Consider the following 95,435-nt stretch of genomic DNA (forward strand, 5'->3'; position numbering starts at 1 on the left):
TATTTAATTTTAAAAAGCAACGCTGTTTAAAGCAAAGAGTGAGCCTTCATTCACACAAATTGTGTAAATAAAGGCTCACTCTTTTGGTATCCCAAATGTCAATAGCTTAACTTAATGACATTGGGGAATTAACCTAGCCTCTTTGCTGTTATATAGCTTATAAATGCTACAGCGCGGTAGCTGGCTGGATTCCGAACGTTGATAAATCAACGCCCGGAACACCTAGCCAGCCTCGCGGGGGTGGGAAGACGAACTCGCAAGCGAGCTCTGTCCCACCGCCTTTTTTAGTTTACTTATCGTAGAAATGTTGCCATTCCTTGTTGACGTTTTGGCGGGCCACCTTGGTCCCCGTCCATGACGGCACCTTGACGACCCCGTCAATCTTGTTCTTCGGCACGAAGCCCCAGTAACGACCGTCGTTTGAGACGCTCCGGTGATCCCCAAGGACGAAGTATTCGCCAGCCGGCACTTTGGTTGCGCCATTATGCTTGAGCCAGCTATTCTGAACAGAAATGCTCTTCAGCGTCCAGTTGCCGGTTCCGGCATTCCGCTGCTTCGTGGAGATGTAGCTCTGGTCGATCTTCTTGCCGTTGACGTAGATATTACCATTCTTTGACTTCACCGTGTCACCCGGCAGGCCGATCACCCGCTTGACGTAGTCGGTCTTGACGGCCACCTGGGGATCAACCCCGTTGGCGTCAAAGATGACGACGCTGCCGCGGTGAATCTTCGACCGTTTCAGACAAAAGACCCGTTCGTTATTCTGTAGATTGGGCTGCATTGATGGCCCGTCGACCCGCACGATTTGGAAGAAAAACTGCTTGATCAGCAGGGCAATCAGTAACCCGATGACGATCGGGACCACCCAGCTCATCACTTGTCGAAATGATTTCATGCGTTCTTTGCCTCACTCTATTATTTTTCAATCTCGGCGACATAGTCCCGGGCAACCTTGCTGTCGGAAGCGTATGGCACGTTGACGCCCTTAATCTTTTGGTAAGGGTCCTCACCCTTCCCTGCTATGACCACAATATCACCTTTAACGCTGTGGTCAATAGCATTCTTGATTGCCGTCTCCCGGTCCATGATGAAGTCGACCGTACCGACCTGGTCATGGTCAATGTAGGAGTCGATTGTTTCGGCAATCTTAACCGGGTCCTCAAAGCCCGGATCATCGGTCGTCAGGATTACCCGGTCCGGGCTTTCCTCGGTCAGAGCCTTGCCCAACCCTGGCCGGCGTGAGATACCCTTGTCCCCGGCCGAACCCAGGACAACCGTGACCTTGCCGGCATTGGTCTGGCGCTTTAAGAAGGCCAGGAGCCGCTTGGTGCTGGCGTAGTTGTGGGCGTAGTCGACATAGATCGTCCCGTGATCCTTGGTGGCAATCATTTCCATCCGCCCCTTGATGTGAACGTGATCGAGTGTGTCGACGGCGTCCTGAGCGCTGGCCCCGGCCAGGCCGCTGGCGATAATCGCCGCCACGGCGTTCCCTTCGTTGTAGTCCCCGGGCACGCTCGTCGTGTAGCGGTGATCGAGTTGCAGCTGTTTGGCGTTGTCAGAGAGGGCGTCCAGCTGGAACTCGCTCTCGTGGAGATTCTCTAGGTCGTTGCGGTACTCGAAGTCGAGCTGACGATCATCGGGCAAACTGACCTTCGCACCGTGGCGAGCGAAGAGATAGATGTTCTCCGGCTGCGTCGTTGCCTTGGCCGTGTAGTAAACATCGGTGAAGTTCTGCGTCTCGGCGTTGATCACGCAGACGTCAGAATTGACCAGCAGCTGTTCCTTGCAGTGCAGGTAGTCCGCAAAGGTCGGGTGTTCGTTGCGGCCGATATGGTCCGGCGTGATGTTGAGGAAGATCCCGACGTTATACTTCAAGCCGTAGACCCGCCGCTTCTTGTAAGCCTGGGAGGAAACCTCCATTACCAGGTGGGTCATGCCGTTGCTGACGGCTGCCCGCATGTCGTGGAAGAGATCCAGTGATTCCGGCGTCGTCAGGTCGGATTTGAACTGGTCACCAGGGTTGTGACCGAGAATCCGATCAAGAGTGGAGAAGAGGGCTACGTGCTGCTTCGTGGCCGCGTCCAAGACGTGGTCGGCGAAGTAGGCTGTCGTCGTCTTCCCCTTGGTTCCCGTGATGGCAATGATGAAGAGGTCGTTCTGCGGGAAGCCGTAGAAGGCTGCTCCAAGCAGGGCCATTGCCTTTTGCTCGTCCTTGACGATGATCGCCGGCAGTCCCTGGCCTTCCGGATACTCCTGCTCGGCCACGTAAGCGATGGCACCCTTCTCCTTAGCCATCGTCAGGTACTTGGGCAGGAAGTTCCCTTTGCAAAAGAACAGGGTTCCCGGCTTGACTTGCCGCGAGTCGTAGGAAACGGCGGTCGCGGTGAATTCACTTAAATTGCTGACGTGATCCAGAAGATGGTGTTCACGTAATAACGCTAATGCTGGCGTAACATGCAATTCCATTTTAATTGATCTCCTCTGATACTTTCTCTTAAAAGTCTATTATTTCATCTTTTAAGGGAAAAGTGAATATTTAGGCAACAATCAGCTAAAAAGAAGGTGGGTAAAAAGCGCTGGGCCTTTCACTCACCTTAATCCTGTTGACCCGCCGGCTTATACCAGTAGGCTTCCTCGATCCGTTTCAGCAGTTCGACAAGCTGCTTGGTTTCCTGGACGTCATGCGCCCGGATGACCCGGCCGCCGCCAAAATACATTGCTGATTCCGCGATCAGAGTTACGGGCAGGCGGTCCTGCTTGGCGAGGCCGAAGAGCTTCTTGCCAAAGCCCTTGCGCGAAATAGCTACTAACAGCGGCAAGCGGAAGCGATTCAGCTGGGCGATGTTGTGCATCATTGCCAGGTCCTGGTCGCCGTCCGCTACCTTGGCATAGCCGATCCCTTGGTCGAGACAAATCCGATTCCGATCAATCCCGGCATCAACCAGCTGGGCAACGTTTTGTTCAAAGAAACGAATCATCTCCGTCGTCAGGTTGTCGTACTCGCTCGTCCGGTTGGAGTGCATGGTGACCAGACCGGCCCGACTGTGCGCCAGCAGTTGCCGTTTCTCCGGCGTGTCAAAGCCCTGAACGTCGTTGATAATGTCAACACCCGCGTCCAGGGCAAACTCCATCACGGGCAGCTTATAGGTATCGACCGCCAGTGCCACCTGCGGGAAGTTTTTCTGGAGAAATTCAATTGCCGGCTTGATCCGGGCAATCTCCTCCGCAGGACTGATCTCATGAAAGCCACCGGGGCGGGTCGTTTGGCCACCGACCTCGACCACGTCGGCTCCCGCTTCAACCATTCGCTGGGCTTGGTCTTCCATCGTCTGGGTGGTATTGTATTGGCCACCGTCATAGAAGGAATCGGGGGTGACGTTGAGAATTCCATAAACAATTCCCCGTTCATTCAGATCAAACGTGTGCCGCCCCGCCCGCCAGATAATCCGGTGGGCAGTGTGAACTCGTTTAAGCGAATCTATGAGCTCCGCGTCCGCGGGCCAGGCCTGCTGGATTGCCCTTGCCAGTGGTGCGAGGGCCGCGCTTGGCAAAAGGAATTGCAGGCGTGACTGCGCCGGGTCTTCCACTAGCGGGCAATCAAAATGCTGCAAAAAGTCCCGGACTGCCTTTAACTGCTCCGGACGTGCCTGCCAATTGAGGGCCAGCTGTTGGTGATCCCGGACCGCCGCGGCCAAGATGGCAGCGGCTAGGCTGGTTTGCTTCTTTTCGATTGGTTCCTCGCTAATTTTCATTGCGGCATTCTCCTAACTTTTTAATCATTGCTCTTACTGCTTGGCCCCGTACCAGGTAGGAACGGCGCTCTTCAAATGGCAGCTCCGCCAGGGTTTGCGATGATCCCTGGGGAATCAGAATCCGGTCAAAGCCCCGGCTATACTGTCCCCGCTGGTTAGTAGCCACTTGACCGTGCAGTTCCGCCTGAACACGAGCAATAATCCTGTTGTTGTGGGCGCAGACCAGCCAGGAAACCATCGTGAACTCCCGGCGCCGTCCCCGTAATTTAGCCAAAATCCGCTCATCGTAGGCTTCCGGCGTTGGGCAATCCGCCAGATCACGGGCTGTGGTGACGCCCAGCCAGTCTGGAACAGCCGCCAATTGCAGCCCCGAATCATCGGCCAGCACGTATTCGCTGGGAAGGGCCCGACTGACGGTCAAAGCCTTGTTTGTCGCATTTTCCCGGTAGCTAACCGTGCTTTCCGGCGGGAACTGCTGGCGAGGCGCCAGGTCGGTGTAGGCCCGACCCGAATTGCCGGTCCATTTCAGCAGGCGTTGCAGCTCCGCAATCTTACCCCGGTTATGGGTGGCAATTACAAACTGCGTCATGATTCTAATTCCTTAATTAGGTAAAAGGACCCCGTTACCAGGATGATATCGTCGGGCCGGGCCATTTCTTGCGCCAGCTGCAGCCCCTGGCGAGCATCAACAGTTGCTTGCGCCTCCGGGATGAATTCCTGAAGAGCAGCGGTTGACAGGGCCCGCTGGTGGTTATCCGGGCTGGTGACGATGATTTTAGCGGCCACCTGTTGATAAAGCCGGATCATCTGGTGCCAGTCCTTATCCGCCAGGAAGCCGACCACCATAATCAGCCGGCGATCCGCGAACTCCTCGTGGATCGTCTCCACCAAGCGCTTGGCAGCATCCGGGTTGTGAGCCCCATCCAAAATCGTCAGGGGGTGACGGGCAACTACCTGCATCCGGCCAGGGATGGCGATCGTTGCCATCGTCGCCGTGAAAGGCTCAAAATCAGGCAACACACCCTGGTACACCAGTAAGGCAATCAGGAGAGTGGCGGTGCGGAGATTATCATGTTGGAAGGTCCCCAGCAAATTAAAGTGTCCAGAAAGGCGGGTCACCCCGGCACGTAGCCGAACTGTTTCACCATGTGCCTCAAGCGCAATCCCGTCCGCTAGCAGTAGGGGCACCTCAGCTTGTCGGCAGCGCTGTTGGATAATTTGCTTGACCTCTTCATCCTGGTTAGGCGCCAGGATTGCCACCTTAGTCCCGGACTTAATGATTCCGGCCTTGGCGCTGGCAATCTCCTTGATCGTAGAACCCAGGATCCGGGTGTGGTCGAGGGCCACGCGGGTAATCACCGCCGCCGCGGGCGCATCAATCGCGTTAGTAGCGTCATCCTGGCCGCCCAGACCGCACTCGATGACCGCCCAGTCAACTTGTTGGTCGGCAAAGTACTGGAGCATGATCAGGGTCCACCATTCAAAGACGGAGATCTGCTGAGGCTGAATGTCCGTCGGCAGCTGTTGGCAGATTTGCTCGTAAGTCCGCACAAAGTCCTCCTTGGCGATCATTTCATCGTTAATCCGGATCTGTTCGCGCTGATCAACCATCGCCGGGCTGGAGAAGTAGCCCACCTGAAAGCCGGCGCGCTGAAGAGTTTGCTCAATCAACGCGCCGGTCGAACCTTTGCCGTTGGTGCCGGCGATATGAATGATCTTAAAGCGGTGATCCGGCCGCTTCAATGCATCTAAGACTCGCTGCAGAAGCGCGACCCGGTCGTCTTGGCCACCCAGCATCGCCTGGTTCATTTGTCCTGTTAGTTCTTCGTAGGTTAACATTGGTAATCCCTCGTTTGCTGTAAAAATTCCTGTCGGAGAGCCAGGTCGGTTTTAAAGGCTCCGGTAAACTTATCAGTGTAGGTAAACTGCCCCGTCTTTCGGATCCCCCGCATTTCCATGCACATGTGCCGCGCCGCTACGGAGACGGCAATTCCATCCGGCGTCAGGATCCGTTGCAATTCGTGAACTAGGTCGGTCGTCACCCGTTCCTGCATCCCCGGCTTCTTGGTCACAAAGTCAACGAGACGGGGAATCTTGCTGAGGCCAATCACCCGGCCATCTTTCGGCACATAAGCCACGTTGGCGTACCCAAAGAAGGGCAACAGGTGGTGCTCACACATCGAATAGAAAGGGATATGCTGAATCAGCACCATCTCCGGCAGGTCATCGACGTGGAAAACCTTGTAGTTGGTGAAATCCTCGGGCCGATGATCGAGCGAGGAGAAAATTTCCGCGTACATCTTAGCGACCCGCTGAGGAGTCTCCACCAGCCCCTCCCGCGTCGGATCTTCACCCAAGGCAACGATCAAATCATGCACTGCCTGCTCAACTTTTACTTGGTCCACATTAACACCTCATTTGAAAACTTCTTCTTAATCCAATTCCGATCCGGCGTCACCTGGAGCAAGTGGGCAACCTCCTCGTAATGTTCGTCGTCACTTGTCAGGGCCTCCAGCGTCGGTACCAAGACAAAGCGGCGGTTGGCCATCTCCGGGTGGGGAACAGTCAGCGTCGCAGTCTGGATATGCCGCTGGTCGTAGTAGATAATGTCCAGGTCGATCGTCCGGGGTCCCCAGTGAACAATGCGTTTTCGGTGAAGGGCCTGTTCAATCGCGTGCAGGTAATCCAGCAACTCCTGAGCACTCAACGTGGTCTGAAGTACCGCTGCGATATTGTAAAAAGATTGCTGCTCGACTCCCCCGACTGGCTCCGTCTCGTAGATCGAAGAGAGACTGGTCAGCTTGATCCGGTCATTTTCACCAAGCATCTGAACCGCTCTTTGCAGGTTGGTCAGGCGCTCCCCGATGTTGGTTCCAATGCTCAGAACGCTCTCAATTGGTATGGTCATTTGTAAAGTGAACCTCGATTTCTGCGTTATCCAATACCCCGTCAATTGGCAGGTTGTACTTGCGTATCTTCAACCGAATCTCCTGCAAACGGGGAAACTTCTCCAGCAACGACTGGCCTAGGTGGTTGGCCAGGCTCTCGATCAGTTGGTAATGGTGGTCCTGGACGAATTGCCGGATGGCCTCGTACACGTCGGCGTAACTAACTGTCTCGTCTAATTGGTCGTGAACGACTGCCCGCTCAATCGGGTAGGTCATCTCGCAGTCAATTTCCAGTTTTTGACCCAGCTGACGTTCGGCGCTAAAAACCCCGTTGTAAGTATGGAAGACCATGTTGTTCAATCGTATTTTGCCGATCGTAATCACCCCATCTATTAAAATCATCAATTCTTTAATTTAATCATACTGTACGACGAGGGTTTCGCCAAGAGATTTTGCCCAAGAAATCCCCCATTCATTCGCCTATTAATCATGAAATAGACTTCACAAAATAAAATTGTTCGTGTTCATTAGTGGCAAAAGAAAAGCTAGCTTCGAGCCGGAGCTAGCTTGAACAATGTTTTAATTTTGGTGTTCTCATTACTAATTATGTTCGATCGAGGTATTAACTTCTTAACTCAATGCTAGTGACCATCAAATTCAAAGCCCATTGGTATCACATACCTTTCATGTTCCACCAACAACAACTTTAAATTACTGCTCGAATCATCTTTACCATTTGTAATCACCTCATTTGCGTTGGTCATTACCTTTTCTACACTTATAATATACCACATTATGGTACCGCTTACAAGCCCGCAATAATAAAAAGCACACCCATTTTAAGAGCGTGCTTTTCAGTGCTGATCTTATGCTTCAGCGACCGGCTGCTTGGCCTTGTCAATTCCAGATTCGTCCGGCTTGAACTTGTCGATGAAGTAAAGCTTGTACCAAACCAGGAAGGTGTAGACCGTCCAGATCTTCCGCCGGCCATCAATCTTACCGTTGAAGTTGTCATCGGCCAGCTTGAGCAGCTTGTCCTGATCGAAGAATTCCTTGACGAAGTCTTGTTCGAACATTTCCTTAACGATCTCGTAGTACTTCTTCTCCCGCAGCCATTCACGGACCGGGGTTGGGAAGCCGAGCTTTGGCCGGGTTGCCCATTCCTCAGGCAGGTGCCGATTGGCCGCCATCCGGAAGGCCCACTTGGTCCCCTTGTAGTTGAAGAGATAGTTAGTTGGTGTCGTTTCGGCCACCTTCATAACCTCCTTATCCAGAAGGGGTACCCGGATTTCCACGGAGTTGGCCATGCTCATCTTGTCGGCCTTTAAGCAGATGTCGCCAGGCATGAAGCGGTGCAGGTCAACGTATTGCTTCTTGGCCACTTCGTTCATGTCGGACTTGGCGTCGCACTTATCATAGAGCGGCTTCAGTAGGTCAGTGATTGACGGACCATCCTGGTACTCCGGCTTCAGGTATTCGTTGGCTTCGGTCGGGCTGAAGATGTAGGCCTGGCCGATGAAGGTATCACGGGCCGGCGCCAGGTTCCGGTAAAGGTGTTCGGAACCGTGGAACTGCTTGCCTTCGAGCCACTTACCCAGCTTGTAGCGCTTTTCCTTCGGCAGCTTCTTCAGCTGGTCGGTTACCCAGCGCAGGAACTTGATCTTGGTGTTGAAACCATAGGCCGTGTAGCCAGCGAAGAGCTCGTCGGCCCCTTCACCAGACAGGAGGGCCTTGTAGCCATTGTCCTTAGCCAGTTTGTTCAGGAAGTAGAGCGGCACAACGGACGGGTTGGAGTCCGGTTCGTCCAGGTAATACTGGATCAGTGGGAAGGTCTTGAAGGCTTCCTCATCGGTCAGCAACTTGTCGGTGTTCTTTAGCTTCAGCTTAGCTGCCAGTTCGCGGGCCTGCTTGGTTTCGTCGTAACCACTGTCGAAACCAATCGAGAAGGTGTTGTTGGGCCGCATCAGGGCCGTGACCAGGCTGGAGTCCACCCCGGCGGACAGGAAGGAACCAACCTTGATCCCCTTGTCGGCAAAGGTGTGGGCCTTGACGGAATCCTTGACTACGTTGTCGATGTTGTCAACGGCCTGGTCAAAGGTCTCATTCTTCGGTTCAAAGTCCTCGTCCCAATACTGTTCCATGTCAAACTTGCCGTCCTTGTAGGTGAAGTAGTGAGCCTCTGGCAGGCGGTAAACACCCTTGAAGAAGGTCTCTTGGGTAACGTTGTATTGGAAGGTCATGTAAGACTTCAGGGCCCGCTTGTTCAGCTCCATTTTAAAGTTCGGGTGGTCCAGGAAGGCCTTGATTTCGGAACCGACGAAGAAGGTGCCGTTCATCTGGGCATAGTAGAGTGGTTTGATCCCGAAGTGGTCCCGGGCACCGAACATCTCGTTGGTCTTCTTGTCCCAAATGACGAAGCCGAACATCCCCCGCAGCTTTTGCAGGATGTCCTTGCCCCATTCCTCGTAACCGTGCAGGATAACCTCGGTGTCGGCGTGGGTCTTGAAGGTATGGCCCTTTTCGATCAGTTCGCCCCGCAGCTCCTCAAAGTTGTAGATTTCACCGTTGAACTCAATGATCTTGGAATTATCTTCATTAAAGATTGGCTGGTTCCCTGACTTGACGTCAACGAAGCTGAGCCGCCGAAATCCCAGGGCCACGTGCTCATCCACGTACTGACCTTCGGCATCGGGGCCCCGGTGGATGATCCGGTCCTTCATTTGCTTGATTAATTTGTCTTTGATTTGTGGTTTTTCATCATCAACAAATGCAACAATTCCACACATTGAAACGTTCCTCTTCTTTCTTCAATTTGTTATTTCGTTCGTAAACCTGAACCCTAAGTATATCATATCCGCTTGATTTTAACATAATTAGCACTTCCATCAAAAGGTGAGTGGAGAATAACCAGCAAAGTGGAGTGAGAGGCTACTAGGGCGGGAGTCGACGCTGAAGGCGTCGGCTTTCGTCCGTAGTCAAATAGACTTGCTCCGCTGCGCTAGACACTAGCCCCACAGTTACGACGCGTAGCTAGCCTTTGGTTTTCCACGTTATCAAAACAGGGTCCATAGCTTGGCACCACGAACCCTATTTCCCGGGAAATATTAGTTCTGTTCGTTCTTCTTGGAGAACTTGCCCTGGCGAATGTAGACGCTGAGAATTGCCAGGTCGGCCGGATTGACCCCGGAGATCCGGGACGCCTGGGCCAGCGTCTCCGGCCGGATCTTCTCCAGCTTCTGCCGTCCTTCCGTTGCCAGGCCGTCGATGTCCTCGTAGTCGATGTCGTCTGGAATCCGCTTGGCTTCCATTCGCTTCATCCGTTCGACCTTGACCTCTTCCTTCTTGATGTAGCCGGCATACTTGAGCTGGATTTCTACCTGCTCGATCACGTGCCGGTCTAATTCGGTCGCCAGTGCCGGGATAAAGTTCAGCAGGGTCTGGTAGTCAAAGTACGGTCGCTTCAGCAGGTCAGCGGCAGCTACTCCATCCTTCAGGCGGTGATCGCCGTGCTGCTCGATGAAGTCGTTGACCGCTTCGTCGCTCGGCTTGAGCTTGATCGACCGAAGCCGCTTGATTTCGGCGGCCACGGCGGCCTTCTTGGCTTCCATCTTGGCCAGCCGTTCATCACTGACCAGGCCGATTGCGTGGCCCTTTTCCATCAAGCGGAAGTCGGCGTTGTCATGCCGCAGGATCAGTCGGTATTCGGCCCGGCTCGTCAACAGCCGGTATGGTTCCTTGGTGCCCTTGGTAACCAGGTCGTCGATCATTACCCCAATGTAGGCATCGGAACGCTTAAGGACAAACGGCTGCTTGCCCTGGGCCCGCAGCCCGGCATTGATCCCAGCGATCAGGCCCTGGCCAGCCGCCTCCTCGTAACCGGAGGAGCCGTTGGTCTGACCGGCCGTGTAGAGGTTTTTGACGATCTTGGTCTCCAGGGTCGGGTGCAGCTGGTATGGTGCCACGACGTCGTATTCGATTGCGTAACCTGGCCGCATCAGTTCGGCGGATTCCAGCCCCTTGATGGAGTGGACAATCTTGTTTTGAACCTCTTCCGGCATCGAGGTTGAGACCCCGTCGAGGTAGTACTCGTCGGTATCGCGACCCTCGGGCTCCAGGAAGACCTGGTGGCGGGACTTGTCGGCGAAACGCACGATCTTGTCCTCAATCGATGGGCAGTAGCGGGGCCCGACCCCCTTGATGACGCCGGAGAACATCGGGGCCCGGTTCAGGTTGGCCCGGATGATTCCGTGGGTCGTTGGGTTAGTGTAGGTCAGCCAGCAGGCCAGCTGGTCCGTCACGGAGATGTAAGCACTGTCTGGCGTGTCGAAGCTGAAGTGGTGCGGCTCCTCATCACCAGGCTGTTCGTCGGTCTCGTCAAAGTTGATCGTGTTCCCGTTAACCCGTGGTGGCGTTCCGGTCTTGAACCGTTCCAGGTCAAAGCCGAGCTCCTCCAGGTTTTCGGACAGCTTGACGGCCGATTTGGAGTTGTTCGGGCCAGATTGGTACTGGAGCTCACCGATGATGATCTTGCCCCGGGCGGCCGTGCCGACGGTCAGGACAACCGCCTTGGCGTGGTAACGGGCACCGGTGTTGGTGACAACCCCCTTGCAGACGCCATCCTCTACGATCAGGGAGTCAACTGTGGCCTGCCGCAGGGTCAGGTTTGGTTCGCGCTCAATCGTCAATTTCATTTGGCGGTGATAGGCGTGCTTGTCGGCCTGAGCCCGTAATGCTCGGACCGCGGGACCCTTCCCGGTGTTGAGCATCCGCATCTGGATGTAGGTCTTGTCGATGTTGTGCCCCATTTCACCACCGAGGGCATCGATCTCCCGGACGACGATCCCCTTGGCTGGGCCCCCGACGGACGGGTTACACGGCATAAAGGCCACCATTTCGAGACTGATGGTTACTAACAGGGTCTTGTTTCCCATGCGGGCAGCGGCCAGGGCGGCCTCACTGCCGGCGTGTCCGGCGCCGACGACGATCACATCGTAGTCGCCACCCTCGTACTGGACCGCATCTGACGTTTTTAATGATTCTGCAGACTTCATAATTTCCCTACTTTCCTAAACAGAATTGACTAAATAATTGGTCGAGCAGCTCGTCCTGGTAGCTGTCACCGGTGATTTCACCGAGCAAGTCCCAACAACGGGTCATGTCGATCTGGACCAGGTCGACCGGCATCCCGTCAGCAATCCCCTTCAAAACGTCGCTCAGGGCATCGTTAGCCTGGTGCAGCAGGCCGATGTGCCGGGCGTTGGTGACCATGACGCTGTTCTGGCTATTTTCGATCCCCTGGTCAAAGAACATGTGGCTGATCTGTTCGCCTAACTGATCCATCCCCGAGTGCTTGACGATCGAGGTTTCAATCAGCGCATCGTCGCCGACCAGCTGCTTTAATTCGGTCAGGTCGAGCTTGCTTGGCAGGTCGGTCTTGTTCAAGATCACGATCCGTTGCTTATCCTTGGTGGCAGCCAGGAGCTTCCTGTCTTCTTCGGTCAGGGGTTCCGAGTTGTCGATCAGCAGCAGGACCAGGTCGGCGGCATCGAGGGCCTTGCGACTTCGTTCCACCCCGATCTTTTCCACCGTGTCGGCCGTGTCACGAATCCCGGCGGTGTCGATCAACTTCAGCGGCACACCGTTGACATTGACGTACTCCTCAATCACGTCCCGGGTTGTCCCGGCCACGTTGGTGACAATTGCCTTATCCTCGTGCAGCAAGGAGTTCAGCAGGCTCGACTTGCCGACGTTGGGCCGGCCGATGATTGCCGTTGCCAGGCCTTCCCGCAGGACTTTCCCTTGCTTGGCCGTCTTTAAGAGCGCCTGGATCCGTTGCTGAATCTCAACTGCCTTTTCCTTGAGCATCTTAGTGGTCATCTCTTCGACGTCGTCGTATTCGGGATAGTCGATGTTGACCTCGACCTGGGCCAAGACGTCCAAAATGTCCTTGCGCAGGTGACGAATCAGGCGGGAAAGGTCCCCGTCCAGTTGGTTAAGGGCCACCTTCATCGACTTGTCCGTTTTCGCCCGAATCAGGTCCATGACCGCCTCGGACTGGGAAAGGTCAATCCGGCCATTCAGGAAGGCCCGCTTGGTGAATTCACCCGGTTCGGCCATCCGGGCCCCGTAGCTTAAGACCAGCTGGAGGATCCGGTTAGTGGCCAGCAGCCCCCCGTGACAGTTAATCTCAATCACGTCTTCCTTGGTATAGGTGTGGGGTGCGCGCATCACCGACACCATCACTTCATCGACTTCTTCCTTTGTCTCCGGGTCAATAATGTGGCCGTAGTTGATCGTGTGACTAGCAACTTTGTCCAGGTTCTTGCCCCGGTAAATCTTTTCGGCGACTTTGACCGCGTCGTCACCACTGATCCGCACAATGGAAATGCCCCCTTCACCAACGGGGGTTGAGATTGCGGCGATTGTATCCGCCTCGCTGTTTGCCACGATATTCGCTCCTTTCTAATAAAAAAAGCGCCCAGTCCACGTCTGAAGGCATCACTGCCGTCACCATGGTCAAAGCACTTTCACTACTTTAACAAATTTAATTTTATAACCGTCAACATTCTATGATCATCCCCGCCGAATGTCAACCAGAAAACACCGCTAGTTCCGCGGGGCAATCACAACGCTTCGGTAGGGCTCCCGGCCATGGGAATAAGTCCGCACGTGCGTGTTATTCTCCAATTCCCGGTGCAGCTGCTTGCGTTCCCGCGCCGGCATCGGGTCCAAGAAGACTGCCTGACCACTGGCAACCACCTCGGTCACGGAACGCTCGGCCAGCTCGTGCAGAGCTTCGTGTCGCCGCTGCCGGTAATCCGAGGTGTCCAAAATCACGGCAGTCTTGGGAGCGCCGTGGTAGTCCATGAAGGCCGCCGCCAATTGCTCCATAGCATTGATCCGCCGGCCGTGGTGGCCAATCACCCGGCCGGACGCCGGTGATTGAATATCAACCGTAATTTCGTGGGCCGCCACCTGCTTGACCTGCGGCGTCGTCTCCACCCCCAGGGCCTGGAAGACGTCCTGGAGATAACCGGTCAACCGCTTGCCGGCCGACTGAACCCTTTTCAGGTTAGCCGCGTGCCGGGCCTTGATCACCGCCGGATCTTGCGCACCGCCATCGTGTGGTGCGGGCCGATTTGCCCTTGGCCGGGCCGTGGTCACGGGATTAGCCGAAACATTTTTCGACTGTTTTACTGCTGAGTGCTTTTTCGGCTGGGCGTTGGCAGCTGACACAGGCTGCGGAGTCGGTTGCTTGATTTCCGCACTGATTTGGGCATCCCGTCGGCCGAGACCCAAAAAGCCCCGCCGTGGTTCTTGGATCACCTTCACGACCAGCTGCTCCAGTGGTTTCCCCAGTTCACTAGCTGCTTTTCGTTCCGCTTCGTCAATTGTCTTTCCGCTATACAATGGCATTCTGCTCATGTCCTCCATCTATAAATTTCACTGATTTTATTCTAACACGGTTAAAAAAAGCCAGGCACTCGCGAAGAGGTCTGACTCTAGTAAATCTTTTATTACTTGCGCTTGCTCTGGTAGGCACGACGCTTAGCCTTTTCCAGCTTCCGCTTCCGGCGCTTCTCTGCCCGTTCCTTTTCTTCCCGTTCGCGACGAATCTTGAATGGATTCTGCAGGAGCAGCGTTTGAACAACCTGGAAGGCATTTGAAATCACCCAGTAAAGGGTAATGGCAGACGAGAAGCCCAGGGCCATCACGAAGACCATGATCGGCATGAACCAGGTCATCGCCGTCGTCATTCCATTTCGTTCCGGCATTGAAGCCATCGACAGCCATGAAGAGATAAAGGTGAACAGGGCCGCCAAGATTGGCATCACGTAGTACGGATCGGTGTGCCCCAATTGCATCCAGAGGAAGGTCCCCTGCTTCAGTTCAGGGGTCCGCCAAATCGCCTGGTAAAGAGCCCACATGATTGGCAACTGAATCAGCAGCGGCAGCATCGAAGCCCATGGGTTAACCCCGGCTTCCTTGTAGAGCTTCCGGGTTTCTTCCTGCAGCTTCATCATCGACTCTTGGTCCCGAGATGAGTATTTTTTCTGCAGAGCTTTCAGCTTAGGTGCCACTTCCTGCGTCTTCAGCATCGATTTGGTCTGGTAGAACATCAGTGGCAGCAACAATACCCGAATGATGATGGTGAAGACAATGATCCCCATCCCGTAGCCACCAATGTGATTGGAAAGCCAGATAATGAATTGGGAGAAGTTATATACAATGTAGCGATCCCAAAAGCCGGTGCTGTTCTTCGTGACCGGAGCATTCGAGCAGGCGGCCAGCAGAACCGTCAAGCTCAGAACCGCCGTCAAGCTCAGGATCTTTTTGCTCTTTTTTGTCAAACCGTGTTCCTCACTTTTCATTTAATAGCTGTGCTTTTTTCAAAACATGAACGAGGTTCTTCTTGGTTTCGGCCATCTCCATGCCGTCAGCGGCGGGACGGGCAATCACCAAAAAGTCGACGTCCGGTTTCAGATCTGGCTTCACTTCCAGCAGGGTCTGCCGAATCCGCCGCTTCACCCAGTTGCGATGAACCGCGTTGCCAATCTTTTTACCAACCGAAATGCCGACACGAAAATGTTTCTGGCCCGGCTTTTCCATCTGGTAGATGATGAACTTCCGGTTAGCGACGGATTGGTGGGTTTCAAAGACCCGTTGAAACTCGCTTTCCTTTTTTACTCGGTATGATTTTCTCATAATGTATAATCCTAGCCTTACTTAGATATGAAAAAGGGCAAGGCCATCGACTGCTGAATTGCATCCGCGATCTGCCCTGCCCGATCACAATAAAAAAAGCCACTATAAAAGTGGCCGTGTGGTTATGCAGATAATACTTTTCTGCCCTTTTGACGCCGACGTGCTAATACCTTACGGCCGTTACTGGTGCTCATGCGCTTACGGAAGCCATGGACACATGCACGGTGACGCTTCTTTGGTTGAAACGTGCGCTTCATACAATTGCACCTCCTATTCAATTGAATGGGTTTGCTTTTCAGTCTAAAAAGACGTTCTCTTCAAACATACTTTAGAAGTGTACCATACTTTCGGCAATTAATAAACGACAAAATTTTATTTTAATTTTTTATTTATCCACAGAACGATAAAAACTTTCCACAAGTCCTGTGCAGTATCTATGGTTGTGGAAAACTATCCACCACAATATCTTGTGGTTATTCACAATTCACACCCTGTGATTAGATTTATCCACAGGAGCTATTTTCCTTGTTAATAACTGGCCGATTCCTTGATATAATCAGCTTTAGTTATCCACAAGCACTGTTGATTTTACTTTTTGCACATCGTTCACTAACAAAATCAACAATTTCTCGTTTAAATACCACACAGAGTTGTGTATACTATTTTCTGCTTTATCCACCCTGTGGAAAACTTTTTAATGTGATGATAAAATACCGTGTAGAATTTATCAACACTAGGAGGAATTATTTTGACTGAGCTCGATTCTCTGTGGGAAGCGATCCAAAATTCATTCCGTCAAAACACCACCCAGGTGACCTTTGACACCTTGATTGCTCCGGCAAAAGCAATTTCTCTCTCCCAAAACCAGCTTACGATCCTGATGCCAACGCCTGTTCATCGGGATTTTTGGCGTCAAAATCTCGATGCTAAGCTCAAGGGATACGCCCAGGCCGAACTAGGCTACGAAATTGAGCCCCGCTACGTTTTAGAGAGCGAAATCACCCCGCACGAAACTGAACAACCATCTTCAAATACTAACTTTGAAATGGATACGCCCCTCAACCCACATTACAATTTCAACACCTTCGTGGTCGGCGAAGGCAACAAAATGGCCCACGCGGCCGCCTATGCAGTGGCTGAAAGTCCTGGCAGCCTCTATAACCCGCTCTTTATCTATGGTGGTGTCGGACTGGGGAAAACACACTTAATGGAAGCGATTGGTAACCACATGTTGCAGACCAATCCGAACGCCAAGGTAAAGTATATTACCAGCGAGGAATTCACCAACGACTTCATCAATTCAATCCAAAATAAGTCAATGGATAAATTCCGTGAAGAGTACCGCAACCTTGACCTACTATTAATTGACGACATCCAGTTCCTGGCTACCAAGGAAGGGACCCAGCTGGAATTCTTCTATACATTTAATGCCTTGCACGATCGCAAAAAACAAATCGTGATGACCTCCGACCGGATCCCCAACGAAATTCCAGAACTCCAGGATCGCTTGGTTTCCCGCTTCCGCTGGGGCCTGCCGGTCGAAATCACCCCACCAGACCTGGAGACGCGGATCGCCATCCTGCGCAGCAAAGTTGAAGAAGATCAGATCGACGTTGGCAATGATACCCTGAACTACATCGCCGGCCAGATTGACTCCAACATTCGTGAACTGGAGGGGGCCTTAAATCAGGTTCAAGCCTTCGCCAATCTCAGCGGAGAACCAATCACACCTCACTTAGCCTCCCAGGCACTCAAGGGGTTGCGCCAGCAGCAGCGAACAACGATCACGATTGCTGAAATTCAAAAACAGGTTGCCAGCTACTATAACATTACCCAAGGAGACATTCTCGGTAAAAAACGAGTTAAACAAATCGTCGTCCCACGGCAGATCGCAATGTATCTATCGCGTGAACTGACGGATTACTCACTGCCCAAGATCGGCAATGAATTTGGAGGCAAGGATCACACGACGGTCCTGCACGCCATCGACAAGATCGAAGCAGCCCTGAAAAAGGACACGGACCTGCAAAAAGACATTGGCAAGTTGAAGGAGCACCTCCATGCTTAACCTGTGAATAACTACTGAAATTATCCTCAATTTTATCCACAGGTTATCAACAACCGCGATCCTTTATTTTGATTGGATTTCACAACTTATCCACAGTATTAACAGGATCTACTACTACCACGATTTTTTAAACTATAAAATATATTTATATAAAGGAGCCACAGCAATGAACTTCACAATTAACAGAACGGCATTTATCAGCCAGCTTAATAATGTTTTACGAGCAATTTCATCTAAAACCACAATTCCGATTTTGACGGGACTCAAAATGGTCATCGATAAAGAACAGATCGTGTTGACCGGAAGCAACTCCGACATCACCATCGAAAGCGTCATTAACGCCACTGATCCCGACTATGAATTAAACGTTGAAGAGCCAGGCGCCATTGTGTTGCCTGCTCGATTCTTTAGTGAAATTGTTAAAAAGCTGCCTGACAAACAAGTAACGATTGAAGTTACAGATGGCTTCCAAGCCGATATTACCTCCGGAACCGCTAAGTTCCAAATCAATGGTCAGGACGCGGAAAACTTTCCTCACTTGCCAGAAGTTGAGACTGACCGGACAATTACCTTGCCAAATGATGTCTTAAAGGAAGTCATTCGCCAAACCGTCATTGCCGTTTCTAAACAGGAAAGTCGGCCAATCCTTGCTGGAATTCACATTACCTTGCACGATGGTCTCCTGACAGCGGTCGCTACCGACAGCCACCGGTTGGCACAACGGAAAGTTCAGCTGGAGTACGTCAGTGGGATCGACTTCGACGTCATTATTCCAGGGAAGAGTATGAATGAGCTCTCTGGGATGATTAGTGACGTGGATGAGGACGTTCAGGTTCAGGTAACCGAAAATCAGATTCTCTTCATCTTTGGCAACACGCATTTCTATTCCCGCCTGTTGGAAGGAAATTATCCAGAAACCAGTCAGCTGATTCCAGAGACTGCTGATACAACGATGGAAGTCGATGCCGGAACTTTCCTGGCATCGATTGAGCGGGCCTCTTTGCTGTCACACGAGAGTCGCAACGATGTGGTTAAGCTGACGCTGAAGCCAAGTGAAAACCTTGTCCGGATCAGTAGTGATTCCCCAGACATTGGGACGGTAGAAGAAGAGGTTGCCACGAATGCACTCGACGGGGCCGACCTGGAGATTTCCTTCAATCCGAACTACATGAAGGACGCGCTGCGTTCCTTTGGTCAGTCAGCAATCAAGATTTCCTTCACTTCGCCGCTGCGGCCATTTACCTTGGTACCAACCGAAGATCAAGAAAACTTTGTCCACCTGATCACCCCGGTGCGGACTTTCTAACAATTGAAAATTAACTTAAACGGGCACCATAATCACCGGCTTGGCTGATTTGGTGCCTGCTTTATTTTGCCGAGGAGTTCTTGATCATTTGATGGTTCTCACCTTGCAATTTTAGAAAGCCAAATGACGGAGAGTGGCCTCTAGGCGACGCAGGTCAGTTCGAACCTCTTTTTGATAAAAATGCCTCTTTTAGTTTTGGAGGGCTGAGAACGCCTTATAACGCGTTTTACCTATTTAGTTGTGGTATAATAGAAACAGTAAAGTAGGTGAAATAGTGTGAAAAACAAGGAATTCGTGATTTCAACGCCGTACATCACCCTCGGCCAATTATTGAAGGAAGAGGGCATTATCCCAACTGGTGGTGCGGCGAAGTGGTACTTAAAGGAGAATCAGGTCCTGGTCAATGGTGAAGCCGACACGCGGCGGGGCCGCAAGCTCTACCCCGACGACCAGGTTCAGGTTCCTGATTACCCTCTTTTGAAAATTTTGAGTAAGTAGGCAGCAAGGATGATTTTGACGGAGCTACGGTTGCGCCACTTTAGAAATTACCAGGATCTGACGGTACACTTTGCTCCCGGGGTCAACGTCCTGATCGGCCACAACGCTCAGGGCAAGACCAACATGCTGGAGGCGATTTATGCCCTGTCATTGACGCGGAGTCATCGGACTAGCAACGACCGGGAGCTGATCAACTGGCAATCCCAGTCCGCCACCATCAGCGGAATTGTGCAGAGGGCTAGTGGCCGGGTGCCCTTGGAGCTGCAATTTACCAAGAACGGCAAGAAAGCCAAGGTCAACCATCTAGAGCAGGCCCGGCTCGGCCAATACGTCGGGCAGCTCAATACGATTTTGTTTGCCCCGGAGGATCTGTCTTTGGTCAAAGGGGCGCCCGCAATTCGGCGCCGCTTCATGGATATGGAATTTAGCCAGATGAGCAGCAAGTATCTCTACAATGCCAGTCAGTTCCGGACCCTCTTGCGACAACGAAACAAGTACTTAAAACAGCTAAAGTATGGCCAGCAGCATGACCGGGTGCTGTTGGCCGTTTTGTCTGACCAATTAGCGGCCTACGGGGCGGAGGTCATCGTGGCCCGTTACCACTTTCTCCAGCACCTGGAGAAGTGGGCGGCAGACCTGCACTACCAGATTTCGCTCAACCAGGAGAAACTGCACCTGGCTTACGCCACCCAATTGAAGGTCGATGAAGAAACAACGGTTGAGGCGGCCTACCAGGAGCTACTGAAGATTTACCAGGAGCATCAGGACAAGGAGATCGAGCAGGGAACGACCATGTACGGCCCCCAACGCGACGACATCCATTTCATCGTCAACGGCAAGAACGTCCAGGCCTTTGGCTCCCAGGGCCAGCAGCGGACAACTGCCCTGGCCGTTAAACTGGCGGAGATCGATCTAATGAAAGAACAGACCGGTGAATACCCGCTGCTGCTCTTAGATGATGTCCTGTCCGAGCTGGATACGGTTCGGCAGACCCATCTGCTGACGGCGATTCAGGACAAGGTTCAGACCTTTCTGACGACGACCAGCCTGAGTGATGTGGCAAGGCAACTGATTAAACAACCGACAATTTTTGAAATTAAGAATGGCACTTTGAACAAGGAGGAAGCATAGTGAGCGACGAGCGAAAAGAAACCAAAGCTGAGCTGGCCAGTGAATACGATGCCAGTCAGATTCAAGTCTTAAAGGGACTCGACGCGGTCCGGAAGCGTCCAGGGATGTACATCGGATCGACGTCTGCCCAGGGGTTACACCACCTTGTTTGGGAAATCGTGGACAACGGGATTGACGAGGCCCTGGCCGGGTTCTGTACGGAAATCAATGTCGAGGTTGAGCCCGACAACAGTATTACCGTTCGTGATAACGGACGGGGGATCCCAGTCGACATTCAAAAGGATACCGGAAAGCCAGCCTTGGAGACGGTCTACACCGTTCTGCACGCCGGTGGGAAGTTCGGCGGTGGCGGCTACAAGGTTTCCGGTGGTCTGCACGGGGTCGGGGCCTCAGTTGTAAACGCCCTGTCCGAAAGCCTGGACGTCAAGGTTGCCCGGCAAGGCAAGCGCTACTACATGGACTTTGATCACGGCCACGTTAAGACAGCCATGAAGGTTATTGCCACCGGCCTGCCAGAAGAGGTGCACGGGACCACCGTCCACTTCAAGCCGGATCCGGAAATCTTCCGTGAAACCACGACCTACAACATCAAGACCCTGACCGACCGGTTGCGTGAACTGGCCTTCTTAAACAAGGGGCTCAAGATCACGATTGAGGATAAGCGGGACGAAAAGCCGGAACGCCAGGAATTTCTCTATGAAGGTGGAATTCGCCACTACGTTGAATACCTAAATGAAGGCCGGGAAGTCCTCTTTGATCCGCCGATCTATGTTGAGGGCCAGGAAAACGGCATCACGGTCGAAGTGTCGCTTCAGTACGTCAACGGCTACCGTAGCGACCTGCTCACCTTCACCAACAACATCCACACCTACGAAGGGGGAACCCACGAGACCGGGTTCAAGATGGCCCTGACCCGGGTGATCAACGACTATGGTCACAAGAGCGGGATCCTGAAGAACAACGAGACCCTGTCCGGGGATGATGTCCGGGAAGGGATGGTTGCGGTGGTTTCCATCAAGCACCCCGACCCGCAGTTTGAAGGTCAGACCAAAACCAAGCTAGGGAACTCTGATGCCCGGACCGCGACTGACCACGTCTTCGCGGCCACCTTCAACCGCTTCTTAATGGAGCACCCGGACGAGGCCCGGCAGATTGTCGAAAAGGGCCAGTTAGCTTCCAAGGCCCGGGTCGCTGCTAAGCGGGCGCGGGAAGTCACCCGGAAGAAGAGCGGACTGGAAATTTCCAACCTGCCTGGTAAGTTAGCCGACAACACCAGCAAGGACCCGAACATTTCTGAACTGTTCATCGTCGAGGGTGACTCAGCCGGTGGTTCTGCCAAGCAGGGCCGTTCCCGGCTGACTCAGGCAATCCTGCCGATTCGGGGGAAGATCTTGAACGTTGAAAAGGCTTCGCTCGACCGGATTCTGGCCAACGACGAAATTCGATCCCTCTTCACGGCACTGGGGACCGGCTTCGGTGACGATTTCGACATCACTAAGGCCAACTACCACAAGCTGATCATCATGACCGATGCCGATGTCGACGGGGCCCACATTCGGACTTTGCTGCTGACGCTCTTCTACCGGTTCATGAAGCCGATGATCACCCACGGCTACGTCTACATTGCCCAGCCGCCACTCTACCAGGTTCGTCAGGGCAAATTTGTCAAGTACATCGAATCCGACGAAGAGCTGGAACGGGTCGTCAACTCCCTGCAGCCGAGCCCGAAGCCAGTTATTCAGCGGTACAAGGGGTTGGGTGAAATGGATGCCGAGCAGCTCTGGGAGACCACGATGGACCCAGAAAACCGGCACCTGCTGCGCGTCCAGCTCGACGATGCCGCCCAAGCCGACCAGATTTTCCCAATGCTGATGGGAACCAAGGTTGGTCCGCGGCGTGAATTTATTGAAAAGAATGCCAAGTTCGTTGAGAACCTGGACCTGTAATTAAGCACAAATTTGGATTTGATCAAAAGGAGGAGCGGCATTGGCTGAAGAAAATATGTCAAACCGAATCACGGACGTCAAACTGACGAGCCAGATGAAGAACTCATTTCTGGACTATGCCATGAGTGTCATCGTCTCGCGGGCCCTGCCGGACGTGCGCGATGGCTTAAAGCCGGTTCAGCGGCGGATCCTGTATGGGATGAACGAACTGGGGGTTACCCCGGATAAGCCGTACAAGAAATCGGCCCGGATCGTTGGGGACGTCATGGGGAAGTTCCACCCCCACGGTGATTCCTCGATTTACGAAGGGCTGGTCCGGATGGCGCAAGACTTTTCGTACCGCTACATGCTGGTTGATGGTCACGGTAACTTCGGGTCGGTCGACGGGGATAGTCCCGCCGCCATGCGGTACACCGAGGCAAAGATGAGCAAAATCGCGGTGGAGATGCTGCGCGACATCAACAAGGACACCGTTGATTTCCACCCAAACTATGATGGTACGGAAAAGGAGCCGGACGTTCTGCCGGCACGCTTCCCGAACCTGCTGGTCAACGGGGCTTCCGGGATTGCCGTCGGGATGGCCACCAATATTCCGACCCACAACCTGGGTGAAGTCATCAGCGCCATTCACATGCTGATGGACAACCCCGATGCCACGACCGAGGACCTGATGAAGGTACTGCCTGGCCCCGACTTCCCAACCGGTGGGGTCGTAATGGGTAAGTCTGGCATCCGCAAGGCCTACGAGACCGGTCGTGGCACGATTATCGTCCGGGCCAAGGTCGACATCGAGGAAAAGAAGAACGGCAAGCAGCAGATTATTGTCCACGAGATCCCGTACATGGTCAACAAGGCCAAGCTGATCGAGCGGATCGCGGATCTGGCCCGGAACAAAGAGATCGATGGGATCACCGATATCAACGATGAGACCGACCGGGACGGGATGCGGATCGTGATCGACGTGCGGCGGGATGCCAGCGCGGAGGTTATCTTAAACAACCTTTACAAGATGACCCTGATGCAGACGACCTTCAACTTCAACATGCTGGCGATCGTCAACGGAGCTCCAAAGATCCTGAGCCTCAAGAAGATTCTCCAGTACTACCTTGAGCACCAGGAAAATGTTGTCCGGCGGCGGACCCAGTTTGACCTGAAGAAGGCGCAGAACCGGGCCCACATCGTTGCCGGGTTGCGGATCGCCCTCGATCACATCGACGAGATCATCAAGATCATTCGTAACTCCCAGACCAGTGAGATTGCTAAGGGTGAATTGATGCAAAACTACGGCTTGTCCGATCGTCAATCCCAGGCGATCTTGGACATGCGGCTGGTGCGGTTGACCGGCCTGGAACGGGAAAAGATTGAGGCCGAATACCAGAAGCTGATGGCCGCCATTGCCGACTACAAGGACATCCTGGCCCACGACGAGCGGATTCACCAGATCATCTATGACGAACTGATGGAAATCCAGCGTAAGTTTGGCGATAAGCGGCGGACCGAGCTGCAAGTCGGTGACATCACCAACATCGAAGACGAAGATCTGATCGAGGAAGAAGACATCATCGTCACCCTGACCCACAATGGCTACATCAAACGTCTGCCGGTGGACGAATTTAAGTCCCAGCACCGTGGTGGTCGTGGTGTTAAGGGGATGGGCGTGCACAAGGACGACTTCATTGAACAATTAATTGCCAGTTCGACGCACGACCTCCTGCTCTTTTTCACCAACTCCGGCAAGGTCTTCTCAATGAAGGGCTACGAGGTTCCCGAATACGGTCGGTCCGCTCAGGGGATCCCGATCATCAACCTGCTGGGAATCGATAACAAGGAGAAGATCAGCGCGGTTATCAACGTTTCCCACGCGGCTAACGATGACGACAAGTTCCTCTTCTTCACCACCAAGTATGGGACCGTCAAGCGGACGCCAGTGCTCGAATTCAAGAACATCCGGAGCAATGGCCTGAAGGCGCTCAACCTTCATGATGGCGACGAGCTGATCAACGTCAACGTCATTGGTGCCGGTCAGCCGATGATCATCGGGACCCACAACGGCTATGCCCTGAGCTTTAAGTCCGACCTGGTCCGGTCGATGGGCCGTTCCGCCGCGGGTGTACGGGGAATCCGTCTGCGCGACGATGACTTCGTGATTGGTGCGGCCCCACTGAACCCAGACGACAGCGTCCTGGTTATCAGTGAAAACGGTTTTGGGAAGCAGACGCCGGCCAACGAGTACCCGATCAAGGGCCGGGGCGGCCTTGGGGTCAAGACCGTCAACGTCACTGCCAAGAACGGACCGCTGGTTGGTCTGACCACCGTCCAGGGCGATGAAGACATCATGCTGGTGACCGACCACGGGGTCATCATCCGCTTCGGTATCGAGACGGTTTCGACAACCGGTCGTTCCGCCGTGGGTGTCCACCTGATCAAGATGGATAAGGGCACCAAGGTTGCGACGATGGCCAAGGTTGACAAGGATGACGACAGCGAAGACGAGCCTTCAGATGCGCAGTCCACTGCGGCTACGGAAGAGTCGACGCCAAGTGAAAACTAAAAAATTTAAGTAAAAAAACGAAAATCCTGAGAATTTACGTATTATATATAGAGCGCAATTCTCAGGATTTCTGTTATTTGTTTCTTGTTTTTAACCCTAGTATATGCTATACTTTATATCTGTGAGTATACGTACAGACGTCTACTCTCCTTGTTCTTCTAAGTTTTAGAAGAGCCAGAGTCCATAAGGAGGTGTAACATTCATGGAAACACGTAAATATGAAATTACTTACATCATTCGTCCTGATATCGAAGAATCTGCTAAGAGCGAATTAGTAGACCGTTTTGACAAGGTTTTGACGGACAATGGTGCAAACGTTGCTGAATCAAAGGATTGGTCAACTCGTCGGTTTGCTTACCCAATCAGCAAGTACACTGAAGGTACTTACCACGTAGTTACTTTGACGACTGATTCTGACGCAGCCTTAAACGAATTTGATCGTTTGGCTAAGTTCAACGACGATATCCTACGTCACATGATCGTTAAGCTTGATGCTTAATTAGATCGTCAATGTAAATAGAGAGGAGTACGATCGAATGATTAATCGTGCAGTTTTGACTGGACGCTTAACGCGAGATCCTGAGTTGCGCTACACTACCAGCGGGACCGCGGTAGTATCGTTTACGCTCGCCGTTGATCGGCAATTCCGGAACCAAAATGGTGACCGGGACGCCGACTTCATCAACTGTGTCATTTGGCGTAAATCAGCTGAAAACTTCAGTAACTTCACCCATAAGGGCTCACTGGTGGGAATCGATGGCCGTATCCAAACGCGGAACTACGAAAACCAACAGGGCCAACGGGTTTACGTAACTGAAGTTGTGGTTGAGAACTTTGCCCTGCTTGAACCTCGTTCGCAAAATGGCGGCATGAATGCAGGCGGCGGCCAACAACCGTTCAATAACGGTGGTCAGCAGCCTTTCAACAATCAAGCGCCATTTGGTGGCCAGGGTCAGCAGTCATTCGGCAACAACCAGCCACAAGCCAACAACACTCCTCAACCTAATTCGTCAGCCAACACTAACAACGGATTTAGTGCTGGTCAACAGAATTCGGCGAACCCATTCTCCAGTTCAAATAACGACAATGGGGACACTGAAATTTCTGATGACGATTTACCATTCTAAAATTTTTTACCAGATAGGAGGGTAATTTCATGGCACAACAACGTCGGGGCGGTCGTCGTCGTCGCAAGGTCGACTTCATCGCCGCTAACCACATCGAATACATCGATTACAAAGACACTGATTTATTACGTCGGTTCATCTCCGAACGGGGTAAGATTTTACCACGTCGGGTCACTGGTACTAGTGCCAAGAACCAACGGAAGTTAACGGTCGCTATCAAGCGTGCCCGGATCATGGGTCTCCTGCCATTCGTTGCTGAAGACTAATTGATCAATCAAAGAGCCGATCAGAAAGCCAAGCGGTTTTCTGATCGGCTCTTTTTATCATTAGCTTAGCTAGGGCTAGCCGAAGGGCTTTAAATCTTTTTACAATATTTCATATATACTTGAACAATTGTAAAAATATGTTATGATAAGGATGTCAAAAAGAAAAGGAGTGATCCCGAATGGAATTAAATAAGTATATCGACCACACACTGCTCAGCCCAGAGGCAACGGAAGAACAGGTTGACACGGTCATCAAGCAGGCCATCGACAACCACTTCCACACCGTTATGATCAACCCGTACTGGGTCGCTAAGACGCACCAGGCTTTGGAAGGCACTGATGTGGTGACGGCAACGGTGATTGGCTTCCCACTCGGGGCCACGACGACGGCGGCCAAGGTTTTTGAAACCGAGCAGGCTATTCGTGACGGCGTGGACGAGGTCGACATGGTCATGAACATCGGCGAGATGAAGGGCGGCCACTTTGACAAGGTTGAAGATGACATCAAGGCCGTCGTCAAGGTGGGTCACGACAACGGCAAGATCGTCAAGGTGATCATCGAGACGGCCCTGCTGACGGACGACGAAATCACCAAGGCTTCCAAGATCGTGGCGGACGCCGGAGCCGACTTCGTGAAGACCTCAACTGGCTTCTCCACCCGGGGAGCAGCGGTGCACGACGTTGAACTGATGTCTGCGGCGGTTGCCGGCACCAACACCCAGGTGAAGGCTTCTGGTGGCATTCACACCCAAGAAGAAGCCGAGGCGATGGTCAAGGCCGGGGCAACCCGTCTGGGAGTTAGCCACAGTATGCAGGTAATTGGTAAGGAATAAAGTGAGTGAAAAACAACCATCTAAGCGGGGCGAGAGGCTACTAGGACGGGAGTTGACGCTGAAAGCGTCGGCTTTCGTCCGTAGTCAAATAGACTTGCTCCGCTGCGCTAGACACTAGCCCCGTGGTTGTTTTTCGCGTTATCTAGCAGTTTTGGGCATTGAAAGGGAGAGTGTGGATGGACACGAAACGACAGATCAAACAGGCGGTTGCCATTAGCAAGCTTTACTACCTGCAGGGTGCAACCCAGGCCCAGATTGCCAAACAATTGGACCTCTCCCGACCGACGATTTCCCGGGCTCTTCAGTTTGCCCGCGACAACAAGATCGTCAATATCAAGATCAATGATCCCCTTGAGGACATCGACGCCCTGGCGGAGCAGATCAAAGAAAAGTACCAACTGGACGCGGTTGTGATCGCCGAACCGAGTGGGGACGACAGCAGCGCCATCCTGGAGGCAGTCGGGCAGGCGGCCGCTGATTATTTGCCTACCATAATCAGGGACAACGACACGATCGGCATTAGCTGGGGGCAGACCCTGGCGGCTGTGGCTCGGCACCTGGTCCCTAGCGAGCGTAAGAACGTCCGGGTCGTCTACCTCAAAGGGACGGTGGCCAATTCGACCCACAACAATTTTGTCGTCGAGGTGACCCGCCACTTCAACGCCTGCTACCACACCCAGGCCCAGATCCTGCCCCTGCCGGTGATCTTTGACAACCAGGCGATCAAGGAAATGGTTGTTCGCGATCGTTTCATCAACGAGGTCTTGACGACGGCCAAGCAGACGACGGTGGCTCTCTTCACGGTTGGGACCACCAGTCCGGCCGCCACTCTCTTTGAGCTCGGCTACTTCTCGCCGGAAGAGGAACGCCAACTGCGCGCGACTGCGGTTGGCGATATCGTCTCGCAGTTCGTCGACGCCCAGGGACAAATCGTCGATCCCGAGCTGACGGCGCGGACGATGGCCGTCCCCCTGACGCAACTAAAGCAGGCCCGCCAGGCGGTTTTGATCGCCGGCGGCATGGCAAAATTAAAGCCGATCAAGGCGGCGCTGAACGGGCACTACGCCACCACCCTGGTAACGGATCTCACCGTTGCCCAGCACCTGATTGGCGATGAAAAATAAGAATAACGCGGCTGGAATTTGCGTTCCGGCCGCATTCGTTTTTAAATACCCCGAAAAGATAACGTGGAAAACCAGAGGCTAACTACGTGTCGTAACCGTGGGGCTAGTGTCTAGCGCAGCGGAGCAAGTCTATTTGACTACGGACGAAAGCCGACGCCTTCAGCGCCGACTCCCGTCCTAGGCTAGCCATACCTAATAGGCTAGCTTCGCGTCGCGCCCCACTCTGATGGTTGTTTTCCACTCACTTTTTTGTCGCTGCATTCACTATTGCTTGTGATATGATATAACTATCCAATTGAAAATGGGCACGAACGGTGTCTATTTGGGAGGATTTTTATGCGTAAATTTTTCAGTAGTGAAAACTGGCTGTTTTATCTGAAACACCCGGCGGTCCGCTGGAATGTCGTTTACCTACTGGTCGTCACGATCATCAGTCTGGTCCTGGCCTTCACCTTTAACTGGCTGGCGGGACTAGTTGTGCTCGTCCTGGCGGTGGTAGGGATGACGGTTAGTCTGCGCCGCTTACGGCAGCTAGTCGACGATACTCATGAATACTTACAAAATTTAACCTATCAGATTCAGCACGGCCAACAGGAGGCCCTGCTCGAAATGCCGGTGGGGATGATCATGCTGAATGCCCGTAACGAGATTGAATGGATCAATCCCTACATGGCCCGTTACTTTAAGCTGGAGCACGTGGTGGGGGAGAAGGTCAGCGCAGTTGACGAACAATTGGCCGACCTGATCGATCAGGGACGTTCGCACCCCGGGGCCCAGGTGGTTTCCTGGCGTTCGCGGCAGTTTGAATTTCTCTTTCAGCCCCAGTACCGGGTGGCCTACCTGCTCGACATCACCAAGTATGAAGAGGTTGAGCAGCGCTATCGGCAGGAGCGCGTTTTCCTGGGAAATATTTACCTGGATAACTACGACGAGCTGATTCAGGGGATGAGTGATTCGGATGTCTCCAACCTGCACAACTACGTCACCTCTGAGATCAGCAAGTGGGCCGAAACCAATCACCTATTGATGAAGATTATCGATGACGATAACTACCTGATCATCGGTCACCAGGCCTCGCTGGCGGAACTAGAAAAGAAGAAGTTCAAGATTCTGGATACCGTGCGGCAAAGCACGTCCCAGCAGAACTCACCGGTGACGCTGAGTGTCGGGATCGCCTATGGGGAAGATGATCTGATTAAGCTGGCCGATACCGCTCAGGATAACCTCGACCTGGCACTGGGCCGGGGTGGTGATCAGGTTGTTGTCCGGGCCAAGGATCAGCCCGCCCGCTTCTACGGCGGGAAGACCAACCCGATGGAGAAACGAACCCGGGTACGGGCTCGGATGATCAGCCAGGCCTTGCAAGAGTTGATTGACCAGGCCGACCAGCTCTTCGTTATGGGGCACAATAACCCCGATATGGACTCGCTGGGGGCCTGTCTGGGAATTCGTCGGATTGCCGAAATGAACGGCAAGCAGTGCTGGATCGTCATCAGTGATCAGCATCCGCATGCCGATATTCAGCGGCTGATGCATGAGATTGATAACTACCAGTCAATCAAAGATCACATCATCACGCCGGATGTGGCCCTGGAAAAGGCGACGGCCAACAGCCTGCTGGTGATGGTCGACCATGCCAAGCGCAGCATCACCATCTCACCGGAGCTCTACGATCAGCTGCAAAACCGGTTGGTTATCATTGACCACCACCGGCGCGGTGAGGAATTCCCGGAGAATCCATTGCTGGTCTACATTGAACCATACGCTTCCTCGACCTGTGAACTGATCACCGAGATGTTTGAGTACCAGCCACGCGAGGGTGAGGGACTCAATAAGGTCGAGGCGACGGCGATGCTGACTGGGATTCAGGTCGATACCAAGTCCTTTACCAAGAGTGCCGGGACCCGGACCTTCGATGCCGCCAGCTATCTGCGTTCCGCCGGGGCTGATGGAATGATGATCCAGTCCTTCATGAAGGAGGACCCCCGTAGCTTCATGGACCGCAATCACTTAATTTCCCGGGCCCAGATCAAGGGACAGATTGCGATTTGTGCTGGCGAAAATGATCAGGTCTACGGGTCCGTGACGACTGCCCAGGCCGCCGACATGCTGCTCTCGGTCGAAGGGGTCGAGGCCTCCTTTGTCATCACCCTGCGCGCAGACGGCAAGGTCGGGATTTCTGCCCGGTCCGCCGGTGACGTCAACGTTCAGGTCCTGATGGAGAAGATGGGCGGCGGGGGCCACCTAGCCAATGCCGCCACCCAGATCAGCGATTCGACCGTTGAAGCGGCGACGAAGGAATTAATTGAACTTCTGCAGAAGACGGCCGATAATAGTAGTCAAGAAGATACAGAGGAGTGAACAAGATGAAAGTTATTTTTACCCAAGATGTTCGTGGCCGGGGCAAGCGCGGTCAGGTTAAAGAAGTTCCAGATGGTTACGCCCAGAACTTCCTGATCAAGCGCGGCATGGCCAAGCAAGCTACCAAGGCAGCGATGAGTCAGCTGGCTGGTCAGCAACGGGCCGAGGAAAAGCACGCCGCCGAGGAATTGGCCGAGGCAAAACGCTTGAAGAAGGTCTTAGAAGATGATAAGACTGTTGTTGAATTAAGCGGTAAGGCAGGCACTGACGGCCGGATGTTTGGTTCCATTTCGACCAAGCAGATCGCGACGGCCCTGCAAAAGCAGTACAAGGTCAAGATCGATAAGCGCAAGATTGAGCTGTCAGCACCAATCAAGGCCCTGGGTTACGTCAACGTGCCAATCAAGCTCCACCCGCAAGTTACGGCCGAAATTCGGGTCCACATTGCGGAAAAGTAATTTTACCGTTATAATTAAATTTCGATTTCAAAAAGCGAGGTATCGTCATGGATAATGCACCAGTGCAAGAAGAGCCACACGATATTGAAGCTGAAAAGGCAGTTCTCGGAGCTGCTTTTTTAAGTAAGAACGCGCTGGCCGATGCAATGGAATATTTGCAGCCCGCCGATTTCTACAAGCGGGCCCACCAGATCATCTTCAAGAAGATGGTGGAATTAAACGATGATGATCAACCAATCGACGTGATCACGATCAAGAGTGCCCTGGATAAGGACAAGCAGACCGAAAACGTTGGCGGGATGGTCTATCTGGCTGAACTGGCCGCCGCCGTGCCATCCGCGGCCAACGTGACCTTTTATGCCAAAATTGTCCATGACAAGGCGGTTCGGCGCAACCTGATTAATACGGCTACCAAGATTATCAACGAGGGTTACGCGGACGATAACGACACGACGGACCTGCTCGATTCTGCCGAGCAGTCGATCCTGCATGTGTCGGAATCCAACGACCAGAATGGCTTTCAGGACATCGAAACCGTCCTGAACCAAACGATGAATCACATCGAAGCCCTGTCCGGCAACGATTCGGACGTGACGGGATTAGAGACCGGCTATCCGCAATTGGATAAGATGACGACCGGTTTTCACCCGGATGAGCTGATCATTATTGCCGCTCGGCCGGCCGTAGGGAAGACCGCCTTTGCCTTAAATATTGCCCAGAACGTGGCGACGAAGACCAATAACGCCGTCGCCATCTTCAGCCTGGAAATGGGGGCCGAGTCGCTGGTCAACCGGATGCTCTGTGCGGAAGGCAACATCGACGCCAACCACCTGCGGACCGGGAACCTGACTAGCGACGAATGGGAGAGTCTGTTCTTCGCGGCTGGAACTCTGTCGAATGCCCAGATCTACATCGATGACACGGCGGGGATTAAAGTGGCCGAGATTCGGGCCCGTTGCCGGCGGTTAAAGAAGGAAAACAAGAACTTGGGGCTGATCGTGATCGATTACCTCCAGCTGATTGAAGGGAGCAATCCCGATAATCGGCAGCAGGAAGTTTCAGAGATTTCCCGGCAACTCAAAAAACTAGCCAAGGAGCTGGAAGTGCCGGTCATCGCCCTTTCCCAGCTTTCCCGGGGGGTCGAGCAGCGTCAGGACAAGCGGCCGGTGCTGTCCGATATCCGTGAATCCGGGTCAATCGAGCAGGATGCCGACATCGTTAGTTTCCTCTACCGTGACGACTACTATGAGCACGACGAGGGTGATAATGATGACAATAACCAGGGGAATGGCGGCAACGATGACGATTCCAATGTCAGTGAAGTCGAAGTCATCGTCGAAAAGAACCGGAGTGGTCCGCGGGGAACGGTCAAACTGTTATTTGCTAAGTCCTATAACAAGTTTGCCTCCGTGGCCTACGTGCCGGAAGAGCAATAAATCTACAAAATGTTAATAAAGGGGCGTTTCAGGATAACTGGAGGGCTCTTTTCGTTCGCTTAGGATAATAATCAAAATATGAGGAGGCGCTAAAATGGGTCGTCAAACAAAGGGAATTGAATTGAAATGGCTGCTGCAGGGAATGTTCTTCGGCAGCATCGGCAACAGCTTCGTCTGGCCGCTGACTACGATTTATATGCACCAACAGCTACACGAATCACTGACCGTATCGGGGATTGTCCTGCTGTTTTATTCGGGTGCGAACGTGGTTGGCAGCTACATCAGCGGTCTGCTGTTTGACAAGCGGAATCCGCGGCACCTGATGCTAGCCGGGGTCAGCCTGGCCACGGTGGTGATCGCCACGATGATTTTCTTCAATGACTGGCCCATCTACGCCATCCTGCTAACGGCGATTGGCTTCTTCAACGGCTGGATCATCACGATGGTCAATTCCTTTGGAACCAAGCTGCGGATGGACGGGCGTTACGTCTTTAACATGCTCTACTTCGCCAACAACTTAGGGATGGTGATCGGAACCACAATTGTTGGTCCGCTCTACCAGTATGCCCACGGGAACATCTCGCCGCTCTTCTCGATTACGACAGTCCTCTATGTTCTCTTCACCCTGGTGGTCTTCCTCTTCTTCCATGAAGATCCACATCCGCAACCGGTGGATGAGGCCCGCTTCAAGAGCGACGAGCCCGCAGTAACCAAGATTCCGCGGGCCAACCTTTGGATCAGCTGGATCTTCTTTATCACTCTATGCATCGTCTGGACGATGTATGAGCAATGGTCGAGCAACCTCTCAGTCTTCATGACTAGTCAGGGGATTTCAATGACCAAGTACAGTCTGCTCTGGACGATTAACGGGATCCTGGTCGTTCTCATGCAGCTCATTTTGACCTGGCTGAACCGCTTTTACAACAATCCCTATGCTCAGGTTTACGTTGGCATCTTTACCGTCGGCCTCTCCTTTGTCCTCCTACTCTTTGCGACAAACTACCTCTGGTTCGTAATTGCGATGGTGATTTTGACGATTGGTGAAGCTACGGCCTTTCCGACGATGCCGGCAATCGTCAACACTCTCTCGCCCGTTGAGGTCAAGGGAAAATACCAGGGGATTCTCAACGCCTTTTCCTCACTGGGCAAGGCGTTCGGCCCGCTTTTTGGTGGGGTGGTCATCGGTGCAGCCTCCTACCACGTCCTTTTTGTGATTTGCGCGGCCTCAATCTTTATTATGGAAATTATTGTGGTGCTGGTTGTCTGGCTGCAAAAGCCACATACGGTTAAGTACTAAAGAAGGCGTTATCTGTGTTTTATAATAATTTCGATCGGGTCCACAGCGAAGATCGTTTCGGCATGGTTGGTAAGACCGGCGATGACTTTCGAGAAGATCGCCGATTGAGGATTGTCTGCTACAAGTGTCACCAGGCTCCCTTGGTCATCGCCGAGCGCAATTGGATGGACACTAATAATGACAATTCCCAGCGCTACCAAATTGTTGTGGCGTGTGAGCATTGCGGCGCGGTTGACGAATTCATTGTTAATGACGGCCGGGAAGGGAAAATCAGTAAGTTAAAACATGGCCGGTGCCCGGTCAGTGCTGATCAAATTGAAGATTAAAGAAAATCGTCCTGCAGAGGGCGATTTTTAAATATCCCGGTATGAATAAATAATCATTTTTAGCGGCACAATTGAACAAGCAGCTAGCGCCTGGTAGTAGTAGCTTGTTGGTGACAATAATTCCTAGAGCTTTTAAGAAAACGCTTTCTTGAAATTCCCATTGTGATAAGATGAATTTGTTGGGTAATTAGACAAATTTAGAGAGGATGTTGTTCTATGAAGATTAAAGCTGCTGTTGTTGACAAAAAGGGCGCTCAATTTGACATCCGCGATGACGTTGAACTGGCCGACATGCAGGCGGACGACCTGCAGATTCACATGGTTGCTTCTGGAATCTGCCACTCTGACGAAGCTCTGCGGAAGGGTGATGCCGAGATTGGCTACCCGATCATCCTGGGTCACGAAGGTGCCGGGATCGTTGAAAAGGTTGGTCCAGAAGTTAAGAACTTTAAGCCGGGCGACCACGTTATCCTCTCCTTCTACGGTTGTGGTAACTGTATCAACTGTCTGAAGGGGAAGCCAACTAAGTGCCTGAACTACGCGGCCAACAACCTCTCTGGGGTTCGTCCGGACGGGAGTGCTCACTTCACCGAAGATGGGCACCAGGTTGACGACATGTTCGACCAATCCTCATTTACCACGACCACGGTAGTTCGGGAGCGGAACGCCGTGAAAGTACCAAAGGACTTGGACCTGCGGAAGCTCGGCCCACTGGGTTGTGGTTACGTGACCGGCTCCGGAACGGTCTTTAATACCTTGAAGCCAGAACCAGGCTCAACAATTGCCGTTGCTGGGACTGGAGCTGTTGGGTTAGCCGCAATGATGGCCGGCAAGATCTCCGGCTGCACCAAGGTCATCGCCATCGACCGGGTTCCAGAGCGGTTGGAATTAGCCAAGGAACTGGGTGCTACGGATGCGATCAACACCAACGACACCGACATGGTCAAGGCCGTCCAAGATCTGACCGACGGCAAAGGGGTTGACTACATCGTTGATACGACCGGGGTTACCAAGGTAATGCAGGACTGCATCCAGGCCCTTGCCCAGGGTGGGGTCCTGGCAGCAATCGCCGTTACTGCCAACCACATCGACGTCAACACCTGGGACGACCTGTGCCCAGCCGACCGGACGATTGTCGGTGTTAACATGGGTGACTCAATCCCACAGGTGGACATTCCACGGCTGATTGAATTCTACAAGCAGGGGATGTTCGATTTCGATAAGACCGAGAAGTTCTATGACTTTGCCGACATCAACCAGGCCAACGCTGACTCTGTTTCCGGCAAGACCATTAAGCCAGTTTTGATCATCGACCCAGACTACCAGCCTGGAAAGTAACAATTGAAAATGATTGAAGGGAGCAATGCGACTCCCTTTTTTATTTGGTGCGAAAGGAGAAGGGCGACGATTTCCCGGGAAATATCAGTGCCCTTTCACTAGCGAATCACTTTACTTATGTTAGAATGGACCAAAAGGGAAGGTGAAGGAATGGATACTAAGCAATACCGATTCACGAAGGATGACTTTGACATTCGAAAGGCCCCAACCTGGGTGGCCGACTCAGCTGACCAACTTGATGATATCAAGAAGAAGATCGCGTCGAACGTTAAGCGGATCAAGTCCGCGCAGCGCAAGATGTACGCCCGGCATCGCTACGGGGTTCTCGTAGTTTTTCAGGCAATGGATGCGGCCGGGAAGGACAGCATGATTACCCACATCTTTTCTGGGGTCAATCCGGTGGGCTTCAAGATTGCTAACTTCAAGCAGCCGACCGCGCTTGAAATCCAGCACGATTACCTCTGGCGAATTAATGAGGCCCTGCCCGAACGTGGCTCGTTCGGGGTTTTCAACCGGTCCTACTACGAGGATGTCTTGGTCTCCCGGGTCCACCCGGAGCTGATCATGAAGGCTAACTTGCCGGAGGTCAATACCATCCTAGATGTCAACAAGGACTTCTTCGAACGGCGCTACGAGGACATTCGCCAGTACGAAAAGTACCTTTCCCGCAACGGCTATGTGATTCTGAAATTCTTCCTGCATATTTCCAAGGATGAGCAGCGGAAACGGTTCCTGTCCCGGATTGAAACGCCGCGGAAAAATTGGAAGTTCTCAGCGGCGGATATTCGGGAACGGAAATACTGGGACAAGTATCAGCGGGCTTATGATAAGGCGATCAACGCCACGGCTACCAAAAAGAACCCGTGGTATGTCATCCCGTCCGATGACAAGTGGTATTCCCGCCTGATTGTTTCCGACATCATTACCAAACGAGTTGAGAAGATGCCCCTGGCCTATCCAGAGATGACACCGGAACAGGAAGGTCAACTGGCGGAGGCCCACCAGATTCTCCTGGACGAGGGCAAAAATAAGAAAAAGTAAGTAAAAAACGACGCAAGCTTGGATTAGAAGCTTGCGCCGTTTTGATTTTAATTATAGAAATAAAAAAACACCCGCCGAAGCGAGTGGATATGATGGGCAGTCAGGGGATCGAACCCTGGACCCACGGATTAAGAGTCCGTTGCTCTGCCAGCTGAGCTAACTGCCCATGTCATTGACAACGGTTATTATATTATCAGATTGCTGGCAGTTTGGCAAGAACTTTTTTAAAAAGAATCGCCATTCTATTTTCTCGTTAAGGGGAGCTCCGTAAATTTAACCGTTAAGGCCCAAAACAAACAGTAAAATCGCCACTAAGCAGCCAATCATGATGTAGCTAAGTCCCAGTGCCCGGTGGTGTTTTGCAATCAATGAATCATTCATTCGGGGAAGGCGACTGTGTAATATTTGGTACCAATCTTCTTTTCCCCGAAAGATCTGCCAGCCCCAAAAAGCAATTAGGAGCGGGAAAATGAGCAATAAGATTAGAACAACGGACATGGGTGAACCTCCGATTATTAAACCAAATTCAGTCAATATCAATTTGAGCTTATTTAGAACGCGGCATCCCAAAAAACAGCAGGCTCCGAATGAAACCTGCTGCTAATATTAAGGTAGCTTGTGACCAGCTGCCAGGTAAAGGTCATACCATTCCTGGTTGGTTAACTTCACGTCGGCACCCTTGGCACTGTCGGCGATGTGGGCCGGGTTCATGGTGCCGATGATCATCTGCATCTGAGCCGGGTGCTTGAGAATCCAAGCCGCGGCGATGGCGTTCTTGCCGACACCATATTGATCGGCGAGCTTTTGAAGGGCCTGGTTCAGTTCCGGATAGTCGGGATTGTTGATGAAGGTTCCCTCGAAGTTGCCGTACTGGAACGGTGACCAGGTTTGAATCGTGACGTGGTGCTGGCGGGAGAATTCTAGCAAGCCGCCATCGTGATCGACCGAATCGGCGTCGAGCATGTTAGTGTGAATACCGCGGTCGACCATTCCGGTGTGCATCAGGCCAAACTGTAATTGATTGAACATCAGGTGCTGGCTAACGTGACTCTGGACCAATTCGAATTGTTGGGGATTGAAGTTCGAAACCCCGAAGAAGCGGACCTTGCCGCTGGCCTGAAGAAGATCGAAGGCTTCTTCGATCCCGTCAAGGTCCATCAGTGGATCCGGGCGGTGCAGGAGGAGACTGTCGAGGTAGTCGGTGCCCATCCGGGACAGGACTCCGTCGACGGCGTCCAAGATGTGTTCCTTCGTAAATTCATAGCGGCTGCCAAAGACAAAACTGCCGTGACTACGGGCCGGATCAATGATGATGCCGACCTTAGATTGAATGAAGAGGTCGCTTCTGTTCGGCTTAGCTTGCTTGAGGGCCTGGCCAAAGACTTCTTCGGACTTACCCTGACCATAAATATCAGCCGAATCAATGAAATTAATGCCGTTGTCGTAGGCAGTGTCAATTGCCTGTGCTGCTTCGGCTGGGGTCTTGGCTTCCATCCGCATGATCCCTAACGCCATTGCTGGAATCTTAAGGGTGGTGGCACCTAAATTAACTTGCTTCATAATTAAAAACCGTCCTTTCAGTATTGATCCGTTAACTTACACCTATCATGATAAGGAGGTTAGCGAATCCTGACAAGACGGCACCTTTGATTGCCCAGGTTACTTGGCGGTACCCTCGTCTTGCCAGTCACCCAGGTGGTCGGCATCAAACTGCTCATAGAGGGTCCGCAAGCGTTTTTCCTTGAGCTGGCGAACCTCCTGTGTGTTTTCGCAGGTGGGGTGCTTGATCTCGTAGTCGGCCATGTTGAGAAAGCCCCAAGAACACATCACGTCGAGGAGCGGGAAGAGCGAGCGACCGTGCGCAGTAACGGAGTATTCGACCTGGACCGGGACGGTGGGAATGACCGTCCGCTTGATGATCTTGTCGGCTTCCAGTTCCCGTAGCTGGGCCGTGAGCGTCTTCTTAGGCGCGGTTTCGAGGTAGCGCAAAATCTCGCTGTAGCGTTTGGAGCCCGCGGTCTCTAAATAATGAAGAATCAGCGGTTTCCACTTGCCACCGATTACGTCGAGGGTGACTTGAATTTCGCTGAGCGCCGTTTTCTTTGCCATCATTATACCTCACAAAAAATTAGAAATAAAAAAAGAGACTGAGATAAAATCTCAATCTCTGTAAACCTCTGATGGGCAGTCAGGGGATCGAACCCTGGACCCACGGATTAAGAGTCCGTTGCTCTGCCAGCTGAGCTAACTGCCCATATTTGTAACCCCTCAACAAGGTACTTTACTAATTTATCATTCGACTATGAGATTGTCAAGGCCAACCCGCAAAAAATGTAAAAAAAGCGAGCTGTGCTATAATAGGGGCACGGTTATTAAGTTTGAGTTAAATTAAATCAATCACCCAGTGGAGGGGATTCTTGAGATGGCAAAGAAGATATTAGTCGTCGATGACGAAAAACCAATTTCAGATATCATTAAATTTAACCTTGAAAAGGAAGGCTACACGGTCGTCACCGCCTATGATGGCGAGGAGGCCCTGGAAAAAGTTGAAAGTGAAAATCCGGACCTGATCATTCTGGACCTGATGCTGCCAAAGATCGATGGATTGGAGGTTGCCAAGCGCGTTCGGGCTAAGCACACCATGCCGATCATCATGGTCACGGCCAAGGACTCCGAATTAGACAAGATCCTGGGCCTGGAATTAGGGGCCGATGATTACGTCACTAAGCCGTTCTCGAACCGTGAACTGGTGGCTCGGGTCAAGGCCAACTTGCGGCGCCAGGCCACGCTGAAGGCTCCAGCAGAAGAGGACAAAAACACCGACATTAAGGTTGGGGACCTGACGATTCACCCCGAGGCCTACACGGTTACTAAGCGTGGCGAAAACATTAATCTGACCCACCGGGAGTTCGAATTGCTCCACTACCTGGCCCAGCACATTGGTCAGGTTATCAACCGGGAGCACCTCTTGCAGACCGTTTGGGGCTATGACTACTTCGGCGACGTGCGGACGGTCGACGTGACGGTCCGGCGGCTGCGGGAGAAGATCGAGGACAACCCGAGTCACCCGCAATGGCTGATCACCCGGCGGGGAGTCGGCTACTACCTAGCAAATCCAGACCAAAATTAGAGGCTGAGCAGTTGTGAACAGCAAACTAAAATTCTACCAGTCAATTCGTTTTAAAATCGCCCTCGTATTCGCGTTAATGCTGATGCTGACGCTAGAATGCGTCGGGGCGGTTTTTGTGCGTCAATTGGAGCATCAAAACCTCAACACCTTCAAGCAGTCGATCGAGCTGCCGTCCTATGTTGATAACTCCCTGAGCACCCAGCTGGCCCGTTCGGACACGAAAAAGGCCAACCGGCAGATCAAGCAGATCCTCTCGGAAGTCAACAACAATAACATTTCCGAGATTCGGGTGATCGACAACAAGGGGACCATTCGGGGGACCAGCAATGCCGACAATCGTGAGACGATTGGGCAGAAGTCGACCGACCAGGCGGTCAAGGCCACCCTTTTGAATAACCGGTCCCATTCGGAGAATATCTATGATAATGCCAACCATACCCGTTACTACATTAATGTGGTTCCCTTAGTGGACTCCAGCAACAACAACGTCATCGGGGCAGTGTACCTGCGGGCAAGCCTGGAGACGGTTTACTCGAATATCAACAACATTACGCTGATTTACCTGTCAGCGGCCCTGATCACGATTGCCATCGGCTTGGTAATGGCCATCCTTATTTCCCAGGAAATAACCCGGCCGATCGAGGAGATGCGAAAGCAAACGCTTCGGATCGCCCGGGGAGACTTCTCCGGTCAGGTCCGGGTGTTAGGCAACGACGAGCTTGGTCAGCTGGCCGGAGCAGTTAACAACCTGTCCGTGCGGGTCGAGGAGGCCCAAGAGTCAACCGATTCCGAACGACGGCGACTCGATAGCGTCCTCTCCCACATGTCCGATGGGGTGCTGGCGACCGACCGGCGAGGCAACGTAACGATTGTCAATAACATGGCCCTGCAGCTTTTGGGCGTGGACCACGAGGACGACTTGATCGGCAAGTCAATTATTGACGTGCTGAACATTCGTCATGACTACACCGTTCGGCAGCTGGTTAACACCGAGCAGCGCGAGATGATTATTGATACCGCAAACGACGGCAGCAACCTGATCCTGCGGGCCTACTTCTCCCCAATTCAACGGGAGTCCGGTTTCGTCAGCGGGTTGGTCTGCGTCTTGCACGACGTTACTAGCCAGGAAAAGGAAGAGCGAGAACGGAAACAATTCGTCTCCAACGTTTCACACGAATTGCGGACGCCGTTAACCAGTGTTCACAGCTATGTCGAGGCCTTGAGCGACGGTGCCTGGAAGGATAAGGACGTGGCGCCGAAGTTTCTTGAGGTTATCCAAGGGGAAACCGACCGGATGATCCGAATGATTAACGACCTGCTGAGTCTGTCGCGGATGGATGCCGGAACGACTAAATTAAACTTGGAATACGTCAACATCAAGGAGCTCTTGAACTACATTCTGGATCGTTTTGACATGATCATCAAAAAGGAAGAGGAAGACGGCTCTTCGAACAAGAAGTACAGCATTGAGCGGCACTTCACTGAAAAGGATCTCTGGGTTGAGATCGACACCGATAAGTTCACCCAAGTGATCGATAACATCATGAATAACGCGATTAAGTACTCGCCGGATGGTGGAATTATTACGGTCCGCCTCCTGGAGACTCACAATCACGTGATTATGAGCATTGCCGATCAGGGACTGGGGATTCCACGCAAGGATCTCGGCCGGATCTTTGACCGCTTCTTCCGGGTTGACAAGGCCCGGAGCAGAAAGCAGGGCGGGACCGGACTGGGTCTTGCCATTTCAAAGGAAGTCATCAACATGCTTGGTGGCCAGATTTGGGTTGACAGCGTAGAAGGCCATGGTTCGACCTTCTACATTTCGCTGCCATACGTACCATACGATGAGGAGGATGATTGGGATGATCAAGAAGCTGAGAGCTAACTGGTTATCGATTGCTCTGGCGGTCGTCGTGCTGATCAGTTTCATTCTCTCGGCGATCATTTGGACCAATCCGTTCCAATATGACCACCCCCGCCGGGAAAACGGCACGGGGGCGAGTCAGCAGCAGACGACCCAGTCGATCGGCGATGTCTACCTGCCGACGACCATCGTCAAAACCAATGGGGATAACAACCAGCAGCTGTTGTACAGCCAGCGCAAGAACCTGATTTACCATGCAAAAAAGGCGATGACGGGTTGGCAGCTGGGTGGTACCAGCACTGTCAAGACCAACAATAGTGATGTTTACCTGAGTTACCTGCGTCACCGCAATTCGCTGATGCTCAGCTACCCAGACGATATTTCCGGGACGGTCTTCAATGAAACCTTCAAACAGTCGATTGATACCAACCGGGTCAAAAAGATCAATCACATCGTCATTCCACTGAACGGGACAAAGGCGATCTACCTGCTCAGCGACAGCCACTACGCGATTTACCGGGTCCGGATTACCAAGGGCAGCCCCGAGTCGATGGTAACAAGTAAACGCGGTGTAAAACCGATCAGCGTCGACCATCGGATCGTTAACGGGCATGCGGTGATGATCTACCTGCACTCCTTTACCCTGCCCCGGCTGGCCTACCAGATCAGCGATCAGAAAATCAATAACCTGAGCGCCAACCTGATGAGCACCAACCAGCATACCAATACTACGACCCATCAAGATGGGAACCGGACCGTCTACACGGATGGCACCAATCGGCATTTGGTTTATGATGCTACTCGGGGAACCGTTGACTACGAAAATGATGTTGGGCGTTCCGACGTGGTGGAGACGTCCCAGATTTATTCGCACTTCTACCGCGCTCTGGTGAAGACGGGAATGCCGCTGAACAACATTCGCTTTGACGAGGTCAGCAATGGTGGGCGGACCATCACTTACCGCAGCTATGTGGAGGGCTTCCCGATCATCAACGACAACAACTATGGCGGTGCTAAACTGCGGGCCAACCAGCGGGGAACGGAGCACTACCTGTTAAGTCTCTACACCGTTCAAGTACCGCTGCCGCTTGATGGTTCAACGGTTAAGCTGCCGTCCACGGCTAGCGTCCTGAACCAGCTGCACGAAAATGGTCACTTTAAGAACGTTACAAACCTGCGTGTTGGTTACGAGTGGAAGTCCGATTCAGAAAACCATCAGACTGTCAAGATCGAACCGACGTACTTCGTGAAGTATCGGGGCCGGTGGATCAACTACACCGCTCTTTTGAAGTAGGGGGGAGCAAAGAATGAATTTCAAACGTATTCAATGGATCTTTTTATTTGCTTTCCTAGTCTTTGACCTGGTGGTTGCGGGGTCGCTTTTTTTCCAAAATCGCTTTACGATCTCAAACAGCAACCCTAATCGGCAGGAAATGGTCCTCAAGGAGATGAAGGTCGACGAAATCAGTTGCAAGCCGTTGTCGAACCAGCAAAAACTCGGCTACTACATCGCAGGGAGCCGGTCCGGTGAGAACGACAAGCTCGATTCACAGACGAGTAAGCTCCATGACCAAAATTACCGCTTTTCATCCAATACGTTGGTCAGCACCTTTGACAATCCCATCAAGGTTGACCGCCATCACCCGGAACAGCGGTTAAACCGGTTGGTCAAAAACGCGCATTCGATCGCCCTGGGCAAGGAATATCACTACGATGCCCAACTGTCGGATTACAACACGGCTGTTTACACTCAGCGCTTGGCACACCAGGCACTTGACTCAACGGATGGCCAGTTGCGTTTTCGCATCAACAGCAACGGTGCAGTGACCGGCTACACGCAAACCTACCTTGAAAACCGGCGAATTCTGCGTCCTGAGGCCCCAATCATCAGCCAGCAGCACGCGGTGACCTGGCTGTACAAGCACAACCTGATTCCGAACAACTCCCAGGTGCGGTGGGCTAAGCTGACCTATACGAAGCTGCTAGTGACCAACAGTCACGACCAAAATGTTTATGTGCCAACCTGGGTCGTGGAGGTCCGGACCAAGAATGCCGACACGGTTCAGCATCTGCGGGTGAACGCCTTCAACAGCACGATTATGAAGAGCAGCCCGGATAATGTTAATATGAGTTCAATCGATAAATAAGGAGTAGTCTGACGTGAGTGAAAAGGATTTTTTGCGTTACAGTATACTAGCCAGTGGCAGCACGGGAAACGTCACCTATTTGGAAACCGCCCATCACCGGATCCTGATCGATGCCGGACTGAGTGGCAAGCGGATTGAAAACTTAATGAATAAGATCAACCGGACGCTCAAGGACGTCGAGGCGATCTTCGTCACCCACGAGCACGGCGACCACAGCCACGGGGTCGGGGTCCTGGCCCGGCGCTACGGGATGGACGTTTACGCCAACGAGGGCACCTGGCAGGCGATGGCCAAGCGGGTTGGCAAGATCCCGTTGGAACAAAAGCATATCCTGGCGCCCAATCACGTGGCCGACTTGGGTGACATGGAAGTGGAGAGCTTCGCGGTTTCCCACGATGCCGCTGAGCCTCAATTTTACCAGGTTCATCATGATAACAAGACCTTCTGCATCCTGACTGATACCGGCTACGTCTCGGACCGGGTGGCGGGGACCATCAAGAACGCCGACGCCTATCTGATGGAATGCAACCACGATACCGAGATGCTGCGGATGGGCCCATATTCCTGGCCGCTCAAGCAACGAATCTTAGGTGATGAGGGCCACCTGTCTAACGAAGAGGGCGCTGATGCCTTAATGGACGTGATCGGTCCGCGGACAAAGGAGATTTTCCTCGGCCACCGCAGTCAGCACAATAACATGCGCTCCTTGGCCCACCTGACCGTGGCCAGTCTGATGGAGCAGCACGACTTTGGAGTTGATCATGACTTTCAGTTGCATGATGCTGAACCAACGACGCCTAGCGAACTTCTGACCCTATGAAAATTAAACAATTGATACATTAAATTCAATCAATCTTCATAATTAGTTCGTATTGTGAAGATAAAAAGACTGGAGGAATTGGAATGAGAAATAGTGATCAGGAAGGGCCACACCGGTCCAACCGTTTTTGGTTTAAAGTTGCCGGCGTGGGTCTGCTTGCCGGCCTGATCGGCGGTGGGGTTGCCGTCGGGGTCGGCAGCGCGATTCAGCACCATGAGGCCGTCGTCAGCACCCGGGTACCGAGCGGCTCGAACAAGTCTGGCGGTACCAAGGTTAACAAGAATAAGGCCGACTTGAATGGGGAAGCAACTAAAGCTTACAACTCCGTTCAGGAAGCCGTCGTCAGCGTGATCAATAAGCAAAACGTCCAGCAGAACAACGGGATCATGGGGATGTTTGGTTCCACCAGTCAGGACGGCAGCTCTTCAAGTTCCAGCGGCAAGTTGGAGACGGCCAGTGAAGGTTCCGGGGTGATCTACAAGAAGAGCGGCAACACCGCCTACATTGTTACTAATAACCACGTGGTCAAGGGTTCCAGCGCCCTGCAGGTAATCATGAGCAACGGGAAGAAAGTCAATGCCCAATTGGTCGGTACGGATTCCGCCACCGACCTGGCCGTCCTGAAGATCAATGCCGCCAACGTCACCACGGTAGCTCAGTTTGGGAACTCCAACTCAATTACCGCGGGTCAGGATGTCTTGGCGATTGGCTCCCCAATGGGCAGTGAGTATGCTAACACCGTCACGAAGGGGATCGTTTCAGCTAAGAACCGGACCCTGAAGGCCGGCACGGACGGTACTCTGACTTCGGTTATCCAGACCGACGCAGCGATCAACGCCGGGAATTCTGGTGGACCGCTGATCAACCTGGCCGGTCAGGTGATCGGGATCAATTCGATGAAGCTGTCCTCGGACAACGAGGGTTCCTCAGTTGAGGGGATGGGCTTTGCCATTCCAAGCAATGAGGTCGTTTCGATCATCAACCAGCTGATCAAGAACGGGAAAATTGAGCGGCCCGCTTTAGGGATCGGGATGGTCGACTTAAGCAACGTCACCACCGACCAGCAGCAATCTGTTTTGAAACTGCCATCAAGTGTTACCAAAGGGGTGGTAGTGATGCAGGTTAACAGCGGTTCTGCAGCCGCTAGTGCTGGTCTTAAGCAGTATGACGTGATTACCCAGCTGGGTGATAAGAAGATTACCAACGCCAGCACGCTGAAGGCGGCCCTGTACAAGTACAAGGTCGGTGATAGCGCCAAGATTACTTATTACCGCAACGGTAAACAACAGACAACGACTATCCACCTGACCAAGGCGGCTACGGATAGTGACAGTCAGTCTAATCAAGACGATGGCCAATAATGTAAAACTAGTCCGAGCGTTTTCGTCTCGGGCTTTTTGGTTGGCCGGGTGGTAAAATGCAACTATGAGAGAAATGAAGGGGTGGTAAGAAATGAATAATCCGCAGTTTAAGTACCCAGACACCAAGGCCTATGAGTTCGTGGTAAATCGTCTCCAGGAGCGTGGCGTTCAGCTATCCGACCTGGTCGACATTATTTACCAGAGCCAGAAGGCCTTTGAACCGACGCTGACGGTGGAGCGCTGTCAGGAATACCTGACGGATGCCCTCCACAAGCGGGAGCTGCTCAATAATGCCATGGTGATGCTGGAACTGGACCGGCTGACGGAGGCCGGGCAGGTTGCCGAGCCGCTGTCGAGCATCATCAAGAACGACGTGGGTGTCTTTGGGGTCGATGAAACCTTGGCCTTGCAGATTGCCAACATCTACGGCACGATCGGCACCACCAACTTTGGCTACTTCGATCGAGTCAAGAAGGGGATCATTGCGCGCTACGACACTGCCGACAACCACGTCAACACCTTCATCGATGACCTCTTAGCGGCGATTGTTGCGGCCGTTTGTGGGAAGATTGCCCACCAGTACGCCTGAGTAAAAGGTCTTATCGGGAAATAATCCGAACAATATTAGGGGAGAATATCAAGAAAGTTTACCAAGCCACGAGACGTTGCTTAATTAGCACGTTTCGTGGTATTTTTGGTTGGAAATTGACGAAAAATTACCTAAAATAGTGGTTGTGGATAAGTCCGTGGATAAATCGACGAAGGCAGGACGACTTTTAACAAATGCCTTTACAAAGGCAAAAGTCAAAGTTGAAAAGTTATCCACAGGCATTATAAAAAGATGTTGATAAGTGGAATTTTAGAAATTACAACTGACGAAACCCCTTGCTTAACGGGCGATTAACTGACGGCGTGCCGAACGGTTGTTTTTGTGGAAAACTTCTTTTTCAGAAAGGGCTTTCGACTGTCTTTTTTGGCCGAACATTCCGTTGCTGTGAATCAAAAGTTATGCACCTGTGGATAAGTGTGTGGATAAAGTGTGGAAAGCGGTGGATTAGTGTGAATATCAAAATTATCGGTGTTGGAAAACTCAAGGAAAAGTATTTTAAGGCGGGAATTGCCGAGTATGGGAAACGACTTGGCCGTTTTTGTAAATTTCAAATTGTCGAAGTTCCGGATGAAAAGGCGCCTGAATCGTTAAGCCAGGCCGAAATGGATGAGGTGATGGCCAAAGAAGGCGAGCGGATCCTGGCAAAAATTAAGGACCGGGAGTATGTTTTTGCCCTGGCGATCAAGGGGAAGGAACGGACGTCTGAAGAGTTTGCTAAGGAGATTAATCGCCTGGCGACCTATGGGCACAGCGACATTACCTTTGTTATCGGTGGCTCTTTAGGGCTCAGTCCGGCCGTCTTAAAGCGAGCCGATACTCAGATCTCGTTTGGTCGTTTCACCCTGCCCCACCAACTGATGCGGTTGGTTTTATCTGAACAAATTTATCGGGCCTTCACAATTATTAACGGGCTGCCCTACCACAAGTAATTGTGAACTGAATAAAATGAGAATAGTCTTGTGAATTTAACGACGATCACCTCTAATCGGCTGGTCGTTTTTAGTTTGCGAAAACGGTTGCGAGGCAATTGTGACAATTGAGTGATACAAATGATAAAAAATGCTCAATTTAGCACAGAATTATACATTTTTGCTTGAAAATGATGGCAAATTATGCAACCATAGAAACCGTATTCAAATGCCAAGAGGAGGCTATATTTAATATGAATAGACAATTTGATTTCTTAATGCCAAGCGTTAACTTCTTTGGCCCCGGTGTTATCGCCAAGATCGGTGACCGTGCCAAGATGCTCAACATGCACAAGCCACTGATCGTTACCCAGGAAAGCTTGGAAAAGATTGAGAACGGTCCAGTCGTTCAAACCCGTCAATCACTGGAAAAGGCTGGCGTTGACTACGCTATCTTTAACGGTGTTGAACCTAACCCAAAGATTCGTAACATCAAGGCTGGTAAGAAGATGTACGAAGAAGAAAAGTGTGACTCCATCATCACTGTCGGTGGGGGTTCCGCTCACGACTGTGGTAAGGGAATTGGGATCATTCTGACCAACGGTGATGACATCACCAAGCTGGCTGGGATCGAAACGCTGGACAAGCCACTGCCGCCTCTGATGGCCGTTAACACGACTGCCGGGACTGGTTCTGAACTGACCCGTCACGCCGTTATCACGAACGAAGAAGACCACCTCAAGTTCGTTGTTGTTTCTTGGCGGAACATTCCATTGGTATCCTTCAACGATCCAATGCTGATGCTCGGTGTTCCACAATCAGTTACTGCCGCTACTGGTTGTGATGCCTTCGTTCAGGCCATCGAACCATATGTTTCCGTTGACCACAACCCAATCACGGACAGTCAATGTAAGGAAGCTATCCAACTGATCCAAGAAGCTCTGCCAGAAGCTGTTGCCAATGGTCAGAACGTTGAAGCCCGGACCAAGATGGTTGAAGCCGAAATGCTTGCCGGCATGGCCTTCAACAACGCTAACCTGGGTTACGTTCACGCCATGGCTCACCAGCTGGGTGGTCAATACGACGCTCCTCACGGTGTCTGCTGTGCACTGCTGCTGACCACGGTTGAAGAGTACAACCTGATCGCTTGCCCAGACCGGTTCGCTGAATTGGCTGAAATCATGGGCTACGACACGACTGGTCTGACGACGATGCAGGCTGCTCGCAAGTCCATCGAAGGCATGCGTGAAATGTGCAAGGCCGTTGGTATTCCAGCTTCTATCAAGGAAATTGGTGCTAAGCCAGAAGACTTCCCATTGATGGCTGAAAATGCCCTCAAGGATGGGAATGCCTTCTCCAACCCACGGAAGGGTACGAAGCAAGAAATCATCGACCTTTACCAAAAGGCATACGATGGTATTTACTAAAATTAAATTAAGTGTGGGCATGGCTAAGGCAGCTTAGCCAAAAGAACGGCCGGTCAAAATGAATCGCTCATTTTGACCGGCCGTTTGCTATAATTAGGATATTAAACTTTGCGAAAGAAGGAACTGCCTGTGGCCAAGTCCACCCGGAATAAGACGATTGATTTTTCACTAGACGAGGCACCGGCCGGGGTCTTGGAACAGCTTCGAACAAGCGCTGACGATTTGGGGACGCTTGCACTAGCTAGTGACCAGACAATTGTCGGAGACTCCTTTGTGGTCTTGCCTGAACTGCCGGAGCACTGCGCCAACCTGGCCCTGGTTGATCCGCCCTACAATCTTAACAAGCATTATGACGGGCTAACCTTCAAGAAGATGCATCCAACTAGCTATCAAGAATTTACCCAGCACTGGATTAATTGTCTCCTGCCTAAATTGACGCCGAACGCCACCGTCTACGTCTTTGCCGATTGGGCAACCAGCATGACCCTGGCCCCAATCCTGGCGCAAAACTTTACGATCAAGAACCGGATCACCTGGCAGCGTGAGAAGGGACGGGGATCGAAGCGCAATTGGAAGAACGGGATGGAGGACATCTGGTACTTGGTCGTTGACTCCAAGCATTATACTTTCAACGTCGATGCGGTTAAGCAACGACGTCAGGTGATTGCCCCCTACCGGGAAAATGGGAAGGCCAAGGACTGGCAGGAGACCGCCCAGGGCCGCTTTCGGGACACGATGCCGTCGAATTTTTGGGATGATATTTCGATCCCCTATTGGTCGATGCCGGAAAATACTGGCCACCCGACCCAGAAGCCGGAAAAGCTGCTTGCCAAGTTAATCCTGGCGAGCTCGAATCCCGGCGACCTGGTCCTTGATCCCTTCGCCGGGTCCGGTTCCAGTTTGGTAACCGCTAAGAAATTAGGTCGCCACTACCTCGGGGTTGAGCAGAGTAAACTTTATGCGGCCTGGGGAGCGTACCGACTCCTGCAGGCGGATAGCGATAAATTCATCCAGGGCTATACCGACGGCGTTTTCTGGGAACGCAACACCGGGAAGCTCCAGCGGCGGAAACGACGAGAACAAAGAAAATAAATGGGACGAGCTACTGATCATTCAGTACTCGTCCCATTTATTTATTCTTTAACGAAACCATCCGCCACAAATTTGGTACCGAATGCTAGGGTGTTTTCAACTGGGCACTTGCGGGCCACGTCGGCGAGAAATTGTTTGATGTCCTCATCGGATTCGGAGCTACGCAAGTGCGGCTGGTAGCGGATCTCGGTGAACTTGTAGCGATTGTCGTCATCTGTCACGTCCTCGCGTCCAAGATCGCCTTCGATGTCAACCCAGAAGGCCTGAAGATCGAAGTGCCGCTTGCGGGCGAGTTCCGTTGCCGTGATAGCCTGGCAGGCGCCGAACGAGGTCAGCAGGATCTCGACCGGATTCATCCCCGTGTTGGTACTGCCAGGCTCGTCGAAGGTGATCTCAAAGCCACGGGCGGTTCCGGAAACTTGCATTCCCGTGGTGGTCTTGGTGGCCTTTACTTTATAGGTACTCATAGAAAACGCTCCCTTGTTTTTTCTTCAGTGTAGCTGAAGGGGCAGGGGAGCGTCAATTTTAATGCCTAGGTGGCTATTCGGTTTTGATCTCTTGAAAAACCACCGGAACCTTATTAGCCAGGTTATCGCGAACTGGGCAGGTGTTTTCCATGAATTCAACGAACTTCTTGGCTTCGGCCTTAGAGTTTGGTGTCCGGAAGTGAACCGTCATGTGAATGGCGTCCAGCCCCGGCCGTGAAGAATCTGCTTCCTTTTGTCCTTCGAGGGTGATGTAAGAGGAGCTGTAGTCGAAGTGCTGCTTGCGCTTGAAGGTCCCGGCAACGATTGATTCACAGGCGCCAAGGGAGGCCAAGATTGCTTCCTCTGGCTTCATTCCCAGCTCGTAGCCGTTGTCACGATTCGTCAGATCAAAGTTGATCGTAAAGTCACGCACCTGGGCCTGGTAGATGTTTGGCGTGTCCGTGCTGGTGATCGTTGCTTGATATGTTGATATTGCCATAATTGATTAACCCCCGTTCGTTAATCCAAAACCACGCCGTCAACGACGATGTTAATGCCGTTGGTCAGGTTGTCGAGAATTGGTGCCTCCTGCTTGACCGCTTCAACGAATTGCTGGCAATCGGCTTGGGAAGCAGCGGTCTTAAAAGTCATTGCCACACGAATTTCTTGGAAGCCGTTCCGGATGTCGGGATCGCCCATGAAGCCACGGGGATCCAAGTCACCTTCGAGCTTGATTGTCAGCTGATCGTAGTGGAAGCCCTTTTCCGGAGCCAGCTTGGCCGCGGTGGCCTCTAGGGATGCTCCCAGGGTGCTCAATTCGAGCTCGACCGGATTCATTCCGGTGTTAGCGCCACCGCCATTCTTGGGTTCATCAATTGTGTAGTGGTTGCCGCGAGAGTGGGCATCGACCTGGAGCTTTGTTGCGGTCTTACGGGTAGTTGTCTGATATCTCTTCATCGTATTATTTCCCCTTTATTTAGAACCTATAAGCGCTTACACCATCATTATATGAAATCAGCCTTTAAAGTCGATAGTTAACTAACTAATTATTCTACTGGGTGGTATAATCCTAAATAAGAGCAATCGCAGAAGGGAGGAGAAAATGATGCAAAAGGTATTTGACCTTGAGACCTGCATCATGTGCATTACAAGCCAGAGCAGCCGGATGTTTGGCGATGCTCTGGACAAGGAGCTACAGAAGACCAATATCAACCGCAACATTTGGCTGGCGCTGTACTACATTGACCATCATGGATCAATCAATCAAAAGGCGCTGGCGGATCAGATCGGGATTACCGGGGCCAGCATGACCAAAATCATTCAGAAAATGACGGCGGAAGATTTGGTGACGGTTCGGCAGAGCAAGGAAGACAAACGTCAAAAGGACGTCAGCCTGACCGCGACGGGGCAAAAGCAGCTGATGGCGATCATTCCCCTGGTGCAGAAATTCCAGGCGGAGATGACCGCGGGAATTAGCCAGCAGGAGCTCGACACGGTTGCTACGGTCATGGCAAAGATGCGGCTGAATGCCCAAAAAATTCAGGAAAATTAAAATAATCCGCAGAAGATTTGTCATTTCTGCGGATTATTTTTTATTGATTGCTAGTTAGTAATTATTTCACCTCGTGTGGCGACTGTTTGCCGACCAGGACCAACAGGACGTCGTTGAGGGAGATGTCGACCATGTTCTTAACGGCCAGGTTGGTGAAGAAGGCGATGTGCGGGGTCAGGATGACGTTGTCCATGTCATGGAGCGCCTGAATCTGGGGCACGTCGGCCAAGCCGGTCTTGCTGCGGTCGGTTTGAATAACCGCCGTTTCACCCTCGAAGGTGTCCAGTGCAGCGGCCGCGATAGTGCCGGCTTTCAGCGCCGCGATCAGGTCGGCTGTCTTAACGACTGGCCCCCGACTGGCGTTGACCAGGCCCGCCGTTGGCTTCATCAATTGAAAGTCAGCGGCCGTCATCAGCCCGATAGAGGTCGGGTTGAGGTCGACGTGGAGACTGATCACGTCAGCGCGCTTAAGCAGGTCCTTCTTGGTAGTGTATTCCACAACTTCTTTCATCTCGTCCCGCGGCTTGGTGTCATAGCCAAGGACGGTCGCCCCAAGGTCCTTGAGCAGTCGTGCCAAGGTGCCACCGATCCGCCCGACCCCGATGATGCCGATTGTGGCGGTATGAATCTCGAGTGCCTGCTCGTCACTGAACCAGCGGAAGTCGCCCCGGGCAACCTGGGCGTCGAAGCGGTAGGACTTGCGCAGAAGCCGGAAGATCTGCATCAGGGCGTGCTCGGCAACGCTGCGGGGCGAGTAGGCGGGGACGTTGGTGACGGTTAGTCCATGTTCGTGGGCGGCTTCGATGTCGACCATGTCAAAGCCGGCGGTCCGGGTGGCAATCTGCTTGAGACCGTTGGCGGCCAGCTTGGCGTAGACGCTCGGGTCAACCTTGCTCCGTTGCTGGATCACCAGCCCATCGACGTCTGCGGTCAGGTCCACCGCGTCGTCGATCAGCTTGGGGGTGGTTTCAATCTCGATCCCGTGTTCCTTGGCAAATTCCTTAATCGCCGGTTGCTCATCGTCCCGGACGCTGGTCATTAAAATCTTGGTCATGCTTATTTACGCCTCCACAAAATTCTTGATTCGTTCAACCGCCGTCTTGATGTTGTCCAGACTAGTGGCGTAGCTGATCCGCAGGTGTCCCTGACCGCCGGCACCAAAGTAGGAACCGGGGATGACGGCCACTTTGCCTTCGTTGGCGAGGTCGGTCGCAAACTTGATGTCGTCCTTGCCGAACTTCTCCGGCAGTTTGGCGAAGACGTAGAAGGCCCCGTTTGGCGTGGTGATGGTGAAACCGAGCTTGCGCAGGGCGTCCACCAGGAAGTCCCGCCGCTCCTTGTAGGCGGCCTTCATCTTGAAGGTCGCTTCCTTGCCGGCTTCCGTGGCAAAGGCGGCCGTGGCGGCGGCCATGGCCGGATCGGAAGCGGCGGTCACCATCATCGCGTGGGTAGCGCTGACCGGGCCCATCAATTCCTTGGGGCCGGCGATGAAACCGATCCGGTAGCCGGTCATGGCGTGAGACTTGGAAGCCCCATTGAGGACTAGCGTCTGGTCGGGGATGAATTCGGCAATCGAGGTGTGGGTGCCGTCGTAGACCAGCTCGGAGTAGATTTCGTCGGCGATCACAACCAGGTCGGTGTCCTTGACGGTGTCGGCGAGTGCTTTAACCTGGTCACGGGTGTAGGTGACGCCGGTCGGGTTGGATGGGTAGTTGAGAACCAGGGCCTTGGCAGCTGGATGATCAGCGAGTGCCTGCTTGAGTCGCTCCGGAGTCAGGACGAAATCGTCCGCACTGGTGTCAATCTCGATGGCATTGCTGCCGAGCGGGGTGGTGATGGCGCTGTAGAGCGGGAAGGTCGGGGTGGCGACCAAGACATCGTCGCCGGGGTTGGTGACCGTTGCCAGGCTGGCGTAGATCCCCTCGGTGGCCCCGATTGTAACGGCGATTTCACTGTCAGGGTCGTAGTCCAAGTCGTAGCGGTCCTTCATGAAGTGGGCAATCGCCTTCCGCAGTTCAACTGTTCCGTTGCCAGGTGCGTAATGAGAGTCGTTATCCTCAATGCTCTTAATGGCGGCCTCCTTCATGGGTTCGGGGACGTTGAAGTCGGGTTCACCGAGGGTCAGTTTGACGATTCCCGGAATAGTGCTGGCTTTGTAGTCAAATGCCCGGATGCCGACCGGCTTGAGGCGGGCAAAGTTCTTGTTAATGTTTTTCATAATCGCGGGTTTAGTAGTTGGCATAAATTAATTCCTCCTTAAAAGACAAAGAGCCCGAACGCTGAATCGCTTCAGTATCCGGACCCTTCATCAGATTGGAATGAGTATATAAAGAAGGCTTCCGGATACTTGGGGCTTACCCGGAAGGCACAATGATAGATCACTGCTGGCTAGCGGATAAGGACTTGCTAAACCAGTAGTCATACGCATGCTTCAGTTGGTGCAGTGCGTTCTCCATCATTGGCGACCTCCTTTGATTAACTGATTGGCTCTTATTTTAATCGTTTTCTAATAAAAGTCAACTATTAAATTAAAAAACACTGAGCAATCGTCAAAGGAGCCTGCCGAAAAAAGTCAAAAAATATTTCACTTTTTTGGTATATTACACTTGTATTATATCACTGATGTGGTATAATAATAACTGTAAAGGAAGTGAATAGCGATGCGGATCGATATCAAGCGTTACTTGGAGGTGCACAATCTGACAATCTACCAGGTATCGAAACGTTCCGGCTATGGCTACACGACTTTACACAAATCCTTTAACAAACCGCAATCGAGTTCCACATCGCTTAATTTACGCGATCTGGATGCACTGGCCCGTGCCCAGCACATGGCCATGTGGGAGGTGTTGCGTGAACTTGAAACGCACTATCTGGAACAAGATCGTGATGAGTCGTTGTAGCCACGGCTTTTAATTCTGACTACAAAATAAAAAATTATTAGGGAGGTACTGCATAATGGCTCAAAATCCAATGGATCCATTTAACAGCGATATGAATGACATCTTTAACCAATTAATGGGTGGCATGAACGGTTACAATTCTGAGAACCGGCGCTACATGATTAACGGACGTGAAGTTACACCAGAAGAGTTTGCCCAGTATCGGCGGACCGGTCAGCTGCCTGGTGGTGCAGCACCACAGGCACACCAACCAGGTCAACAGGCGGGTAACGGTAAGGACAGCGTTTTGCAAAAGCTCGGCCGGAATCTGACTGAAGAGGCCCGGCAAGGCAAGCTTGACCCAGTAATTGGTCGGAACAAAGAAATTCAAGAAACCGCCGAAATTTTAAGTCGGCGCACGAAGAACAACCCCGTTCTAGTTGGGGACGCCGGTGTTGGTAAGACGGCCGTTGTCGAAGGTCTGGCTCAGGCAATCGTCAACGGTGATGTCCCGGCACCAATTAAGGATAAGGAAATCATCAGCATTGATATTTCCGGCCTGGAAGCCGGCACCCAATACCGGGGCAGCTTCGAAGAAAACATGCAAAAACTGATCGATGAAGTCAAGAAGGCCGGGAACGTCATCCTGTTCTTCGACGAAATTCACCAGATCATTGGTGCCGGGTCAACCGGCTCCGACAGTGGCTCCAAGGGGATGGCCGACATCATCAAGCCAGCCCTGTCACGGGGTGAAATTACCGTGATCGGTGCCACGACTCAGGACGAGTACAGAAACACCATCATGAAGGACGCTGCTTTGGCACGGCGGTTTAACCCAGTCACGGTTAACGCCCCAAGCAAGGCTGCCACGCTGGAAATTCTGAAGGGCATTCGGAGCTTGTACGAACGCCACCACAATGTCAAATTGCCTGACGACGTTTTGAAGGCGGCCGTGGACTACTCCGTTCAGTACATGCCGCAGCGGTCCCTGCCGGACAAGGCGATTGACCTGGTCGACATGACGGCTGCACACCTGGCAGCTAAGCACCCGGCTCACGATGCAAAGCAGATTGAGGCCGAAATCGAGTCCGAGACGAAGAAGCAAAAGGAAGCAGCGAAGAAGGAAGACTATAAGGCTGCCCAGGCTGCCAAGGACAAGATTGCTGACTTAAAGAAGCAGCTGAGCCAGAATTCCGAGGACGAGAAGGTCACTGCAACACCAGCCGATGTTGCCAATGCCGTTGAACAGATGACGGGCATTCCGGTTTCCAAGATCGGGGCTTCCGACGTTGAGCGGCTGAAAGACATGGACAAGCGACTGGAAGGCAAGGTCATCGGCCAGGACGAAGCTGTTGAGGCCGTTGCCCGGGCCATCCGGCGGAACCGGGCCGGCTTTGACGAGGGCGACCAGCCAATCGGCTCCTTCCTCTTCGTCGGACCAACCGGTGTCGGGAAGACCGAGCTGGCTAAGCAGTTGGCCCTCGACATGTTCGGTTCCAAGAACGACCTGATCCGGCTCGACATGTCCGAATACTCAGACCGGACCGCCGTTTCCAAGCTGATCGGTGCCACTGCCGGTTACGTTGGCTACGATGACAACTCCAACACCCTGACGGAAAAGGTACGTCGGCACCCATACTCCATCATCTTGCTGGATGAAATCGAAAAGGCCAACCCACAGGTCATCACGCTCCTGTTGCAAGTGCTCGACGATGGTCGGCTGACTGACGGTCAGGGGAACACCATTGACTTCAAGAACACGATCATCATTGCCACTTCCAACGCGGGCTACTCCAATGATGCGCCAATCAAGCTCGGGGATGAAAAGGACGAGGAAGACTTGATCAAGAAGTTGACCAACTACTTCCGTCCAGAATTCCTCAACCGGTTCAACGCCATCGTTGAGTTCCACAGCCTGACCAAGGAAGACCTCCAGAAGATCGTTGACCTGATGCTGGCAGACGTTAACAAGACCCTGGCTAAGAAGGACATGGACGTCAAGGTAACGCCAACGGCCAAGAAGTTCCTGATTGACTCGGGTTACGACAAGGCCATGGGTGCCCGTCCGCTTCGTCGGGTGATCGAACGGGAAATCCGTGACAAGGTCACTGACTACTACCTGGATCACCTCGATGCCAAGCACCTGGTTGCCCAGATGCAGGACGGCAAGCTGGTCGTGGTCGATGCCAAGGACGCCGTTGACGATGACAGCAAGGAATACACACCAAAGGATGATAAGGAAGACTAATATCATCTAGTGGACTAAAAAACAGCAAAAAGCTGGTCGATTGCGACCGGCTTTTTGCTGTTTTAAAGGTGATTTTGATCGATGAGCGGCTTCATAAAGTCGTTGGTGACGTGGGTGAGCCGCGGTGCTTTCCTTTCTAGGTTGAGCTCAAAGGCGATCCGGTGGGTGTCGATCTGATCGGGCACTTCGACGGTTCCCCGCGCGACAAAACCGAAACTCTTGGCGAGTCCCTGCATGGCCTGATTTTGTTCATGAGTGTCGAGCCGGAAGTTAGTGATATCCATGCTCAGCCCGACCGTCAACAAGTTGGAAAAGAGCAGCTTGCCCAGGTGCTGCCCCCGGAAGCGATCGCTGATGGCAACCCGGTGGAAGGTGGCGTAAGGTTGAATTGGCTGGGCCCAGCTGCCGTTTTTGATGACCCGGTAGCTCGGTTCCGGAGTGGTTAGGATGGCGGTGTAGCCGGCCAGCTCCTGATTGATGACCAGGACCCAGCCAATTTCCCGGGAAATATCTTCGGTGATCATCGTCAGATTGGGATGGCCGTCCTGCCACTGGTGACCGCCGTCCCGCTTGATGGCGGCCTTGGCCTCGGCAATAATTTGCATGATGGCGGGGCGATCGGCCAGGGTGGCACGGCGGAGATAGACTTGCTGCATAATTCAGGTCTCCTTTGCATTTTTATGTCTAAAATAACACAAATTGCCGGTCTTGCTGCTACTAGATTGCCGGTTCGTGCGTTAAAATAGAAGCATGACTACAGAAAAAAGGAGGGGACTGCGATGGCGTTAACCTGGGCGATTGTGCGCTGGATCTTGCTATTAATCATCGTTTTAAACGAGGTTTTGGCAATCTATACTGTTTTTCGTGAAAAGCGGGACATTGCCGCCACCTGGGCCTGGCTGCTGGTGTTGACTTTGATTCCGGTGCTGGGCTTCATTCTCTACGCCTTCCTCGGTCGAAAGCTGCCCCACCGGCGGTTGAACCTGATGAAGACGCAGACCCAGCTGAAGCTGCAGGAGGCAATTGACCGCCAAAAACAGCAGTTTATCAACATGCCTAAGCCGCGTCACCAGGTCACCCAGATCTACCGACGAACGATCATGCTCTTTCAAAACATTGACGATTCGTTTTTGAGCCGCCATAACCATGTCGAGATTTTCACGACGGGAAACGATCTTTTTCAACGGATGTTTGACGAAATCGCTGCCGCCACGAAGAGCATTCACATCGAGTTCTACTCCATTTATAACGACCGGATTGGCAACCAGCTGCGGACCCTTTTAGAGCGGAAGGCCAGCGAAGGCGTCGAGGTCCGGGTGCTGTACGATTCCTGGGGGTCAATGGGGGTTCATCCGAGCTTCTATGACGGCCTGCGAGAACAGGGGGGCTTTGCGGAGCCATTCCTCTTATCGCGCAGCAACCTCTTTGACTTTCGGTTGAACTACCGGGATCACCGGAAGATCGTAGTGCTTGATGGCAAGATTGGCTACGTCGGTGGTTTCAACGTCGGCGACCAGTACCTGGGGCGTTTCGAGAAGTTTGGCAACTGGCGGGATACCCACCTGCGCATCGTTGGCGGCGGGGTTTATGGCCTGCAGCGACGGTTCATCAGTGACTGGAATGCCTCGGCTGCCAAACCAGAAGAGAAGTTGGAGCACTACCGCAGCTACTTTCCAGAGATTAAGGTGCGCCACGGCAGCACGGCCCTGCAGGTAGTTACCAACGGACCCGAATCGGAGATGGAGAAGATCAAGTTGGGGTATCTGCGGCTAATTAACGCTGCTCAGGATCATATCTGGATTCAAACGCCCTACCTGATCCCAGACGATAGCGTCCTTGATGCCTTGCGGGTCGCCGCCCATTCCGGCGTTGATGTTCGGATCATGATCCCTTGCAAGCCGGACCACCCCTTTGTTTATCGGGCCACGCAGTACTATGCGCACGCCTTGGCGGGGGAAGGGGTAACCATCTATACCTACCAGAACGGCTTTCTGCATGCGAAGACAATGACGGTGGATGGCCGGATGGCTTCCGTCGGTTCGGCCAACATGGACATTCGCAGCTTCAAGCTCAACTTCGAAATCAACACCTTCATCTATGACGCCGTGACTACCGACCAGCTCGAACAGATCTTTGTCAACGATATCCGGGACTGCCGGGTGATGACGAGCGAACGCTTTGACCAGCAATCCCGTTGGCTGCACTTCAAGCAGCGCTTTTCACGGCTATTGTCACCGATTTTATAAGGCTGGAGAGATTGCTCCGGCTTTTTTTGTTCGGTTGCCAGAACATTTGTTCGTATGATAGAATTGATTTATCAATCATCAGTGAAAGGACGCGACGAAATGGGGAGCCTAGGATTTGTTTTGGGAACGGCCGCCGTTGATCACCAGCAGGTCTTGATCGATCAGCTGGTCGATCAATTGCGGACCGCACCGATAGAGGATACTTTTTTCTATATTGTGCCGAATCACATTAAATTTGAGACTGAAATCCACGTCTTAGAGGGCTTGCGCGCACGCCAGGGAAAAACGGATCAGGAACGGTTTGCAGCTAATCGTGTCCAGGTCCTTTCCTTCAGTCGGCTGGCCTGGTACCTTCTCCGCGACACGCCGCTCTTTCGCCGCACCCGTCTGTCTAAGGTCGGTATGGCAATGCTGACAACCAAAATCCTCCAGGAACACCGGGATGAATTGAGCCTTTACGCCAGCGAAATTCGCCAGGCCGGCTTTGTCCAAAAGCTGACGGACCAATTAGAAGAGCTGCAAGCCGCCAATATTACGGCGGATGATTTTGCCACGATTGTCCAGCGAGCTGGGGCAGATCCGGCGATCAAGGCCAATCCCGCCTGGCTGGCCAAGATGCATGACGTAGCCCTGATTTACCGCACCTATGAGGAACGCCTGCAGAAACATTTCCTGGGAAATAATGAACTCTACCAACAGCTGGCCCAGTACTTCTACCAGGAGTCGGCCAGTCAACACATGCACTTTTTCATCGATCGCTTTGCCCAGTTCACGGCCGGGGAGCAGCAGATCGTTGATGCTATCGTGCTCAACGCCGCGACGACCACTGTTTCACTGACTCTGGACCGGGGCTATCCCGACCAGCGCCATCCGTCTCCTTTTGAGCTGCCGGGAAAGAACGATCTTTTCTATAATTCGGCGATGCAGTACCACCGCTTATGGAAATTTGCCCAGGCCCACCCGCAGGATGTTCGTCTGCTGGACAACGTGGTTTATGCGCAGCGCCCGCGAGTGAGTACGGACTTGCAGGAGTTTGACCACTTCTTCCGCCGGTACGCCGCCGAGCCGATCGACCTCAGTGCTGGCCACCCGCTCGTCGTGACCGACAGCATCCAGGTTCAATCGGTTCCCAACCGGCTGGCCGAATTGGAGAACGTGGCGACCCAGATCCACCAGCTTGTTGCCACCGGCCACTACCGCTACCGGGACTTTCTGGTGCTTAGCCGGCACTTGGATGGCTACCAGACGATGATTGCTCCCGTCTTCCATGCTCATCAGATTCCGTTCTTTAACGATCACGAGCGGCGGATGGATAATCACCCGCTGGTCGTCTTGCTAGCAACCCTGTTCAAGATCCCGCTTCACGGCTACAAGACGGCCGACATCATTCAGTTGCTTAAGACCTGGCTGCTCTTGCCGCCGGCTGTCGACCAGGCCCAGCTGACCGAAGCAGTGTTTACGACCGAGAATTGGTGCCTAAAGCAGGCAATTGAGGGTAAGCACGCCTGGACGACGCGGGACCCGCAGGAGATTGCCGAATTGTGGCAGGTCAAGGGAACCGACACGACGGCACCAAACTACCAAAATTCTCGTCAAAAACGGGTCAATGATCAGCTAAGCCTGATTCGCAATTTTGTGGGCCAGACCCTAGTTCCGTTCTTCGATGACTTAAAGCGGGTCCAGACCGGTCGGGAATTGGCGACCAAGCTCTACCAATTCTTGGCGAATAACGGCGTGACCGACCGCCTTCACGATTGGCAGCAATACCAGGTCGACCAGACCGGCGACCTCGACCTTGCCCGTCAGCCTCAACAGGTCTGGGCGACCTTCTGTCAGATTCTGCAGGAATACGTGACGATCCTTGGTGATGCTCAGGTGGGGGACTCCAGTCGCGAGAAATTGCTGACAAACTTCAATGATCTTCTCCAGGCCGGGTTTGCCGCGGCCCAGTACTCCCAGATTCCCGCTACCCTGGACCAGGTCGTGATTTCGGAAACCGGGATCGTCCAAAGTCAGAGTCGCCGCCTGGTCTTCGTGATCGGGGCCACGGACGACGTTATGCCGGAGGTTCACGATGACGAGGGCCTGCTGACGGATAACGACAAGGATATTCTGAGCCAGTACCTCGACCAGGACTATCAATATCTGCCCGCTACCAGCAGTGATCAGTTGGCCGACGAGCCGTTCCTTCACTACCAGGGCTTCATGGCGGCGCAAGAGCGGTTGGTCCTTTCCGCGCCGCAATTTGGTGATGAGGATAAGGAGTTGCAGATGTCACCGTACCTCCGGGATCTTGCCACCTACTTCCAAATGCGAATTGACGTCGTTCCGCTGGCCACCAGTCCGGTCGGTCAGCAGTCCGCTGCGCGCTTTGTCAGCACGCCGCTGGCGACCACCAGCCAGTTGATCCAGGTGATGCGCCAGCTCGATGACGACCAGGGGATCCAAGGCGGGCACCGTCCACAGCTGCCGCGTGGCTGGCGCCAGGTTGCGGCGGTCTTGAACCAGCTTGCCAAGCAGGACCAGGACCTGGCGGAGCGCTTTGCAGTAATCCATCGTGGTTTTGCCTACCATAACCAGACGAAAAACATCAGCACCGAGATGGCACAGGTGCTCTATCTGCATACGGCTGAAGACAGCGATGAACAGATCCTCTATGCCTCGATTTCGCAGCTCCAGGATTTCTACATTAACCAGTACGAATACTTCCTGAAGTACGGCCTGCGATTGAAGAAACGGGACGAATTGGCGATGTCTACCGACCGGATCGGGACCTACTTTCACCGGGCAATGGAAGTCTTTGTCAACCTGGTTCGGCAATCTGACTTCAGTTTTGCGGATCTCAGTCGGGCCGATCACCAGGACGCCCTGAATCGCTTTATCGGGCAGGCACTGGACGCGGCCGATCAGCTCCAGCCGGAACTGCTGCGGCTGGTGGGAGCCTCGGCTCAGGCGCGCTTTCAGTACCAGCAGCTCACCACGATTGTCAAAACAATGCTGAAGACGCTCTGCCAGCAGGCAGCCAACGCTCACTTTGTTCCCCGGGCGACTGAGGTTCAGTTCGGACGGATTGGCGGTCAGGACAAGGCGGAATTTGCGGCACTTGACTACCCGCTCGACTCCCGGAATCACATCCATCTGCGGGGCCGGATCGACCGGGTGGACCAGATTAACGTTGGTGACGAGAAGTACCTGACGGTGGTGGATTACAAGTCTGGGGACCGCACCTTTGACCTCACGGCGGCCTACTATGGGATCTCCCTCCAGCTTTTGACCTACCTGAGCGGGCTCTCGGCCAACCTCCAGAAACTCGGCCTGGAGTCGGCCGACCTTGCCGGCGCACTTTACCTGCACCTGAATAATCCAACGATTAAGGCGAGTGAGCTTGCGAACGTGGCCCCGTTACACGTGAAACAACGGTTGACGGAGCTGCGAATGAAGGCCCACAAGTACAAGGGAATTCTGCTGAATGATCCTGCCCTGCTGGCCAATCTAGCCGAAAAGGGCAAGGCAGATCTGGTCTACCCACTCAGCCGGGACCTGAAACCGGGCAAGGGCGCCTTATTGGCAACGCCGGAGCAACTTCACTGGCTGCAAGACAATAACCGCCGCCTGATTGTTGAAGCCGGCCAGGCCATCCTCAGCGGTCAGCTGAAGCTCAATCCGTACCGCTTGATCGACGGCAGTAACCGCCAGACCGGCCTAGATTATTCCGACTACCTTGACATTTACCAATTTGACAACATGCTGGACCAGGGCCTATACCACGCCCTGGATGCGCGAATTGCCAAGGAAAAATTTGATGCTGTCCAGCACCCGGATGAAGACCACAAAGACGAAAATGAAAAGGGGGATCAGCACTAATGGCAACATTTCAACCCACCGCCGCCCAGGCTCGGGCAATCGATGACCGGGGAAAGAACATCCTGGTTTCGGCCTCGGCCGGCTCCGGCAAGACCGCCGTCCTGGTTAACCGGGTGATTAAATTGCTGAAGGAAGGACAGAGCATCGACCGGATGTTGCTGGTAACCTTTACCGATGCGGCGGCTAAAAACATGCGGGATAAAATTCGCCAGGCTCTGCAGAAAATCGCCCAGGATCCTAGTCAACCAAAAGCGCTGCGGGACCGAATGGTCAAGCAGCTGAATCTCCTGGCTGCTGCCGACATCAGCACGATCCATGCCTTTTGCCTGCGCCTAATCAAGCGCTACTATTACCTAATCGATCTTGATCCGCAGTTTCGCCTGTTGACCGACGATACCGAACGGTTGCTGCTGGAAGAGGAGGTTTGGCAAGAAGTCAGCGAGCGTTTCTATGCCGATGCGGATACAGTCAGTGACACTACAGCTTCGTTTCGCCAGTTGGTGCTGAACTTTTCCAGTGACCGGGACGACCAGGGACTCGACGACCTGGTCCTGCGCCTATACGACGTTGCTAACGCCCAGGCTCAGCCGGAAGAATGGTTGGCAAGGCTGCCAGAGAGCTATGACCTCGGTGACTCGGCCCTGCTGAAATCCAAATTTTACCAACAGCAGCTGAAGCCGGTGCTGGTGGAGCACTTGCAACAGTTTCAACGCGATGATGACGAGGCGATTCGCCGCGCCCAGGATACCGGCTTGGACAAGGATGCGACAACCCTGGGCCTTGATCGGGCCGCCTTTCAGCAGCTGATTGATTCATTGAATGGCGAGCGTGCCAACAATGTTGCCGCGGCCCTTCAACAGGTGCAGTTTGGCGCCTTCCGCGGCAAGCCCAAGGACGATGCCGATCAGCTGGCGGTTTACAACGAGTTAAAGGACCAACGAACGGCACTGAAGAAGGAGTGGACGAGCCTGGTAAAGGACTACCTCGGTGAACCGCTGGCGGCTGACCGGCTGGTTGACCGGGTTAGCGAAATTCAAACCCGGTTTGGTGAATTGACGGCCCGGGCTGAAGAGGCGGGCTTGTCCACGACCCAGCAGACCCTGGCCACCGATCAACGACAGCTGCAGCTGGTCCTGAATCTCTTTGAACCGGTGACCTGGAACTCGCTGCGGCTAGCTTTTCAGAACCTGCGCTTTGAGACGATGCCCCGCCTACCTAAGGCGGCGGCCGATTCCAAACAGGATCACGCTGCGATCAAAGCCAGCCGAGACACGGTCAAGAAGCAGTTTGCTAAACTCACCGAGCAGTTTTTTGCTTACGACGAACAGCAGCTGCGGAATATTTCCAACCATGCCCAGGCACTGCTAAAAAAGCTCAGCCTGGTCACCCGAGATTTTCTTCACCAGTACCAGCAGACTAAGCTCAACCGTCACGTCCTCGAGTTCAGTGACCTGGAGCACTACGCCTACCAAATTCTGACCCCGGACAAGGATGACGCAGACTGGCAGGCCCTGGTGCAGAATCTCCAGCAGCACTACCAGGCGATCATGATCGACGAGTACCAGGACACCAATCAGCTGCAGGAAAGCATCCTGATGCACCTGGCCCGGCCCGGCGCCCACAGCCTCTTCATGGTGGGGGATGTTAAGCAGTCCATCTACCGCTTCCGGGAGGCTGATCCCTCGCTCTTCCTCGGCAAGTATCGCCGCTACCGGCAGTCGGCGGGGGACGAGGCGATTGTTCTGGGCGAGAATTTCCGCTCGATGAAAAACGTCACCGACTTTACCAACCTGCTCTTTGGCCAATTGATGGATCCGGAGGTCGGGGAGATCGCCTACGATCAGGACGCGGAGCTCAAATACGCAGCCCACTACTATGATGATCCGCAAAACGCGGTCCAGCCGGTCGAGGTCCTGCTCTACGATGCCAACGCCACCAGTCAAAAGGAGCAGGCCAAAAAACAACCGGAAGATCAATCGGCCGCCCACGAAGACGACAAGCTAGTGGGTGAATTTCGAATGGTGGGGGCCAAAATTCAGCAACTGGTCGAAGGACACCAGCAGATTTATGATCCGGACCATCAACGGATGCGTGACATCCAATATGGTGATATCGTCCTGCTGGAGCGGACCAAAAACAATAACAACACGCTGATGGAGGAATTTAGCAAGCTTGGTATCCCGCTGACCGTTCACGATGTTGAGAGCTATTTTCAGGCTACCGAAGTCCGGGTGATGCTGTCCCTGCTGAAAATCATTGACAATCCTCACCAGGATATTCCGCTGGTGGCGGTCCTGCGCTCGCCAATTGTCGGCCTGAGCAACCAGGAGCTGGCCTTCATCCGCCTACAGAACCGGGCGGCGGATTACTATACTGCCCTGCAGACCTTCATGGCCACCTATGCCGCCCACCACAAGCTGCGTCCGTACAAGAAGGCCGACCAGCTGCTGGCGCCGGCGGATCAAAAGAAGCTTTACCAGAAAATGACGAGTTTCCTGCACCAGCTTGAGGAATTTCGCCAAACGTCCCGGCAGCAAACCCTGGTGGATTTGATCTGGCAGGTCTACGAGGAGACCGGCTATCTGGACTACGTGGGGGCCATGCGCGGGGGCCAGCAGCGCCAGGCCAACCTGCACGCCCTCTACCAGCGGGCCCACGACTACGAGCAGACTAGTTTCAAGGGTCTTTACCAGTTCATCCGCTTCATCGAAAAGATGCAGGAGCACGACAAGGACCTGGGAGTGGCCCCAACGCAGTTAACCGCCAACACGGTCAACGTGATGACAATCCACGGCAGCAAGGGGCTCCAGTTCCCGATCGTCTTCCTGATTGACGCTACCCACGGTTTTAACAACGGAATCAAGCGGGCCAATGCGGTCGTCGACGCCAAGGCGGGGATGGGCATTCGCTGGATGGACGCCGACCGGGTCGTCTACGATACTCCCCAGCGCCAGGTCGCCCTGGACACGATCGAACGCAGCGAACGGGCTGAAGACCTGCGGGTGCTTTACGTGGCCCTGACCCGGGCGGAACAGCGCCTCTACATCACTGGTTCCTTCAATGAGGAACTCAAGAACAAGAGTCTGGCGAGCTCCTGGCAACGGTGGCAAAAGGCCTTCCAGAGCAATGGCCAAGTCTTGAGTCCGCAGCCCCGGATCGGTGCCCAATCATTTATGGACTGGATTGGCCTGGCCCTGACCCGTTACGCTAACCCAACCAATGGCTTTACTGCTAAGCAAATTGCCACGGGTGCGACCGAGCTAGATGACAGCAGCCTCGCTGGTTCCGGCCGGGTTGCGCCGACTGCCGCTCAGTTCCGGGTGCACAACTTTGTCGCGACCGACCTGGAAAAATTACGCTACGCCACTCAACCGGTGAACGAGACCGCGCCAATCTCTCCTGCTGGCGACCAGCCCCAGTCCGGTAGTGCGGCCCACCTGGACATCACGGCGACACTAACCTACCAGTATCCGCACCAAGCTGCCACGGCCACCACGGCCTATCAGTCGGTGACCGACGTCAAGCGGGTCTTCGAAGACGACGATCCGCGCCTGGGCCAGCCGGACTACTCAACGCCGGCAGTCGATGAGCAAGGTGCAGATAAAGCACGGCGCCGGCAAACTGGGATTTACATTAATCCCGACTTTGCCGTGCCCGACTTTATCCAGCAGGACACTACTAAACCCCGGGCAACCCAGGTGGGGACGGCGACCCACCTGGTCTTCCAGAAGCTGCCACTGACGGGCGGTGTGGTGACGTCCGCAGACATTCAGGCAGAGATTGACCGCCTGACTAAGGCGGGATTGATTGCTCCTGCTGTGGCGAACCAAATCGACCGTGAGGGGATCGTTGGTTTCTTTAGGACCGCTATCGGTAAGCAAATCTTGGACCAGCCGGAAAACTACCACCGGGAGGAACCGTTTGCGATGATTATGAATGGTCACGAACCCTTCAGCGAGATTGCGGCCGAAGATGACGACACCGTTCTGATCCACGGAATCATCGACGGCTACCTGGTCACGGATCAGGGCATCATCCTGGTGGACTACAAGACTGACCACGTGACAGCGCCCAAAGAAGAAAATAAAAAGAAAATTGTCCAGAAGTATAGCGGTCAGCTAAAGCTTTATGCTGAGGCACTGAATATTATGCAACCACGACCGGTTGTCCAAATGGGGCTCTACCTGTTAGAATTGAATGAGTTTATTTCAATTCAAGGTAGAGGTGAAAATCGTGGCAACCATTAAGGACATTGCACGTGAAGCGGAGGTTTCAGTTTCCACCGCTTCCCGCGCCCTAAATGATAATCCACGGATTAGTCAGGCCACGCGGCGCAAGGTGAAACGGGTTGCGGCAAAGTTGGGGTATCAGCCGAATTACAATGCCCAGAACCTCACGCGTGGTGAATCAAATATGGTGGGGCTCGTTTTCCCGGTGACCGGTGACACGGCCCCGGCCAACCCCTTTCACATTGATCTGATGCGGGGAATTAGCAGCGCACTCAAGCCCCTCCACTACGAGATGGTGGTGACGATTGCACCCAATACGACGGAACTGCTGGAGAGTGTTAAGTCAATGGTCACCCAGTCCAAGGTGCATAACTTCCTGGTCTTCTACACGATGATCAACGATCCGGTGACCGCTTACCTGCGGGATCACAACCTGAATTTTGTGGTAATTGGTCGACCGACGGATAGTCATCCAGACCGTTATGTTGATAACGACAATGTGGCCGCGGGGATCGCGGCGACCGCCCACCTGATCGATCACTACGGGGTTAAGCAGCCGCTTTTCTTAGACTCCGGGACGGATTGGCCCTATGAAGTTGACCGACGAGCCGGTTACCGACAGTGCATGCAGGCGCGCCACTTGCCGGCGATCACCTGGTCGGAAAACCAACAAATCGGGATTGATACCTTTCTTGAAAATCACCCAGCAGTCGACGGGATCGTCTGCTATGACGATCTCCTCTTCGGCCGGTTGAATCGCCAACTTCAGGCCTTTGATCTGCCGGTTGCCTGCTTTAACAACAGCCGCCTGATGGGGATGCTGCTCAAACGTAGCGAGCGGATTGACCTGCAGCCGCGCCAACTGGGCAAGGCGGCGGTGGAGCTCTTATTCAACTCCCGCAAGCACCACCAGCTCGTGGACTTTAAAATTTATGATTAATCAAAGGCGGGTGCTCGATCGGGACCCCGCTTTCTTTGTTTGCGAAATTGAGCGCAACCCGCTACACTTATCTGGTTAAGTCTCATTTTTGGGGGAATAATTCATGGAAAAAGTTTATCTCGTCGCTGCCCAGCGGACACCGATTGGTAAATTCAGTGGGGAATTGGCACCCCTCAGCGCGGTCCAGCTTGGTGCAGCGGTGATCAAGAATGTTGTTGCCAAGGCCGGGCTTGTTGCCGACCAAGTGGACCAAGTCTTAATGGGCAACGTTATCCAGGCGGGGAGTGGTCAAAATCCGGCTCGCCAAGCATCAATGGAGGCCGGACTTGGCAAGGAGACGCCGGCGATCACCATTAACGATGTTTGTGCTTCCGGGCTTTCCAGCGTTAACCTGGCGGCTAGCCTGATCCAGTCTGGTCAGGCCCGGGTAATCATTGCCGGGGGAATGGAAAGTATGACCAATGCTCCGTACATCCTCAAGCGCGCTCGCCATGGTTACCGTTTCGGCGATGACACCCTCGTTGACGCCATGCAGGAGGACGCCCTCAAGGATGTGTGGGGTGGTTATCCAATGGGAATCACGGCCGAAAACATCAATGAACGTTATCAAATCAGCCGTGAGCAGCAGGATGAATTCGCACTGGCTAGCCACCACAAGGCCGTTGCAGCCCAAGAACGGGGCGATTTTAAAGCGGAGATTACCCCGGTCGTGGTTGAGGATCGGCACGGCAGCCGGGTGGTGACCAGTGATGAAGCACCACGGCCGGATACGTCACTGGCGGCCCTGAGCAAGCTGCGCCCCGCTTTTAAGCAGGACGGGTCGGTAACGGCCGGCAACGCCTCAGGGATCAATGACGGTGCTGCGGCAGTGGCCCTGGCTTCGGCAAGCGCGGTCAAACAGTACCACCTGACCCCGCTGGTGGAATGGACGGCGGCCTCACTGGTGGGAATTGATCCTGCGGTGATGGGGCTTGGCCCTTACTACGCCATCAAGAAGCTTTTCAAGACGACCGGAATGACGGCCGAAGGCATCGACCTCTTTGAGATCAACGAGGCTTTTGCTACTCAGGCCCTGGTCTGTCAGGACTGGCTGGGACTGGACCCGCAGCGGGTTAACCCGCGGGGTGGGGCGATTGCTCTGGGTCACCCGGTCGGTTGCTCTGGCGCCCGGATCCTGGTGACCCTGGTACATGAATTGATTGACATGAAGAAAACGTGGGGCCTGGCTTCCCTCTGCGTTGGGGGTGGGATGGGAATTGCCACCACGATAAAGCGTGTTTAAAATTTTTTTAAGTCGGCTTGGCGCCCGCCACGGCGGCTTTTTTTCTAAAAATCATTGCAACCGTTTGCACAAATTTTGCGCAAACGGTTGCGCAATCAAATAAACTTTGGTATATTATTAGGTGTAAAGTTTATAAAGCGCTTACAAGTCGTTTTCATAAGAGAGCAATTATTGTTGTATTAAGGAGTTGTTTGTCAATGAGTCAAGAAAAGACTGCTGGTGCTGGACTGCCAACACTTCCGAAGTCAACAATCTGGATGATGAACTTCGGATTCCTTGGTGTTCAGACGGCTTTCACCTTGCAAAGTTCACAAATGAGTCGGATCTTCCAAACCATTGGTGCCGACCCGAACAATTTGGGATGGTTCTTCATCCTGCCACCACTGGCTGGTTTAATCGTTCAGCCAATCGTTGGTTACTACTCTGACCGGACTTGGATTCCAAAGCTCGGTCGGCGACTGCCTTACCTTCTGCTGGGGGCTGCCGTTGCTGTTATCGTGATGTGCCTGCTGCCAAACTCCGGGAGCTTCGGCTTTGGTTATGCTTCCTTAGCTGCCCTCTGGTTTGGTGCCATCACGGTTGCCCTGTTGGACCTGTCATCAAACGTTGCCATGCAGCCATTCAAGATGATGGTTGGGGACATGGTCAACGATGATCAGAAGAGTTATGCTTACGGGATTCAGAGTCTGCTGAACAACATCGGTTCTGTGCTGGCTGCCATCTTCCCATTCATCTTAACTTGGTTTGGCCTTCACAACACGGCTGCCAAGGGTGTCGTTCCACAATCTGTTCGTTGGGCCTTCTACCTCGGTGCCATCATCCTGGTTCTGACCACCATCCTGACGGTTACCCGGGTTCACGAATACGACCCAGCAACCTACGCTAAGTACCACGGTATTTCCGAAGAGGATAACACGACCGGTGGTAACTGGATCGACCTGCTGAAGCACGCACCAAAGGCCTTCTGGACTGTTGGTCTGGTTCAGCTCTTCTGCTGGTTCGCCTTCCAGTACCTGTGGACTTACTCCGCCGGTGCTATTGCCCAGAACGTTTGGCACACGACCAACGCTTCCTCCGCTGGTTACCAGGCTGCCGGTAACTGGTACGGTGTTTTAGCCGCCGTTCAGTCCATCGCCGCTGTTGTTTGGTCCTACGTTCTGGCCAAGGTTCCTAACAAGTACCACAAGGTCGGCTACGCTGGTAGTTTGTTCTTAGGTGCTTGCGGATTTATTTCAATCGCCTTCATTCACTCACAATATGCTTTGATCTTCTCTTACATCCTTGTCGGGATTGCTTGGGCTGGTATCAACACCTACCCACTGACGATCGTTACCAACGCCCTCTCCGGGAAGCACATGGGTACTTACCTGGGTCTGTTCAACGGGACGATTTGTCTGCCACAGATCATCGCTTCCCTGCTGAGTTTCGCCCTCTTCCCAATGATGGGTGGTTCCCAGGTCAACATGTTCTTTGTTGCAGCCATTGTGCTTGCCTGCGGTGCCTTAGCAGTTGGCGGAATCAAGGAAACCTTTGCTGAATAAGCTGAATTGTTAACACTTGAATATTAGATTTATAATAAGGGCGTAGTTGATACACCCTTATTTTACGAAAGGAATTGAGAATCCAATGAAACGGACATTTGATATCGCTCCATGGCACGTTGCTACGAAGACCTGGGATCCAGAAGACAAGCGCCTCCAAGAATCAATGACCAGTCTGGCCAACGAAAACCTGGGGATGCGGGGCTTCTTTGAAGAAGGTTACTCTGGTGATCACATGCAGGGCCTCTACCTCGGTGGTGTTTGGTTCCCTGACAAGACCCGTGTTGGTTGGTGGAAGAACGGTTACCCGAAGTACTTCGGGAAGATGATCAACGCTGTTAACTTCATGAAGTTGGTTATCAAGGTCAACGACGAACAGCTGGACCTGGCAAAGCAGACGCCAAAGGACTTCAACCTCGACCTTGATATGAAGCGCGGTGTCCTCACCCGTGAATTCACCGTTGAAATTGGTGGAACGACGATGTTCTTCCACTTCGAGCGGTTCGTTTCCGCTGTTCAAAAGGAACTGGTTGGCCAGCGCCTGCACATCGAAAACCGCGGCAACAGTGACGCCAAGGTTGAAATCGCCAGCATGATCGATGCCGACGTTTACAACGAAGATTCCAACTACGACGAACAGTTCTGGAACGTTCTGGCCAAGAGCGCCCAGGGCGACCACGCCGAACTGACTTCCATGACCAAGAAGAACGACTTCGGCACGCCACAATTCATCGTCGGCATGCAGACGACTTCCAAGACCGACCTGGACCACACCGGTGACGGCACCGACGAAAAGGATGCCTACAACACCTTTGCGGGTACGGTTGCTGCCGGTGCCAGTGCCGACTTTGAAAAGCGGAGTCTGACGGTTACTTCCCGGGACTTTGACACCGAAGAAGCAATCGAAAAGCACCTGGACGAATTAAGTGCCAAGCTCGACGGCGAAAGCTTCGACGACCTGCTCAGCGCCCACGTGGACGAATGGGCCGACCGTTGGAACAAGTCCGACGTTGAAATTGCCGGTGACGAAGGGGCCCAACAGGGGATTCGGTTCAACCTGTTCCAGCTCTTCTCCACTTACTACGGCAAGGACTACCGTCTGAACATTTCACCAAAGGGCTTCACTGGTGAAAAGTACGGTGGTGCTACTTACTGGGACACCGAAGCTTACTGTATCCCAGTTTACCTGGGGGTTGCCAACCCAGAAATTTCCCGGAACCTGCTGATGTACCGTTACAAGCAGCTTGATGGTGCCTTCGTCAACGCCAAGGAACAGGGCTTAAAGGGTGCCCTCTTCCCGATGGTGACCTTCAACGGGATCGAATGTCACAACGAATGGGAAATCACCTTTGAAGAAATCCACCGGAACGGTGACATTGCCTACGCCATCTACCTCTACACGAAGTACACCGGCGACAAGTCCTACGTTCTGCACGAAGGGGCCGAAGTACTGACCGAAATTTCCCGCTTCTGGGCCGACCGGGTTCACTACTCACAACGCAAGAACAAGTACATGCTGCACGGCGTTACTGGTCCTGATGAATACGACAACAACGTTAACAACGACTGGTACACCAACCTGCTGTGCCAGTGGACGCTGAAGTACACCCTGGAAATCCTGCAGGAAGTTGACAGTGACGTTGCCAAGAAGCTGAACGTTTCCGAAGACGAAAAGCGGCAATGGCAAGCAATCGTCGACAACATGTACCTGCCATACGACAAGGAACGGGACATCTTCCCAGAAAACGATGGCTTCATGGACAAGGATCTGAAGCCGGTTGCCGACATTCCAAGCGACCAATTGCCAATCAACCAGCACTGGTCATGGGATAAGATCCTGCGGTCACCATACGTTAAGCAGGGTGACGTTATCCAGGGCCTCTGGGACTTCATCGACGACTTTAGTCAGGAACAAAAGAAGCACAACTTCGACTTCTATGAACAATACACGGTTCACGAATCGAGTCTGTCCGCTTCCGTTTACTCCATCATCGCTGCCGACCTCGGCTACGAAGACAAGGCCGTTGAAATGTACGAACGTTCCGCACGGCTGGACTTGGACAACTACAACAACGATACCGTTGACGGTCTGCACATCACTTCCATGACTGGTTCATGGCTCGACATCGTGCAAGGGTTTGCCGGCATGCGGGTTCGTGACGGCCAGCTCCACTACGCACCATTCCTGCCAAAGAAGTGGGACTCCTACCAATTCCGTCAAATGTTCCGTGGCCGCATCCTGAAGGTCAAGGTTGACAAGTCTGGGACCCAGATTGAACTGGTTTCCGGTGACCCAATCACCATCGACCTGGACGGCAAGAAGCTCGAATTAAAGTAATTACGGAGGCAGAGTGAGAATGAAGTTTGAAGATCTGAAGGGTTTTGCTTTCGACCTTGACGGGGTCATCGCCGACACCGCGCGGTTCCACGGTCAGGCCTGGCACCAACTCGCCGACAAGGTGGGCACCGAATGGACACCTGAACTGGCCGATTCCTTGAAGGGGGTCAGCCGGATGGACTCCCTTGAGCTGATCTTGAAGGCCGGTGGTCACGAAAACGACTACAGCCAGGACGAAAAGGTCGCTCTGGCAACCGAGAAGAACGACAACTACATCAAGTTGGTCGAAACCCTGACGCCAGCAGACATCCTGCCGGGGATGAAGAACCTGCTGGATGAAATGAAGCAGGGTGGCTACCACATTGTGCTGGCCTCCGCTTCCAAGAACGCCCCGAAGGTTTTGAAGTACCTGCAAATCACCGACTACTTCGAAGCCATCGTGGACCCTGCCAAGCTGACGCACGGGAAGCCAGACCCAGAAATTTACAGTGAAGCTGCTAAGCTGATGAACCTGCCGGCCAACCAGGTCGCAGGGTTGGAAGACGCCCAGGCCGGGATCGAATCGATCAACCGCGCCGGCGAAACCTCAATCGGCTTTGGGGCGACGCTGACGGATGCCGATGTAAAGTTCGCTCACACTGGTGATGTTTCATTGGCAGCCATTAAGGAACAAATGGACAACTAATTAATCACAAATGACTCTCATACTACAACCTATCAATCTTTAGCCATTTGTTTCGGGAGGAAAATGATGAGAAGAAGGATTATACCTCTTATTGGCCTGGTGGCGGTAATGCTTGGCGTCAGCGGCCCGCTAAACTGGATTGACGCAGGTCAGCAAAAAGGGAGCGTCCAGGCCAGCAGCCGGGTTGTCCAACTGACGGACCAACAAATTGCTGTTTTGGCAGGCCTTTACATTTATCCGGACTGGGTTGATCAGACGGTTCAGGCCGGTCAGCTAGTCTACGGCAATGTTCAACCAGCTGATAACGTTCCCGCGGGAGTTCGTGGTTACGGCTACCTGGTAGCGGACGATGGCGGCAACGGTCCCCAGTTCTTTTTTAAGGTCCATGCTAATCGGGTAGTGACGGTTAAGTATGCCAATGCCGGGGCGGCACGACTGAAGACAAAGCAGCTCAGGCTTCGTCAACTGGTCAAAAAGAACTATCGCACCGCTCGCCAGCAAAAGCGAGTTAATCAGGATGTCAGCCGGTTGCGGACGGAATGATGGAGCTGCTTACTATTAAGCGGTATAATTAAGAGAGTAAAAAGGGGCGATTATAATGGTTGAATTAAAAAATATTAACTCACTTTATCACTTAAACAACGGGGTCACGATCCCCTGCGTCGGTTACGGGACTTTCCGCACCCCCGCTGACGTGGCCGAGCAGGCAGTGGCCGACGCCATCGAGGTTGGCTATCGGCTGATCGATACGGCGGCCGTTTACGGCAATGAAGAGGCGGTTGGCCGGGGGATTAAGGACTCCGGCATTAACCGGCACCGGCTCTTCGTCACCAGCAAGCTCTGGAATACCGAGCGGGGGTATGCGACCACGAAGAAGGCCTTGGACGAGACGCTGCGCAAGCTTCAGATGGACTACCTTGATCTCTACCTAATCCACTGGCCGGCCAACCAGAAACAGTTCGGCGACCGGGCTGCTGAAATCAATGCCGAAACTTGGCGGGCAATGGAAGACGCCTACCACGAGGGGAAGGTGCGGGCGATCGGGTTGAGTAACTTCATGCCCCACCACGTCATTGACCTGATGGAGACGGCCAAGGTTGCGCCGGCGGTTGACCAGATCGAGGTTCACCCCGGCTGGCCGCACGCCCAAGAGGTTAAGTATCTCCAAGCGCACAACATCCTGGTCGAAGCCTGGGGCCCGCTTGGTGGCCAGGGCGCCAAAGTGCTGACCAATCCGACGATGTTGAAACTGGCGGAGAAGTACGGTAAGACGCCGGCCCAGATCAGCCTGCGCTGGATCATCCAACAGGGGGTTCTTCCGCTGCCAAAGTCGGTTCACCCGGAGCGGATGGTGCAAAACACCCAGCTCTTTGACTTTGAGCTGAGCGATGAAGATATGCAGACAATCAGCCGCCTGCCAAACCTGGGCGGGCAGTGTGCCGATCCAGACGCGGTGGATTACTAAATTGGATAAAGAAAAGGGACGAGAAACGATGCGATTTCTTGTCTCTTTTTTACTAAGTGCATATATTTGTATAATTATGAAGCTGATGTTAGACTGGAAGCGTTATCAGGAGGTGTTGATTATGGGAGAGCCGAACACGGCATTTGTTGATTTTAAGGCGACCCTTGAGGACGTTCAGGCGGCCCGGCAAAAATTTCAAAAAGAATTTGGCACTGCTCAGCCTACTGCACAGAACACGAAGTTGGTAGCGTTGATGCGGGTGGCAATTGCGGTTCACGAGCGCAGCGACGAATATATTGCCTGGGAAATTAAGCAGGCAATTGACGCTGGAGTAACCCGCGACGAGGTGAAGGATGCTGTCGGTACTGCACTGGAGATGAGCGGCGGTCCGGCATTTGAATATGGGATGCACGCCCTGCATGCTTTTGATACGTTTACGAAGGGGGACTAATAATGGCCAAAAAAGATTATGCAAAGGAATTGATGGGCTACTTAGCCGACAACAATAAGTACAAAGAAGAAATTCCTGGTCCCGGCAAGGGCTTCGACGTGATGTACTGGGCGATCAACAACACCGGTGCCTGCTCTTCCAAGGAAAAGGAATTGATGGCATTGGCAATCGCCATCACGATGCGGTGCGAAGGCTGCATGGTTCAGCACACGGCCGGTTGCCTGATGGCCGGTGCCTCCCGTGAGGAAATTAAGGATGCTATCAGCGTGGCCACTGAAATGAGCGGCGGTCCGTCCTTTGTCTTCGGTGCCCAGGTTCTGGACATCGTAGATCAGTTGCTGGCCAACGATCAGTTCCAACAAATGATGAAGCAAAAGCAGGGCTAAGACAGCTCGGCTCCAAAAAGCAGCGGCGGTTGAGAAAATTCTCACCGCTTTTTTTTGTGGTTAACGGCTGAAATTACCGGTTCGCTCAGTATAATGGTTAATGAAGCTTAAGCGAAGGAAGAGCAGATTTATGAAGAGTATCTACAATGAGATTCGGGCTGGCAGCCGGGAATTTCTCAAAAATTGGTGGCAATACCTGACCCTCTTCGTCAGTGTTGACCTGGTAATTCAGCTGGTGGTGATCCCCGTCTTTCGATTCATCACCACCTTTGTCCTTCAGGAAGGGGAGATTCCCTTTGTCTCCTACCAGAACGTGGTGACGATTGTCCGCGAGCATCCGCTGGTGGTAGTCTGCCTGTTCCTGGAGTTGCTGGTCCTGCTGCTGGTGATTTACTGGCAATTTGCGATCGTCCTCCTGGGGGTCCGTGACATTCGCCAGGGAAAAGTCGGCGTGCGCCAGCTGTTGCTGGAAAGCGGTCGGTCCCTGCGTCAGCTCCACTTTGCCTCGTTGGCGATTCTACTCGGCTACTTTGTCCTGGTGATCCCCTTTGCCGACCTGGTCTTTCGGACGCCGTTGCTGTCCAAGGTCCAGATCCCGGCCTTTATCCTCGACTACATGACGCGCAGCAGTCTCTTGCTGACGATCCTGATCGTTTTCTACATCGTGATGCTTGTTCTGGGTGTTCGGTTTCTCCTAGCCCTGCCGTTGATGGTGTACCGGGAACAGCGCCCTAGATTGGCCCTGCCGAATAGCTGGCGCCTGACCCGTGGCGGCCGGTGGTGGCCGTTATTACTGCGCCTGATCATCGTTGGCCTGTTGTCCGGTGCCGTGATGGTGGTCAGCTACGGCGTGATGGTCGGCCTCCAGCTGCTCCTGGACATGCTTCCTGGCAAATTAGCCCTGGCAAGTGCGATCCTCAACCTTTCGCTGGTCCAATTGCTCAGCGAGTTCTTCTCGGTTTGGACCGGGGTCCTGGCAATCGGCATCCTTACCCGTCCGGTGGCAACCTTTACCAGCCGGCCGGGTCCGCGGTATGTTTCACGTGGAACCAAACGGGCGTTAGTGATTGCCGTCAGCCTGGTTAGCCTGGTGACCCTGTTCAACAACGGCCTCTACCTGACGGAGGAGCTGCGTCGGCCGGTCACCATCTCACACCGCGGGGTGGCCGAGGAAAACGGGGTCCAGAACACGATTCCGGCGCTTAAAAAAACGCACCGCCTCCACCCGGATTACGTTGAGCTGGATGTCCACGAGACCAAGGACCACCAATTTATCGTGATGCACGACGAAAACCTCAAGGAGCTGGCGGGGGTTAACAAGGCACCCTATCAACTGAACCTCAAGCAGCTGACCCGGTTGACGGCCCACGAAAATGGCTACCGGGCCAAAATTGCCAGTTTCGATGACTACTTGCGGGCCGCGGACCGGCTCCACCAGAAGCTCTTGATTGAGGTCAAGACCACCCCACACGATTCCGCGGGGATGCTGAAAAATTTCGATCGGCGCTACGGGGCAACTATCCTCCGGCGCCACGATCAGGTCCAGTCCCTGGATTACAGCGTGGTGAAGGGATTAAAGAAACTGGACCCGCAATTGACCGTGCTCTACATCCAGCCCTACAACTTTACCTACCCAAACACCGCGGCGGATGGCTACTCGATGGAGTATTCGACCCTGACCCATGACTTCATCAACCTGGCCCATCTCCAGCACAAGCAGGTAGCGGCCTGGACCGTCAACGACACGGACGTGATGCAGCAGATGATGTACAACCACGTCGACGGCATCATCACCGACAACCTAGCGGACCTCAATGATGCGATCAAGACCTACGAAAGCCGTCAGTCCTATGCTCAGCGGATTCTGAACTACATCATGGTGATCCCGTCTAATCAAGAATTTGAACCGTAACTTTAATGCCTTCATGCAATAAAAAACACCCGCTGCAGCAGAAACGTTGTAGCGGGTGTTCAGCTTTGAAACTAAATTTTAGTAGTCCCCATTCAAAATGGAGTTTTTAACAATCACATAGTCAACTTTGCGAATCGACTCGAGATCACGACCACCGGCGTAAGAGATCGATGACTGAAGATCTTCCTGCATTTCCCGCAGCGTGTCCTTGATGGAACCGCGGAACGGAACCAGCATCTGCTTTCCCTCGACGTTGCGGTAGGCGCCTTTTTGGACTTCGGAGGCCGAGCCCCAGTACTGCTTGTAGCGCTTGCCGTCGATCGTGATGATGTGGCCTGGTGACTCGAGGTGGCCGGCCAGCATGGAGCCGATCATGACCATTGAGGCCCCGAAGCGCACCGACTTGGCGATGTCGCCATTGTGACGGATCCCCCCGTCGGCAATGATTGGCTTCCGGGCCGCCTTGGCGCAGAGGCGGATGGCGGCCAGCTGCCAGCCCCCGGTCCCGAAGCCGGTCTTCAGCTTAGTGATGCAGGCCTTGCCGGGGCCCACGCCGACCTTGGTGGCATCGGCACCGGCGTTTTCCAGGTCCCGAACCGCTTCCGGTGTGGCGACGTTGCCGGCCGTGACGAAGCTGTTGGAGAGGCTCTTTTTAATGTAGCGAATCATCTTGATGACAAAATCCGAATGACCATGGGCAACATCAATTGTGATGTACTCTGGTTCCAAATGTTCGGCTTTTAGCTGGTCGATAAAGTCGTATTCGGCGTCCTTGATCCCCACGGAAATGGAGGCAAAGAGCTTCCGGTCGTGCATCCGCTTCACGAAGCCGGCCCGATCCGCGGGCTGGAAACGATGCATGACGTAGTAGTAGCCATTCTGGGCTAGCCAGACGGCCAGGTCCTCATTGATCACACTTTCCATGTTAGCCGGGACGACCGGGATTTTGAAGGTCCGGGGACCAAACTTAACGCTGGTGTCGGCATCATGCCGGCTCTTAATGATGCACTTATTCGGGATAAGCTGAATATCATCATAATCGAACGTTTGCACAAGAATTGCTCCTTTTTATTATAAAATTACCAAATGTTATTATGCGCTTTCTGCCCGTCACCGTCAATAAAAAGGTCGTACTATTTGAAAAACTGGCCAAAAAATCGTTCGGAAAGCTATTGACGACGGGGGCCTTTTTCGGTAGGATAGGGAAGTAAAAACGTCTTTTACGAAAATAAACGATGAGGTGAAAAGAAATGTCATCAGTTGTAATTGTTGGTAGTCAATGGGGCGACGAAGGAAAGGGGAAAATGACCGATTACCTGAGTCAGGACGCGGACGTCGTTGTTCGTTCTCAAGGTGGGAACAACGCCGGCCACACGATTGCTTTTGATGGTAAGAAGTTTGCCCTACGCCTGGTTCCATCTGGAATTTTCGGCAAGGACAAGCTGGCCGTAATCGGCAACGGCGTTGTGATCAACCCACCGGCACTGCTGAAGGAGTTGCACTATCTTCAGGACAATGGGATTGATATTTCCGGTCTGCGGATTTCCAGCCGTTCCCACATTACCTTCCCTTACCACATCTTGCTCGATAAGTGCCAAGAAGAAGCGAAGGGTGACCACAAGGTTGGGACGACCAAGAATGGAATCGGTCCAACTTACATGGACAAGGTTTCCCGGGTCGGCATTCGGATGTGCGACCTCTTGGAAAAGGATACCTTTAAGATCAAGCTGGAACGGAATTTGGCGGAGAAGAACGAACTCTTCACCAAGCTCTACCACGTTGATCCAATTAATTTCGATGACATTTTCGAAAGTTACTACGAATACGGGCAAGAACTGAAGAAGTACGTGACTGACACTTCCCGGATCGTTAATGACGCCTTAGACCAAGGCAAGAAGGTCCTCTTTGAAGGAGCTCAGGGTGTCATGTTGGATATTGATCACGGGACCTACCCATACGTCACTGCTTCTAACCCAATCGCCGGGGGTGTCTGCACCGGGGTTGGTGTTGGTCCGAACAAGATCAACACGGTTGTCGGCATCTGCAAGGCCTACTCTACCCGTGTTGGTGCCGGCCCATTCCCAACCGAGCTGACCGACGAGATTGGTGACCTGATTCGGGAAACCGGCCACGAATACGGGACGGTTACCGGACGGCCACGGCGGGTTGGCTGGTTCGACAGCGTTGCGATGCGGCATGCGCGTCGGGTTTCCGGCCTTTCCTGCCTCAGCTTGAACCTGCTGGACGTGCTGACCGGTTTGAAGACCGTCAAGATCTGCACCTCCTACAAGCTCGACGGTAAGCAGATTGATTACTACCCAGCCAGCCTGAAGGAACTGGACCGCTGTGAACCAGTTTACGAAGAACTGCCGGGCTGGGACGAAGACATCACCAGTGTGAAGAAGTTTGAAGACCTGCCAATCAACGCGCAAAACTACTTGAAGCGGGTCAGCGAACTGTCCGACACGCCACTGGCAACTGTTTCCGTTGGTGCTGACCGAATCCAGACGATTATCATCAAGAACCCGTGGGAACTGTAAAATAGTTGAATAAAGAAAAGCGGATCACGTTAGGTGGTCCGCTTTTTTGTCCCCGGGTGGTACAATTAAAGAAAAGATATTTGGAGTGGAACATAATGGCAGCATTGACGATCACGACGGTCCGCCAGTACCTCGACTGGCCACTGGGGCAGACTATTAACCAGGAAGATTTAAAGCAGCAGCTCGGCGTACACGCCACTGCCAGCGACGGGACGGACCTGACCAGTCAGGTCGTGTTTAACCTAACCCAAGTCAACATTGACCAAGAGGGGGAGTACCCGGTCCTGGTCAGTGTGCTGGATGCGACCGGGCAGACCGCCCAGGAGAGTGTGACCCTCAATGTTCGGCCAATGCGCAATCAATCGAGCCAGTCGACTAATCCTGCTCCGATGGCCCCAACGCAACGCAAGCACCGTAGCTGGCTGTGGGGGTTGTTAGCGGTTGTCGTAGTTCTTTGCGTCGCTTGGGCACTGGTCAGTCACCACAATCAGCAGGCCGAGCAGGCGGCCAACAACAGCCAGCAGAGCAGCCAGATCGATAAGAATTCTAGCAGCATCGACAAGCTCAGCGGTGACAACCAAAAGCTGGCTAACCAGGTGGCGGAGCTGAAGGGTGCAGCCAAGCAGTACCAAAAGGATCAGGATCAAGCCGCCCTCAACCAGCGACTAAACCAGATCGAGAATAAAAACCAGCAGCTGGCCAACCAGACTAGCAGTTCAACCACTCAAAATCAGCTCAATCAGGTCAACAACACGATTGAACAGGTGCGTCAAGACCCGGACAACGGGATTCAAATTGTCAATGAATTGAAGCACCAGGATGGTTTCAAGGAGATCTGGGCCAACATTACCAGCATGGTCCAGAATTGGATGGATAAGTTTGCGGAATAACGGAATTGACAGGGGTACTGCGGCACCTTAAAATAGTTATAATTACCTTTAAGATGGTCCTGCGAGGTCATGAAGGCACGGCAGAAAGTTGCGCTCTTCTTTTGGTATTCGACCGGAGAAGGGCTTTTTGATTAAAACAAAGAAGGAGTTGGCAAAGATGGCACACGAAGTTGTTGATGGATCAAGCATGCAGCGGGCACTGACCCGGATTACCTACGAAATTATCGAGCAGAACAAAGGGGTTGAAAACCTGGTCTTTGTTGGGATTAAGACCCGCGGTGTCTACCTAGCCAAACGTTTAGCCAAACGGCTTAACCAGCTTGAAAACGTTGATGTTCCGGTAGCGGCGCTGGATGTTTCTCTTTACCGGGATGATCGCCACGTTCCTGAACATCACCGGGAACCAACTGTCAAGACCGATCAACTCGACGTGGACATCACCGATAAGCACGTTATCTTGGTCGACGACGTCCTCTTCACCGGTCGGACGGTGCGGGCCGCTCTGGACGCTTTGATGGACATGGGCCGCCCGAAGCGAATCTCTTTGGCCGTCCTGGTTGACCGGGGCCATCGGGAATTGCCAATTCGTCCAGACTTTGTGGGTAAGAACATCCCAACGGCCATGAACGAGACGGTCCACGTCGCGGTTGAGGAATACGATGGCCACGAAGACGTAACGATTGAACATGCTTAGATAAAGTGAGTGGGAAATAATCATCAAGTGGGGCGAGAGGCTACTAGAACGGGAGTCGGCGCTGAAGGCGTCGGCTTTCGTCCGTAGTCAAATAGACTTGCTTCGCTGCGCTAGACACTAGCCCCACGGTTACGACGCGTAGCTAGCCTTTGGTTTTCCACGTTATAAAAAAAGTGATCGAGATTTTCTCGATCACTTTTTTCATTTTTCGCGCCAATAACGAGTCCGCGTCAGTAATTCGCGAGAACGTTGATCGGCCGGGCGGTACCCTTTGTTAAAGAGGTGTTTGAAGTACATCATATTGTAGAAAAAGCCAAAGAAAATCGATGGCCACGGGAACTGGATCATCCAGGTCCAGCCAAAGAAAAGGGCCACGAGGGCGTAGTCCATGTCGAGGACGATCATCAAGATGAAGTTGTAGTAGTCCCCGCGGAAGAGTGCCGGGAGGGGACCAAACCAGAGAGTCGTCCAGGAAAAGCCGACTTTGGCGATTCGGATCTCCCCCTGGTCATTGACGATTTTCGCGTAGTTTGGTGGGAGGGGGAGATTATTTAAGTTAAACGGGTTTTGGTCATTATCATTATTGTTGCCAAATGGGTTTTGCATATCTCTGCCACTTCTTTCTATTAGACCTTAATCATAACACAAACGGGCGTTTTCTCCTACAATATCGGGTGTCGTCAGTATTAGTAAAGTATGGTAAACTCAACTTGTGAAACAAGAAAAGGGGATCGACAAATGCTATTCTTTCTAAACGACGGCATTCAAGAAAACAAGTCCGGGATTGAACATGCGCAAATTAAGCGCTTAAATTTGTTTAAGCAATTCGGACAGCCGGCTAAAATTGTCACACGGCAATACTCGAACGAGCTTCATTTGGTAACGCAGCACGCGCACATTGCCGATGAAGACTTTGTTAATTTGTTTGACTACTTCCAAAATGCACGAATTGTTCCGCAAAAAGACATTACCATCAAGGACGTGCAAGTCGATAAGGACTGGCAACGAAAGGCGGACGGGAATAATTATATTTACTTCCGCAATGGCCACCAGCTTTTGTATGTTCGGCGGCGCAATGATGCTCAAAAGCATATCATTAACCTCCAATATTTTGATCACTTTGGCAAGTTGCTGAAGGTGAAATGGTACGACGTGCGGGGCTTTATTTCTGTCGAACAAGTTTACGACTGGCAGGGAAAGATTACAACTGAAAACTACTTCCAGCCGGATGGCAAGCTAGCACTGCAGTTGTCCCACATGAAGGACAAACATGATCGGGAAATTAAGTCCTACCACCTGTTTGACTATCGGGGCAGTGATTACCAGTTTACCGGCCTGGATGAACTGACAGCCTTCTTCTTGGATCAGCTGGTTACCGATCGCTCGATTTGTGGCGATGGTGCCGTTGGCCTGATTGTTGACCGGGTTTACGAGAATGGCTGGTCGGTTCTCCACATGAAGAAGCGGGTTGCGCGGTTCATGCAATTGCACAACGACCACGTCAATAATAACGATGATATCTTGCACTCAACCTTAAATTACAACTACAACTGGGGACTCCACCACTTTAAAGACTGGGACGGCGTAATCACCCTGACCCCGCAACAGCAGGATGACGTCAAGGCGCGTTTTGGCAAGGAAGGCGTTAAGATTTACCGCATTCCAGGGCCGATTGTCCCTGCAGCAGTGCTGGACAAGCCGCACGTTCCATTTGCTAACCGGGTGAAGAACCAGGTTGTGATGGTGGCCCGTCTGTCACCAGAAAAGCAGCAGGACCAATTACTTAAGGCTTGGCCGATGGTGTTAAAGAAGGTTCCAGATGCTAAGCTGAATTTCTGGGGTTATGCTAACGATAATTTTGATAAGACCTTGGATAAGATTGTTGCTGAGGAGCAGATCGGCGATTCAGTTACCTTCCACGGTTACACAAGCGACGTCAATGCCGTTTACGAAAGTGCCCAGCTGCTGATCTTGCCGAGCCGGGTTGAAGGGCTGCCACTGACCCTGGTGGAAGCCCAGTCCCATGGTTTACCGATCGTTGCCAATGATATTAAATATGGACCGGCAGACGTTATTATTAACGGCCGTGATGGCCTGCTGACCAAGAATGGCGACATTGCCGGCCTGGCACAGGCAATCAGCAAGTTATTGACCAACCAGCAGGAATTGGCGCGGATGAGCGAAAACGCCTATGAGGATAGCCGACGTTATTCGGAGCCAAACGTAATGAAACTTTGGCAAGAGCTGATCGATGACATGAACTAAAAGGAGGCCAATAAATAGTGTTTTTCTTTGTCAATCAATACCTATTGAGTAGCAATTCCAGTGTTGAGCATGCGGAAATCAAGCGCCTCAAGCTGTTCAAGGCTAACCATACCGCGGCAAAGCTGGTAACACGGGACTTTGACCCGATCATTCATGCCACGGTGAAGCGTTTTGGCTTGGACGACGACCAGCTCCTGAATATGTTCGACTTCTTTGCTGGGACGACTGATTACCAAGGACAGCCATTCCACACGCAGGATCTCAATCTGCCAATTGATTACCAGGTAGGGACGGGAAATAATTTCCGTGACGTTAAGGATGGCCAACGGCTAGTAGCGCAGGTTTACTTCGTCGGTGGGACGGTCGGCCAGGTGGACCGGGTCGACTGGTATGATCCGGCTGGCAACATGACCCTGCGTGAGCGCTATGATCTGCGGGGCTACAAGGCGGTTGATCAATTCTTTGGACAAAAGGGCGAGAACGACTACGAACGGTACTACCGGCCGGATGGTACTTGCTACCTGGAACGGTACTATGTTCAATCCACCCAGAATACTCCGATTAATTCCCTGAATGTTCTGCGCGACTACGAGGGACGCGATCGTTACTTTGATAACTTTGACGACCTCTTTGTCTTTTTCCTGAACGAACTCAACCGGGTCACTGACGGCACCAACACCTTCATTGCCGACCGGCCAGCAGTCGCCATCCAGCCGGTTCAACAGCTGACGGGTGATGTGAAGAAATATCTGTGGCTGCCAATGAACCACGTGGACGACGGACAAAACCTACTGAACGGGCCGTTGAACGGAATGCTCCAGGCACCACTGACCACTGATCTGAAGAAGTGGAACGGGATCATCGTGATGACTGAACAACAAGCTCGGAACCTGCGGAAGCGGCTTGGCAGAAAGGTCCCAATCCTGGCGATCAACGGGACCCCGGCCAAACAGCCGTTAAAGCGAATCAATATGAACCAGCGGACACCGGGCCAGCTGATTTACGTCGGCCGGCTGGGTGAGGATAAGCAAATCAGCCAACTGATCAGCATCTTTACCAGTGTTCACCAGCAGGTTCCAACGGCGCGGCTGACATTGTATGGCTATGGCGCTCCTGCCGACGTTAAGCGTTACAAGGAGCAGGTGAGTCAGGCGGGCCTGGATGATGCGGTGACCTTCGCTGGTTACCAGGTTAACCTCCAGCAGGCCTATGACCAGGCCCAGCTCTTTGTTGACACCAGCCGGATTGATGCGCAGCCGCTGGCAATGGGGGAGGCCCTGAGCAACGGGGTTCCGGTAGTTAGCTACGACTACCTTTATGGTCCAGCCAGCATGATCGAATCCGGGGTCAACGGGGAATTAATCCCACTGAACGACCAGCAAAAATTCGCGGCGACCCTAGTTTCCCTACTGAAAGATCCAAAGCAGCTGCAGAGCCTGAGCAACGGGGCCTATGCACACCTGGACACCATCAGTGGTGAGACAACCTGGCGGCAATGGGCGCCGATCGTGGAAAGCAAATAATGAATTCAAAATGGGGCACCGGGATGGGTGCCCCATTTTTGAAAGGATGCGAAAATTATGAAGAATACACATTGGTGGAAGAACGCGGTTGTCTACCAAATTTATCCGAAGTCGTTTCAGGACAGCAATGGCGATGGGATCGGTGATCTTCGGGGAATTATCAGTCGACTCGACTACCTGCAAAAGCTCGGCGTCGACATTATCTGGCTGAACCCAATCTATGAATCACCCCAGGTTGATAACGGCTACGACATCAGCAACTACCAGGCGATCAATCCGACCCTGGGAACAATGGCTGACTTCACCGCGCTGTTGGATGGCCTGCACCAGCGGGGGATGAAGCTGGTGATGGATCTGGTCGTCAATCATACTTCCGACCAGCATCCCTGGTTTTTGGAGTCGCGCAAGAGCAAGGACAACCCTTACCGGGACTTTTATATTTGGCGAGACGGCCGAGCTGGCCAGGCGCCGAATAACTGGGGTTCCTACTTCTCTGGCCCGGCTTGGAAGTATGATTCAAAAACCGGTCAGTACTACCTGCACCTCTTTGCACCCGAACAGCCGGATTTGAACTGGGAAAATCCACAGGTTCGCCAGCGCGTTTTTGACATGATGAACTGGTGGGCCGACAAAGGCGTCGACGGTTTTCGGATGGACGTCATCAACCTGATTTCAAAGCCAGCGGGCTTGCCGGACGGGCCGCAGCGTGCTGATGAGAAGTATGCTAACGTAGAAGAACTTGTTCCCAACGGTCCCCGGGTCCACGAATATCTGCGGGAGATGAATCGTCAGGTCATGAGTAAACACAAAATGATCACGGTGGGCGAAACACCGAACGTAACGCCCGCCGATGCGAAGAAGTACGCCGACCTGCACAACCAGGAACTCAACATGGTCTTCCAGTTTGAACACATGAACCTCGACGCCAATCCGAACCCGGCTCTCACCAAGTGGAACGACCAGAAAACTAGCCTAGCTGACCTGCGGGACAACCTGACCAAGTGGCAGGTCGAGTTAGCCGGCCAGGCCTGGAACGCCCTCTACTGGAATAATCACGACCAGCCCCGGGTGGTTTCCCGCTTTGGGGATGACTCCACTGAGGATTACCGGGTCAAGTCGGCCAAGATGCTGGCAACGATGACCCACTTTATGCAGGGGACCCCCTACATTTACGAGGGGGAGGAGATTGGCATGACCAATGCCGGCTTCACCAAGCTCGGTGACTATGTTGACCTGGAATCACGCAATGCTTATCATCAGCTGGTCGAGGAGCAGCACCTGCTTGACGGGTTGACGATGTTAAAATATCTGGCGATGCACTCACGGGATAATGCCCGGACACCGATGCAGTGGAACGACCAGCGCTACGCCGGTTTTTCCACCCACCAGCCCTGGGAGAAATTGGCTGGTAACTATCGGCAGATCAACGTGGCCCAGGCCCTGGCTGATTCGAACTCGGTCTTTTACTACTACCAAAAGCTGATCAAGCTCCGCCACACCCTACCGGTGATCACAGACGGCCGCTATGCGCTCGCAACGGGCAATGATTCTGACGAGCAGATTTTCGCCTACACCCGGCAGGACAAGGAGACCAGCCTGCTGGTCATCCTGAACTACACGGCCCAAACTGTCAGCCGTCATTACGCCGTGCCGGACACGGCCAAACTGCTGATCAGCAACTATGCTGATGATCAGGGGGACACAATCCGGCCGTATGAGGCGAAAGTTTACCAATATTAAGGTGTAAAAAACGTTCTGACGCCACGAAGGCAATCAGAACGTTTTTTGTACTTTATTCCCAATAATCCTCAAATTTGCTCGAGGCGCCGGTGATCGCGTCCACATCCTGGGGACTTGCTGAGTCCTGACCCTCATAGTGGAAATGAAAGACGATTTCTTGGGCAGCCTGGTCCAGGTCGACCGTGGTCGTCAGGCCGGAGAAGAACCAGCCATCAGTGAAGTTGATATGGTAATTAACGCCATTTTTTTCTACCGTCAGCGCCGAATTTGTCAGGTCATCCTCCCGGGCAAATCCCTGATGCGAACTGTGCCGGACGTGGTGGGGCTGGGTGGTTTTACCGAAGAATCTGACTCCGGCACCTGCTTGGAGATTAAGGTGCCGCCGGAACCACTGGTCGGCGGCAGCGGTGATGATTAGCTGCACAGGTGCTCCCTCCTTTCTAAATCAAAGCGTGACTTGACTTGACTTTACTTTTGAACCGACCGCAGCGAGAGTTTGACGACGGCCTCGCACCGGGCGGTCTGCGGCATCATGTCGATCGGTTGGATATAGTCCACGTGGTAGACGCTGGTCAGCCGGCGCAGGTTGCGCGCTAGGGAAGCCATCCCGCAGGAAACGTAGACGAACTTCTTCGGTTTGGCGGCGAGGATGGCCTTGATTAATCCCTCGTCGAGCCCGGCCCGCGGCGGATCGACGACCAACGCGTCAAAGTGCAGGCCATCGTGTTCCCATTGTGGCATCAAATCCTCTGCCTTGCCGACCTCATAGCGGGCGTTGGTAATTCCGTTGCGTTCGGCATTGGCGTTGGCGTCGGTAACCGCCTCGGGGATAACTTCCATCCCTCGCACCATCTTGACCCGCGAAGCCAGAGAAAGCCCAATCGTCCCGATTCCGGCGTAGGCGTCGATCAAAGTGTCAGCGGGCGACAGTTCCAGGGCCGTGGCCGCCTCTTCGTAGAGGGTTTCGGTCTGTTCCGGGTTGAGTTGCAAAAAGGAGCGGGCGGACAGGTTGAAGTCCAGTCCCATCAGGCTTTCGGTGATCGTTTCCTTACCGGCCAGGTGAATCATCTGCTCGCCCCAGATCAGCGGAGTGTCGCCGGGGTTGACGTTTTGCATGATCGAAACCACCTCGGGTAGCTGGTCATGGATGGCCTCCAGGAGCTGGCGCTTGTGGATCAGCTTCGGGGTATTGGTAATGAAAGTCAGTTGGAGTTCCCCAGTCGCCCTGGATTCGCGCACGACTAGGGTCTTGATGATCCCACTGTTGGCCTTTTCGTCGTAAACAGGGATCTGGAGCTGTTCAATCAGCTGCGCGACGGTCCGGATGACCTTCATGGTGTGGGGCATCTGGACGGCACACTCTTCCATGTCGACTAGGTCGTGACTGTCGGGCTTGTATAACCCGGCGGCAACGTGGCCGGCAATCATTCGTACCTGGAACTGGGCCTTATTGCGGTAGCCATATTCAGCCGGAGCCGGAATTGTCGGCCGAACCTCGTAATTACGGTAGCCATAAGGCTGAAACTTGGCTAGACTATCGAGTACCACCTGGCGCTTAAACTTTAATTGTTCCGAATAGGCCAGGTTTTCGAGCTCAAACCCACCGGCCACGTCGGCATAAGCGTCCCGGGGCTGGACCCGGTGGCGACTAGCCTTGCGCAGGCGGTGAATCTTGGCTTCCAGGTAGCGAGGCATGACCTTCGTGACCTCGGCGACGATGACTTCACCGGGGAGGGCGCCGGGGACGAAACAGACCTTATGCTTAAAGTAGCCGATGCCGTGACCGTTGACGCCGAGCCGCTTGATGCTCAGTGGGAAACGGTCGCCAACACTGACAGCAACGGAAGTGATTGTTTGACTGTGTTTGTTCATGGTATTTCTCCGTTCTCTTGATGATGTGCCCCTATTTTAGCACAGACCACTTCTGAGCCCCATTCCCATTGCTGTCTTTATAACTAAACGTTTGCAAAACACTTAATAAACCAAATATTTACTAATGATCTGTGTTGCTTCCCGGTAAAATATAGTAGAATGGATCTGTGAAATGCTGCATAAATATTTAAAGGAAGTGACAGATCTTGAAGATTGCTGCAATTGCCGGTTCCAATGCCAACCATTCCTACAACCGGATGTTGCTGGAATTTATTGCCGACCAGTACCAGGACACTGATGAGGTCGACGTCATTGACATTCGCAAGGTACCGATGTTTAACGAAAACTATAAAGGTAAGGCCCCAGAGATTATCGCTGACTTGGACCAACGGGTAAACGCCGCGGACGCGGTCATTATTGCCAGCCCCGAATACAACCACTCGATCACCTCAGCCTTAAAGAGTGTGGTGGAATGGATGTCATATGAGGTGCATCCGCTGGAAAATAAGCCCGTGATGATCGTGGGTGCATCCACCCATGAGCAGGGTTCGTCCCGTTCTCAAGTTCAGCTTCGGGATATCCTGATTTCACCAGGGGTGAACGCCCAGGTTTATCAGGGAAACGAGTTTTTCATGAGTGACGCGGCCAATGTTATCGATGAGGATGGCAAGATCAACGATGAAATGACGGTCAAGTTCCTCGATAAGTGTATTGATGACTTTAAGGTTTATGCCCGGGCGATCAACAAGATGGTCGCGGACCAGGCAGCCGCAGAGGACCAGAAGGAGGCGGCAAAGGACTAATGATGAAGATCTTAGCGTTAGTTGGGACGAATGCCAACTTTTCTTATAACCGTTTACTGTTGAAGTTCATGAAGAAGCACTTTAAACAGATGGCGGAGATTGAACTCTATGAGATCAGCAAGTTGCCACCGTTTGGGGTCGACGTGCCGCTGGAAGAGCAGACCGAGGTTTGGAAGCTCAAGCAGAAGGTCAAGGCAGCCGATGGGGTGATCTTCTCCACGCCGGAATACGACCACGGAATTCCGGCTGCCCTGAAGAGTGCCGTTGAATGGCTGTCCTACCACACCAAGGTGCTCGACCGCAAGCCAGTCATGGTCGTGGGGGTTTCCTATGGCCGGCAGGCTTCGGCACGCTCGCAGGTGCAGATGCGCCAGATCCTGATTTCTCCGGATTGCAATACCAACTTGCTCCCCGGCAATGAGGTGCTGATCGGCGGTGCTACCCATGTCTTTTCCGAAGACGGTCGGCTGATCGATCCAGCAATGCGGGATAATCTGGAAAAATGTTTTACTAACTTTATTGAATACATTCAAGTCTTTCAACACGTGGACGAGGAGGAAGTAACGATGCCGATCAAGCAACCAAGTATTAGCGATGCCTATATCAAGTTTCCAACCGGACGGCTGTCCTTAAAGGAGGTTCAACAGATCTTCAGTACGATCCCGTTCGAGATTGACCTCATCGACAGCTCCGACAACTTCAGCTGGTTCTCGGACAAGCCAAACCGTGAACATGTTCGGGACGTGGCTTCGCTGAACGAACCAGTAACGGAATGCCACCCACCGAAGGCCGTTCCAGGAGTTATGAGCATCATCAACAGCTTCCGGGATGGTAAGCGCGACGTTGTGACTCGGCCACTGTGGATGCACGGTCACCGTTCTCTGATTCAATACTACGCCCTGCGTGATGTTGATGGTCACTACCTTGGCACGATCGAGTTCACTGGAAACGTGGAATACATCCTTAACCTCTTTGAAAACGGGGCTTGGGATAAGGGGGCCGATGCCTCAACCGGTGCTTCTAAGCACGAAGATTCTGCAGACACTACCGCCACTCCAGTCGCAGAAACCGCGGATGCTTCGACCGGCGCTTCCGAATCTAATAATGAGGGTGCCGACGAAATGACAACTGACCCGGATGTGGCTACGGATGATGGTGCCGATGCCTCCACTGGTGCTTCCGAATCCGGCAGCGTGGACGCCGACGATGAAGCCGCGGACGCCACGACCGGTGCTTCTGAAAACTAAGTGCCATGGCCATGAATGAGCAATTGGTCAGCCAGGTCCATTCACTGACCCACCATGCCCTGGGGACGCGGATTGTGCTGACGGTCTTTGGTGATCAGTTTCGCGACTTGCTCCAGCCGTCGATGGATCTGATCGACGGCTTCGAGGACCGGCTGACCGTCAACCGGGACCAGTCGGAGGTAATGGATGTCAACCACGCCGCCGGACAGGGAGCCCGGGTAGTGTCGCCTTCGACCTATGAACTGATTAAAATGGCGGTGCACTACAGCCGGGAGAATTTCGGTTTTAACGCTCTGATCGGCCCCCTGGTGAAGCTTTGGAAGATCGGTTTTCAAGGTGCCAATGTGCCGGCGGACCGGGACATTCAGGACCGTCTGCAGCTGATTGACCCCTTCCAAGTCGAGCTCGACGACACCCGCCGTGCCGCTTATCTCAAGCAGACGGGGATGGAATTAGATCTCGGTGGAATTGCTAAGGGCTACATTGCCGATCAAGTCCGCGCCTTTTGGGAAGCTCACGGGGTGTCGGCGGGGATTATTAATCTCGGCGGTAATCTGGTCATGGTTGGTTCCTCTCCCCGGCGTGCGGACGGTCAATGGAACATTGGCGTCCAGGACCCGCAGCTGCATCGCGGGGAGAACATGGAGATTGTCCGTCAACCGGCCTGCTCAGCGGTGACGTCGGGCATTTACGAGCGATTTCTGGTCAAAAACGGCCACCGCTATCACCACCTGATCGATCCACGGACGGGCTACCCGCTGAAGACTGATCTCAGTAGCGTGACCGTCTTTACCGACCGATCGGTACTGGGGGAGATCGAGGCCAAGCGGCTCTTCTTTAACGGCCGGCCAATTCCCGGTTGGCTGGATCGTCCCGGTAACCGGGCGGCAGTCTTTATCCAGAATAACGAACACGTAGAAAACGTGGGAATCTAACAAAAAGCGGAGCGCTGAATCCATCTGACTGGTTCAGTGCTCCGTTTTTTGTGGCTAAATTATTTTTCTCCGTTCCAATCTAAGGCGAGTCCTTGTTGGTGAAGGGCAATCGGCAGCTTGTCCCGGCTGCTTTCTTGGCGGTCGAGCTTCGGTCCACAAATCTGATGAGTGAAGGAGTCGATCCGCCGGTTAGCGTCGCGCAGGTCATAGTACTGGGTCACCTCAGCATCATAGTCCTTGAGATCGCTGGCGTGAAAGTCGCGGTTGTAGTCATTTTCAAAGACCAGCTTGTCGAGTGGCAGGCGGGGCTTTAACTGCGGCTCCTGATCCGGAATACCAACCTGGAGGCCCAGCAGTGGAAAGACCATCTTCGGCAGTTCGAGGATCTTAATCAGTTCGACCGGGTCGTTCTTAATCGATCCGAGGATTACTCCGCCCAGGCCCATGCTCTCGGCAGCTACCAGGGTGTTTTGGACGGCCAGCACAGTGTCCTCAACAGCCTGCTGAAAGACGTCGGCGGTGTGCAAGCGGCCGTCGTCTTTCCCGTTATCCTGGCGAATTCGTTGGTTGCGGAACAGGTCAACCATGAAGATCAAAAGGTCGCCGTTCTTACCAATATAGGGTTGGTTGCCGAGTTGCCGAATTGCGGCCCGTTTCTTTTCGTCGGTCACGTGAAGAATACTGAACGCCTGCCAGAAGTTACTGGTCGAGGTGTGCCGGGCTGCCTCATATAAGGTGGTCAGCTGCTCTTGGCTGAGTGCTTGTGGCTTGAACGCCCGGATGGAACGGTGGTTGAGTTGGTGGTCAATGGTGAAATTGTGAATCATAAAAAAGGCCTCCTTGCTAGATTTAATTTCATTATGGGCAGTATTTCCCGGGAAATGCAAATTTGATTTCCTTTGTTGCTAAAATGAACAGGATGTAATATGATAATGGCAATAAGAAACACGAATGCATTTCAAGTAGATCATCCAGAGAGACCGCGGCTGGTGTGAGCGGTTGATCGAAACTCCGGTGCAGGTAAATGTGGGCGGGTAATGCCGCACGGTTGGTAGCCGTTATCTACCACGAGGGTGACAATTTTGTCAAACTTGGGTGGTACCGCGGAACTAAGAGCCATTTCGTCCCAAAATATTGGAGACGAAATGGCTCTTTTTATTGGAGGTTTTTTACAATGTTAGATATTAAGAAGATTCGCAAAGACCCCGACTTTTTCAAGCAAAAATTAGCAACCCGGGGTGTTAAGGCCGAAGAAATTGATGAGGTTCTGGAATTGGACCAAAAGCGGCGTGACCTGCTGCAAGAAGTTGAAACAATGAAGGCCCAGCGCAACGCCGCTTCTAAGAAGATCGGTGAAGCCAAGCGCAACGGCGAGTCCGCCGACGAAGCCATCAAGGAAACCCGGGAACTCGGGGACAAGATCAAGGGCTTGGACGACCAGGTCGAGGCTAACGATACTGAGTTGCACGACAAGATGGCCCACCTGCCAAACGTGCCGCACGACGGCGTTCCGGTCAGCCTGACCGAGGAAGGCTCCGTAGAACTGCGCAAGGTCGGCACGATTCGGGACTTTGACTTCGAACCAAAGCACCACTGGGACGTTGGTGGGAACCTGGGAATCCTCGACTTCGACCGGGCACGGAAGGTTTCTGGCGCCCGTTTTGTCTACTACCTTGGCCTGGGTGCTCAGCTGGAGCGGGCCGTCTACAACTTCATGCTCGATGAACACATGAAGGACGGCTATACTGAAGTTCTGCCGCCATACATTGTTAATGCCCAGTCAATGTACGGGACTGGCCAGTTCCCGAAGTTCAAGGAAGGGGTCTACCAGGTTAATGGCGAGGACATGACCCTGATCCCAACCGCTGAAGTACCGTTGACCAACTACTACCGCGGTGATGTTATTCCGGAAGCCGAACTGCCAGTCTACGTAACCGCGCTGACGCCGTGCTTCCGGTCCGAAGCTGGGGCCGCTGGTCGGGACACCCGGGGCCTGATCCGGATGCATCAGTTTAACAAGGTTGAAATGGTGAAGTACACCAAACCTGAGGACTCATGGGACGAACTTGAGAAGATGACTGCCAACGCCGAGAACATCTTGAAGAAGCTGGGCCTGCCGTACCACGTCATCACGCTGACCACCAGTGACATGAGTTTTACGGCTTCGATGACTCACGATCTCGAACTCTGGATGCCTGCCCAGAACAAGTACCGGGAAGTTTCTTCCTGCTCCAACTGTCTGGACTTCCAGGCGCGGCGGATGCACACCCAGTACCGAGATGCGGACGGTAAGCTTCACTACGTCCACACCCTGAACGGCTCTGGTCTGGCTGTCGGCCGGACCGTGGCTGCCATCCTGGAAAACTACCAGAATGAAGACGGCTCCGTCACGATTCCAGAGGTTTTGGTACCGTACATGCACGGCGTTACCAAGATTACGAAGGAAAATGCGGTTCCGTTCCGGAATAAGTAAAGAAATTTAAGTACCGGCCACACGTTGCAATGTCATTAAGTTAAGCTATTGACATTTGGGATACCAAAAGAGTGAGCCTTTATTTACACAATTTGTGTGAATGAAGGCTCACTCTTTGCTTTAAACAGCGTTGCTTTTTAAAATTAAATA

The 95,435-nt window shown here is 53.1% G+C and carries 82 protein-coding genes and 2 tRNA genes; 54 read left to right on the forward strand and 30 right to left on the reverse strand.

Features of this window, described 5'->3' with window-relative positions; translation table 11 throughout:
• Positions 1–289 precede the first annotated feature (289 nt).
• The 15 genes from lepB to rpmH form a co-directional block, all read right to left on the reverse strand.
• A complete protein-coding gene (lepB, locus tag OCT58_RS01795; RefSeq protein ID WP_267201126.1) occupies positions 290–895 on the reverse strand; it encodes a signal peptidase I in 606 nt (201 codons plus the stop codon).
• Positions 896–915: 20 nt separating this feature from the next.
• A complete protein-coding gene (locus OCT58_RS01800; protein ID WP_267201127.1) occupies positions 916–2,466 on the reverse strand; it encodes a UDP-N-acetylmuramoyl-L-alanyl-D-glutamate--2,6-diaminopimelate ligase in 1,551 nt (516 codons plus the stop codon).
• A gap of 128 nt (positions 2,467–2,594) precedes the next feature.
• Positions 2,595–3,752: a dihydropteroate synthase gene (gene folP, locus OCT58_RS01805; RefSeq protein WP_267201128.1), complete on the reverse strand. Its 1,158-nt coding sequence runs from the start codon at positions 3,750–3,752 to the stop codon at positions 2,595–2,597.
• Entirely contained in the window at positions 3,742–4,341 is a 600-nt protein-coding gene (locus OCT58_RS01810) for a non-canonical purine NTP pyrophosphatase (protein ID WP_267201129.1), read from the reverse strand. The genes folP and OCT58_RS01810 overlap by 11 nt, the downstream gene beginning before the upstream one ends.
• Positions 4,338–5,591, reverse strand: coding sequence for a bifunctional folylpolyglutamate synthase/dihydrofolate synthase (locus OCT58_RS01815; protein ID WP_267201130.1), 1,254 nt, complete (start codon positions 5,589–5,591; stop codon positions 4,338–4,340). The genes OCT58_RS01810 and OCT58_RS01815 overlap by 4 nt, the downstream gene beginning before the upstream one ends.
• Positions 5,585–6,157, reverse strand: coding sequence for a GTP cyclohydrolase I FolE (gene folE, locus OCT58_RS01820; protein ID WP_267201131.1), 573 nt, complete (start codon positions 6,155–6,157; stop codon positions 5,585–5,587). The genes OCT58_RS01815 and folE overlap by 7 nt, the downstream gene beginning before the upstream one ends.
• The gene (gene folK / locus OCT58_RS01825; protein ID WP_267201132.1) at positions 6,145–6,660 is read right to left on the reverse strand and encodes a 2-amino-4-hydroxy-6-hydroxymethyldihydropteridine diphosphokinase; all 516 of its coding nucleotides are present in this window, start codon (positions 6,658–6,660) and stop codon (positions 6,145–6,147) included. The genes folE and folK overlap by 13 nt, the downstream gene beginning before the upstream one ends.
• Positions 6,644–7,042: a dihydroneopterin aldolase gene (gene folB / locus OCT58_RS01830; RefSeq protein ID WP_267201134.1), complete on the reverse strand. Its 399-nt coding sequence runs from the start codon at positions 7,040–7,042 to the stop codon at positions 6,644–6,646. The genes folK and folB overlap by 17 nt, the downstream gene beginning before the upstream one ends.
• A 464-nt stretch (positions 7,043–7,506) precedes the next feature.
• Positions 7,507–9,426: an asparagine synthase (glutamine-hydrolyzing) gene (gene asnB / locus OCT58_RS01835; protein ID WP_267201135.1), complete on the reverse strand. Its 1,920-nt coding sequence runs from the start codon at positions 9,424–9,426 to the stop codon at positions 7,507–7,509.
• Between the two features lie 318 nt (positions 9,427–9,744).
• Positions 9,745–11,691, reverse strand: coding sequence for a tRNA uridine-5-carboxymethylaminomethyl(34) synthesis enzyme MnmG (mnmG, locus tag OCT58_RS01840; protein WP_267201136.1), 1,947 nt, complete (start codon positions 11,689–11,691; stop codon positions 9,745–9,747).
• Positions 11,692–11,698: 7 nt separating this feature from the next.
• Entirely contained in the window at positions 11,699–13,087 is a 1,389-nt protein-coding gene (gene mnmE / locus OCT58_RS01845) for a tRNA uridine-5-carboxymethylaminomethyl(34) synthesis GTPase MnmE (RefSeq protein WP_267201137.1), read from the reverse strand.
• A 159-nt stretch (positions 13,088–13,246) separates the two neighbouring features.
• Positions 13,247–14,056 (reverse strand): RNA-binding cell elongation regulator Jag/EloR, encoded by an 810-nt coding sequence (jag, locus tag OCT58_RS01850; protein ID WP_267201138.1) that lies wholly within the window; start codon positions 14,054–14,056, stop codon positions 13,247–13,249.
• 101 nt (positions 14,057–14,157) lie between these two features.
• Positions 14,158–14,991 carry a membrane protein insertase YidC gene (gene yidC, locus OCT58_RS01855; RefSeq protein ID WP_267201139.1) on the reverse strand — a complete coding sequence of 278 codons (834 nt, stop codon included), beginning with the start codon at positions 14,989–14,991 and terminating at the stop codon, positions 14,158–14,160.
• Between the two features lie 10 nt (positions 14,992–15,001).
• On the reverse strand, positions 15,002–15,346 hold the full coding sequence (gene rnpA, locus OCT58_RS01860; RefSeq protein ID WP_267201140.1) for a ribonuclease P protein component: 345 nt from the start codon (positions 15,344–15,346) through the stop codon (positions 15,002–15,004).
• Positions 15,347–15,468: 122 nt separating this feature from the next.
• Entirely contained in the window at positions 15,469–15,603 is a 135-nt protein-coding gene (gene rpmH / locus OCT58_RS01865; protein ID WP_267201141.1) for a 50S ribosomal protein L34, read from the reverse strand.
• 491 nt (positions 15,604–16,094) lie between these two features.
• Here rpmH and dnaA point away from each other — a divergent pair, with 491 nt between their 5' ends.
• The 18 genes from dnaA (at position 16,095) to OCT58_RS01955 (ending at position 36,453) form a co-directional block, all read left to right on the forward strand.
• Positions 16,095–17,414 carry a chromosomal replication initiator protein DnaA gene (gene dnaA / locus OCT58_RS01870; protein WP_267201142.1) on the forward strand — a complete coding sequence of 440 codons (1,320 nt, stop codon included), beginning with the start codon at positions 16,095–16,097 and terminating at the stop codon, positions 17,412–17,414.
• 166 nt (positions 17,415–17,580) lie between these two features.
• Entirely contained in the window at positions 17,581–18,720 is a 1,140-nt protein-coding gene (dnaN, locus tag OCT58_RS01875; protein WP_267201143.1) for a DNA polymerase III subunit beta, read from the forward strand.
• 276 nt (positions 18,721–18,996) lie between these two features.
• Positions 18,997–19,218 carry a S4 domain-containing protein YaaA gene (gene yaaA, locus OCT58_RS01880; protein ID WP_267201144.1) on the forward strand — a complete coding sequence of 74 codons (222 nt, stop codon included), beginning with the start codon at positions 18,997–18,999 and terminating at the stop codon, positions 19,216–19,218.
• A gap of 9 nt (positions 19,219–19,227) precedes the next feature.
• Complete coding sequence (recF, locus tag OCT58_RS01885) at positions 19,228–20,349, forward strand: DNA replication/repair protein RecF (RefSeq protein WP_267201145.1); 1,122 nt, start codon at positions 19,228–19,230, stop codon at positions 20,347–20,349.
• A complete protein-coding gene (gene gyrB / locus OCT58_RS01890; protein ID WP_438361106.1) occupies positions 20,349–22,295 on the forward strand; it encodes a DNA topoisomerase (ATP-hydrolyzing) subunit B in 1,947 nt (648 codons plus the stop codon). The genes recF and gyrB overlap by 1 nt, the downstream gene beginning before the upstream one ends.
• 40 nt (positions 22,296–22,335) lie before the next feature.
• Positions 22,336–24,846, forward strand: coding sequence for a DNA gyrase subunit A (gene gyrA, locus OCT58_RS01895; RefSeq protein ID WP_267201146.1), 2,511 nt, complete (start codon positions 22,336–22,338; stop codon positions 24,844–24,846).
• Between the two features lie 202 nt (positions 24,847–25,048).
• Positions 25,049–25,345 (forward strand): 30S ribosomal protein S6, encoded by a 297-nt coding sequence (gene rpsF, locus OCT58_RS01900; RefSeq protein ID WP_267201147.1) that lies wholly within the window; start codon positions 25,049–25,051, stop codon positions 25,343–25,345.
• Positions 25,346–25,382: 37 nt separating this feature from the next.
• Positions 25,383–25,973, forward strand: a complete 591-nt coding sequence (gene ssb / locus OCT58_RS01905; protein WP_267201148.1) for a single-stranded DNA-binding protein — start codon at positions 25,383–25,385, stop codon at positions 25,971–25,973.
• Between the two features lie 29 nt (positions 25,974–26,002).
• Positions 26,003–26,239, forward strand: coding sequence for a 30S ribosomal protein S18 (rpsR, locus tag OCT58_RS01910; RefSeq protein ID WP_025022578.1), 237 nt, complete (start codon positions 26,003–26,005; stop codon positions 26,237–26,239).
• A 179-nt stretch (positions 26,240–26,418) separates the two neighbouring features.
• A complete protein-coding gene (gene deoC, locus OCT58_RS01915; RefSeq protein WP_267201149.1) occupies positions 26,419–27,072 on the forward strand; it encodes a deoxyribose-phosphate aldolase in 654 nt (217 codons plus the stop codon).
• Positions 27,073–27,248: 176 nt separating this feature from the next.
• A complete protein-coding gene (locus OCT58_RS01920; RefSeq protein WP_267201150.1) occupies positions 27,249–28,196 on the forward strand; it encodes a sugar-binding transcriptional regulator in 948 nt (315 codons plus the stop codon).
• A 336-nt stretch (positions 28,197–28,532) separates the two neighbouring features.
• A complete protein-coding gene (locus tag OCT58_RS01925; RefSeq protein WP_267201151.1) occupies positions 28,533–30,557 on the forward strand; it encodes a DHH family phosphoesterase in 2,025 nt (674 codons plus the stop codon).
• Between the two features lie 5 nt (positions 30,558–30,562).
• Positions 30,563–31,015 carry a 50S ribosomal protein L9 gene (rplI, locus tag OCT58_RS01930; protein ID WP_267201152.1) on the forward strand — a complete coding sequence of 151 codons (453 nt, stop codon included), beginning with the start codon at positions 30,563–30,565 and terminating at the stop codon, positions 31,013–31,015.
• A 47-nt stretch (positions 31,016–31,062) separates the two neighbouring features.
• A complete protein-coding gene (gene dnaB, locus OCT58_RS01935; RefSeq protein WP_267201153.1) occupies positions 31,063–32,451 on the forward strand; it encodes a replicative DNA helicase in 1,389 nt (462 codons plus the stop codon).
• Between the two features lie 94 nt (positions 32,452–32,545).
• A complete protein-coding gene (locus tag OCT58_RS01940) occupies positions 32,546–33,748 on the forward strand; it encodes an MDR family MFS transporter (protein WP_267201154.1) in 1,203 nt (400 codons plus the stop codon).
• Between the two features lie 14 nt (positions 33,749–33,762).
• Positions 33,763–34,074 (forward strand): hypothetical protein, encoded by a 312-nt coding sequence (locus OCT58_RS01945; protein ID WP_267201155.1) that lies wholly within the window; start codon positions 33,763–33,765, stop codon positions 34,072–34,074.
• A 216-nt stretch (positions 34,075–34,290) separates the two neighbouring features.
• Positions 34,291–35,412 carry an NAD(P)-dependent alcohol dehydrogenase gene (locus OCT58_RS01950; protein WP_267201156.1) on the forward strand — a complete coding sequence of 374 codons (1,122 nt, stop codon included), beginning with the start codon at positions 34,291–34,293 and terminating at the stop codon, positions 35,410–35,412.
• A gap of 150 nt (positions 35,413–35,562) precedes the next feature.
• Complete coding sequence (locus OCT58_RS01955) at positions 35,563–36,453, forward strand: PPK2 family polyphosphate kinase (RefSeq protein ID WP_267201157.1); 891 nt, start codon at positions 35,563–35,565, stop codon at positions 36,451–36,453.
• A 93-nt stretch (positions 36,454–36,546) separates the two neighbouring features.
• On the opposite strand, the gene OCT58_RS01960 is transcribed toward OCT58_RS01955, so the two are convergent.
• From OCT58_RS01960 to OCT58_RS01975, 4 genes are all read right to left on the reverse strand, one after another.
• Positions 36,547–36,619: transfer RNA gene (locus tag OCT58_RS01960), tRNA-Lys, on the reverse strand.
• A gap of 440 nt (positions 36,620–37,059) precedes the next feature.
• Positions 37,060–38,013 carry an aldo/keto reductase gene (locus OCT58_RS01965; protein WP_267201158.1) on the reverse strand — a complete coding sequence of 318 codons (954 nt, stop codon included), beginning with the start codon at positions 38,011–38,013 and terminating at the stop codon, positions 37,060–37,062.
• Positions 38,014–38,112: 99 nt separating this feature from the next.
• On the reverse strand, positions 38,113–38,562 hold the full coding sequence (locus OCT58_RS01970; RefSeq protein WP_267201159.1) for a winged helix-turn-helix transcriptional regulator: 450 nt from the start codon (positions 38,560–38,562) through the stop codon (positions 38,113–38,115).
• Between the two features lie 72 nt (positions 38,563–38,634).
• Positions 38,635–38,707 (reverse strand) — tRNA-Lys (locus OCT58_RS01975).
• Positions 38,708–38,875: 168 nt separating this feature from the next.
• On the opposite strand from OCT58_RS01975, the gene yycF reads away from it, so the two are divergent.
• From yycF to OCT58_RS02025, 10 genes are all read left to right on the forward strand, one after another.
• Entirely contained in the window at positions 38,876–39,583 is a 708-nt protein-coding gene (yycF, locus tag OCT58_RS01980) for a response regulator YycF (protein ID WP_267201160.1), read from the forward strand.
• A 13-nt stretch (positions 39,584–39,596) separates the two neighbouring features.
• The gene (gene walK / locus OCT58_RS01985) at positions 39,597–41,471 is read left to right on the forward strand and encodes a cell wall metabolism sensor histidine kinase WalK (protein WP_267201161.1); all 1,875 of its coding nucleotides are present in this window, start codon (positions 39,597–39,599) and stop codon (positions 41,469–41,471) included.
• Positions 41,449–42,744: a YycH family regulatory protein gene (locus OCT58_RS01990; RefSeq protein ID WP_267201162.1), complete on the forward strand. Its 1,296-nt coding sequence runs from the start codon at positions 41,449–41,451 to the stop codon at positions 42,742–42,744. The genes walK and OCT58_RS01990 overlap by 23 nt, the downstream gene beginning before the upstream one ends.
• 13 nt (positions 42,745–42,757) lie before the next feature.
• Positions 42,758–43,597, forward strand: coding sequence for a two-component system regulatory protein YycI (locus OCT58_RS01995; RefSeq protein WP_267201163.1), 840 nt, complete (start codon positions 42,758–42,760; stop codon positions 43,595–43,597).
• A gap of 13 nt (positions 43,598–43,610) precedes the next feature.
• Positions 43,611–44,417 carry an MBL fold metallo-hydrolase gene (locus OCT58_RS02000; RefSeq protein ID WP_267201164.1) on the forward strand — a complete coding sequence of 269 codons (807 nt, stop codon included), beginning with the start codon at positions 43,611–43,613 and terminating at the stop codon, positions 44,415–44,417.
• Positions 44,418–44,500: 83 nt separating this feature from the next.
• Entirely contained in the window at positions 44,501–45,778 is a 1,278-nt protein-coding gene (locus OCT58_RS02005; RefSeq protein ID WP_267201165.1) for a S1C family serine protease, read from the forward strand.
• Positions 45,779–45,869: 91 nt separating this feature from the next.
• Positions 45,870–46,367 carry a phosphatidylglycerophosphatase A family protein gene (locus OCT58_RS02010; protein ID WP_267201166.1) on the forward strand — a complete coding sequence of 166 codons (498 nt, stop codon included), beginning with the start codon at positions 45,870–45,872 and terminating at the stop codon, positions 46,365–46,367.
• A 470-nt stretch (positions 46,368–46,837) separates the two neighbouring features.
• Positions 46,838–47,317, forward strand: a complete 480-nt coding sequence (gene rlmH / locus OCT58_RS02015) for a 23S rRNA (pseudouridine(1915)-N(3))-methyltransferase RlmH (protein ID WP_267201167.1) — start codon at positions 46,838–46,840, stop codon at positions 47,315–47,317.
• Positions 47,318–47,550: 233 nt separating this feature from the next.
• Positions 47,551–48,723, forward strand: coding sequence for an iron-containing alcohol dehydrogenase (locus tag OCT58_RS02020; RefSeq protein WP_267201168.1), 1,173 nt, complete (start codon positions 47,551–47,553; stop codon positions 48,721–48,723).
• 192 nt (positions 48,724–48,915) lie between these two features.
• Positions 48,916–49,815: a DNA-methyltransferase gene (locus tag OCT58_RS02025; RefSeq protein WP_438361107.1), complete on the forward strand. Its 900-nt coding sequence runs from the start codon at positions 48,916–48,918 to the stop codon at positions 49,813–49,815.
• Positions 49,816–49,856: 41 nt separating this feature from the next.
• On the opposite strand, the gene OCT58_RS02030 is transcribed toward OCT58_RS02025, so the two are convergent.
• The 3 genes from OCT58_RS02030 to OCT58_RS02040 form a co-directional block, all read right to left on the reverse strand.
• Complete coding sequence (locus OCT58_RS02030) at positions 49,857–50,282, reverse strand: OsmC family protein (protein WP_267201170.1); 426 nt, start codon at positions 50,280–50,282, stop codon at positions 49,857–49,859.
• A 73-nt stretch (positions 50,283–50,355) separates the two neighbouring features.
• Positions 50,356–50,781, reverse strand: a complete 426-nt coding sequence (locus OCT58_RS02035; RefSeq protein WP_267201171.1) for an OsmC family protein — start codon at positions 50,779–50,781, stop codon at positions 50,356–50,358.
• 20 nt (positions 50,782–50,801) lie between these two features.
• Positions 50,802–51,239 carry an OsmC family protein gene (locus tag OCT58_RS02040; protein WP_267201172.1) on the reverse strand — a complete coding sequence of 146 codons (438 nt, stop codon included), beginning with the start codon at positions 51,237–51,239 and terminating at the stop codon, positions 50,802–50,804.
• 148 nt (positions 51,240–51,387) lie between these two features.
• On the opposite strand from OCT58_RS02040, the gene OCT58_RS02045 reads away from it, so the two are divergent.
• Positions 51,388–51,834 (forward strand): MarR family winged helix-turn-helix transcriptional regulator, encoded by a 447-nt coding sequence (locus OCT58_RS02045; protein WP_267201173.1) that lies wholly within the window; start codon positions 51,388–51,390, stop codon positions 51,832–51,834.
• A 61-nt stretch (positions 51,835–51,895) separates the two neighbouring features.
• On the opposite strand, the gene OCT58_RS02050 is transcribed toward OCT58_RS02045, so the two are convergent.
• Positions 51,896–52,888 (reverse strand): D-2-hydroxyacid dehydrogenase, encoded by a 993-nt coding sequence (locus tag OCT58_RS02050; protein ID WP_267201174.1) that lies wholly within the window; start codon positions 52,886–52,888, stop codon positions 51,896–51,898.
• Positions 52,889–52,894: 6 nt separating this feature from the next.
• Positions 52,895–54,076: an aminotransferase class I/II-fold pyridoxal phosphate-dependent enzyme gene (locus OCT58_RS02055; RefSeq protein ID WP_267201175.1), complete on the reverse strand. Its 1,182-nt coding sequence runs from the start codon at positions 54,074–54,076 to the stop codon at positions 52,895–52,897.
• 418 nt (positions 54,077–54,494) lie between these two features.
• Here OCT58_RS02055 and OCT58_RS02060 point away from each other — a divergent pair, with 418 nt between their 5' ends.
• Together OCT58_RS02060 and OCT58_RS02065 are read left to right on the forward strand one after the other, a co-directional pair.
• Positions 54,495–54,737: a transcriptional regulator gene (locus OCT58_RS02060; RefSeq protein ID WP_267201176.1), complete on the forward strand. Its 243-nt coding sequence runs from the start codon at positions 54,495–54,497 to the stop codon at positions 54,735–54,737.
• A 55-nt stretch (positions 54,738–54,792) separates the two neighbouring features.
• Positions 54,793–56,964 (forward strand): ATP-dependent Clp protease ATP-binding subunit, encoded by a 2,172-nt coding sequence (locus OCT58_RS02065; RefSeq protein WP_305069056.1) that lies wholly within the window; start codon positions 54,793–54,795, stop codon positions 56,962–56,964.
• Positions 56,965–57,026: 62 nt separating this feature from the next.
• Here OCT58_RS02065 and OCT58_RS02070 read toward each other — a convergent pair whose 3' ends face one another.
• A complete protein-coding gene (locus tag OCT58_RS02070) occupies positions 57,027–57,620 on the reverse strand; it encodes a GNAT family N-acetyltransferase (protein ID WP_267201177.1) in 594 nt (197 codons plus the stop codon).
• A 123-nt stretch (positions 57,621–57,743) separates the two neighbouring features.
• Between OCT58_RS02070 and cls the strand changes: the two genes are divergently transcribed.
• The 13 genes from cls to OCT58_RS02135 all read left to right on the forward strand — a co-directional run bounded on the left by cls (position 57,744) and on the right by OCT58_RS02135 (position 78,303).
• Positions 57,744–59,210, forward strand: coding sequence for a cardiolipin synthase (gene cls / locus OCT58_RS02075; RefSeq protein WP_267201178.1), 1,467 nt, complete (start codon positions 57,744–57,746; stop codon positions 59,208–59,210).
• A gap of 99 nt (positions 59,211–59,309) precedes the next feature.
• Complete coding sequence (locus OCT58_RS02080) at positions 59,310–63,074, forward strand: PD-(D/E)XK nuclease family protein (RefSeq protein WP_267201179.1); 3,765 nt, start codon at positions 59,310–59,312, stop codon at positions 63,072–63,074.
• Positions 63,074–67,321, forward strand: coding sequence for a helicase-exonuclease AddAB subunit AddA (addA, locus tag OCT58_RS02085; RefSeq protein WP_267201180.1), 4,248 nt, complete (start codon positions 63,074–63,076; stop codon positions 67,319–67,321). Before OCT58_RS02080 ends, addA begins: the two co-directional genes overlap by 1 nt.
• Entirely contained in the window at positions 67,308–68,243 is a 936-nt protein-coding gene (locus OCT58_RS02090) for a LacI family DNA-binding transcriptional regulator (protein WP_267201181.1), read from the forward strand. The genes addA and OCT58_RS02090 overlap by 14 nt, the downstream gene beginning before the upstream one ends.
• A 103-nt stretch (positions 68,244–68,346) precedes the next feature.
• Positions 68,347–69,525 carry a thiolase family protein gene (locus tag OCT58_RS02095; protein ID WP_267201182.1) on the forward strand — a complete coding sequence of 393 codons (1,179 nt, stop codon included), beginning with the start codon at positions 68,347–68,349 and terminating at the stop codon, positions 69,523–69,525.
• A 197-nt stretch (positions 69,526–69,722) separates the two neighbouring features.
• On the forward strand, positions 69,723–71,066 hold the full coding sequence (locus OCT58_RS02100) for an SLC45 family MFS transporter (protein ID WP_267201183.1): 1,344 nt from the start codon (positions 69,723–69,725) through the stop codon (positions 71,064–71,066).
• A gap of 85 nt (positions 71,067–71,151) precedes the next feature.
• Positions 71,152–73,404: a glycoside hydrolase family 65 protein gene (locus OCT58_RS02105; protein ID WP_267201184.1), complete on the forward strand. Its 2,253-nt coding sequence runs from the start codon at positions 71,152–71,154 to the stop codon at positions 73,402–73,404.
• A 19-nt stretch (positions 73,405–73,423) separates the two neighbouring features.
• On the forward strand, positions 73,424–74,089 hold the full coding sequence (gene pgmB, locus OCT58_RS02110; RefSeq protein WP_267201185.1) for a beta-phosphoglucomutase: 666 nt from the start codon (positions 73,424–73,426) through the stop codon (positions 74,087–74,089).
• 66 nt (positions 74,090–74,155) lie between these two features.
• A complete protein-coding gene (locus OCT58_RS02115; RefSeq protein WP_267201186.1) occupies positions 74,156–74,632 on the forward strand; it encodes an Lreu_0056 family protein in 477 nt (158 codons plus the stop codon).
• A gap of 55 nt (positions 74,633–74,687) precedes the next feature.
• The gene (locus tag OCT58_RS02120) at positions 74,688–75,554 is read left to right on the forward strand and encodes an aldo/keto reductase (RefSeq protein WP_267201187.1); all 867 of its coding nucleotides are present in this window, start codon (positions 74,688–74,690) and stop codon (positions 75,552–75,554) included.
• A gap of 121 nt (positions 75,555–75,675) precedes the next feature.
• Positions 75,676–76,005, forward strand: coding sequence for a carboxymuconolactone decarboxylase family protein (locus tag OCT58_RS02125; protein ID WP_267201188.1), 330 nt, complete (start codon positions 75,676–75,678; stop codon positions 76,003–76,005).
• Between the two features lie 2 nt (positions 76,006–76,007).
• Positions 76,008–76,391: a carboxymuconolactone decarboxylase family protein gene (locus OCT58_RS02130; protein WP_267201189.1), complete on the forward strand. Its 384-nt coding sequence runs from the start codon at positions 76,008–76,010 to the stop codon at positions 76,389–76,391.
• Between the two features lie 130 nt (positions 76,392–76,521).
• Positions 76,522–78,303: a glycerophosphoryl diester phosphodiesterase membrane domain-containing protein gene (locus OCT58_RS02135; protein ID WP_267201190.1), complete on the forward strand. Its 1,782-nt coding sequence runs from the start codon at positions 76,522–76,524 to the stop codon at positions 78,301–78,303.
• Between the two features lie 78 nt (positions 78,304–78,381).
• Here OCT58_RS02135 and OCT58_RS02140 read toward each other — a convergent pair whose 3' ends face one another.
• Positions 78,382–79,356, reverse strand: a complete 975-nt coding sequence (locus OCT58_RS02140) for a GMP reductase (protein WP_267201191.1) — start codon at positions 79,354–79,356, stop codon at positions 78,382–78,384.
• 197 nt (positions 79,357–79,553) lie between these two features.
• On the opposite strand from OCT58_RS02140, the gene OCT58_RS02145 reads away from it, so the two are divergent.
• The 3 genes from OCT58_RS02145 (at position 79,554) to pyrR (ending at position 82,427) form a co-directional block, all read left to right on the forward strand.
• Complete coding sequence (locus tag OCT58_RS02145) at positions 79,554–80,843, forward strand: adenylosuccinate synthase (protein WP_267201192.1); 1,290 nt, start codon at positions 79,554–79,556, stop codon at positions 80,841–80,843.
• 95 nt (positions 80,844–80,938) lie between these two features.
• Positions 80,939–81,733 carry a hypothetical protein gene (locus OCT58_RS02150; RefSeq protein WP_267201193.1) on the forward strand — a complete coding sequence of 265 codons (795 nt, stop codon included), beginning with the start codon at positions 80,939–80,941 and terminating at the stop codon, positions 81,731–81,733.
• Positions 81,734–81,890: 157 nt separating this feature from the next.
• Positions 81,891–82,427 (forward strand): bifunctional pyr operon transcriptional regulator/uracil phosphoribosyltransferase PyrR, encoded by a 537-nt coding sequence (pyrR, locus tag OCT58_RS02155; RefSeq protein ID WP_267201194.1) that lies wholly within the window; start codon positions 81,891–81,893, stop codon positions 82,425–82,427.
• Positions 82,428–82,628: 201 nt separating this feature from the next.
• On the opposite strand, the gene OCT58_RS02160 is transcribed toward pyrR, so the two are convergent.
• Positions 82,629–83,033 carry a hypothetical protein gene (locus OCT58_RS02160; protein WP_267201195.1) on the reverse strand — a complete coding sequence of 135 codons (405 nt, stop codon included), beginning with the start codon at positions 83,031–83,033 and terminating at the stop codon, positions 82,629–82,631.
• 132 nt (positions 83,034–83,165) lie between these two features.
• Between OCT58_RS02160 and asp1 the strand changes: the two genes are divergently transcribed.
• The 3 genes from asp1 to OCT58_RS02175 are packed head-to-tail and all read left to right on the forward strand — an operon-like array spanning position 83,166 to position 87,955.
• Positions 83,166–84,692, forward strand: coding sequence for an accessory Sec system glycosyltransferase Asp1 (asp1, locus tag OCT58_RS02165; RefSeq protein WP_267201196.1), 1,527 nt, complete (start codon positions 83,166–83,168; stop codon positions 84,690–84,692).
• A gap of 17 nt (positions 84,693–84,709) precedes the next feature.
• On the forward strand, positions 84,710–86,215 hold the full coding sequence (locus OCT58_RS02170) for a glycosyltransferase (protein ID WP_267201197.1): 1,506 nt from the start codon (positions 84,710–84,712) through the stop codon (positions 86,213–86,215).
• Between the two features lie 57 nt (positions 86,216–86,272).
• Positions 86,273–87,955, forward strand: coding sequence for an alpha-glucosidase (locus OCT58_RS02175; RefSeq protein WP_267201198.1), 1,683 nt, complete (start codon positions 86,273–86,275; stop codon positions 87,953–87,955).
• Positions 87,956–88,007: 52 nt separating this feature from the next.
• Here the strand turns inward: OCT58_RS02175 and OCT58_RS02180 are convergent, their stop codons facing one another.
• Complete coding sequence (locus tag OCT58_RS02180) at positions 88,008–88,379, reverse strand: HesB/YadR/YfhF family protein (protein ID WP_267201199.1); 372 nt, start codon at positions 88,377–88,379, stop codon at positions 88,008–88,010.
• Between the two features lie 44 nt (positions 88,380–88,423).
• Positions 88,424–89,827, reverse strand: coding sequence for a 23S rRNA (uracil(1939)-C(5))-methyltransferase RlmD (gene rlmD, locus OCT58_RS02185; protein WP_267201200.1), 1,404 nt, complete (start codon positions 89,825–89,827; stop codon positions 88,424–88,426).
• Between the two features lie 206 nt (positions 89,828–90,033).
• Here rlmD and OCT58_RS02190 point away from each other — a divergent pair, with 206 nt between their 5' ends.
• From OCT58_RS02190 to OCT58_RS02200, 3 genes are read left to right on the forward strand one after another with little or no spacing between them, the layout of a single operon-like run.
• A complete protein-coding gene (locus OCT58_RS02190; protein ID WP_267201201.1) occupies positions 90,034–90,630 on the forward strand; it encodes an NADPH-dependent FMN reductase in 597 nt (198 codons plus the stop codon).
• Between the two features lie 2 nt (positions 90,631–90,632).
• Positions 90,633–91,877 carry an NAD(P)H-dependent oxidoreductase gene (locus OCT58_RS02195; RefSeq protein WP_306309857.1) on the forward strand — a complete coding sequence of 415 codons (1,245 nt, stop codon included), beginning with the start codon at positions 90,633–90,635 and terminating at the stop codon, positions 91,875–91,877.
• 11 nt (positions 91,878–91,888) lie between these two features.
• A complete protein-coding gene (locus OCT58_RS02200) occupies positions 91,889–92,812 on the forward strand; it encodes an FAD:protein FMN transferase (RefSeq protein WP_267201203.1) in 924 nt (307 codons plus the stop codon).
• 59 nt (positions 92,813–92,871) lie between these two features.
• Here the strand turns inward: OCT58_RS02200 and OCT58_RS02205 are convergent, their stop codons facing one another.
• Positions 92,872–93,639 carry an NADPH-dependent oxidoreductase gene (locus tag OCT58_RS02205; RefSeq protein ID WP_267201204.1) on the reverse strand — a complete coding sequence of 256 codons (768 nt, stop codon included), beginning with the start codon at positions 93,637–93,639 and terminating at the stop codon, positions 92,872–92,874.
• A gap of 347 nt (positions 93,640–93,986) precedes the next feature.
• Between OCT58_RS02205 and serS the strand changes: the two genes are divergently transcribed.
• Positions 93,987–95,285, forward strand: a complete 1,299-nt coding sequence (serS, locus tag OCT58_RS02210) for a serine--tRNA ligase (protein ID WP_267201205.1) — start codon at positions 93,987–93,989, stop codon at positions 95,283–95,285.
• Positions 95,286–95,435: the final 150 nt, after the last annotated feature.

This window comes from Limosilactobacillus kribbianus (assembly GCF_026413145.1).
GTDB lineage: Bacteria > Bacillota > Bacilli > Lactobacillales > Lactobacillaceae > Limosilactobacillus > Limosilactobacillus kribbianus.

Bases quoted from the DNA above. Each gene is read 5' to 3' on its own strand.
- OCT58_RS02135 (WP_267201190.1), top strand. From the start codon at position 76,522: ATGAAGAGTATCTACAATGAGATTCGGGCTGGCAGCCGGGAATTTCTC.
- OCT58_RS02035 (WP_267201171.1), bottom strand. From the start codon at position 50,781: ATGGCAATATCAACATATCAAGCAACGATCACCAGCACGGACACGCCA.
- mnmG (WP_267201136.1), bottom strand. From the start codon at position 11,691: ATGAAGTCTGCAGAATCATTAAAAACGTCAGATGCGGTCCAGTACGAG.
- OCT58_RS01965 (WP_267201158.1), bottom strand. From the start codon at position 38,013: ATGAAGCAAGTTAATTTAGGTGCCACCACCCTTAAGATTCCAGCAATG.
- OCT58_RS01970 (WP_267201159.1), bottom strand. From the start codon at position 38,562: ATGGCAAAGAAAACGGCGCTCAGCGAAATTCAAGTCACCCTCGACGTA.
- rlmD (WP_267201200.1), bottom strand. From the start codon at position 89,827: ATGAACAAACACAGTCAAACAATCACTTCCGTTGCTGTCAGTGTTGGC.
- OCT58_RS02060 (WP_267201176.1), top strand. From the start codon at position 54,495: ATGCGGATCGATATCAAGCGTTACTTGGAGGTGCACAATCTGACAATC.
- OCT58_RS02055 (WP_267201175.1), bottom strand. From the start codon at position 54,076: ATGCCAACTACTAAACCCGCGATTATGAAAAACATTAACAAGAACTTT.
- asp1 (WP_267201196.1), top strand. From the start codon at position 83,166: ATGCTATTCTTTCTAAACGACGGCATTCAAGAAAACAAGTCCGGGATT.
- OCT58_RS02205 (WP_267201204.1), bottom strand. From the start codon at position 93,639: ATGATTCACAATTTCACCATTGACCACCAACTCAACCACCGTTCCATC.
- folP (WP_267201128.1), bottom strand. From the start codon at position 3,752: ATGAAAATTAGCGAGGAACCAATCGAAAAGAAGCAAACCAGCCTAGCC.
- OCT58_RS02070 (WP_267201177.1), bottom strand. From the start codon at position 57,620: ATGCAGCAAGTCTATCTCCGCCGTGCCACCCTGGCCGATCGCCCCGCC.
- OCT58_RS02150 (WP_267201193.1), top strand. From the start codon at position 80,939: ATGGCAGCATTGACGATCACGACGGTCCGCCAGTACCTCGACTGGCCA.
- OCT58_RS01925 (WP_267201151.1), top strand. From the start codon at position 28,533: ATGCGTAAATTTTTCAGTAGTGAAAACTGGCTGTTTTATCTGAAACAC.
- OCT58_RS02125 (WP_267201188.1), top strand. From the start codon at position 75,676: ATGGGAGAGCCGAACACGGCATTTGTTGATTTTAAGGCGACCCTTGAG.
- folK (WP_267201132.1), bottom strand. From the start codon at position 6,660: ATGACCATACCAATTGAGAGCGTTCTGAGCATTGGAACCAACATCGGG.
- OCT58_RS02050 (WP_267201174.1), bottom strand. From the start codon at position 52,888: ATGACCAAGATTTTAATGACCAGCGTCCGGGACGATGAGCAACCGGCG.
- OCT58_RS02040 (WP_267201172.1), bottom strand. From the start codon at position 51,239: ATGAAGAGATATCAGACAACTACCCGTAAGACCGCAACAAAGCTCCAG.
- OCT58_RS02020 (WP_267201168.1), top strand. From the start codon at position 47,551: ATGAATAGACAATTTGATTTCTTAATGCCAAGCGTTAACTTCTTTGGC.
- dnaN (WP_267201143.1), top strand. From the start codon at position 17,581: ATGAACTTCACAATTAACAGAACGGCATTTATCAGCCAGCTTAATAAT.
- pgmB (WP_267201185.1), top strand. From the start codon at position 73,424: ATGAAGTTTGAAGATCTGAAGGGTTTTGCTTTCGACCTTGACGGGGTC.
- deoC (WP_267201149.1), top strand. From the start codon at position 26,419: ATGGAATTAAATAAGTATATCGACCACACACTGCTCAGCCCAGAGGCA.
- OCT58_RS01995 (WP_267201163.1), top strand. From the start codon at position 42,758: ATGAATTTCAAACGTATTCAATGGATCTTTTTATTTGCTTTCCTAGTC.
- OCT58_RS02100 (WP_267201183.1), top strand. From the start codon at position 69,723: ATGAGTCAAGAAAAGACTGCTGGTGCTGGACTGCCAACACTTCCGAAG.
- serS (WP_267201205.1), top strand. From the start codon at position 93,987: ATGTTAGATATTAAGAAGATTCGCAAAGACCCCGACTTTTTCAAGCAA.
- OCT58_RS02105 (WP_267201184.1), top strand. From the start codon at position 71,152: ATGAAACGGACATTTGATATCGCTCCATGGCACGTTGCTACGAAGACC.
- OCT58_RS01990 (WP_267201162.1), top strand. From the start codon at position 41,449: ATGATCAAGAAGCTGAGAGCTAACTGGTTATCGATTGCTCTGGCGGTC.
- OCT58_RS02175 (WP_267201198.1), top strand. From the start codon at position 86,273: ATGAAGAATACACATTGGTGGAAGAACGCGGTTGTCTACCAAATTTAT.
- OCT58_RS02030 (WP_267201170.1), bottom strand. From the start codon at position 50,282: ATGAGTACCTATAAAGTAAAGGCCACCAAGACCACCACGGGAATGCAA.
- dnaB (WP_267201153.1), top strand. From the start codon at position 31,063: ATGGATAATGCACCAGTGCAAGAAGAGCCACACGATATTGAAGCTGAA.
- rplI (WP_267201152.1), top strand. From the start codon at position 30,563: ATGAAAGTTATTTTTACCCAAGATGTTCGTGGCCGGGGCAAGCGCGGT.
- OCT58_RS02145 (WP_267201192.1), top strand. From the start codon at position 79,554: ATGTCATCAGTTGTAATTGTTGGTAGTCAATGGGGCGACGAAGGAAAG.
- OCT58_RS02120 (WP_267201187.1), top strand. From the start codon at position 74,688: ATGGTTGAATTAAAAAATATTAACTCACTTTATCACTTAAACAACGGG.
- OCT58_RS02130 (WP_267201189.1), top strand. From the start codon at position 76,008: ATGGCCAAAAAAGATTATGCAAAGGAATTGATGGGCTACTTAGCCGAC.
- rpsR (WP_025022578.1), top strand. From the start codon at position 26,003: ATGGCACAACAACGTCGGGGCGGTCGTCGTCGTCGCAAGGTCGACTTC.
- rpsF (WP_267201147.1), top strand. From the start codon at position 25,049: ATGGAAACACGTAAATATGAAATTACTTACATCATTCGTCCTGATATC.
- cls (WP_267201178.1), top strand. From the start codon at position 57,744: ATGGCGTTAACCTGGGCGATTGTGCGCTGGATCTTGCTATTAATCATC.
- asnB (WP_267201135.1), bottom strand. From the start codon at position 9,426: ATGTGTGGAATTGTTGCATTTGTTGATGATGAAAAACCACAAATCAAA.
- OCT58_RS01950 (WP_267201156.1), top strand. From the start codon at position 34,291: ATGAAGATTAAAGCTGCTGTTGTTGACAAAAAGGGCGCTCAATTTGAC.
- OCT58_RS02045 (WP_267201173.1), top strand. From the start codon at position 51,388: ATGCAAAAGGTATTTGACCTTGAGACCTGCATCATGTGCATTACAAGC.
- OCT58_RS02065 (WP_305069056.1), top strand. From the start codon at position 54,793: ATGGCTCAAAATCCAATGGATCCATTTAACAGCGATATGAATGACATC.
- OCT58_RS01920 (WP_267201150.1), top strand. From the start codon at position 27,249: ATGGACACGAAACGACAGATCAAACAGGCGGTTGCCATTAGCAAGCTT.
- rpmH (WP_267201141.1), bottom strand. From the start codon at position 15,603: ATGAAGCGCACGTTTCAACCAAAGAAGCGTCACCGTGCATGTGTCCAT.
- OCT58_RS02095 (WP_267201182.1), top strand. From the start codon at position 68,347: ATGGAAAAAGTTTATCTCGTCGCTGCCCAGCGGACACCGATTGGTAAA.
- OCT58_RS02195 (WP_306309857.1), top strand. From the start codon at position 90,633: ATGAAGATCTTAGCGTTAGTTGGGACGAATGCCAACTTTTCTTATAAC.
- jag (WP_267201138.1), bottom strand. From the start codon at position 14,056: ATGCCATTGTATAGCGGAAAGACAATTGACGAAGCGGAACGAAAAGCA.
- lepB (WP_267201126.1), bottom strand. From the start codon at position 895: ATGAAATCATTTCGACAAGTGATGAGCTGGGTGGTCCCGATCGTCATC.
- OCT58_RS02005 (WP_267201165.1), top strand. From the start codon at position 44,501: ATGAGAAATAGTGATCAGGAAGGGCCACACCGGTCCAACCGTTTTTGG.
- ssb (WP_267201148.1), top strand. From the start codon at position 25,383: ATGATTAATCGTGCAGTTTTGACTGGACGCTTAACGCGAGATCCTGAG.
- OCT58_RS01800 (WP_267201127.1), bottom strand. From the start codon at position 2,466: ATGGAATTGCATGTTACGCCAGCATTAGCGTTATTACGTGAACACCAT.
- recF (WP_267201145.1), top strand. From the start codon at position 19,228: ATGATTTTGACGGAGCTACGGTTGCGCCACTTTAGAAATTACCAGGAT.
- OCT58_RS02080 (WP_267201179.1), top strand. From the start codon at position 59,310: ATGGGGAGCCTAGGATTTGTTTTGGGAACGGCCGCCGTTGATCACCAG.
- OCT58_RS01955 (WP_267201157.1), top strand. From the start codon at position 35,563: ATGGATACTAAGCAATACCGATTCACGAAGGATGACTTTGACATTCGA.
- OCT58_RS02115 (WP_267201186.1), top strand. From the start codon at position 74,156: ATGAGAAGAAGGATTATACCTCTTATTGGCCTGGTGGCGGTAATGCTT.
- OCT58_RS01810 (WP_267201129.1), bottom strand. From the start codon at position 4,341: ATGACGCAGTTTGTAATTGCCACCCATAACCGGGGTAAGATTGCGGAG.
- pyrR (WP_267201194.1), top strand. From the start codon at position 81,891: ATGGCACACGAAGTTGTTGATGGATCAAGCATGCAGCGGGCACTGACC.
- yycF (WP_267201160.1), top strand. From the start codon at position 38,876: ATGGCAAAGAAGATATTAGTCGTCGATGACGAAAAACCAATTTCAGAT.
- rnpA (WP_267201140.1), bottom strand. From the start codon at position 15,346: ATGAGAAAATCATACCGAGTAAAAAAGGAAAGCGAGTTTCAACGGGTC.
- OCT58_RS02200 (WP_267201203.1), top strand. From the start codon at position 91,889: ATGAATGAGCAATTGGTCAGCCAGGTCCATTCACTGACCCACCATGCC.
- OCT58_RS01940 (WP_267201154.1), top strand. From the start codon at position 32,546: ATGGGTCGTCAAACAAAGGGAATTGAATTGAAATGGCTGCTGCAGGGA.
- addA (WP_267201180.1), top strand. From the start codon at position 63,074: ATGGCAACATTTCAACCCACCGCCGCCCAGGCTCGGGCAATCGATGAC.
- OCT58_RS01815 (WP_267201130.1), bottom strand. From the start codon at position 5,591: ATGTTAACCTACGAAGAACTAACAGGACAAATGAACCAGGCGATGCTG.
- OCT58_RS02160 (WP_267201195.1), bottom strand. From the start codon at position 83,033: ATGCAAAACCCATTTGGCAACAATAATGATAATGACCAAAACCCGTTT.
- OCT58_RS02010 (WP_267201166.1), top strand. From the start codon at position 45,870: ATGAATAATCCGCAGTTTAAGTACCCAGACACCAAGGCCTATGAGTTC.
- folB (WP_267201134.1), bottom strand. From the start codon at position 7,042: ATGATTTTAATAGATGGGGTGATTACGATCGGCAAAATACGATTGAAC.